At 60.4% G+C, this 110,807-nt stretch carries 108 protein-coding genes, 2 tRNA genes and 1 pseudogene (1 of these 111 cut by a window edge); 56 read left to right on the forward strand and 55 right to left on the reverse strand.

All coding sequences use genetic code 11. From position 1 onward, the window contains the following. Positions 1–225: 225 nt before the first annotated feature. The 4 genes and pseudogenes from NW846_RS02180 to nusB form a co-directional block, all read left to right on the forward strand. Positions 226–357: pseudogene (locus NW846_RS02180) on the forward strand (IS200/IS605 family transposase); the annotation flags it as partial. Positions 358–493: 136 nt separating this feature from the next. Further along, positions 494–1,351, forward strand: coding sequence for a Cof-type HAD-IIB family hydrolase (locus NW846_RS02185; protein WP_414347305.1), 858 nt, complete (start codon positions 494–496; stop codon positions 1,349–1,351). 11 nt (positions 1,352–1,362) lie between these two features. After that, positions 1,363–3,522: an ATP-dependent helicase gene (locus tag NW846_RS02190; RefSeq protein WP_041438062.1), complete on the forward strand. Its 2,160-nt coding sequence runs from the start codon at positions 1,363–1,365 to the stop codon at positions 3,520–3,522. Positions 3,523–3,641: 119 nt separating this feature from the next. Beyond that, the gene (nusB, locus tag NW846_RS02195; RefSeq protein WP_099812516.1) at positions 3,642–4,508 is read left to right on the forward strand and encodes a transcription antitermination factor NusB; all 867 of its coding nucleotides are present in this window, start codon (positions 3,642–3,644) and stop codon (positions 4,506–4,508) included. A gap of 389 nt (positions 4,509–4,897) precedes the next feature. Here nusB and NW846_RS02200 read toward each other — a convergent pair. Further along, a tRNA-Gly gene (locus tag NW846_RS02200) sits at positions 4,898–4,969 on the reverse strand. 108 nt (positions 4,970–5,077) lie between these two features. Between NW846_RS02200 and ssuE the strand changes: the two genes are divergently transcribed. Continuing rightward, positions 5,078–5,629: an NADPH-dependent FMN reductase gene (gene ssuE / locus NW846_RS02205; RefSeq protein WP_011429260.1), complete on the forward strand. Its 552-nt coding sequence runs from the start codon at positions 5,078–5,080 to the stop codon at positions 5,627–5,629. Positions 5,630–5,692: 63 nt separating this feature from the next. On the opposite strand, the gene NW846_RS02210 is transcribed toward ssuE, so the two are convergent. Then, on the reverse strand, positions 5,693–6,112 hold the full coding sequence (locus NW846_RS02210) for a hypothetical protein (RefSeq protein WP_011429261.1): 420 nt from the start codon (positions 6,110–6,112) through the stop codon (positions 5,693–5,695). A 168-nt stretch (positions 6,113–6,280) separates the two neighbouring features. Between NW846_RS02210 and NW846_RS02215 the strand changes: the two genes are divergently transcribed. Further along, on the forward strand, positions 6,281–7,930 hold the full coding sequence (locus NW846_RS02215) for a hypothetical protein (protein WP_011429262.1): 1,650 nt from the start codon (positions 6,281–6,283) through the stop codon (positions 7,928–7,930). Here the strand turns inward: NW846_RS02215 and NW846_RS02220 are convergent. From NW846_RS02220 to NW846_RS02235, 4 genes are all read right to left on the reverse strand, one after another. Then, complete coding sequence (locus NW846_RS02220; RefSeq protein ID WP_414347310.1) at positions 7,924–9,117, reverse strand: glycosyltransferase; 1,194 nt, start codon at positions 9,115–9,117, stop codon at positions 7,924–7,926. The two genes, NW846_RS02215 and NW846_RS02220, sit on opposite strands and share 7 nt — an antisense overlap. A gap of 2 nt (positions 9,118–9,119) precedes the next feature. After that, on the reverse strand, positions 9,120–9,533 hold the full coding sequence (locus tag NW846_RS02225) for a PH domain-containing protein (RefSeq protein WP_414347313.1): 414 nt from the start codon (positions 9,531–9,533) through the stop codon (positions 9,120–9,122). Positions 9,534–9,622: 89 nt separating this feature from the next. Then, a complete protein-coding gene (locus tag NW846_RS02230) occupies positions 9,623–10,129 on the reverse strand; it encodes a hypothetical protein (RefSeq protein WP_240527286.1) in 507 nt (168 codons plus the stop codon). A gap of 22 nt (positions 10,130–10,151) precedes the next feature. After that, positions 10,152–11,033, reverse strand: coding sequence for an ion transporter (locus tag NW846_RS02235; protein WP_011429266.1), 882 nt, complete (start codon positions 11,031–11,033; stop codon positions 10,152–10,154). A 140-nt stretch (positions 11,034–11,173) separates the two neighbouring features. Between NW846_RS02235 and NW846_RS02240 the strand changes: the two genes are divergently transcribed. Then, positions 11,174–11,767, forward strand: coding sequence for a Maf family protein (locus NW846_RS02240; protein ID WP_099834680.1), 594 nt, complete (start codon positions 11,174–11,176; stop codon positions 11,765–11,767). On the opposite strand, the gene gatB is transcribed toward NW846_RS02240, so the two are convergent. From gatB to NW846_RS02255, 3 genes are all read right to left on the reverse strand, one after another. Next, positions 11,764–13,236 carry an Asp-tRNA(Asn)/Glu-tRNA(Gln) amidotransferase subunit GatB gene (gene gatB / locus NW846_RS02245; RefSeq protein WP_414515239.1) on the reverse strand — a complete coding sequence of 491 codons (1,473 nt, stop codon included), beginning with the start codon at positions 13,234–13,236 and terminating at the stop codon, positions 11,764–11,766. The two genes, NW846_RS02240 and gatB, sit on opposite strands and share 4 nt — an antisense overlap. A gap of 65 nt (positions 13,237–13,301) precedes the next feature. Next, positions 13,302–13,586, reverse strand: a complete 285-nt coding sequence (locus NW846_RS02250; RefSeq protein ID WP_099812511.1) for an acylphosphatase — start codon at positions 13,584–13,586, stop codon at positions 13,302–13,304. Beyond that, positions 13,583–13,774 carry a hypothetical protein gene (locus tag NW846_RS02255; protein ID WP_041438067.1) on the reverse strand — a complete coding sequence of 64 codons (192 nt, stop codon included), beginning with the start codon at positions 13,772–13,774 and terminating at the stop codon, positions 13,583–13,585. The genes NW846_RS02250 and NW846_RS02255 overlap by 4 nt, the downstream gene beginning before the upstream one ends. A 168-nt stretch (positions 13,775–13,942) precedes the next feature. Between NW846_RS02255 and NW846_RS02260 the strand changes: the two genes are divergently transcribed. The 3 genes from NW846_RS02260 to NW846_RS02270 all read left to right on the forward strand — a co-directional run bounded on the left by NW846_RS02260 (position 13,943) and on the right by NW846_RS02270 (position 18,366). Then, positions 13,943–15,385, forward strand: coding sequence for a gamma-aminobutyraldehyde dehydrogenase (locus NW846_RS02260; RefSeq protein WP_099812510.1), 1,443 nt, complete (start codon positions 13,943–13,945; stop codon positions 15,383–15,385). A gap of 125 nt (positions 15,386–15,510) precedes the next feature. Next, positions 15,511–17,535: a magnesium chelatase ATPase subunit D gene (gene bchD / locus NW846_RS02265; protein WP_414515241.1), complete on the forward strand. Its 2,025-nt coding sequence runs from the start codon at positions 15,511–15,513 to the stop codon at positions 17,533–17,535. Positions 17,536–17,658: 123 nt separating this feature from the next. Continuing rightward, positions 17,659–18,366, forward strand: a complete 708-nt coding sequence (locus tag NW846_RS02270) for a DUF2993 domain-containing protein (RefSeq protein WP_414346402.1) — start codon at positions 17,659–17,661, stop codon at positions 18,364–18,366. Between the two features lie 362 nt (positions 18,367–18,728). Here the strand turns inward: NW846_RS02270 and NW846_RS02275 are convergent, their stop codons facing one another. Then, a complete protein-coding gene (locus NW846_RS02275; protein WP_414346403.1) occupies positions 18,729–19,145 on the reverse strand; it encodes a VOC family protein in 417 nt (138 codons plus the stop codon). Positions 19,146–19,310: 165 nt separating this feature from the next. Between NW846_RS02275 and NW846_RS02280 the strand changes: the two genes are divergently transcribed. The 4 genes from NW846_RS02280 (at position 19,311) to NW846_RS02295 (ending at position 22,274) form a co-directional block, all read left to right on the forward strand. Beyond that, the gene (locus tag NW846_RS02280; protein ID WP_011429276.1) at positions 19,311–20,339 is read left to right on the forward strand and encodes a rod shape-determining protein; all 1,029 of its coding nucleotides are present in this window, start codon (positions 19,311–19,313) and stop codon (positions 20,337–20,339) included. Between the two features lie 60 nt (positions 20,340–20,399). After that, positions 20,400–21,143 carry a rod shape-determining protein MreC gene (gene mreC / locus NW846_RS02285; protein WP_011429277.1) on the forward strand — a complete coding sequence of 248 codons (744 nt, stop codon included), beginning with the start codon at positions 20,400–20,402 and terminating at the stop codon, positions 21,141–21,143. Next, the gene (mreD, locus tag NW846_RS02290) at positions 21,130–21,759 is read left to right on the forward strand and encodes a rod shape-determining protein MreD (protein ID WP_099812506.1); all 630 of its coding nucleotides are present in this window, start codon (positions 21,130–21,132) and stop codon (positions 21,757–21,759) included. Before mreC ends, mreD begins: the two co-directional genes overlap by 14 nt. A gap of 287 nt (positions 21,760–22,046) precedes the next feature. Then, complete coding sequence (locus NW846_RS02295) at positions 22,047–22,274, forward strand: indolepyruvate ferredoxin oxidoreductase subunit alpha (protein WP_011429279.1); 228 nt, start codon at positions 22,047–22,049, stop codon at positions 22,272–22,274. A gap of 38 nt (positions 22,275–22,312) precedes the next feature. On the opposite strand, the gene NW846_RS02300 is transcribed toward NW846_RS02295, so the two are convergent. Next, on the reverse strand, positions 22,313–22,951 hold the full coding sequence (locus tag NW846_RS02300; protein WP_240527284.1) for a YIP1 family protein: 639 nt from the start codon (positions 22,949–22,951) through the stop codon (positions 22,313–22,315). 317 nt (positions 22,952–23,268) lie between these two features. Further along, on the reverse strand, positions 23,269–25,221 hold the full coding sequence (locus NW846_RS02305; protein ID WP_099812505.1) for a serine/threonine-protein kinase: 1,953 nt from the start codon (positions 25,219–25,221) through the stop codon (positions 23,269–23,271). A 130-nt stretch (positions 25,222–25,351) separates the two neighbouring features. On the opposite strand from NW846_RS02305, the gene NW846_RS02310 reads away from it, so the two are divergent. After that, positions 25,352–26,209, forward strand: a complete 858-nt coding sequence (locus tag NW846_RS02310) for an inositol monophosphatase family protein (protein ID WP_099812504.1) — start codon at positions 25,352–25,354, stop codon at positions 26,207–26,209. Here the strand turns inward: NW846_RS02310 and NW846_RS02315 are convergent. Continuing rightward, on the reverse strand, positions 26,164–27,147 hold the full coding sequence (locus tag NW846_RS02315; protein ID WP_011429283.1) for a glycosyltransferase family 2 protein: 984 nt from the start codon (positions 27,145–27,147) through the stop codon (positions 26,164–26,166). The genes NW846_RS02310 and NW846_RS02315 overlap by 46 nt on opposite strands. Before the next feature lie 61 nt (positions 27,148–27,208). Then, the gene (gene hemE / locus NW846_RS02320; RefSeq protein ID WP_099812502.1) at positions 27,209–28,297 is read right to left on the reverse strand and encodes a uroporphyrinogen decarboxylase; all 1,089 of its coding nucleotides are present in this window, start codon (positions 28,295–28,297) and stop codon (positions 27,209–27,211) included. Between the two features lie 224 nt (positions 28,298–28,521). On the opposite strand from hemE, the gene crtE reads away from it, so the two are divergent. The 4 genes from crtE to NW846_RS02340 all read left to right on the forward strand — a co-directional run bounded on the left by crtE (position 28,522) and on the right by NW846_RS02340 (position 31,485). Further along, entirely contained in the window at positions 28,522–29,415 is an 894-nt protein-coding gene (crtE, locus tag NW846_RS02325; protein WP_011429285.1) for a geranylgeranyl diphosphate synthase CrtE, read from the forward strand. Positions 29,416–29,495: 80 nt separating this feature from the next. Beyond that, the gene (locus tag NW846_RS02330) at positions 29,496–29,957 is read left to right on the forward strand and encodes a divergent PAP2 family protein (RefSeq protein ID WP_041438070.1); all 462 of its coding nucleotides are present in this window, start codon (positions 29,496–29,498) and stop codon (positions 29,955–29,957) included. Positions 29,958–29,999: 42 nt separating this feature from the next. Next, positions 30,000–30,617, forward strand: coding sequence for a hypothetical protein (locus NW846_RS02335; protein ID WP_414346410.1), 618 nt, complete (start codon positions 30,000–30,002; stop codon positions 30,615–30,617). Between the two features lie 31 nt (positions 30,618–30,648). After that, positions 30,649–31,485 carry a SirB1 family protein gene (locus NW846_RS02340; protein WP_099812501.1) on the forward strand — a complete coding sequence of 279 codons (837 nt, stop codon included), beginning with the start codon at positions 30,649–30,651 and terminating at the stop codon, positions 31,483–31,485. 51 nt (positions 31,486–31,536) lie between these two features. Here the strand turns inward: NW846_RS02340 and NW846_RS02345 are convergent, their stop codons facing one another. Further along, positions 31,537–31,779 carry a hypothetical protein gene (locus tag NW846_RS02345; protein ID WP_041438072.1) on the reverse strand — a complete coding sequence of 81 codons (243 nt, stop codon included), beginning with the start codon at positions 31,777–31,779 and terminating at the stop codon, positions 31,537–31,539. A gap of 436 nt (positions 31,780–32,215) precedes the next feature. Between NW846_RS02345 and NW846_RS02350 the strand changes: the two genes are divergently transcribed. After that, a complete protein-coding gene (locus NW846_RS02350) occupies positions 32,216–33,043 on the forward strand; it encodes a DUF1350 family protein (RefSeq protein WP_011429290.1) in 828 nt (275 codons plus the stop codon). Here NW846_RS02350 and NW846_RS02355 read toward each other — a convergent pair. Beyond that, positions 33,040–33,279 (reverse strand): hypothetical protein, encoded by a 240-nt coding sequence (locus tag NW846_RS02355; protein ID WP_011429291.1) that lies wholly within the window; start codon positions 33,277–33,279, stop codon positions 33,040–33,042. The genes NW846_RS02350 and NW846_RS02355 overlap by 4 nt on opposite strands. Before the next feature lie 403 nt (positions 33,280–33,682). Between NW846_RS02355 and NW846_RS02360 the strand changes: the two genes are divergently transcribed. Further along, positions 33,683–33,916 (forward strand): hypothetical protein, encoded by a 234-nt coding sequence (locus NW846_RS02360; protein ID WP_011429292.1) that lies wholly within the window; start codon positions 33,683–33,685, stop codon positions 33,914–33,916. Positions 33,917–34,112: 196 nt separating this feature from the next. Here the strand turns inward: NW846_RS02360 and NW846_RS02365 are convergent, their stop codons facing one another. The 3 genes from NW846_RS02365 to ribD form a co-directional block, all read right to left on the reverse strand. Then, on the reverse strand, positions 34,113–34,304 hold the full coding sequence (locus NW846_RS02365; RefSeq protein WP_414346414.1) for a hypothetical protein: 192 nt from the start codon (positions 34,302–34,304) through the stop codon (positions 34,113–34,115). Continuing rightward, positions 34,259–35,131 (reverse strand): hypothetical protein, encoded by an 873-nt coding sequence (locus tag NW846_RS02370; protein WP_414346417.1) that lies wholly within the window; start codon positions 35,129–35,131, stop codon positions 34,259–34,261. The genes NW846_RS02365 and NW846_RS02370 overlap by 46 nt, the downstream gene beginning before the upstream one ends. Positions 35,132–35,574: 443 nt before the next feature. Further along, positions 35,575–36,684, reverse strand: a complete 1,110-nt coding sequence (gene ribD / locus NW846_RS02375) for a bifunctional diaminohydroxyphosphoribosylaminopyrimidine deaminase/5-amino-6-(5-phosphoribosylamino)uracil reductase RibD (protein ID WP_099812499.1) — start codon at positions 36,682–36,684, stop codon at positions 35,575–35,577. A 185-nt stretch (positions 36,685–36,869) separates the two neighbouring features. On the opposite strand from ribD, the gene NW846_RS02380 reads away from it, so the two are divergent. Further along, positions 36,870–38,468, forward strand: coding sequence for a glucose-6-phosphate isomerase (locus tag NW846_RS02380; protein WP_414346420.1), 1,599 nt, complete (start codon positions 36,870–36,872; stop codon positions 38,466–38,468). A 119-nt stretch (positions 38,469–38,587) separates the two neighbouring features. Further along, a complete protein-coding gene (locus NW846_RS02385) occupies positions 38,588–39,739 on the forward strand; it encodes a glucose-6-phosphate dehydrogenase assembly protein OpcA (protein WP_414346422.1) in 1,152 nt (383 codons plus the stop codon). A gap of 177 nt (positions 39,740–39,916) precedes the next feature. Here the strand turns inward: NW846_RS02385 and psb35 are convergent, their stop codons facing one another. Beyond that, on the reverse strand, positions 39,917–40,225 hold the full coding sequence (gene psb35, locus NW846_RS02390) for a photosystem II assembly protein Psb35 (protein WP_099812496.1): 309 nt from the start codon (positions 40,223–40,225) through the stop codon (positions 39,917–39,919). A 110-nt stretch (positions 40,226–40,335) separates the two neighbouring features. After that, positions 40,336–40,554, reverse strand: a complete 219-nt coding sequence (locus NW846_RS02395; protein ID WP_011429298.1) for a hypothetical protein — start codon at positions 40,552–40,554, stop codon at positions 40,336–40,338. Positions 40,555–40,722: 168 nt separating this feature from the next. On the opposite strand from NW846_RS02395, the gene NW846_RS02400 reads away from it, so the two are divergent. Together NW846_RS02400 and NW846_RS02405 are read left to right on the forward strand one after the other, a co-directional pair. After that, a complete protein-coding gene (locus NW846_RS02400) occupies positions 40,723–42,012 on the forward strand; it encodes a SufS family cysteine desulfurase (RefSeq protein WP_414346424.1) in 1,290 nt (429 codons plus the stop codon). A gap of 9 nt (positions 42,013–42,021) precedes the next feature. Beyond that, positions 42,022–43,137: an aldo/keto reductase gene (locus NW846_RS02405; RefSeq protein ID WP_099812494.1), complete on the forward strand. Its 1,116-nt coding sequence runs from the start codon at positions 42,022–42,024 to the stop codon at positions 43,135–43,137. Between the two features lie 92 nt (positions 43,138–43,229). Here the strand turns inward: NW846_RS02405 and NW846_RS02410 are convergent, their stop codons facing one another. Then, positions 43,230–43,613, reverse strand: coding sequence for a hypothetical protein (locus NW846_RS02410; protein ID WP_011429301.1), 384 nt, complete (start codon positions 43,611–43,613; stop codon positions 43,230–43,232). Between the two features lie 123 nt (positions 43,614–43,736). Here NW846_RS02410 and NW846_RS02415 point away from each other — a divergent pair, with 123 nt between their 5' ends. Both NW846_RS02415 and NW846_RS02420 read left to right on the forward strand, forming a co-directional pair. Further along, the gene (locus tag NW846_RS02415) at positions 43,737–44,414 is read left to right on the forward strand and encodes a hypothetical protein (RefSeq protein WP_011429302.1); all 678 of its coding nucleotides are present in this window, start codon (positions 43,737–43,739) and stop codon (positions 44,412–44,414) included. 7 nt (positions 44,415–44,421) lie between these two features. After that, complete coding sequence (locus NW846_RS02420) at positions 44,422–45,165, forward strand: hypothetical protein (RefSeq protein WP_011429303.1); 744 nt, start codon at positions 44,422–44,424, stop codon at positions 45,163–45,165. On the opposite strand, the gene NW846_RS02425 is transcribed toward NW846_RS02420, so the two are convergent. Both NW846_RS02425 and NW846_RS02430 read right to left on the reverse strand, forming a co-directional pair. Then, complete coding sequence (locus tag NW846_RS02425) at positions 45,119–46,366, reverse strand: RNA-guided endonuclease InsQ/TnpB family protein (protein WP_414515243.1); 1,248 nt, start codon at positions 46,364–46,366, stop codon at positions 45,119–45,121. The two genes, NW846_RS02420 and NW846_RS02425, sit on opposite strands and share 47 nt — an antisense overlap. Continuing rightward, on the reverse strand, positions 46,254–46,847 hold the full coding sequence (locus NW846_RS02430) for an IS607 family transposase (RefSeq protein ID WP_414515214.1): 594 nt from the start codon (positions 46,845–46,847) through the stop codon (positions 46,254–46,256). Before NW846_RS02430 ends, NW846_RS02425 begins: the two co-directional genes overlap by 113 nt. 196 nt (positions 46,848–47,043) lie before the next feature. Between NW846_RS02430 and tpiA the strand changes: the two genes are divergently transcribed. Then, positions 47,044–47,811, forward strand: coding sequence for a triose-phosphate isomerase (gene tpiA / locus NW846_RS02435; protein ID WP_011429306.1), 768 nt, complete (start codon positions 47,044–47,046; stop codon positions 47,809–47,811). A gap of 5 nt (positions 47,812–47,816) precedes the next feature. Here the strand turns inward: tpiA and treY are convergent, their stop codons facing one another. Continuing rightward, entirely contained in the window at positions 47,817–50,618 is a 2,802-nt protein-coding gene (gene treY, locus NW846_RS02440) for a malto-oligosyltrehalose synthase (protein ID WP_099812492.1), read from the reverse strand. A gap of 150 nt (positions 50,619–50,768) precedes the next feature. Here treY and NW846_RS02445 point away from each other — a divergent pair, with 150 nt between their 5' ends. The 3 genes from NW846_RS02445 to NW846_RS02455 all read left to right on the forward strand — a co-directional run bounded on the left by NW846_RS02445 (position 50,769) and on the right by NW846_RS02455 (position 53,165). After that, positions 50,769–51,182: a hypothetical protein gene (locus NW846_RS02445; protein ID WP_099812491.1), complete on the forward strand. Its 414-nt coding sequence runs from the start codon at positions 50,769–50,771 to the stop codon at positions 51,180–51,182. A 198-nt stretch (positions 51,183–51,380) separates the two neighbouring features. Then, positions 51,381–52,244 carry a M48 family metallopeptidase gene (locus tag NW846_RS02450; protein ID WP_011429309.1) on the forward strand — a complete coding sequence of 288 codons (864 nt, stop codon included), beginning with the start codon at positions 51,381–51,383 and terminating at the stop codon, positions 52,242–52,244. 9 nt (positions 52,245–52,253) lie between these two features. After that, complete coding sequence (locus tag NW846_RS02455) at positions 52,254–53,165, forward strand: PfkB family carbohydrate kinase (protein ID WP_041438075.1); 912 nt, start codon at positions 52,254–52,256, stop codon at positions 53,163–53,165. A gap of 3 nt (positions 53,166–53,168) precedes the next feature. Here the strand turns inward: NW846_RS02455 and NW846_RS02460 are convergent, their stop codons facing one another. The 4 genes from NW846_RS02460 to pyrR form a co-directional block, all read right to left on the reverse strand. Further along, positions 53,169–54,893, reverse strand: a complete 1,725-nt coding sequence (locus NW846_RS02460) for an ABC transporter ATP-binding protein (RefSeq protein ID WP_011429311.1) — start codon at positions 54,891–54,893, stop codon at positions 53,169–53,171. Between the two features lie 104 nt (positions 54,894–54,997). Next, positions 54,998–55,552 carry a metal-binding protein gene (locus tag NW846_RS02465; protein WP_011429312.1) on the reverse strand — a complete coding sequence of 185 codons (555 nt, stop codon included), beginning with the start codon at positions 55,550–55,552 and terminating at the stop codon, positions 54,998–55,000. A 62-nt stretch (positions 55,553–55,614) separates the two neighbouring features. Next, the gene (locus NW846_RS02470; protein ID WP_011429313.1) at positions 55,615–56,574 is read right to left on the reverse strand and encodes a putative 2-dehydropantoate 2-reductase; all 960 of its coding nucleotides are present in this window, start codon (positions 56,572–56,574) and stop codon (positions 55,615–55,617) included. 57 nt (positions 56,575–56,631) lie between these two features. Beyond that, positions 56,632–57,186, reverse strand: coding sequence for a bifunctional pyr operon transcriptional regulator/uracil phosphoribosyltransferase PyrR (gene pyrR / locus NW846_RS02475; protein ID WP_011429314.1), 555 nt, complete (start codon positions 57,184–57,186; stop codon positions 56,632–56,634). A gap of 140 nt (positions 57,187–57,326) precedes the next feature. Between pyrR and NW846_RS02480 the strand changes: the two genes are divergently transcribed. Then, entirely contained in the window at positions 57,327–57,857 is a 531-nt protein-coding gene (locus NW846_RS02480) for a pentapeptide repeat-containing protein (protein ID WP_099812490.1), read from the forward strand. A gap of 85 nt (positions 57,858–57,942) precedes the next feature. Here NW846_RS02480 and NW846_RS02485 read toward each other — a convergent pair whose 3' ends face one another. Then, the gene (locus NW846_RS02485; RefSeq protein WP_276307359.1) at positions 57,943–58,695 is read right to left on the reverse strand and encodes a heme oxygenase (biliverdin-producing); all 753 of its coding nucleotides are present in this window, start codon (positions 58,693–58,695) and stop codon (positions 57,943–57,945) included. A 488-nt stretch (positions 58,696–59,183) separates the two neighbouring features. Here NW846_RS02485 and rpoB point away from each other — a divergent pair, with 488 nt between their 5' ends. The 4 genes from rpoB (at position 59,184) to NW846_RS02505 (ending at position 69,064) form a co-directional block, all read left to right on the forward strand. After that, on the forward strand, positions 59,184–62,585 hold the full coding sequence (gene rpoB, locus NW846_RS02490; RefSeq protein ID WP_414515216.1) for a DNA-directed RNA polymerase subunit beta: 3,402 nt from the start codon (positions 59,184–59,186) through the stop codon (positions 62,583–62,585). A gap of 99 nt (positions 62,586–62,684) precedes the next feature. After that, positions 62,685–64,568, forward strand: coding sequence for a DNA-directed RNA polymerase subunit gamma (locus NW846_RS02495; protein WP_011429318.1), 1,884 nt, complete (start codon positions 62,685–62,687; stop codon positions 64,566–64,568). 89 nt (positions 64,569–64,657) lie between these two features. Then, the gene (locus tag NW846_RS02500) at positions 64,658–68,566 is read left to right on the forward strand and encodes a DNA-directed RNA polymerase subunit beta' (RefSeq protein ID WP_414346256.1); all 3,909 of its coding nucleotides are present in this window, start codon (positions 64,658–64,660) and stop codon (positions 68,564–68,566) included. Between the two features lie 51 nt (positions 68,567–68,617). Next, positions 68,618–69,064: a uracil-DNA glycosylase family protein gene (locus tag NW846_RS02505; protein ID WP_414346259.1), complete on the forward strand. Its 447-nt coding sequence runs from the start codon at positions 68,618–68,620 to the stop codon at positions 69,062–69,064. 32 nt (positions 69,065–69,096) lie between these two features. Here the strand turns inward: NW846_RS02505 and tenA are convergent, their stop codons facing one another. The 3 genes from tenA to NW846_RS02520 all read right to left on the reverse strand — a co-directional run bounded on the left by tenA (position 69,097) and on the right by NW846_RS02520 (position 71,854). Continuing rightward, positions 69,097–69,756, reverse strand: coding sequence for a thiaminase II (gene tenA / locus NW846_RS02510; RefSeq protein ID WP_011429321.1), 660 nt, complete (start codon positions 69,754–69,756; stop codon positions 69,097–69,099). Between the two features lie 207 nt (positions 69,757–69,963). Further along, positions 69,964–70,989: a long-chain acyl-[acyl-carrier-protein] reductase gene (locus tag NW846_RS02515; RefSeq protein WP_011429322.1), complete on the reverse strand. Its 1,026-nt coding sequence runs from the start codon at positions 70,987–70,989 to the stop codon at positions 69,964–69,966. Between the two features lie 133 nt (positions 70,990–71,122). Then, entirely contained in the window at positions 71,123–71,854 is a 732-nt protein-coding gene (locus NW846_RS02520; protein ID WP_011429323.1) for an aldehyde oxygenase (deformylating), read from the reverse strand. A gap of 195 nt (positions 71,855–72,049) precedes the next feature. Here NW846_RS02520 and NW846_RS02525 point away from each other — a divergent pair, with 195 nt between their 5' ends. Then, positions 72,050–72,361, forward strand: coding sequence for a hypothetical protein (locus NW846_RS02525; RefSeq protein ID WP_011429325.1), 312 nt, complete (start codon positions 72,050–72,052; stop codon positions 72,359–72,361). A 7-nt stretch (positions 72,362–72,368) separates the two neighbouring features. Here NW846_RS02525 and NW846_RS02530 read toward each other — a convergent pair whose 3' ends face one another. After that, positions 72,369–72,863, reverse strand: coding sequence for a pentapeptide repeat-containing protein (locus NW846_RS02530; protein ID WP_099812487.1), 495 nt, complete (start codon positions 72,861–72,863; stop codon positions 72,369–72,371). A gap of 194 nt (positions 72,864–73,057) precedes the next feature. On the opposite strand from NW846_RS02530, the gene NW846_RS02535 reads away from it, so the two are divergent. Further along, complete coding sequence (locus NW846_RS02535) at positions 73,058–73,366, forward strand: gas vesicle protein GvpV (protein WP_414515219.1); 309 nt, start codon at positions 73,058–73,060, stop codon at positions 73,364–73,366. A gap of 374 nt (positions 73,367–73,740) precedes the next feature. Next, positions 73,741–75,174 carry a F0F1 ATP synthase subunit beta gene (atpD, locus tag NW846_RS02540; RefSeq protein ID WP_011429328.1) on the forward strand — a complete coding sequence of 478 codons (1,434 nt, stop codon included), beginning with the start codon at positions 73,741–73,743 and terminating at the stop codon, positions 75,172–75,174. A gap of 10 nt (positions 75,175–75,184) precedes the next feature. Here atpD and rppA read toward each other — a convergent pair whose 3' ends face one another. Both rppA and rsmI read right to left on the reverse strand, forming a co-directional pair. Further along, a complete protein-coding gene (gene rppA / locus NW846_RS02545) occupies positions 75,185–75,925 on the reverse strand; it encodes a two-component system response regulator RppA (RefSeq protein WP_011429329.1) in 741 nt (246 codons plus the stop codon). Positions 75,926–75,928: 3 nt separating this feature from the next. Then, positions 75,929–76,840: a 16S rRNA (cytidine(1402)-2'-O)-methyltransferase gene (rsmI, locus tag NW846_RS02550; protein ID WP_099812486.1), complete on the reverse strand. Its 912-nt coding sequence runs from the start codon at positions 76,838–76,840 to the stop codon at positions 75,929–75,931. Positions 76,841–76,928: 88 nt separating this feature from the next. On the opposite strand from rsmI, the gene NW846_RS02555 reads away from it, so the two are divergent. Both NW846_RS02555 and cbiB read left to right on the forward strand, forming a co-directional pair. Continuing rightward, on the forward strand, positions 76,929–77,381 hold the full coding sequence (locus NW846_RS02555) for an Rrf2 family transcriptional regulator (RefSeq protein WP_011429331.1): 453 nt from the start codon (positions 76,929–76,931) through the stop codon (positions 77,379–77,381). Positions 77,382–77,403: 22 nt separating this feature from the next. Further along, positions 77,404–78,393, forward strand: a complete 990-nt coding sequence (gene cbiB / locus NW846_RS02560) for an adenosylcobinamide-phosphate synthase CbiB (RefSeq protein WP_099812485.1) — start codon at positions 77,404–77,406, stop codon at positions 78,391–78,393. A gap of 282 nt (positions 78,394–78,675) precedes the next feature. On the opposite strand, the gene NW846_RS02565 is transcribed toward cbiB, so the two are convergent. The 3 genes from NW846_RS02565 to NW846_RS02575 form a co-directional block, all read right to left on the reverse strand. After that, positions 78,676–78,960 (reverse strand): hypothetical protein, encoded by a 285-nt coding sequence (locus NW846_RS02565; protein ID WP_011429333.1) that lies wholly within the window; start codon positions 78,958–78,960, stop codon positions 78,676–78,678. Next, the gene (locus tag NW846_RS02570; RefSeq protein ID WP_228375408.1) at positions 78,957–79,472 is read right to left on the reverse strand and encodes a thylakoid membrane photosystem I accumulation factor; all 516 of its coding nucleotides are present in this window, start codon (positions 79,470–79,472) and stop codon (positions 78,957–78,959) included. The genes NW846_RS02565 and NW846_RS02570 overlap by 4 nt, the downstream gene beginning before the upstream one ends. Before the next feature lie 126 nt (positions 79,473–79,598). Next, positions 79,599–80,822, reverse strand: coding sequence for a ribulose bisphosphate carboxylase small subunit (locus tag NW846_RS02575; RefSeq protein WP_414346267.1), 1,224 nt, complete (start codon positions 80,820–80,822; stop codon positions 79,599–79,601). A 336-nt stretch (positions 80,823–81,158) separates the two neighbouring features. Here NW846_RS02575 and NW846_RS02580 point away from each other — a divergent pair, with 336 nt between their 5' ends. Then, complete coding sequence (locus tag NW846_RS02580; RefSeq protein ID WP_228375494.1) at positions 81,159–82,613, forward strand: cation:proton antiporter; 1,455 nt, start codon at positions 81,159–81,161, stop codon at positions 82,611–82,613. Between the two features lies 1 nt (position 82,614). On the opposite strand, the gene NW846_RS02585 is transcribed toward NW846_RS02580, so the two are convergent. Then, the gene (locus NW846_RS02585; RefSeq protein ID WP_011429337.1) at positions 82,615–83,205 is read right to left on the reverse strand and encodes an FHA domain-containing protein; all 591 of its coding nucleotides are present in this window, start codon (positions 83,203–83,205) and stop codon (positions 82,615–82,617) included. 105 nt (positions 83,206–83,310) lie between these two features. Between NW846_RS02585 and NW846_RS02590 the strand changes: the two genes are divergently transcribed. The 4 genes from NW846_RS02590 to NW846_RS02605 all read left to right on the forward strand — a co-directional run bounded on the left by NW846_RS02590 (position 83,311) and on the right by NW846_RS02605 (position 85,623). Next, a complete protein-coding gene (locus NW846_RS02590; protein ID WP_011429338.1) occupies positions 83,311–83,529 on the forward strand; it encodes an NAD(P)H dehydrogenase subunit NdhS in 219 nt (72 codons plus the stop codon). A 30-nt stretch (positions 83,530–83,559) separates the two neighbouring features. Further along, a complete protein-coding gene (locus NW846_RS02595) occupies positions 83,560–84,294 on the forward strand; it encodes a low-complexity tail membrane protein (protein WP_011429339.1) in 735 nt (244 codons plus the stop codon). A 121-nt stretch (positions 84,295–84,415) separates the two neighbouring features. Beyond that, on the forward strand, positions 84,416–85,216 hold the full coding sequence (locus NW846_RS02600) for a hypothetical protein (RefSeq protein ID WP_011429340.1): 801 nt from the start codon (positions 84,416–84,418) through the stop codon (positions 85,214–85,216). A 152-nt stretch (positions 85,217–85,368) separates the two neighbouring features. Next, on the forward strand, positions 85,369–85,623 hold the full coding sequence (locus NW846_RS02605) for a DUF2949 domain-containing protein (protein ID WP_041438079.1): 255 nt from the start codon (positions 85,369–85,371) through the stop codon (positions 85,621–85,623). 340 nt (positions 85,624–85,963) lie between these two features. On the opposite strand, the gene NW846_RS02610 is transcribed toward NW846_RS02605, so the two are convergent. From NW846_RS02610 to NW846_RS02620, 3 genes are all read right to left on the reverse strand, one after another. Next, a complete protein-coding gene (locus tag NW846_RS02610; protein ID WP_414515221.1) occupies positions 85,964–89,164 on the reverse strand; it encodes an efflux RND transporter permease subunit in 3,201 nt (1,066 codons plus the stop codon). Between the two features lie 67 nt (positions 89,165–89,231). Then, entirely contained in the window at positions 89,232–90,539 is a 1,308-nt protein-coding gene (locus NW846_RS02615; protein ID WP_414346275.1) for an efflux RND transporter periplasmic adaptor subunit, read from the reverse strand. A 170-nt stretch (positions 90,540–90,709) separates the two neighbouring features. Next, positions 90,710–91,960 carry an RNA-guided endonuclease InsQ/TnpB family protein gene (locus NW846_RS02620; RefSeq protein WP_414515224.1) on the reverse strand — a complete coding sequence of 417 codons (1,251 nt, stop codon included), beginning with the start codon at positions 91,958–91,960 and terminating at the stop codon, positions 90,710–90,712. A 50-nt stretch (positions 91,961–92,010) separates the two neighbouring features. Between NW846_RS02620 and tnpA the strand changes: the two genes are divergently transcribed. Further along, a complete protein-coding gene (gene tnpA / locus NW846_RS02625) occupies positions 92,011–92,415 on the forward strand; it encodes an IS200/IS605-like element ISSoc6 family transposase (RefSeq protein ID WP_011429345.1) in 405 nt (134 codons plus the stop codon). 222 nt (positions 92,416–92,637) lie between these two features. Then, positions 92,638–93,417, forward strand: coding sequence for a hypothetical protein (locus tag NW846_RS02630; RefSeq protein WP_041438081.1), 780 nt, complete (start codon positions 92,638–92,640; stop codon positions 93,415–93,417). A gap of 48 nt (positions 93,418–93,465) precedes the next feature. Here NW846_RS02630 and NW846_RS02635 read toward each other — a convergent pair whose 3' ends face one another. The 9 genes from NW846_RS02635 to NW846_RS02675 all read right to left on the reverse strand — a co-directional run bounded on the left by NW846_RS02635 (position 93,466) and on the right by NW846_RS02675 (position 101,383). Next, positions 93,466–94,761, reverse strand: a complete 1,296-nt coding sequence (locus NW846_RS02635) for a class I SAM-dependent methyltransferase (protein ID WP_414346283.1) — start codon at positions 94,759–94,761, stop codon at positions 93,466–93,468. A gap of 30 nt (positions 94,762–94,791) precedes the next feature. Next, positions 94,792–96,039, reverse strand: coding sequence for an RNA-guided endonuclease InsQ/TnpB family protein (locus tag NW846_RS02640; RefSeq protein ID WP_414515245.1), 1,248 nt, complete (start codon positions 96,037–96,039; stop codon positions 94,792–94,794). Continuing rightward, a complete protein-coding gene (locus NW846_RS02645; protein ID WP_414515214.1) occupies positions 95,927–96,520 on the reverse strand; it encodes an IS607 family transposase in 594 nt (197 codons plus the stop codon). Before NW846_RS02645 ends, NW846_RS02640 begins: the two co-directional genes overlap by 113 nt. Positions 96,521–96,601: 81 nt before the next feature. Then, positions 96,602–97,684 (reverse strand): glycosyl transferase, encoded by a 1,083-nt coding sequence (locus NW846_RS02650; protein WP_414348137.1) that lies wholly within the window; start codon positions 97,682–97,684, stop codon positions 96,602–96,604. A gap of 4 nt (positions 97,685–97,688) precedes the next feature. Further along, on the reverse strand, positions 97,689–98,582 hold the full coding sequence (locus NW846_RS02655; protein ID WP_414348144.1) for a DMT family transporter: 894 nt from the start codon (positions 98,580–98,582) through the stop codon (positions 97,689–97,691). Then, entirely contained in the window at positions 98,582–98,920 is a 339-nt protein-coding gene (locus tag NW846_RS02660) for a hypothetical protein (RefSeq protein WP_011429350.1), read from the reverse strand. The genes NW846_RS02655 and NW846_RS02660 overlap by 1 nt, the downstream gene beginning before the upstream one ends. A gap of 64 nt (positions 98,921–98,984) precedes the next feature. Beyond that, positions 98,985–99,272: a hypothetical protein gene (locus NW846_RS02665; RefSeq protein ID WP_099834676.1), complete on the reverse strand. Its 288-nt coding sequence runs from the start codon at positions 99,270–99,272 to the stop codon at positions 98,985–98,987. A 95-nt stretch (positions 99,273–99,367) separates the two neighbouring features. Beyond that, positions 99,368–100,423: a leishmanolysin-related zinc metalloendopeptidase gene (locus NW846_RS02670; protein WP_414348141.1), complete on the reverse strand. Its 1,056-nt coding sequence runs from the start codon at positions 100,421–100,423 to the stop codon at positions 99,368–99,370. A 534-nt stretch (positions 100,424–100,957) separates the two neighbouring features. Beyond that, entirely contained in the window at positions 100,958–101,383 is a 426-nt protein-coding gene (locus tag NW846_RS02675) for a hypothetical protein (protein WP_228375410.1), read from the reverse strand. A 724-nt stretch (positions 101,384–102,107) separates the two neighbouring features. Between NW846_RS02675 and NW846_RS02680 the strand changes: the two genes are divergently transcribed. The 3 genes from NW846_RS02680 to NW846_RS02690 are packed head-to-tail and all read left to right on the forward strand — an operon-like array spanning position 102,108 to position 106,345. Next, positions 102,108–104,315, forward strand: coding sequence for a phosphoketolase (locus NW846_RS02680; protein WP_414515227.1), 2,208 nt, complete (start codon positions 102,108–102,110; stop codon positions 104,313–104,315). 46 nt (positions 104,316–104,361) lie between these two features. Then, positions 104,362–105,708 (forward strand): AAA family ATPase, encoded by a 1,347-nt coding sequence (locus tag NW846_RS02685; protein ID WP_414515229.1) that lies wholly within the window; start codon positions 104,362–104,364, stop codon positions 105,706–105,708. Continuing rightward, positions 105,701–106,345: a Rho termination factor gene (locus NW846_RS02690; RefSeq protein WP_414515231.1), complete on the forward strand. Its 645-nt coding sequence runs from the start codon at positions 105,701–105,703 to the stop codon at positions 106,343–106,345. The genes NW846_RS02685 and NW846_RS02690 overlap by 8 nt, the downstream gene beginning before the upstream one ends. Before the next feature lie 35 nt (positions 106,346–106,380). Here NW846_RS02690 and NW846_RS02695 read toward each other — a convergent pair whose 3' ends face one another. Beyond that, complete coding sequence (locus NW846_RS02695; RefSeq protein WP_414346874.1) at positions 106,381–106,926, reverse strand: GDYXXLXY domain-containing protein; 546 nt, start codon at positions 106,924–106,926, stop codon at positions 106,381–106,383. A gap of 59 nt (positions 106,927–106,985) precedes the next feature. On the opposite strand from NW846_RS02695, the gene NW846_RS02700 reads away from it, so the two are divergent. Beyond that, positions 106,986–107,057 (forward strand) — tRNA-Met (locus NW846_RS02700). 112 nt (positions 107,058–107,169) lie between these two features. Here NW846_RS02700 and NW846_RS02705 read toward each other — a convergent pair. Next, positions 107,170–107,562 carry a DUF29 domain-containing protein gene (locus NW846_RS02705; RefSeq protein WP_414346875.1) on the reverse strand — a complete coding sequence of 131 codons (393 nt, stop codon included), beginning with the start codon at positions 107,560–107,562 and terminating at the stop codon, positions 107,170–107,172. Between NW846_RS02705 and NW846_RS02710 the strand changes: the two genes are divergently transcribed. Further along, the gene (locus NW846_RS02710; RefSeq protein ID WP_011429360.1) at positions 107,512–107,652 is read left to right on the forward strand and encodes a hypothetical protein; all 141 of its coding nucleotides are present in this window, start codon (positions 107,512–107,514) and stop codon (positions 107,650–107,652) included. The genes NW846_RS02705 and NW846_RS02710 overlap by 51 nt on opposite strands. Positions 107,653–107,686: 34 nt before the next feature. Here the strand turns inward: NW846_RS02710 and NW846_RS02715 are convergent, their stop codons facing one another. After that, positions 107,687–108,202, reverse strand: coding sequence for a TIGR02652 family protein (locus NW846_RS02715; protein ID WP_011429361.1), 516 nt, complete (start codon positions 108,200–108,202; stop codon positions 107,687–107,689). A 321-nt stretch (positions 108,203–108,523) separates the two neighbouring features. Here NW846_RS02715 and rimP point away from each other — a divergent pair, with 321 nt between their 5' ends. The 3 genes from rimP to NW846_RS02730 form a co-directional block, all read left to right on the forward strand. Continuing rightward, positions 108,524–108,997, forward strand: coding sequence for a ribosome maturation factor RimP (rimP, locus tag NW846_RS02720; protein WP_414346876.1), 474 nt, complete (start codon positions 108,524–108,526; stop codon positions 108,995–108,997). Positions 108,998–109,156: 159 nt separating this feature from the next. Further along, positions 109,157–110,524, forward strand: a complete 1,368-nt coding sequence (gene nusA, locus NW846_RS02725) for a transcription termination factor NusA (RefSeq protein WP_414346877.1) — start codon at positions 109,157–109,159, stop codon at positions 110,522–110,524. A 55-nt stretch (positions 110,525–110,579) separates the two neighbouring features. Further along, a protein-coding gene (locus tag NW846_RS02730; RefSeq protein WP_011429365.1) for a flavin prenyltransferase UbiX crosses the window boundary here: on the forward strand, positions 110,580–110,807 show its start. 420 nt of this gene lie beyond the right edge of the window; the window shows 228 of its 648 coding nt (coding positions 1–228); the start codon lies at positions 110,580–110,582; its stop codon lies off the right edge, out of view.

Consider the following 110,807-nt stretch of genomic DNA (forward strand, 5'->3'; position numbering starts at 1 on the left):
CCAGAGGGTCTCCACCCGTCGGGTTTTTCACCATAACTAGGTAGCTCATCTCCATCTAGGAAGCTTGCCTGCGAGCTGTACCTCTACCTCAATAAACTCGATGCCATAATGCTGACATAATTCTCCTTGAACCGACCTGTTGGGATGAAAACAAAGTTTCGGTTATTGACCTTCCCTAAACCGCATTCTTGTTTTTGTTCTTTGTTCCAACCTAAGTAAGCGATAGTGCGAGAGGAAAGTCAACGGTACAATCACTACAACCATGGTGTGGGGCTAGCGGTTGTTTATCTCATTTTTTGGCCAAAGAGAAGGAAAAAGGTCTTGGTAGGAGAAGTCAGGAAGAGGTTGTTTGAGCTATGAAACTATATCAACGACCCCCATCATGGGTAAGCAACTAAAGTGGCTAGCGGGCTTTTCCGCCCTGCACTAAAGTGCGGGGCTACCCAGCTATCCTTTTGTGTTAGTGTCTGGGAGGTTGCCAGGAGGAGGGGCAATGCAAACCGGAGCAGAAGCTCAAGTCCAACAGCGAAAAAAGGAGGCAGGATCCTGGAGAGACATTCGGCTGTTGGTATTGGACATCGACGGCACGATTGCCGGGCCTTCCAACCAGGTTTCGGAGCCGGTGCGGCAGGCCATTCAAAAAGCCAAGGCGGCAGGCGTGCGGGTAGCCATTGCTACAGGTCGGATGCATCGCTCTGCTGAGCGGTTTCACTACGCCATTGGGGCCGATATGCCCCTCTGCAGCTATCAGGGGGCGCTCATTCGCGATCCCGACAGCCAAAAGACCTTGAAGCATTGGAGCCTGGACTGGTCGCTGGCGGAGGAGCTGCTGCAGGTGCTGCAGGATCAGCCGGTGGGGGTGCACCTCTACATCGACGATCAGCTCTATTTGCGGGAGCTCAGCCCCCTCAGCCGAGCCTATGCCGAGCGCTCCCAGGTGCCGTTCCAGATGCTCTCCCCCGCCCAACACGGGAAAAGCCCCACCAAGATCCTGGCTGTTTCGGAGGATACGGAGTTTCTGCAGCAACTCCAGGGATCCCTGCGGCAGCGGTATTCTCCTGAGCAGATCTACCTCACCCGCTCGGAGCCGATTTTTTTGGAGGCCACCCATGCGGCGGTGAACAAGGGCAATGCCGTTCGTTTTCTGGCGGAAGAGCTGCTGGGGGTGTCGGCGGATCAGGTGATGGCCATCGGCGATGGCGACAACGACATCGAGATGCTCCAGTATGCGGGGATCGGGGTAGCCATGGGGAACGCCTCGCCGGCTCTGCTGCCCCACGCTGATTGGGTTGCTCCCCCCGTCACCGAAGATGGGGTGGCGGTGGCCATTGAGACCTTTATCCTCGGCTAGTTGCGGATGCAATGGTGAGCTTGGCAGATTCTCCTTTTCCCCAAGTCACGTTGCGTCCAGAACAGCAACGGGCATTGGCGTATCGGTCGGGGCCTCTGGGGATCGCGGCAGTTCCGGGGAGCGGCAAGACGTTTATCCTGGAGCTGCTAATCGCCGATCTCATCCTGAATCGCGGCGTTCCACCGGAGCGCATTGGGGTGTTCACCTACATGCGTTCGGCGCGAAGCAATTTGATCAACCGCATCAACCAACGCCTGCAACAGGCGGGCTATCCGGATCGCTTTACCCAAGCCTTCACCTTGCACTCGCTGGCGCTGCGGGTGTTGCGGGAGGTTCCCGGCCCTTGGGAAGAGCTGTCCATCCTGGAGGAATATGAACAGGAGCGCCTGCTCAGCCGTCTCTGCCGCGCCTGGCTCGCCCACCACACCCACCTCTGGGAGCCCTTGATCCCTGCCGAGAAGCCCCACAAGGTGGTCCGAAACCGGCTGCGGTTTCGACGCAGCTTCCAGCAGATGGTGCGGGCGGTGATCAGCACGGCCAAGAATCTGCGTCTGGGGCCGGAGGCGATCCCCACAACTACTCAGGGCTATCTGGGCTGGGCGGCCCCCATCTATGCTGCCTACCAAGCGGAGCTGCGTCGCCTGGGCAAGCTGGACTACGACGACCTGGGCTGGCAGGCAGTGGAGCTAATCGAGCGCGACCCGGCCCTGCGGCAGCAGGTGCAAAATTGGTACGACTACCTATTCGAGGACGAGGCCCAGGACAGCTCCCCCCTCCAAGAAGAGCTGCTGCGGCTGCTCAGCCAGCGCACCGGCAACCTGGTACGGGTCGGGGATCCCAACCAAAGCATCATGGGCACCTTCACCACTGCCGAGCCGCGGCTGTTTCGCGCCTTTTGTCAGGCCAATCCCCAGGTGACGTTGAAAGAGTCCAGCCGCAGCGCCCCCCAGATCCTGGAGTTGGCCAACCGCCTGGTGGACTGGGTGAACCAGAAGCACCCCATCCCAGCCCTGCGCACCGCCCTGGCTCCCCAGCACATTTGCCCGGCCAGCGCTGGCGGCCTAAATCCCCCGGCCAGCGAAGGGGAGGTGGTGTTTCGCCGGGTAGTCGGATCCCCGGAGCAGGAGCTGCAGGAGGTGACGCGGTGGGCCCTGGCAGCCGCCCAGGCTTTTCCCGACCAGACGGTGGCCATTCTGGTCACCACCAACGAGCTGGGGGGCAAGGCCCTCGACTACCTGCGGGAACTGGGGGCAGAGCAGGTGATCGATCTGTTGCGGGGCAACCCCAGCCAGCGGCGGGTGTTGCTGCAACTCAAGGGAATCATCGACTGGTTGGCCCAGCCCATTTCCTCTGCCCGCTTGGCCGCTGCTGTGGATCACCTGGCCGACTGGGCCGGGATCCCGCGCCTGGAGCTGGGGCCGATGCTGGACTGGATCCGCGCCTCGCTGCCGGAGCGGCTGCTATTTCCCCAGTTTGGGGAAGCCCCCACTTTGCCGGATAGCCCCTCTTGGCAAAACTTGGGCAGGCTGCTGCGCATCCTTGCCGGTTGGCTGCGGGCCGGGCGCTCCCCTTGGCCGGAGGTGCTCAATGTGATTGTCCAAAGCCTCTACCGCAAGCCGGAAGAGCTGTTTGTGGGTTGCTACGTCATCGACCAGTTGGAGCAGGTGCTGGGATCCCTGCCCGAGGTCGATTGGCAGGAGATTGCCCAAGAATTGCGGGTGATTCTGGATCGCCGCCTCAACAACCTGCCCTCGGAGATCTTTGCCTTCAACCCGGAGCCGGGCAGCATCACCGTTACGACTCTGCACCGCGCCAAGGGCTTGGAATGGGATCAGGTGTTCATCCCCCAGGTGTCGGCCTACGAGTTTCCCACCTACTCTGAAGAGCGACCGGTGGGGCTGAGGTTTTTGGAGGATGTCGATATGAGAGCAGAAGCCCTGGCCCAGTTGCGGCAGCTCAGCCGCAGAAGTTGTTGGGAGCAGCAGGCCGACTCGGCCACCGAGCAAGCCTTTTTGGATCTGGCCGCAGAGCGGCTGCGGCTGCTGTACGTGGGCATCACCCGCAGCAAACGGCGGCTTACCCTCTCCGTCTCCAGCCAATCTCGCTTTGGCGAAGAGCAGAGTGCATCGTTGGTGTTTCGCGTGTTGAGCCGCCCTTGCGAGGCAAGTTGACAGCGAGGCGCCCGGGCCTCTGGTTCTTCATTGCCCCGCGGCAGGCTGCTAGCATGGCTAAGCCCGATAGCGCCGCCTTGCGCGATGGGGCAGTCGTTTAAAAACATGGGTATTCTGCAATGCAACCTCGGCGTGTTGCCCGCGAACTGGCCCTGCTGGGGGTCAACCAACTGCCGGCCACAGCGGCCAAACTGAGCGAAAAACAACTGGAGGACTTGCTGCTGGCAGCCATCCGCGCTCTGCAGGAAGAGACCCATGAAACTCTCTCCACAGCGGCGGCGGAGATCCAGCGCAGCGATCGCCTGTTGCACGAGAGCGATCCCCTGTTATTGGCCGCTTCTGATGCCAAGGAAGAGGGCGGAGCTCGCTCTCTTACTGTCCGCCTTCAGCAGGCCCAACGACATCTGCAACGCTTGGAAACGGCTCTGAAGGAGGCCAACGCCGGCGACACCGTGCAGGGAGAATTGCTGGAGCTGGCCCACCAAGCCCAAGTGGCCCTCAGCAACGCCGGCCAAGCCCTAGAACACCTGGAACAGCGGCTGTACAGCGTCCGCCGCATCCTGGATGAGGTCGTTCAGTTGTCCCAAAAGGCGGTCAACCGGCTGGGAGTTGCCCTCTCCATGCCGGAGCTGTTGCACATTGCCCAAGCTCAAGAGGTACGCGCCTACGCTCTCCAACTGTTGACCGCCCTGCGCACCCATAAGGAGGCTATCGACGCCCGTTTGCAAGGGGTTTTGGTAGGCTGGCAACTGAAGCGGGTGGGGCGGATCGAGCGCGATATCCTGCGCCTGGCGGTAGTGGAAATGGAGATCCTGCGCAGCAGCCCCGACAAGGTCGCCATCAACGAAGCTGTAGAATTGGCCAAAAAATACGGGGATCCGGAGGCCGCCGCTTTTGTCAACGGGGTGCTACGGCGGGTGGTGGACAGCCGCATGGAAGCCCCTTTCGGTCGGAATCCTTCGCCAGCCGGGGATCTCAGAAGCTAGGCTCCTCACTGCCTTAGGGTGAAGGCCCTGCGTGGGGCAGATTGTTTGACCCTCCTACCGCCCAGGGGATTTTTACGCAGTCCGCAAGCGGACTCACAGAGGCGTTGTCAAGACACCTCTAGACAGTTCCTGGAGGCAAGGCCCCAAGGTTCTGCTGACTTTTCTGATCGCGTCAGCGGGACGGAGTCGTTGCAGGTTGGCTGAGACGGCAGTCTCTTCCGGACGCTTGCCACCGGTCGGGTTTTTCACCGTCTTAGGGGCTCGCCTGGGAACGGCACGCCTCGGTGATAACTATGCCATTGATGAGCAGCTAAAGTTGCTCACGGGCCTTTCCGCCCCGCACTCAAGTACGGGGCCAGCCAGCTATCCCTCTGTGTTTTCGATGGGGAAGCGGGCGATGAGATTCGAACTCACGACATCCAGCTTGGGAAGCTAGCGTTCTACCACTGAACTACGCCCGCAGGGATCCAGGCTCGACAACCTGGAGACTTTCCTAACGCATAGTTTAGCATTTCTTGGACGGGATCCCTGGTACAACAGAAGCAGCGTTCTACTTCTTTTGTTGATCCATGCCGGCCATCCTCCTGCTCTCCGGTAGTCCTGGCCCTCTTTCTCGGGAAGCCGCTGGCCCGCCACCGCGGTCGGAAGCGATTTTGCACCACGCTGCCGGGATCCTGTCCGGTCTGGGATTGACGACGGAGTTTGTCTCGGTGCGGGATTTGCCGCCAGAGGATCTGGTGCGGGTTAACTTTGAGAGCCCTCACCTCCAGCAGATTCAGGAAAAGGTGGCCCAGGCTGCCGGGATCGTCATCTCTGCTCCTGTCTATAAAGCTTCTTATCCAGGCGTGTTGAAGGCGCTGCTGGATTTGCTAGACCAGGATGCTTTTACCGGCAAGGTGATTCTCCCCATTGCCACCGGGGGAACCCTGGCCCACCTGCTGGCCATCGACTTTGCCATGAAGCCGGTGCTGGCCGTGATGGGCGCAACCCATATCTTGAAAGGGATCTACATCCTCAGCTCGCAGATCCAGTTTGAGGCCGACGGCACCCTGCGGCTGGAGGCCGACATTGAAGAACGTCTGCAAGCAGGGATCCGGGCGCTTGCCCAGGCGGTGAAATAACGATTTTTCGTTCATGCGGAAGCGCCCAGCCAACAACTGAAAGGCAACTCTCCGGTGCAGCCTTCAGGGATCCCTCAACAGCACCGTCGCAGTCACAGCGGCACTTTGTCCCAACCGGTCGAAAACCCGTAAACTGAGCAGGTAAGAGCCGGGCACCAAGTTCAAAGGGGGGCGGATGCGGAAGCGAGTAGTGCAGGACACGTTGCCGGAGACACAGTTGACCTGGGCTGCTGACAGCGTCTGCACCTCGATCCCCGACCATGACACCTGAAACGCCAGCTCCGCTGGGAGCCGCCCCGGCACCGACACCGAGACCCCAACCTCCAAAAAGCCGCCCCGGCTAACGGCGGCAGGAATGTCGCTGCTGGTGATTAGCGGCGGCAGAGGGGGGCTGGCAGTGAGCGCGGCGGCACCACAACCGACCAGAGCCACGCCCAGCAGGGCCAGCGTCAACCCCCAAGGTTTGGATCCCAGCTTGATCACAGGGCTCCCGCTTCAGAACTCCATCCCCCAAGTATAGAGGATGGAGGCAACATCTCTAGCGTTAGTTTTGGGAGAACTCAAAAATTCACGCTATAGGTGGTGTCAAGCTGGATATTTGCCCGGAGCATCTGCTAGAGTAAAGCCCATAATCTGTCGAGCAGCCGGGCTATGGAAGTGGAAGAGGAGCTGAAAGCTTTGCGGGCGCGCGTGCGCAACTTGGAGCGATCCCTAGCAGAGTCAGAGGCACTGTCATTGCAGCAGATTGAATGTACCCATCGCCTGGAACAGCAACTGCTGGAAGCGCAGGCCCAACTGCAGGAGCGGGAGCAAGCTTTGCAGGCTTGTCAAGAGGAGAAGGCGCGGCTGGAACAACGTCCTACCCTGGAAGCTTTTCAGCTCCAACAGCAGCACATTGAAGAGTTACAAAATCTTCTCTGGGAAATGGAGCGCCGACCCACGCTGGAGCACTACCAGATCCTGCAGCAACAGTTGCAGACCAGCCAAGCAGAAATCGAAACCCTGAAGGCAGAACTGCAGCGGCGCGTCGATCCGGCCCGGTTCTATCAACTGCAGCAGGAGCTCTGGGAGCTGAAACAGCAGGCCAACCAGTTGGGGGAATACGCCGTCAAGTTGCCGCAGGTACAGCTTTTACAAGCCCAATCGCAGCTCCGCATTCAAGCGCTGGAGGAAGAGAAGGCGCAGTTGCAGGCGCAAATCCAGGAGCTGGCCGCTCGGCCCTCTGCGCAGGAAATGGAAGCCCTACGGGCGGAGCTGGAGGCGGCCCACCGCCAGGCCGAGGCTGAGGGGCAGCGTCTCAAAGCCGAGCTGGAAAGCGAAAAGGCACGCCTGCAAGCCGACCTGAATGCAGCGCAGCAACGTCTTCGCGAATTGGAAGAACGCCCTTCGCAGGAGCAATGGGCAAGCTTGCAAGCGGAGCTGAACCAGTTGCGCCAACAAGCCTCTTTTGCCAAGGCCGAGCGAACCACCTTGCTGGCGGAGCTGCAGCAGAGCCAGCAGCGCCAGGCAGAACAGGCCCAGCAAATTGCCAAACTGGAGGCGGAGCTGCAGGCTCTGCGCCAAGAGCGAAAAGCCCAAGTGGATCCCAGCGGCGAGGCGGAGTCTCTGCAGACGCAGCGGCTCCTTGCTCTAGAAGAGCAAGTGCAGGCTCTCACCCGGGAGCTCGACGCCTTGCGGGCCGAACGGGATCAGCTTCTCCAAGAGCTGGCTCAGCGGCCCACCCTTGTCCAGTGGCAGGAAGTGCAGCAGCAGCTTCGGGAGCTGGCCCAGCGACCAACTCGGGAAAGCCTGGAAGAAGCCCGGCGGGCACAGGAGCTGGCGGAGGCCCATCATCTGGTTAGCCAGAAACAGATCGAGAAGCTGCAGCAGCAGGTGGCGACTTTGAAAACCGAGTGTGTGCAGGCCCACGCCTATGCCCAAACTCAGGAAAAAGAGGTGGCCCTGTTGTTGCAACGCAATCAGGAGCTGGAGGAGCAGCTAGCCGCTCTGCGGCAGTCGTCTGCGGCTCCTCCCCAAGCAGGTGTCGAGCTCAGGTCTGGCCGCCCGGCTCAGGAACGGGTTCAGGCGGCAGCTGAAGGGCCTGCTCCCTCCCCAGCGGTGGCTGCCGCCCCACCCACCAGCCGACCCACAACTGGGAGAACGCCCGCTGGTGGGATCCCACCCCTTGCCCTTGAGGAGCGGCAGGATCGGGCGGAGAAGCTGCTGAGACGCTCCGCCTTGGCGGCTGCACGGGCTGGGGGAGAAGGGGGCAGCCGCAGCCGCATCGAGTTGCCGGCTTTTGTACAGCGGCGGCCCTACTGAGGCTGCCATTCTTGCGGATCCAAGCGCTCTCCCGCCTGGAAACGGGGCCAGGCCCAGCGCAGCAGGGATCCCAACTGGGCGTGGAACCGCTCCGGCGCAAATTGCAAGGCATGGGTCCGAATCCGCTGCGGATCCCATTCCTGGCGCTCCGCCTGGCGCAGCCCTTCGACGAGGGCTTCCACCCTGGCTTCGGGGATGAGGATCCCCGTCTGGCCGTGGATGACGGTCTCGCGGGTGCCTCCCCGGTTCAGGGCGACCACAGGACGACCACAGGCTTGCGCCTCCACCGCCACCAGGCCAAAATCCTCTTCCCAGGGAAACAGCAGCAGCCGGCAATTGGCCAGCAGCTCCTGCAGGCGGTCTTGGGGCTGGTGGGGCAAAAACTCCACTTGCGGCCCTGCCAGTTGCTTCAGTCGCGGCAGCTCCGGCCCTTCCCCCACCACTACCAGGCGGCGGCCCAGCTGCTTACAGGCAGCGATCGCCAAATCCACCCGCTTGTAGGGCACCAGCCGGCCCACCACCAGGTCGTAGTCGGCTTGGGGATGGGTTACCGGCTCAAACCCCTGCAGCGGCACCGGCGGATAGATAACCACAGCCTCGCGGCGGTAGAGCTTGGCCAGGCGCCGGCGGATGTGCTGCGAGTTGGCAATCAATAGGTCTGGCCGCTGGGCTGCCACAAAGTCCCACTGGCGCAGGCGGTGCAACAGCCAGCGGCTGAGGGCGGCAAGCGGGCGGATCCCCGTCAACCCCTCCCGCTCCAGATAGAGCTCCTGGTTTTCCCAGAGGTAACGGGGCGGGCTGTGGATGTAGCTAAGGTGCAGAGTGGAAGGCCCTGTCAGGATCCCTTTGGCAAAGGCATGGCTGCTGGAGATGACGCAGTCATAGGCGGAGAAGTCAAAGCTCTCGTAGGCCAAGGGCATCCAGGGCAGCAGGTACTTAAGGCGGTTGTGATAGTTGCGCCGCAGCACCCCCAGCCAGCGGGCCCAGCCCTGCAAAAACGAGGTGTAAACCGACCGCTGCTGCCAGCTCGGCGGCAAGGTGTGGGACGAGAAGAGGCTGACGTAGAGAGGTGCCTGTGGGGCAAAGGCAAGGAGCTCCTGCAAAACCTTTTCCGATCCCCCTGGCCAGATCAAATACTCGTGCACCAGCGCCAGGCGCTGCGCCCAGGAGGGATCCCAAGCAGGCATGGCTAGGCTTGGGTCGAGGGGGACCTTTTGCCGATGGGCCCGCTTACTTGCCTGGCTTTCTCGTCCAGCCGTTCGCTGATGTAGGCGTAGATCTCGCGGAAGCGGGGCACTGCCCGCATCTCTAGGCGGCTGCCGTCTTTGAGGGTGAGCACCATATCGCCCCAGGTGCCTAGGCCCCGTGGCACCGTCACCACCTTGGCAATCTCTTTGTAAGTGACATCAGAGCGCTCCTTGCCGCCCCAGCCGCCGATCACAGTGATGCGACGGTTGGTTATCCGGTAGTGAACCCAAAGCTTGCGCACCAGGGCGCCCACAAACAGAGGCAAGCCAACGAGGGTGAGGCCGAGGAAGGAGTTCAACACCAGATCGCCCGTGTGAGGGCCGCCCTCAAAAAAAACTTCTTCTTTGATCGCCATGCTCAGCCCACCTAATGTCGAATGTCAGCATCAACAATGCTAAAAACAATCTTAAGCTAAACGGTTTCTCACCCCAACTGTCTGCCGAGTTAGCGGTGGATGCGGGATCGAGTCAGTTTTTGGAGGGCTTGCCCCGAGCGGTAGGTAGCCAAGATCAGGTGAACAAACAACACCATCACCACCAGCGCCACCGCCACCGCCCCGACATTGCCCAGCCAGCCCCACCCTTCCAGACCTGTCAGAGCCACCAAAGCCCAAGAGGCAGGGTGCAGCATTCCCCCCAAAAGAAGAATCTGGGAGAACAGGTGCCCGGCTGTGAAGCGGGATCCCAACGCCACCAGCGCCAGGCCGCCGCCGATGTTGATCAGCCCCATATTGCCCAAAAAGGCGTAGCAGATGTGCCAGGCGTACTTTTGTTTGGGCACCTCTTGCCAGGAAAGGGGTTCCCTAGGGATCCCTGGCAAATCTTGCGGAGCGGGCAGCAGCGGCTGAACCTGACTGAGGATGAGGCCCAGGACGATGGCTGCCAGCAGCATCACCACTCCCGCCTTTACATTGAGCTTGCCAGGGATGGCCAATTCAGGATGTGCCAACATTGCAGGTTCTCTCGATCCCGTCCTAGCCTATCCTGTCTTTGCCCCCAACCGGCAGATTGGCCAGCGGACTGCTGGCTGGAGAGGCTTGGCTATCCGGATAGAGCGGCGTGCCGCAGCGCTTACAAAACTGGGCATCCTCATCGTGCTGGGAGAGGCCGCATCCCGGGCAGGCCCACTGCAGCGAGGTGCCGCTTTTCACCAGTTGCTTGATCAGCTCCCCTACTTGCCAAGGGATCAGGGCCACGCCCGTCAGGATCATCAGCACCGTCAACAGCCGGCCCAGCTCAGAGGTGGGGGTGAGATCCCCAAACCCTACCGTGGTCATGGTAACAACCGAAAAGTAGAAAGCATCCAAAAAGGTGGCAAAAGCGCCGGGATTGGCCGGATGTTCCACCTGGTAGATGAGGCCAGAGTAGACGAAGACAATCGCAAAGAGAGTAAAAAGGATGCGCAACAAGATGCGGGTGTCGGCGGAGATGACCTGACCAAAGAGGGTCTTGCCCTCCACCAGGCGCAGCAGCCGCAAGATACGAAACCAGCGCAAGAGGCGGATAAAGCGAATATCCGTCAGCCCGGCAAAAAAAGGCAAAATCGCCAGCAAGTCAATGAGCGAATAGAGGCTGAAGACGTAGCGCAGCTTCTGCAGGGCCGCTGCCCAGCGCAGTAGATATTCCACCACGAATAGGCCGAGGATGAGGCGATCCAGCCGCTCCAGCCCAAGGCGGAGTTGGGGGGGAATGGGGTAGGTCTCCACTACAAAAAAGGCAGACGAACAGAAAACCAGCACCGCCACCAGCCAATTGACCCAGCGGCTTTCGGGTGTGTCCTGATCCCCCCAGTAGCGCTGGAGGAGGCCAGCAGGGGCAAGCTCAGTTTGGGTGGCCTGGGAGGGTAGGGTGGTCACAGACGGGATCCCGTTGGGAAGAGATCGAGAGGGTTTCCCTTGAGCGCCTATCGGGCGTACCTTGACTAGGTTAATGGAAACTAGTAGTAGAGCAAACTTCAGTCCTGCAAACGTCTAGGCTTGAGTTGAGCATTGAATCGATGTTGCCTCCCATTGTCCTGGCTTCGCAATCTCCTGCCCGCCGCCAATTGTTAGAAGCTGCCCGGATCCCTTTTCGCGTTCAACCCAGCTACTTTGACGAAAGCCAAATCCAGAGCCCGGATCCGGTGGAGCTGGTGCAGAAGCTGGCTGCGGCCAAAGCCGAAGCGGTGGCGGCTCAGCAACGGGAGCCCGTCTTGGTGATCGGGGCTGACTCCGTGCTCTACCTAGGGGGGGAGATCCTGGGCAAGCCGGCCAATGCTCTAGAGGCGGAACGGCGCCTGCGGCAAATGCGGGGCGAAGTGGGAGAGCTCTACACGGGCCATGCCTTGATTGACACGAGGCAGAACCGCCGCCTCGTCCACTATGCGGTAACACGGGTGTTTTTTGCCAAGCCCAGCGACGAGGAGATCCGCGCCTACGTGGCCACCGGCGAGCCGCTCAATTGTGCTGGCTGCTTTGCCATTGACGGCCGCGGCAGCTTGTTTGTGGAGCGGATCGAGGGGTGCCCTGGCAACGTCATTGGGCTGAGTTTGCCGTTGCTGCGGCGCATGATCCAGGAATTGGGCTATTCCCTCACCGAAGCCTGGAATTAGCCGTCTAGATGCCGCTTGAGCAGCTCGTTGGCCAGCTTGGGATCCGCCCGTCCTTGGGTTTTTTTCATCAGTTGCCCGACAAAGTAGCCGAAGAGCTTGGTTTTGCCCTCCCGGTACTGCTGCAGTTGCTCGGGGTTCTCGGCCAGCACCTCGGCGATCATTGGCTCCAAGAGGCTGCTATCGGAGATCTGGGTCAGGCCCTTGGCCTCCACCAGGGCGCGGGCCGAGCCGCCTTTTTCCAGCAGCTCCGGCAGGATCTCCTTGGCAATTTTGCTGGAAATAGTGCCTTGCTCGATGAGGCCGATTAGCTCAGCCAGGGTTTCCGGCTTCAAGGCGATGTCCGGGTAGTCCAGCTTGTGGGTGTTGAGGTAGCTGGCGATGTCGCTCATCATCCAGTTGGCGGCTGCTTTCGGGTCGGCACCGGCGGCGATCACGGCTTCAAAGTATTCGGCGGTGTTGCGTTCATCGCTGAGGTAGCGGGCATCGTACACCGAGAGGCCGTACACCTGTTGGTAGCGCCGCCGCTTCACACTGGGCAATTCCGGCAGCTCCGCCTGCCAGCGGGCTTTTTGCGCTTCCGTCACACGAATGGGCGGCAGATCCGGCTCCGGAAAATAGCGGTAGTCGCTGGATCCCTCTTTCTTGCGCATGCTGATGGTGCGCTGGCTGTTTTCTTCCCAGAGGCGGGTCTCCTGTACGATGGGCTCGCCTGCTTCCACGGCCTTAACTTGGCGGTTGAACTCGTACTCGATGGCCCGCTGGATGGCGTTGAAGGAGTTCATGTTCTTGATTTCCACCTTCGTGCCAAAGGTCGGGGAGCCCAGCGGGCGCACCGAGATGTTGACGTCGCAGCGCAGGGATCCCTCCTGTAGGTTGCCATCGCACAGCCCGGCGTAGCGGAGGATGCGGCGCAGCTCCTGTACATACTCGGCTGCTTCTTCCCCAGTGCGGATATCCGGCTCGCTGACGATCTCGATGAGGGGAACTCCTGCCCGGTTGAAATCCACCAGGGAATAGCTGGATCCCGACAGCCGATCGCTGCCGGCATGCACCAATTTGCCCGCGTCTTCTTCTATGTGCAAACGGGTGATGCCGATGCGCTTGCTGCGGCCGTCGCTGAGCTGGATCTCGACCCAGCCGTGGGTGGCAATGGGCAGGTCGTACTGGGAGATTTGGTAGTTTTTGGGCAGGTCGGGGTAGAAGTACTGCTTGCGGTCGAACTTGCTGTAGGGGGCGATGGTGCAATTGAGGGCCAGGCCAGCCTTGACCGCGTATTCCAGCACCTTCTCGTTCAGCACGGGCAGGGTGCCGGGCAGGCCCATGCAGACAGGGTCAATTTGGGTGTTGGGGGGAGCGCCAAAGGCCGTCGCGCTGCTGGAGAAGATCTTGGAGCGGGTGCTGAGCTGGCAGTGCACCTCCAGCCCAATCACAGCTTCGTATTCCACTTTGGCAGGGGCAGCAACCGTCATGGCCAAACGAGAAAGAGTAGGTTTTCCCATTCTAGTGGGATATCGCTAGCTGCTGAGCTGCTGCCTCAAACGGTGGGGCGGATCTCGAAGGTGGAGAGGCCTTCGGGTGGCTCGAAGCGGTGTTCGACGGCCTCCACCCGCGAGCCGGGGCTGCCCTGCTGGCACCAGCGCAACATCGCCTCCACCGCCGCCGGGGATCCTTCAAAAACCGCCTCCACCCGGCCATCCCGCAGATTGCGCACCCAGCCGTGGACGCCGGCGTTGCGGGCCATGGCTTCGGTGTAGGCCCGAAACCCCACTCCCTGAACCCGCCCGCGCACCCAAACGTGAACACGAACCCTGTCGCTCATGCTGAGGGGGATCCCTCCGAGGTGTTGCCAAGTTCTGAAGCCGAGGGCGACTCGGCTGGCTGGGCCGTAGCTTTCTCCGCCTGCTGCTCTAGGCGCTGCCAGAGAAAGTTGACAAGGGCAACCAGTCCCACGATCCCCAGCGAGATCCCGCCGGCGTACCCAATGGCTTGCCACAGCACAGGAGACATAGGCCAACCTCGCTGGTGCAGAAAGCTCCCTTCTGACCTTACCAGACGGAAACCCCAGAGAGAGGGGATCCCTGGCGGCTTGGCCCTCTCCTCGACAACGCCCTCCAAGCTGGACAAGATTCGGCACAATGGGGAGAAGTGTTGCTAGCGAGCAGTTGAGAAGAGGCCATGGCCCACAAACTCTGGATCGACGGCCAATGGGTTGACAGCCAAGGGGGAAACCTGATGGTCATCGAGAACCCGGCTACGGGCGAGCAATTGGCGGAGGTGGTGGACGCCAGCCCTGCCGATGTGGATCGGGCGGTGCAGGCGGCCCACACGGCTTTCTACGATGGCCGTTGGTCGAAGCTCACCCCCGGCGAGCGATCCCTGGCCCTCTGGAAGTTGGCGGATCTCATCGAAGCTCGCGCTGCCGAGCTGGCCCGTCTGGAGTCGGAAAACACCGGCAAGCCCTACGAGCTGGTCAGCTTGGGAGGGGATCTGGCCTTTGCGGTGGATAACCTGCGTTTCTTTGCCGCTGCCGCCCGCGACATCCATGGTTTGAGCGCCGGAGAATACGCCAGAGGTTACACCTCGCTATTTCGCAAGGAGCCAGTGGGGGTGTGCGCGCAAATTACCCCTTGGAACTACCCGCTGCTGATGGCCGTCTGGAAGATCGGCCCCGCCCTGGCTGCCGGCTGCACAGTAGTGCTCAAGCCCGCTCCCACCACCCCTCTGACTACCCTGATGCTGGCGGAGCTGACTGCTGAGGCCGGGATCCCGCCGGGGGTGGTCAACATCGTTACCGGAGGCGATGCTACCGGCCAAGCCCTGGTGGAGCACCCGCAGGTACGCATGGTCAGCCTCACCGGCTCTACTGCCACTGGCAAGCAGGTGATGCGGACGGCGGCAGACACTCTCAAGCGGGTGCATCTGGAGCTGGGAGGCAAAGCCCCGTTTTTGGTTTTCGAGGATGCCGACGTGGAGACTGTGGCCGCCAAGGCTGCTTTTGCCGCCACCTTCAACAGCGGCCAGGACTGCACGGCAGCCACCCGCCTCTATGTGCACGAGAGCAAGCTGGCGCAGATGCAAGAGGCCATCGTCGAGGCGATGCGCAAAGTAAGGCTGGGATCCCCTTTTGAGGCGGGGGTGGAGATGGGGCCCTTGGTCTCGGCAGCCCAGCGGGAGCGGGTGAGGGGATTTGTGGAGCGGGCCAAAGCCGAGGGAGCCAAGGTGCTGACCGGCGGGCGGATCCCTCCTCAGTTTGACCGGGGCTACTACTACGAACCCACAGTGATTACCCATGTCGATCAAAAAGCGGAGATCGTGCAGAGTGAGGTTTTTGGGCCGGTCCTCACGCTCGGCTCGTTCCGCGAAGAAGCGGAAGCGCTACGCCTGGGCAATGACGTCCTATACGGGCTGGCGGCTTCTGTGTGGACTCAAGACCTCGGACGAGCCATGAAACTGGCCGCCGATCTGGAGTTCGGAACCGTCTGGATCAACGATCATCTCCCCATCGCCTCCGAGGCTCCCCACGGCGGCTTCAAGCAATCGGGATTTGGCAAAGATCTCTCGGCAGAGGCCGTGCGAGAGTATCAAATTGCCAAGCATGTGATGATTGCTACTTGTTGAGGGGTGGCTCTGGCAACCTCGTTCGAGGAAGAGGCTAGCGGTAGCCAGTTGGCAAGGCTCCGGGAAACTCCTACAAGCGATAGACTTGAGTGCATGTCTCCCTACCTCGAGCCCCTATCGTGCCGATGGCCACGTTCTACTCCTCAACCTCAGGATCGGCAGCTCTAGCCCCTCCCCGCACTTTCCCTCTTACCGCCGTGGTCGGCCAGCAAACCGCCAAGCTGGCTCTCCTGTTGGCGGCGGTGGATCCCAGCTTGGGAGGAGTGGTGCTGGTGGGGCCGCGCGGCACGGCCAAGTCGGTCTTGGCCCGAGGGATCCACGCCCTGCTGCCCCCCATCGAGGTGATTGCCGGCTCCTATTGCAACGACGACCCGGCGCGGCCCGAGACCTGGTCGGACTGGGCCAAGGCCCGCTACCCCCAGGGAACGACACCCCCCACCCAGGTGATAGCCCCTCCCTTTGTCCAAGTGCCTTTGGGGGTGACCGAGGATCGGCTCTTGGGATCCGTGGATGTGGAGGCCTCGGTGAGGCAGGGGGAAACGGTTTTTCAGCCGGGGCTCTTGGCTGCCGCCCACCGCGGCGTGCTCTACGTGGATGACATCCACCTCTTGGACGACGCCATCGTCAACCTGCTGCTGACGGTGGTGGGAGATGGGGTCAACCGCCTGGAGCGGGAAGGGCTGAGCCTGCAACACCCCTGCCGGCCTCTCTTGGTGGCCACCTACAACCCCGAAGAGGGATCCCTGCGCCCCCACCTGCTGGATCGCCTGGCGCTGGTGGTGCCGGTGGGGCAGGAGCTGAGCCTGGAAGAGCGCAGGGAAATTGTCCAGCGGGCAACGCAATTTGTCGACGCTCCCGAGTCCTTTCTGGCGGAACACCAAGCGGAACTGGAGGAAATCCGCACCCGCATTCTCCTGGCGCGGGAGTGGCTGCCCCAGGTCAAGCCGCAGCGGGAACAGCTCCTCTACCTGGTGCAGGAGGCCATCCGCGGCAACGTCCAAGGGCACCGGGGAGAACAATTTGCCCTGCGAGCCGCCTGTGCCCTGGCGGCGCTGGAGGGGCGGGATCGCCTCCTGGCCGAGGATCTGCAGCAGGCCGTGCAGCTGGTGCTGCTGCCCCGCGCCCGTTACGACCCCGACCAGCCCCCGCCTCCCCCCCCGCCACCATCCCAACAGTCGGATCCCCCGCCGCCGGATCCCGACAAGGATGGGGAAGATAGAGAGGAAACGGATCCCCAACCGGAAAACCTGAGTCTGCCGGAAGAGTTTTTCTTCGAGCCGGAGCGCATTGCCCTCGACCCGCGCCTGCTGGCCTTTGCCCAGTCCCTCAACCAGCAGGGAAAAACGGGATCCCGCAGCCTGGTGTTCAGCGCCGACCGGGGCCGCTACGTCAAGCCCATCCTGCCCCAGGGCGCCAATCCCCGCATCGCCGTCGACGCCACTCTGCGGGCGGCTGCCCCCTACCAGAAAAGCCGCCGCCAGCGGCAGCCGGGGCGGGCCGTCATTGTTGAGCCCGGCGACATCCGCGCCAAGAAGCTGGCCCGCAAGGCAGGGGCCTTGGTGATCTTCGTGGTAGACGCCTCCGGCTCCATGGCCCTCAACCGCATGCAGGCGGCCAAAGGCGCCGCCCTGCGCCTGCTCACTGAGGCCTACCAAAACCGCGACAAAGTTGCCCTGATTGCCTTTCGCGGCGAGGCTGCCGAGGTGCTGCTGCCCCCCACCCGCTCCATCGAGCTGGCCCGCCGCCGCCTGGAATCCCTGCCCTGCGGCGGGGGATCCCCACTGGCCCATGCCCTCACCCAAGCGGTCCGCCTGGGGGTGAACGCCCGCGCCAGCGGCGACGTGGGAGAGGTGCTCCTGGTAGCCCTCACCGATGGCCGGGCCAACATCCCCCTCAGCCGCTCCCTGGGACGCAGCGAAAGCGATCCCATCGACCTGAAGCAGGAGCTGCGGGAGATCGCCCTGCGCATCCGCGCCCTGGGATTGAAGCTGCTTCTCATCGACTCGCAGAGCCGCTTTGTAACCACCGGTTTCAGCGCCGAGCTGGTGGAACTGGCGGGCGGACGGTACTTTCATCTGCCCCGCGCCACCGACCAGGGGATCGCAGCCGTGGCCCGCTCGGCCATGCAAGAGGGACGCCCATACCCTTGAGAGAGCAGCTCTCCCTCGGTAGGAGCTGTAACTTTTCTTAATGGTTGGTTATGATCCCTGTAGGCGCTCTTAGCTTGCCCTATGGTCACAGGACTCCTGCCAGAACTCTCTTTGCCTCATCCCATGCTTACTGACTGGGTCAGCCGGGGAGTGAGCGCAGCCATTCGCGCTCTCTTCAAGCAGGCAGAGCGGCTGGAGGCGCGCGTGCGGGCAGAGCCCATTGCCAAGCTGTTGCAAGGACGCATCGACAGCTTTGAGCTGGTGGGCCAGAACCTGCAGATGTACAACGGCCTGCGGCTTTCGCTTTTAGAGCTGTTTTGCAACGCTGTAGCCATTGACTTTAGCCAAATCTGGCAGGGTCGGATTAAGCTGCGGCAGCCGGTGCAGGCCAGGATGCGGGTGGTGCTGAGCGAAGCGGATCTGGCGCGATCCTTTAACACGCCTTTTGTGCTGAACAAGCTGGCTCAGGTGGATCAGGGGGGCAAGCCGCTCTCATTTCATCAGGTCGAGGTTCACCTCACCCCAGAGCAGCGGTTGCGATTGCAGGCCGAGGTTCAGCCAGGGGGAGAAAAGCCCTTGCAGGTGGGCTTTTCCGCTCGCATCGAGGTGCTAGAACGTCGCCGCATTTGCCTTGCCGATCCGCTGTTTGAGGGCGACACGGAGGAGGGGCGGGCCCTGAGCCGAGCCTTGGTGGATCACCTGAATGCGCTCCTGGATTTGGATCGGCTAGCCCTGCAAGGGAGCAAGCTGCGACTAGATCGGGTGTGCCTACAGCCTCACCAGATGATCCTCTACGGCAGCGCTGCTCTGGTGCGGTTTCCCACCCGCTAGCCCCCCTGGGAAAATGCTTGACAACCTTTTGGAAGGCGGGTACGCTCAGGGGTGGTGAGGAGTGAAGAGAAGAAGCCTCTGGGGTCGAAACACGGACAGACGCCCAGAGGTTTTTTCATGACCTGCTCAGCCTCAACGGGGACACCGCCATCCCTACCTAGCCTCCGAGTTTTAACTATTCTCAACCACAGGGGATGGGGGACTTTTCCCAACACCCCGGCCTCTTGCCCCAATTGGGAAAAAGCCTGTCCCCCCAAACTGGCTACGACCCTTTGAATTCAGGCTGGGACATAGCACCTGCCACAACTTTTTTTGCTCGAAAAGGTTCCAAAGAGTCTCCCCTGAGCCTCAGGGGTCTTGGTTCAGTTGCAAGTCCCCTCCCAGGTCATCGCCTGCCAGAAGACCGCAGAAGGTTGGTGCAACACAATGCGATTGCCATCGGGATCCCGGAAGTCCACCTCCTGGCCGTGAAAGGCCTGCCGCAGCGGCGAAACGGAGATCTGGTGCTCCGCCAACACCGCCGCCAGGGATCCCAGGCATGCCGCCAGATCCTGCACCTGCAGGCAAAGACTTGCTGCTCCCGCCTGGGCGGCAAACTCTGGATGGAGACTGCGGTAGAGGCCCAGTCGCAGGCCAGGCAGGCGAAACTCCACATACACTGGCTCTCCCTCCCTGGAGAGCTGGACTTGGGGCGGGATCCCCAAGAGGGCCTGGTAAAAGTGCAACAAACGGGGCAAATTGGGGGTGGCCAAGCTCAGCAAAGCTGCAGCAATCTGCATCGCAACCGGAAAAAGGAAGCTACTCATTCTAATCCGAACTTCCGCTGATAGCCAGCCCTAACTGCGCCACTCGGAAAGGGATCCCCGCCTCTCCTAGGATTGGACTATAGTAGGTAGCGAGACTTGCTGCTCTTTCTTCACGAATAAAAACTGGAGCAACCTACCGTGGGGCTATTCAGCCGATTTTCCCGTGACATGGGCATCGATCTGGGCACGGCCAACACCCTAGTCTATGTGGCTGGCCGCGGCATTGTCCTACAGGAGCCCTCTGTCGTCGCCATCGACCAAAACACCAAACAACCGCTGGCCGTGGGGGAAGATGCCAAAAAAATGTTGGGCCGTACCCCGGGCAACATCGTGGCTGTGCGTCCTCTGCGGGATGGGGTGATCGCCGACTTCGACACGGCGGAGATGATGCTGAAGCACTTCATCCAGCGGGTGCATGGAGGTCGTTACTTGATCGCCCCGCGCATCGTCATCGGGATCCCAAGTGGGGTGACCGGCGTAGAGCGACGGGCAGTGATGGAAGCGGCCCTGCAAGCCGGCTCGCGGGAGGTGTATTTGGTGGATGAGCCGGTGGCAGCAGCCATCGGCGCGGGGCTGCCGGTGCAAGAGCCCACCGGGAACATGATCATCGACATCGGCGGCGGCACCACCGAGGTGGCCGTCCTCAGCTTGCAAGGGATCGTCCTCAGCGAGTCGGTGCGGGTGGCAGGAGACGAGCTGAGCGAGGCCATCATTCAGTACATGAAAAAAGTTCACAATCTCACCATCGGGGAGCGCACTGCCGAAGAGATTAAAATTCAAATCGGCTCTGCCTACCCAACTCAAGAGGAGATGACCATGGAAGTGCGGGGGCTGCATTTGCTTTCGGGTTTGCCCCGCACTGTGACGGTGAAGAGCACTGAGATCCGTGAGAGCATGGCCGAGCCCCTCTCGGTCATTGTGGAGGCCATCAAGCGCACCCTGGAGCGCACGCCGCCGGAATTGGCGGCAGACATCATCGACCGCGGCATTATGTTGGCGGGAGGGGGGGCGTTGCTCAAGGGGCTAGACGCCCTGATCAGCCATGAGACCGGGATCCTGGTTCACATTGCCCCGGATCCCCTCAGTTGTGTGGTGCTCGGTACAGGGCGGGTTTTGGAGGATTTCAAAACCTTGGGTCGAGTGTTGAGCGGCAGCTTCAAGGGTTAGAGGAGTTTCCTCTGAATCCCTGATTCGAGGTGTGAGTCGAGTGGGTTAGAGAGGTATTGCTTGAATCGGCTACACCAGTGGTGGATGCGTTATGGTTTGGGGTTGCTCCTGTCTGCTTCGGCGATAGGAGGGGCGTGGGCTTTGCGCCAGACCCAGGGATCCCTGCTGGTGGAGCTGTACAGTTGGCTCACCGCACCCATCCGTCCACCTGTGGATCCTGACGCCGTACTTAGCCAGGCCGCCACCCGCGAGCTACAGGCCCTGGTGGCCGAGCTGCGGCACCAAAACCGCGAGCTGAAGCGCCTGCTGCAATTTACCGAGCAAATGCCCCAAGCAGGGATCCCGGCGGCGGTGGTGGGCCGCAGCGCCGATCACTGGTGGCAACAGCTCACCCTCAGCCGCGGCAGCCAGCATGGGGTCAGGGTAGGAGATGTGGTTATGGCACCGGGGGGATTGGTCGGGCGGGTTGAGGCGGTAACCCCCAACACCAGCCGCGTGCTGCTTATTAGCGATCCCACCAGCCGTGTCGGGGTGATGCTCAGCCGCAGCCGGCACATGGGCATCTTGCGGGGCACCGGCACCCAGAACGCCATCTTGGATTTTTTCGATAAGGATCCCAAAGTGGAAGTGGGGGATGTGGTGGTAACTTCGGGCCTGAGCAGCTTCTACCCGGCGGGGGTTGTGGTGGGAACGGTTCGAGCCATCAACCTGGATGCCAGCCCTGCCCCACAAGCCACAGTCGAATTGTCGGCGCCCCTGGGCCTCTTGGAGTGGGCCTTGATTTACCGCTATGCTCAACCTTAAGTCTCGCCTCAATTGGCTGGTCACCGCCTTGTCAGGGCTGTTGGCGGTGGTGGCCCCTTGGTGGCGGGGGCCGGGCTTGGAGCTGGCGGGCCTAACCCCCGATTGGCCCCTGATCTGGGTGGTGTGCTGGAGCGTGCGGCGCAAGGCTTGGCAGGGGGCTGTTGCCGGGATCACATTGGGTTTTCTGCAGGATGCCCTGACCAACCCTTATCCTACCCATGCCCTGGGGTTGGCGGTGGTCGGGATCCTCACGGCCAAGTTGCAGAAGCAGCGCTACATGCAAGAGGACTTCATCTCCGTGGCTTTGATCGTCTTCGGCATGGTGGTGATTGCCGAGACGCTGATGGCGCTGCAATGGATGTGGCTGACGGCCTCTCAGGGATCCGCTGGCCTCGAGCCGGCGGAAATGGCAACTTGGTTGGATGGGTTGGCAAACTCCTCGCCCGCCGCCGGCGCCATTGGCGGCGATGGCCCCCGTTCTCTGGAGAGCATCTGGTGGAACCATCAGCGCAATGCCCTCACGTCGGCCATTTTAAGCAGCCTGTGGGCCCCCGCTCTCTATTGGCCCCTCAGCCGTTGGTGGCAATCTCAAGAGCGGGATTTGAGAGAGACCTAGCTGCAGGTTCTACCGCCAGTGATCTGCATTCCCCACAGCCGCTGCCGGGCGCGATGGGACATCGGTTGCACAGCTACTGCTCCCAACGGCGGCAAAACGGTTCCTTGCCCCATTTCCTCTCTCCCTAGGAGAGGAACGGGGGGTGAGGGCTTGGGGTCGCTCTCAGAGGGATCCGTTTTCGCCTAAAATGACAAAGCCCTCTGCCACCCACTGCCAACGGGCCAACAGACTCTGGGCCAAGCGGATGGGAAGGTGTTGAGGTTGACTCGATTGAGGGAGAGGGATCCATGCCTCATACCATCGTCACCGATATTTGTGAAGGCGTTGCCGACTGTGTGGAGGCCTGCCCCGTCGCCTGCATTCACCCTGGGGACGGCAAAAATGCCAAAGGCACCGACTACTTCTGGATCGACTTTGCCACCTGTATTGACTGTGGCATCTGTCTTCAGGTTTGCCCTGTGGAAGGGGCGATCCTGCCGGAGGAAAAACCGCACCTGCAGCGAGTGCCCAACTAGCCCGGCGGGCTGCTTCTTCCCAATTTTGCAATTGCCTTTCAGCCCAGAGAAGCCAAAGCCACAACGGCGCTGGTCAACCAGTTCAAGGACAGGAGCCCGCCCAGGAAGGCCAACGGGATCAGACCCGCCAGGCGCCACCACTCCAGATCCAGCGCCACCGCTGCCGCCCGCACCTGCCAAACCACAAACCACAACAGCGCCACGAACCCCAACAGGGATCCAGCCACTCCGCCCAAGGATTGGGCAGGTCCCAGCAGCAGCCAGGGCAGGCCAGCAAAGCCCGTCAGGCAGAGGAGCGACGCAAAAGAAGGGGCAGCCCGCCCAAAACAAAAGGCCAGCGCCTGCAGCAGGGCCGCCAGGCTTACCCATCCCAGGAAGCCTGCCAGCAGCGCCAGCACCATGCTCGGCAGGTTTACCCCGAAACGACGCACAGCCTCGAGAATGTTCAGCAGCGCCACCACCCCAAAAGCTTGCCAGAGAACAGGCTGTTGCCGCAGCGAGCGAAAGGTGGGCTCCGGCAGAAACCAAGCGCCGTAAATGTTATCCAACAAAGAGTCGAGCATGGCCGGCAAAAAGTCGGTCTGCCCTCCTATCCTAGCCCAACGACAAGAGGGCTCCTCCAAAGCCAAGCAAATGCCGATCCCGTCCTTGGCAAAGCCCTGATGAGCACTTGACAAGCACGGCCCGCAGATGCGGTATGATGGGCTAAGGATTCTGAGGCGTTGGTGACTGCCGTTACGTTTTTGCGATCGATACCCTTCGACAATTAGGACGGGTGTGGATGTGAGAGCAGTAAGCCAAACTCGATTTGGAAACTATCGATAGTCATCCCCGATGTCCTACACTGGCTTTTCCAGGTCGAAAACCACGGTAAAACGGCGCAATAGGATCCTCAAGAAGGCTCTCGCTGGAGGGCCTTCTTGCTCTTAATGGCTGCACGGGATCCCTCGTCAGGCAAGTTTTGAGGGGAGCTGAGGTGGTTGTGGGATGGGGGTTAGGCGGCCTGTTGTTTGGCCTGTTGGCAATTTTGAACGGCAGGGATGCGGCGCCAATTTAAGTTAGCAAGCACCAGGGCGCTGAGGGGACGGGTGTGAGCCAGCAGCCCGGCAAGGAGCAGCAGCCAACGGCTCAAGGCAGAGCCGGCCAACAGCCAATGGATGAGCAGAGCTGCCCCTCCTCCTTCTACCCCTGCCGCCAAGACCCAGGCCCAGGCAACTTTCCCATGCCGGGACAGGAGGATCCCTTGCAATCCACCGACGCCAAGCCCCACCAGCAAGCCACGCAGCGGGCTGGCCATCGCCTGCAAGGCGTTCTGCAGCCAGGGATCCCTGGGATCGAAAGCGAAGGTTGCCATCCCCGCCTCCAGGGTATCTGCTGCTACCCAACCCAAAGCGGTGGCCAGCAGCGTGGCCGCCACCCACCGCCAAGAGACCTGCCGCCGCAATACCGCCCACTGGAGTAGCCCCATCCCCAAGCCCAGGCCGGCCCCGGCCACCGCTCCTTGGAGCGAACCCAAAGCAGCCAGCAGGGGAGCTGCCGCCCCCAGCCCCAGATAGCCGATCCCAGCCGCCGCCCAATTGGCCAGGAGCCAGCCCAGGGCCAATCCTTTGCTCTGGCGGGGCTTGCCTGAGGTGGGGAGGGTGGGCTTCTGGTGGGGGCTAACCTGTTCCTGGCCGACCTGCTGTTCGACCTCGCGCAGCCCCTGTTCTGCCGAGGGGTTACCCGGCTCCAGCCGCAGCACTCCTTGATAGTCCATCTGGGCAAGGCCCCAATGGCCCTGCCGCTGGTGGGCCAGGCCGCGGTATAGGTAGTAGCGGGCTTCGTTGGGGGCACTCTGGATCAGCTTGTTAAGCAGGTGGACAGCCATTTTGTATTCGCCTGCCTCGATCAAACGCACCGCCCGCTGCAGCTCTTCTTCCTCAGCTTCCGAAACAGGGGCGGCTCGGCTCTGCTGGGTGGCTTGCTGGCCAAAGCCGGCAGGGATCCGCTGCAGAGGAGCCTTTTGAGGGGGAGGCGGGATCTTGTCCCCATAGACGGCTCGGAGCTGCTGGGCCAGCTCCTCCATGGTGGCCGGGCGAAGGGCAGGGTCTTTCTCCAAGCAACGCAGCACCACCTTTTCTAGGGCCTCAGGGATGGGGTGGGGCAGCGGATGGTCTTGAAAAGGGCGGGGCTTTTGAAAGTTGTGGACGTGGTACCAGCCCTGCAGGGTGTCGGTCTCTGGCTCGAAGGGCAACGCACCGGTTAACAGCTCGTACAAAACCACCCCCAGGGAATAGATGTCGGAGCGGCCATCCAGCTTCTCTCCCCGCATCTGCTCCGGCGAGGCATAGACCATCGTGCCCAAAAAATACCCGGTTTGCGTCAGGCCACGAGAGGTTTCCCCCATGAGTTTGGAAATGCCAAAGTCCAGGAGCTTGACCCGTTCTTTGCCATCGGGCCCTTTTTGCACAAAGATGTTGCTGGGCTTGATATCGCGGTGGATGACCCCTCGAATCGAGTGTTTGCCCAGATCCATGTGAAAGTTGTGGGCGTGGTGCAGGGCCGAGCAAATTTGCAAAGCCAAGTTCACCACCCGCTCTGGGTGCAGGGGACCTTCCCGTGCCAACACATAGTCCAAGCCCTGGCCCGTGTAAGGCTTGGCCTTCAGGTACTCCATCACCAGGTAGGGCTGGTTTTGGTACAGACCGTAGGAGCGCACCTGCACAATGTTGGGGTGCTCGCCCAACAGGGCGCTGACCCTGGCCTCGTCCAGGAAGCGCTGCTGCAGTTGCTGGTAATACTCCGGCTCCATGTCTGGCGGCGGCGGGCGCAACAACTTAACGGCCACCGGCTCGTCATTCAACTGGGTATCCACCGCCTCGAACACATTGCCGTAGCCACCCTCGCTGATGTGGTGGGTCAGTCGGTAGCGGTTGCCGATCAGTTGTCCAATTAGGCGCTGGTTCATGGAGGAGGAGGGCCAGCCGAGGGGAGGGTCTACCTAAAATGATTCTAGTCAGCTTGAGGGCGCAAGACCTGTGGGTGAGGGATCCGCCCTTTTTCGCCCCAGAAGTCAGGGATCCCGCTAGGATTGGGGCATGGGTGCTTCTCCTGAAACCGCTTCTCTCCCGCCCTTCTGGCTGGAGGTTACCGAGTTTGCCCTGCAGGCCACGGCAAAGGTCGGAGCGCAGCTCTTGGCAGACTTTGGCCAGGCCTCCTCTACGGAAAAAGCGGACGGCAGCTTGGTGACCGCTTCTGACCAATGGGCGGATCGCGCCTTTCAGGAGGCAATTGCCGCGGCCTACCCGGATCACGGCTGCCTGAGCGAGGAGTCCAACCACATTTTCCTGGAGAAAGAGTGGTGCTGGGTGGTGGATCCCCTGGATGGCACCACCAATTTTGCCCACGGGATCCCCATCTGGGGCAGCTCGCTGGCGCTGTTGCACTGGGGTGTGCCTGTGTTTGGCTGTGTGCATCTGCCCCCCATCCGCCAGACTTTCTACGGCTACTGGCCTCAGTTTCCCGACGACGCGCCGGCAGGAGCTTTTCTCATCCGCCACGACCGGGATCCCGTCCGTCCTCAGCCCATTCGCCCCAGCACCGCCCCACCCGGACCCAACCAACTGTTTAATTTTTGCTCCCGCAGCAGCCACTGGATTAGCCCGCAATTTCCCTGCAAAGCCCGCATGCTGGGCGGCGCTGCCTACAACCTGCTGGCGGTGGCCGGCGGCAGCCTTTTGGGGGCGGTAGAACGCTCGCCCAAGATCTGGGATGTGGCGGCGGTGTGGGCCATTGTCAAGGGGGCCGGCGCCGTTTGGGAACCCCTTGGCCCTGCCGACCCGGATCCCGGAACGCCCTTGCTCCCCGGCAAGGACTATGGTCGGCTGACCTATCCGACGCTGGTGAGCGCTCAGAACAGGTGGATCCCCGTGTTTCGGGCTTTCATCGCTCTGTAGCTCTCGTAAACCGCCTGGACGTTGTACCAGTTGAGGAAGAAAACCCGACACAGCTCCAAGGCCAACTGCGAGCGGCCCTGCCGGATCAACCAGCGCAGCAGCGGCTCTAAGCGCTTCTCGTTCAGCCACCCCCCCAGCGACAGAAGGCCCCACAGGCATTGATGCAGAGGCGTCAGTTGGATCATCAGGCGCACGGCCCAGGTGGGGTGCTTTTGGTAAAAGAGGATGCCCATGCGGCCCCGCTGCCGCTCCCGCTCGATGAGGGCTGGGATTTGCGCCAGCTCGAAGGGCGGATGCCAATGGTAGCCGGTGGCTTGGGGGCACTTGACCAGGCGCAGGCCCAGGCGCTTTAGCCGCACCCCCAGCTCCAGGTCTTCCCAGCCGTAGAGGTGAAACCGCTCGTCAAAGGGGCCGGCAGGGGTTTCACAAGCCCGCTCCAGCCAATGGCGGGCAATGGCCACGTTGCCGGTGGCAAAGAAGGCTGCCGAAAAATCGGTGGGCTTGAAGGGCTCGGAGCAGGGATCCCGAAAATTGCAGGTGTTGATTACCCGCCCGTAGGTGAAGACCTTGGCCTCGTGGGGCGAGTCGGGATTGCCGGTAACCCCGTGTCGCCGCAGCATCTGGGCATGAGCGGCCAAAAAGTGCTCCACCACCACCAGGTCGCTGTCGATAAAGACAATGATGGATCCCTGGGCGTGGCGAAACCCCAGGTTGCGGGCGGCAGCAGGGCCGCGGTGTTCTTGGCACAAAAGCCTGATCGGCGGCAAATCTGGCGGCTGGCTCTGCAGCCATTCCAGCGTGCCATCGGTGGAGCCGTCGTCCACCACCACCACCTCGTAGCCGTCGTAGGGGCCAGGCTGCTGCTGCGCCAAGGCCTGCAGACATTTCTGCAAGATGGGACGGCGGTTGTAGGTGGGGATGATGACGCTGATGTACACCGGGGATCCCTGGCTCGTAAGGCAAACCCTACCCCTAAAGTCAAGGGGTTTTTCCATACGGCTAGAGAGCTTTGAGCAGCTCTGCCGCCTGGCGCACCGTCTCGAAAAAGTGATGGACATTGGCCTCCGGAGTGGTGTGGTGCACGCCGTGGCCCAGGTTCATGATGTGGCCGCGAGATCCCGCCTTTTGAATCACCTCCAGGGTGCGCTGCCGGATGAATTCCGGGGATCCCAGCAACACCATCGGGTCGAGATTGCCCTGCACCGCCAGGGATCCCAGGCGGGCCCTGGCCTCGGCCATATCGCTCATCCAATCGAGGCTGAACACATCGATGCCAGCTTTGCCCACCCGCTCCAACAAAGCAGCGCTGCCGTTGATGTAGAGAATGAGCGGCACCTGCGGGCACCGAGCTTTCACCTGATCCACAATTTGCTTTTGGTAGGGCAAGGCCCAGGTTTCGTAGTCGCCGGGGCTGAGCTGGCCGGCCCAGGTGTCGAAGAGCTGCACCACCTGGGCGCCGCACTCGATCTGGTAGATCACGTAGCGGGCAATGCTATCCGCCAGCTTACTCAGCAACTGATGCAACACCTGCGGCTGAGTGAAGGCCAGGCTCTTGATATGGGCATAATCTTTGGAGCTGCGGCCCTCCACGGCGTAGCAGGCCAAGGTCCAAGGGGAGCCGACAAAGCCCAGCAGCGTCGCCTTCCCTTCCACCTCGCGGCGCAGAGTGCTGAGGATGGTCTTGATAAAGGGCAGGCTTTCTTCCGGCTCTAGCAGTCGGATTTGCTCAACTTGGGCCTGGGAGCGGATCGGCGGGTCGATGATCGGCCCCTGCTGCTCCACCAACTCAAAGGGGATCCCCATGCCCTCGAGGGGGGTGAGGATGTCGCTGAACATAATGACGCCGTCGGGGGCAAAGGCGCGAAACGGCTGCAGCGAGATCTCAATCGCCAGCTCCGGGATCTCGCAGCGCTGCTTGAAGGTGTATTTGCTCTGCAGCTCGCGGTAGGCCGCCATGTAGCGACCCGCCTGGCGCATCATCCAAACGGGGGGACGATCTACCACTTCCCCGCGGGCCGCCCGCAGCAGACGGTCGCCATCGCCGACGGAGGAAGGAGAAGCGCTGAGCTGAGCAGGTGAGTGGGACATGGGAAGACCAAGCCGGTTCAAGATCCTCAATGCATCCTGACATTGGGGGGACGGCTAGCGCAAGCTCGCGGCCCTTCCTCTTGACCCTTTCCTTAGGGGTTGCAACTTGCTTTCACCGGCTGAGGAAGGCGGATCCCGACCTAGAGTGGACATGAGATAATGTCAGCTTGCAGGCCTGTTGTAGAACCCCTTCCCGCCGTTGCTGAGTTGAGAGGAGCCCTCCCTTGGTTGCCCAAACCTTCAACCTGGACACCTACTTGAGCCAACGCCAGCAACAGGTGGAAGAGGCGCTTTCTGCGGCATTGGTTCCCGCCTATCCGGAGCGCATTTACGAGGCGATGCGCTACAGCCTGCTGGCGGGGGGGAAACGCCTGAGGCCGATCCTCTGTCTGGCGGCCTGTGAGTTGGCCGGCGGCTCTGTGGAGCAGGCCATGCCCACCGCCTGCGCCCTGGAGATGATCCACACCATGTCGCTGATCCACGACGATCTGCCGGCGATGGACAACGACGATTTTCGCCGCGGCAAGCCCACCAATCACAAGGTATTCGGCGAGGATATCGCCATTTTGGCAGGAGATGCCCTGCTGGCCTATGCCTTTGAGCATATCGCCAGCCAAACGCGGGGGGTGCCGCCGCAGTTGGTGCTGCAAGTCATTGCCCGCATTGGCCATGCTGTGGCGGCAACCGGCTTGGTAGGGGGCCAGGTGGTGGATCTGGAGTCCGAAGGCAAAGCCATTTCCCTAGAAACTTTGGAGTACATCCACAGCCACAAGACGGGTGCTCTGCTGGAGGCCTCGGTGGTTTCGGGAGGGATCCTGGCAGGGGCCGATGAGGAGCTGCTGGCGCGGCTGAGCCACTACGCTCGGGACATCGGCCTGGCTTTTCAGATCGTGGACGACATTTTGGATGTTACTGCCACCAGCGAGCAACTGGGCAAAACGGCAGGCAAGGATCAAGCTGCCGCCAAAGCCACCTACCCCAGCTTGTTGGGCCTAGAGGCTTCCCGGCAGAAAGCTGAGGAACTGATCCAATCGGCCAAGGAGGCGTTGCGCCCCTACGGATCCCAGGCCGAGCCCCTGTTGGCTCTGGCCGATTTCATCACCCGCCGCCAGCATTGAGACAAGAGGACAAGAAGGTAGATGGGATCCCTGTCCACCCTGTCGGAGACCCTGGTCGCGTTCTGGTGCCGGAGAGCCGTATGCTGCAGCAGTTGATGGCCAACCACGTTCTCTGGGTTGCTCTGCTGGCCAGTGTCTTGGCCCAGGCCATCAAGCTGATCCTGGCCTATGTGCGTTCGGGCAAGCTCAACCTGCGGGTTTTGGTGGAGACAGGGGGGATGCCCAGCTCTCACGCAGCGCTGGTAACGGCTTTGTCGGTGGGGGTGGGGCTGGAGGAAGGCTGGGACAGCCTGCTGTTTGCGGCAACGATGGTCTTTGCGCTGGTGGTGATGTACGATGCCGCCGGGATCCGTCAGGCTGCCGGCAAGCAGGCGCGGGTGCTGAACCGCCTCATGGAAGAATGGTTTGAGGAGAAGGGTGCAGATCGCTTCCAGGAGCCCTACTTGAGGGAGTTGCTGGGCCATACGCCCGTCCAGGTGATCGCCGGAGCAGCCTTGGGGGCAGCCTGTATCACGTTATCTTTTGTCCTGGGAATCAACTGAACGCAATTGGGGCATGCTAGAGCAGGAGCATCACGGGTGGTCATGGCCTCCAGTTCTCAACCTCGTCCGATCCAGCGCTGCCCGGCCTGTGGCAAGCTGATCCCGGCCTATCGCTACAAGTCCCCCTACTGCGACCACTGCGGTTGGCGGGCAACCCCGGCAGGGCAAACCCCTCAAACAGGCGGATCTGGGGGCCAGAGATCCGGAGCTCAGGGGAGTAGGATTCAACAACACATTCAGCGCCTCGGCCTGCCCCCTCTGTTGCAGCCGCTGTTGAAGTTCGACTTTTACCTCTATCTGGGCTGGGGGATCAGCCCTCTGTTTCCGCTAGTCGTGGATCGACCGCTGCTGGCCGAATCCAATTACCTGTTGCTGCTCCCGCTCCTGTTGAGCTGGGGGCTGCTCTACTTGGCAGTGCGGGATCGGCCGTTGCCCCAGGATTTGCGGCTGCCGCGGCTGCTGCTGGATGTGGCGTTTATCCTGCTGCCCTTCTTCCAAAAAATCAACGTTTCCAAGGCCCCCAACCGGCCCTACTGGAATGCTCTGCTCATCTGGGTCATCGGGCTCCTCCTGTTTGCCGCCGTGGGGCTGTGGAGCTTTAGCCTGCTTCTGACGGCATTGACGCTGCTGTTGACCAGCTTCTGCACGCTGCTGTTCTAGCCGAGATGGTTGACAAACACTCCAGCCTCCCATGAGCATTCCTGCTGCCCGCCAACGCTTCCTCCAAGAAATTCAAGCGGATCCCATCGATCTGGGCCGAGCGGCCCTCTGGATCGCCCAAGAAGCCTATCCCGACTTGGATGTAGAAGAGTATTTGGCCGCTTTGGATGAGATGGCCGCAGAAGTGCAAGAGCGTCTTCCTCCCGAGCGCTACCCCCTGCGCGTCATCCGGATTTTAAATCGCTATCTCTTTGAAGATCTGGGCTTTTGTGGCAACAGCGAAGACTATTATGACCCGCGCAACAGCTTTTTAAACGAGGTGATCGATCGGCGCACCGGGATCCCGATCACTCTTTCTCTGATCTATCTAGAGCTGGCGCGGCGGATCGATTTTCCCATGGCAGGGGTAGGCATGCCCGGCCACTTTCTGGTGCGGCCCCTGTTTGCAGACGCGGAGATTTTTGTGGATCCCTTTCATCAGGGAGAAATTTTGTTTCCCGAGGACTGCCAAGAGCGTTTGGCACAGATCTACGGGCCCAGGATCCCTTTACAAGATCATCACCTCCGCCCCACCCCTCCTCGCCTAATCTTGGTGCGGCTGCTCAACAATCTTAAGCAGATTTACTTGAGCCGCGCCCAGCTAGAGCTTGCCTTGGCAGCGGTGGAGCGCATCTTGTTATTGATCCCAGAGTCCTTGCCCCACCTGAGGGATCGGGGCTTGCTCTGTTACCAGTTGGGGCGTTGGCAGCAGGCCTGTCAGGATCTGAGGCACTACCTCAACCAGGCGACCCTCCACCCAGAGCTCAGCGGCCCCGACGAGCATTTAATCCAAGAGATCCTACAAAGGCTAGAAGCTTACTCTGACTAAAGTCAGGTGCAGCAATTGCTCGAAAAAATCCTCCAATCGAGAGCTGGCCACCTAAGCAATACGGATCTCACCTGAGATCTCGCCTTGCCATCTTTGGGTGTCGCTGGGGCTTTTGCAAGAGTCTGGAGCAGCTTTCACCTCCTGGCGAAGAATTGCCTCTACCAGCTCGTCTAAAGCTTCCAGGTCAGATAGGTTGTAGTCTTTTTCCCGAAGGATTTTGTTAATAGAAAACTCTTGCTGCAGCGTCAGGGTCGAGGATCGTAAGACCTCGTCGATAATCTCGCGAATGCTCATTACAACCTCACAATCTGATGGCAATCTCAGCGGAGAATTTGTTATCTGAGCTCATAAACCTAGAATGCAAGAAATACTTGACGTAGCCATCCTGAGGATCACGTATTTTGGCCAAGATCTAGGGCCGCCCATGCTAAGGGAAACTGCCAAGGGTACTTTCACGGGGCCTCGCCGAGGCTTGGGAGCTCCCCAGGGAGGCTTGTCCGGTTCGCCTTTCCCAATCTTTTGCGAAGGGGGTGCGAGTGATGGGTTCACCCGATAGCTGCTGCAGTTTTGGCGACTTTGGGGCCAGTCGCGCCACGAGTGAGTTGCTTGGTCTAGGATCCCGGGGGCGATCCACTAGTCTGTTGGTACTCCATTAGGATGAAGTGGGATCCTGTCGGCTAGCGGGTTTTGTGGGAAATCCCAGTCAAATCGCAGGTGAGGTTGTAGCACCATGACATTGACTTGGCAAACGGATGGACAGACTTGGTTTCTTCTGCCTCCCCAACCCCGTGCCGTGATCCACTTTCTGGGCGGAGCTTTTGTGGGATCCGCCCCACAATTTTTCTACAGCCGCCTGCTGGAAGAATTGGCCCGTATGGGCATGGCCGTTGTGGCTACCCCCTACACCACCGATATCGATCACGCGCAACTGGCTTTTAAAGCAGCGCAATCTTTGCATAGAAGCCTGCAGAGCAAAGGTTTGATGGGGTTGCCCCTCTTTGGCTTGGGCCACAGCCTTGGCGGTAAGCTGCAGATCCTCTCCTGCCTAGCCCTTCCTTCTTTGGGATCCCAGCGGCGCGGCAATATTTTCTTGGCCTACAGCAATGCGGGACTGGAACGGGCGCTGCCGGTGCTGCAGGCCTTGGCCCAGGCGTGGCCGCAACAGCAACTGAGCACTCTGTGGCGGATGTGGATGGGATCCTCGTCACCGCCAGTGAATCTGTGGTTGGAGTTTGAGCCTTCTCCGGCAGAAACCAATCGCCTTATCGAGGAGCAGTATCCGGTTAGAAACAACCTGCTTGTAGAGTTTCAGCAGGATGATATTGACGATATTCCGCTGCTCTATCAACAGCTTCGCCGCAAGTACGGAGGCTACACCGAATGGCAACGCCTGGAGGGGGATCACTTAACCCCGCTGGGTTTCAGCTATCCTTTCCGGGTCGGGGGGGAGTTCAGTCCCATCGATGCTTTCGCGCAGTTTTTTTATCAAAACTTACTGGCTCCTAACCAACGAATGATCCGGAGTATTCAAGCCTGGCTGGCAGCACAACTGGCTTAGTCGAGCCAGCTTAGGTCGGAGAGGAGCTCCTGTGAGTGGGGAGACTGAGCCTGCAGAGGAAACAGCATCTGTAGAATATCGCTCATCAGGAAGTAACAGGTTAAAACACCACCGGCAGCTACGGCCACCAGCGTTCCCGCCAACATGCGCGAGAACTCCTGCCGCTGAAACGCCTGTTCCATTAAGCGCAGCGCCCAGAACCCCAGTAGGATCACAATGGCAAGGATAATCAACATATCGTAATCTAAGCTGTAATCTATTGTAACGAACCTGTCGCTCAACTGCTATTGACAAAACCTGGTTAAAGCGTAAAGAGTTCTCTGTCTTCTGCAGCCAGCAACTTGTCGGCGGGGTAGCGGCGGGCGCGGCCCCCTGGGGCCTTGCCGGCCTTGTCTAAGCTACAGGCCCCAAAGGGATCCCGCTGGCAAAGATTGCTGGGCGTTCAAGCGGCCTACACCTGTCGCCCTTCGGGGGAAGCGCCGGCAACTGTTGCAAGATCTGGCAAAGGAGAAAGCTTCCGGGCAGCTCCTAGCTCCTCAGGCCAATTGTCTGCAGGATACCAAAATACATCGACCCGCCAGCGGCTGCTCGCAGGGGGATCCCTTACACTTGAGCTAACTGCTGCTTGAGAGGTGGGGTATGGTACGGCGGAGGCTGGCCGGCGCGGCTGGATCCCTGGCACTTCAGCGTTCTCTGCAGGCTCCTTTGCAGCAGCGCAGCCGGGCGATCAACCGTCGCCGCAAACTGATCTACCGCAGAACTCGCCTACTCTACCAGCGCAACTTGCCCCTTTACCTGCGCAATTTGCTGTTGCAGTACCGCACCAGCTTTATCTACAACCTCAAAGCTAGAGCTGTGATCAGAACTCGCTAGAGAATGTCGAGCTATCTTTTCGCTCTCAGCACAACGGTCTTCACAGCGCGAAAAACAGGCAGATGGCGATGGACATTGCCCTGCCGGAAAGTCTGGATTTATAGTTAAAATTAAAAATTGTTGTCTGTAAGTCTTCTAAGAGAGAGGCCGGTCTCCCTCCGAGAGAAAAGAGTTGGAAGCGGGAGCCAAGCTAAGGCTACCGAATTGTAAAGCGGCCAACTCCTATCTTCTCGCCGTTGACATGAACCTCGACGCGGTAGCGCCCGGTGTAGGGTTGGCTGAAGCTGAGAAAGCCTCGCACCGTGTCGGCTAGGGGATCCCAGGGAAAATCAAACTTGCGGATCAGTTGCTCGCTCCCGGCTTCTCCGCCCTCGTAGTACCAGAGCATCTCCACCTGGGCGTTGGCAGGGGGAGGCTGCCCACCGGCAAGATGGCCCAGATCAAGGTGTCAGTGGTCTTGAACTCGGTTGTGGCCTCGCCAGGGCTGCCGTCTCCCCGACCTCGGTGCAGGCTGATCACCCTTGTCCCCGCCTCGTTTGGGGCTTTCTGGCTATAGGCGCGGGCATTGGCTTGCGCTTCCTGAGCGAGGCGATCCAGCTCGGCCAGCAAATCTTCCTGCCGCTTCAGGGCCTCGGTTGCTTCCTGTAGCCAGTGGGCGATCGGCTGCTCTGGAGCTGGGGAAGAAGGCTTTCGGGCGGCCCCGGTAAGGTTTTGGATGGGAAAGCCCCGAGCCGTCCCCACCTCGCTGCCCAGCAAGTTCAGCCAGCGGCTCCGCATTTCGGGTGTCATCTCTGGCTTGGCGGCGTAGGCAATGCGCACAGGGCCGTCTGGGCCTTGGGTGATGCGGCCAATTTCATGCTCTTGGATCCCGGCAACCTGCCCACGACAGCCGGCGCTACGGAACTCGTAGAGGACATCCTCTTCGCTTTCCCGGTGAAACTCCCACGTTGTTTGGGGGCAGTACTCTAGGAGATTATTCCGCATATTGTTTGCCAGGAAGCGGGGCAATTTTGGTACCTGAACGTTCATGACCGAGAGCATTTCTCTCCAAGAGGCCAAGCTCGCCTCGGGCCGTATGAGAACAGTCAATGTAGCTGTCTCAGTAACTTGGCGATCGGCAAAAGCCCACTCCCCCACATCTCCTTCAATGAGGACATTTCCTGAAGGGCTGAGGTGAGCCGAGGCAAAGAGCAGGCCGGCAAAAAGGTTCAACATGATGATCCTCCCTACCAAGATTTGTACTGGGAAATGAGAGGGGAAAGTTCTCAATCAGCTCGCCGGGCAGGCAACGAAAGGAGACTGGACAAGAAGGACAGCCCTTTGTTGTCGCTTTCTCAAGGCTCACCCCAGAGGAGCTCAATGATCCGGGTGGCTTTTGGCAAAATGGCAGTTACAGCCTGCTTGGGCAAAACCCGTATCGTCACACGAGCTGAAACCTTACTCAGGTAAGGTTTTTTCTGTGGGCTATATTCCTTTGAACCGCAAGCTCTAGAGGGCACCAGTAGCCTATCACAGGCTAGCTCAGTTTCGATCCCTGTTTTTCAGAAACGCCACATTCTTTCTGAGCAGTATACTCGTTTACCTTAAGCAGATATGATTTTGTTCGTTCAAAAACCTAAAACTCTCTCGGATGACAATTGAGAGTCATCGAGAACAAATCATTCACCGGAGTCGTCGGCGCCAGAAGGGAGGATCTTCCCGGTTATCAACCAGTTATCCCCCACAGTCTGCAGTTGCGGCTCCAACAGTTGCCAGCTTTGGTTCACATCCGGGATCCCTTCTCCTGCTACGGGGGTTGGCGCGTCGGCCCCGCCCAAGATCTTGGGAGCGATGAAGGCGGCCACCTTCTGGATGGCCCCATCTTTAAGGGCTGCCCAGGCCAAGGTGCCGCCGCATTCCCAGAGGGCACTCAGACAGCCTCGCTCAAAGAGAACCTGCGCCGCTTGAGCCGGGGTTACTTGATCCAGGTGCAGCAGCTCCACCCCTTGCTTGGCCAGGGATCCCCAGAGGGGATGGGCTTCAGTGGCCTCGGTAATCACCAAAGTTGGCGCCTCCTCCGCTCGCCACAGGTGGGCCAGCGGGGGCAGATTCAGAGAGCGGCTGAGAACCACTCGCAGGGGCTGGGATCCGTGAAAATCCGGCAGGCGGCAGGTAAGGTGGGGGTTATCGTGCCAGACGGTGCCGGAGCCCACGATGACTGCATCGTGCCAGGCCCGCTGGCGGTGAACCCACTCTCGCGCCAGCGGATTGCTGATCCAGCGGCTGTGGCCGGTGGCGGCGGCGCTCTTGCCGTCTAGGGTCATGGCGTATTTGAGCAGGCCAAAACACCGTTTCTGCACAATGGCGAAGGCAAAGCCTTCGTTGAGCTCCTGACATTCCTGCTCCAGCACCCCCACCGTCACCTCAACCCCTGCCTCCTGCAGGCGGCGGATCCCTTTGCCGGCCACCAGGGGATTGGGATCCTGCATTCCCACCACCACCCGCCGGATCCCGGCAGCCAGGATAGCCTCGGTACAGGGAGGGGTGCGCCCGTAGTGGTTGCAGGGCTCGAGGTTGACGTAGAGGGTAGCGCCCTTGGCCAGGGATCCCGCCTGTTGCAAAGCCAACACCTCGGCATGGGGCTGGCCGGCTCCCGGATGAACGCCTTCCCCCACCACCTGATCCCCCCGGACAATAACGCAAGCTACCCGCGGGTTAGGGGAGGGGCGCTGCGGTGTGGAGCGGGCCAAGGACAGGCACCGTTCCATCCATTGCCGATCCGAGTTCATAAGGGGCCGGGATCAAGCTACAGTTGCTCTGGATTCTAGCCTTGCCATCTGGGGAACAAAAGCCGACCCGTTCCCTTCAAGTGCGCGACGGATCTGGGCGCTGTTGGCGACTTCACCCGCTGGCCCGTCCAGGAGCTGGAGGGCGTTTTTGGTAAGCTGGTTACGGCCTTGGCAGAAGGGATCCCATGGACAGCCTTCAACTTTGGCAGCGCTACTGCGATTGGCTCTACTACCATCCCGAGCTGGAAATTTTTGTGGATATCAGCCGCATCCGTTTTACTTCCGCTCAGGTGGAAGCGCTGCGGCCTGCCTTTGCCCGCGCCTTTGCCGAGATGCAGGCCCTAGAAGCCGGGGCCATTGCCAATCCCGACGAAGGCCGCCAGGTGGGCCACTACTGGCTGCGGGCGCCGGAGCTGGCTCCTAGCGCCGAAATTCGGCAGGCAATTCAAGACTGCCTCGAACAGGTGGAGAGCTTTGCCAAGAAGATCCACTGCGGCACGATCCCAGCCAGTGGGGGAGGGCGTTTCACCGAGCTGCTCTGGATTGGCATTGGCGGCTCGGCTCTGGGGCCACAATTTGTGGCGGAGGCCCTGGCTCCGCTGCAGCCGCCCTTGAACATTCACTTCATCGACAACACGGATCCGGACGGGTTTGACCGGGTGCTGGGACGGCTGGCCGGCAAACTGGGACAAACCCTGGTGGTTGTCACCTCCAAATCCGGCAACACGCCCGAGCCGCGCAACGCCTTGGTGGAAGTGGAGCTGGCTTACCGGAAGGCAGGGATCCCCTTTTCTGCCCATGCAGTGGCCATCACCGGCCCCGGCAGCCAATTGGAGCAGCAGGCGCGGCAGGAGGGGTGGCTAGCCGTTTTTCCCATCTTCGACTGGGTGGGGGGGCGCACCTCGGAAACTTCCGCGGTGGGCCTGCTGCCGGCAGCGTTGCAGGGGATCGACATCCGGGCTTTGCTGGCCGGAGCTGCCACCATGGACAAAGCCACCCGCGTACCCCATCTGGAGCGCAATCCTGCCGCCCTCTTGGCCATGGCCTGGTACATCGTCGGCGAGGGGCGAGGGCGCAAGGATATGGTGGTTTTACCCTACAAAGACCGCCTGGCGCTGTTTAGCCGCTACCTGCAGCAGTTGGTGATGGAATCTCTAGGCAAGTCCCACGACCTGCAGGGCAACCGCGTGGAGCAGGGCCTAACCGTCTACGGCAACAAGGGCACCACCGATCAGCACGCCTACGTGCAGCAGTTGCGGGACGGCCTCAACAACTTCTTCGTCACCTTCATCGAGGTGCTCCAGGATCGCGAGCCGGGGATCCCTTCCCCCTTCGTAGAGCCCGAGGTAACCAGCGGCGACTATCTGGATGGCCTGCTGCAGGGCACCCGCCAAGCCCTCTACGAAAACGGGCGCGACTCCATCACGGTGACGCTGCCGCGGGTGGACGCCCGCTCCGTGGGGGCCCTGATTGCCCTCTACGAACGGGCAGTGGGCCTCTACGCCTCTTTAATCCAGGTCAACGCCTACCACCAGCCGGGGGTGGAAGCAGGCAAGAAAGCGGCCAGCGCCGTCCTGCAGCTCCAGCGCCAGGTGCTGGAGGTGATGCGAGAGCAAAAGGGATCCCTGACCTTGCCCCAGTTGGCGGAAAAACTGGGCTGCCCAGAGCGCATCGAGACCCTGTACTGGATTGTGCGGCATCTGCAAGCCAATGGCCGCAGTCTAGTGCTTGTGGGGGATCCTGGCCGACCCTTGGAGCTAAGCATCCAGCCGCGCCCGGCCTGAGAGTATAGAAGAGGCAACCTGAAGAGAGGTTTGACCAATCTGTACCTTACCTTAAACCCCTCCTGTGCAGCCGGCCTGTCTGCCTAGAATCGAGCAAGAGGCTACTCCAGGAGGAGACTATGGACCAACCTGCCGCCGTCCTGCCTTTACAAACCCCAAAAGATGTCTCCATCGAGGACATTGAGCAGGAGCTGAACAAGATCTGGTCCTCCAAGGGAGAGAGCGTTGCCGCCCGGGCTGCCACCTTTACCCTGGTGGTGTATGAGTCGCTAGACGATGCCCTGCTGCTGCCTTCCCCCACCGTCGAAGCCATTGCCACCCAGAACCCCTGCCGCGTCATCGACCTAAGGGCCAAACGGGAGGGAGCCACAGACGACGCCATCGAGGCCCAGGTGGCGGCCTATTGCCCGGTGACCCGCGAGCAGCGCAGCTCGCTGGTGTGTTGTGAGTACATCACCCTGAAAGCGCCGGAATCGGCTTTTGTGCGCGCTTGCAGCACTGTCGCCTCGCTGTTGATCCCCAACCTGCCCACGTTCCTGTGGTGGCAAGGGAACTTAGACTTGAATAGCTTGTTGTTTCAAAAGCTGGTAGCCCTGAGCAACCGCGTCATCGTCGACTCGCGGGGCTTTGTCAACCCAGAAGAAGACCTGCAGGAAATTCATCTCCTCATCAGCGAGGGGCACCACTGCGGGGATCTCAACTGGCGACGGCTGCTGCCCTGGCAGGAACTCACCGCCCAAGCCTTCGACCCCCCAGATCGGCGAGAGTCTCTGTCCTGGATAGATCAAGTAACCATTGACTACAGAGCTGGCAACCCCTGCCAGGCCCTCCTTTTCTTGGGCTGGCTGGCCAGCCGGCTGGGGTGGACGCCCACCGAGCGGGCCCAGACTTGGGAACACGACTACGAGATCGACCGCATCCGCTTCCAAACCCAAGCGGGAGGCGAGGTGAGGGCAGAATTGGCTGCCGTGCCCCTGGTCTCGGAGATGAGCCAGGCGGGAGATCTCATCGGCTTGCGCCTCACCTCCAGCAACCAGGAAGCCGACGCCTGCACCGTGCTCTGTTCAGAAACCACAGGGTGCATGCGCATGGAAGCCATGGGAGGTGCCCAGAGGTGCATGGTTCGCCAGGTGGCTCCCCTGGAGCAGGAGTCCTTGGAAACGCTGCTAGCTGCCGAGTTGCAGCGGCCTGGCCCTGACTATCTTTACGAAGAGACCTTAGGGGTGGTGGCCCAGATCCTCAAATTAAAGAAAAGCGGAGCGCTGGGGTAGAATCTCGATTTCGTTGTTGGCAATCTTGGGGAGACGGATACTGTCTCGCGTTCAAATGCAGGGAAGCGAAGACCCCAACCCAGCGCTTGACAGACGAGAACCTAGGCTTCTCGGGATATCCCGACAAATCGGCCCAAGAAAGCTAGCCAGATCCGCCTATCCACTGTCGAAGCCAGCTCAGCGCAGCCCCAGGACGGAGGCCAGCACGCTGTGACCTACCAGGGCTTCCACCGCAATGCTAATGGCAAACCCCAGCATGGCCAATCGCCCGTTCCAGCGCTCGGCCTTTTCCGTCCACCCAATTTCCCACTCGGGCGGAGCCTCGCCCTCTTGCCCATACTGAGGCACGTATCGCGGACGAGCAGCACCCTCCCAGCCCGCAGGACGCTTGGAGTTGAAGAAAGCCATCGAACCGAGGGCAACAGCAGCCACCAGCCCGCTCACCATAACGGCAATGTAAGGAAAGAAAGGGTTGTCGAGGATCATCGGCCTGTTGGGTTCAGTGAAACAGTCAATAGCCTGGGTAGCGAGCCGATCGGGCAGCCCCCAGACAGAACGCCCGACCTGATGCTTGCGTAAAACTCAGATGTTCTCAACTATCGCAGTCCCAGCCATTGAGCGAGAGTGGTGGCAAAAACACTGTGACCCACCAGCGCCTCTGTGGCAACGCTGATCACCAAACCCACCATAGCCAGGCGGCCATTCCAACGCTCCGCCTGCTCCGTCCAGCCCGGGATCCAGTCGTTGGTGGTGTCGTAGTATTGGGCCACAGAAGCGGAGTCCAGGCGAGAAGGGATCCTAGGAGAGGATTGCATAGGTAATGCCTCATAACTGTACGTAAACAAACTTAACATAAAATTACAGTTCTTGACAACTTTTCCGACTGGCGAGGGGAGGTAGGGATCCCTGGCGAGAGGGAAGGAGTTTGCCGAGGGGTGCCCAGAGCGATGCCATACTGAGGGAGGTAGGCTTCTGCGCAGACTATGGCGGTATCCTCTCTTTCTTCCCCCAAGCTGGACCAGGCTTTTGACGCTGCTGCCGACTTAGCTGCCCAGGTGCGGTCGGATTTTCCAATTTTGCAGCGCCAAGTCAACGGCCAGCCGCTCATCTATTTTGACAATGCGGCCACTTCCCAGAAGCCGCTGGCGGTTTTGCAGGCAATGGATTTCTACTATCGGCACAGCAACGCCAACGTGCACCGGGGAGTGCATACCTTGGGCAACGAAGCCACGGAGGCCTACGAGGGGGCGCGGGAGAAGATTGCCCGCTTTATCAACGCGCCTTCCCCGCAAGAGATCATCTACACCCGCAACGCCAGCGAGGCCATTAACCTGGTGGCCTACAGTTGGGGCATGAGCACCCTAGAGCGGGGGGATGAGATTATTCTGTCGGTGATGGAGCACCACAGCAACTTGATCCCCTGGCAATTCGTGGCTCAAAAGACGGGGGCCTGCCTCAAGTTTATCCAGATCACGCCCGAGGGCGAGCTGGATTTGGAGCACTACCGCTCTCTGCTGGGCAATCGCACCCGCCTAGTGGCGGTAGCTCACGTCTCCAACATGCTGGGATCCATCAACCCGGTTCGGGAGGTGATTGAGTTAGCCCATCGCTGTGGGGCCAAGGTGTTGCTGGATGCCTGTCAGAGCGTGCCCCACATGCCGGTGGATGTGCAGGCCCTAGACTGCGATTGGCTGGCCTTTTCTGGGCACAAGATGGGCGGCCCCACGGGGATCGGGGTGCTCTACGGCAAGCGGGAGCTGCTGCGGGCCATGCCGCCCTTTTTGGGCGGGGGCGAGATGATTGCCGAGGTGTACTGGGATCACGCCACCTACGCCGATATCCCCCACAAGTTTGAGGCGGGCACGCCGGCCATTGCCCAAGCGGTGGGTCTGGGGGCAGCCGTCGATTACCTAAGCCAGATCGGTCTGGAGCGCGTGCATGCCCATGAGCAAAAGTTAACCGCTCGCCTCCTAGAAGGGCTTCAGCGCATTCCAGGCATTACAATCTATGGCCCCAAGGACCCGACGCGGCGGGCGGGGCTGGTCAGCTTTTCGGCGGAGGGCATCCACCCCCACGACCTGTCCACCCTGCTGGATGAGCAGGGGATCGCCATCCGGGCCGGCCACCACTGCACCCAGCCGCTGCATCGCCACTTGCAGGTGCAATCGACGGCGCGGGCCAGCGTTTACCTCTACAACACCTTGGCCGAGGTGGATCGCTTCCTGGAGGTGCTGGCGGAGGCGGTGGCGTTTTTCAGGGAGGCCTTGGGGTAGCCGAGGAAGATGCTCTACCGCCGCTTTGGGCGCACACAGCAGCTTATGTCGGCTTTCTCCCTGGGCAGCATGCGCCTAGTCCATGTGCCGCCGGAGCAGGCCCAGGCCACGGTGGCAGCGGCGCTAGAAGCAGGGATCAACCACATCGAAACGGCGCAGGCCTATGGCCAGGCCGAGGTGCTCTTGGGGGAGATCCTGCAGAAGCTGGCGGTGCCGCGGCAGCGCTTGATCCTGACCACCAAGCTCACGCCTGGCGAGAGGCTGCGGGAACGGCTGGAGGGATCCCTGCAGCGGCTACAGGTGGAGTATTTGGATCAGTTTGCCTTCCACGGCATCAACCTGCCCGAACACCTGGAGTGGGTGCTGCAGGAGGGCTTGCCGCTGCTGCGGCAGGCGCAGCAGGAGGGCTTGGTGCGCTACATCGGCTTTTCCACTCATGGATCCCTGGAGCTAATCCTGCAGGCCATCCAGAGGGGCCAGTTTGACTTTGTGAATTTGCACTACCACTTTTTCCAGCAGCGCAATGCCGCGGCCCTGGAGGCGGCAGCCCAGCAGGATATGGGGGTGTTCATCATCTCCCCTGCCGACAAAGGGGGGATGCTCTATCGCCCGCCCCAGCGTCTCCGGGAGAGCTGTGCGCCCTTTAGCCCCCTGGAGTTTGCCTATCGATTTTTGCTGGCGGATCCCCGCATCCACACCCTCAGCCTGGGCATTACCCATCCCGACGAGCTGCAGACGGCCCTGGCGGCCCTGCAGGATCCGGAGCGCTGGTGGACGGAGGGCCTGCAGGTACAGGAGCGGCTGCATCAAGCGGAGCAGGAACGCCTGGGCTCCAGCCGCTGTGCCCAGTGCTACGCCTGCCTGCCCTGTCCCGAAGGGATCCACATCCCAGAGGTGCTGCGGCTGCGCAACTTGGCTCTTGCCCACGAGATGACCGAGTTTGCCCAATATCGCTACAACATGTTCGGCCAGGCAGGGCACTGGTTCCCAGGGGTGCCTGCCGACCGCTGCAGCGAGTGCGGCGACTGCCTGCCCCGTTGTCCGCAGCACCTGCCGATCCCGGAGTTGTTGGCCGAAACCCACCGCCTTTTGCACCGCTCTCCCATCCGGCGGCTGTGGGAGTAAGGGCCCCTTCTCCCAGGGGGTGAGGGGGGTGAAAATCCTGGCCAGGAGAGCCAGCTAGGGGGAAGCCTCTTGCTGCTCCGGAGTTCAAGGCTCTAGCGCCGCTTGCTGCGCAGGGTTTTGGCACGGTTGTGTACCTGTCTAACAAACAGAGGCAGGAGCTGTTCCTGAATGTAGGCAAAGGCTGCCGGGAGGCCTTCTCTTTCGTAGATAAGGCCGATTTCTGCCTCCACCTGGGTGGGATCCCGCAGAGCCGACAAAAATTGGTTGGAGGTGAGCCAGGTGAAGAGTTCCGCGCGGCTAAGATCGCAGCCGGGAGGGGAAGGCACCTGCCAGTCGGGTGGCGGGCCGAGCAGCCACTGGCGGGCAAAGAGGCTCAGCACCGCATCTCCTAGCCACGCCTTGTCCCGTCGGGATCCCTCGTCCAACTGGGCCACCTGCTGTCTGACGGTCGAAGCAAACTGGGATCCGGGCACCATGGGCAGCACTTAGAAGGAGCAGCAAGGGTAGCAGAGCTTCCCTGCCTCATTCTACTAAGATGGGGTCTGGCCCACCCTCAGCGGGTAAAGGGGCGGAGTTGGCTGTTTTGAGGATCTCAGTGCATGTTGTTGGAGCTTACCCCAGAAGAGTGCGAGGCGGTGATCCCGCTGGTGCCGACGCGGCTCCAGTACGCAGCTTACTGGAGCGATGCCCTCAAGAGCGTAGGCCGGATCATTACAGCTATTTTGGTGGGCGTAGCGCTGCTGGTGCTGTCTCGCGCTTTTGGCGAGGGATCCTTCTTGGGGGCAGTCTCCTTTCTGGCGGGGTTTCTCTCGTTGCTCTACCCTTTCCTCTGGGGGCCCCTCTACACCATCTCCCGCCGGCAGCTAGCCTTTCGCGAGATCCCTTACGGAGGGCTCTTTTTTGGCCAGGTGTTGAGCACCCGCCGCTACGAGGTGGTGGTGGAAGAGCGGGAAAAGGTGGATGAAGAGGGGCAACTCTATATTGAAGAAGTGCGCGAGCGCCAGTTTGAGATGGAAATTGGCGATGAAACAGGAGTTCTCTACCGAGTGCGGGCCAGGGACGATCCCCGCTACCGGCGAATTGTTAAAAAGCAATCGGTGCTGGCGCTGGTGAAGGCCTATTCCCGCGATCTGCGGCGCCGACCGACCTTGAGCGAAGTCTACGTGGTCAAGCTAGGGGAGTGGGTGGGAGATGTTTCCTATCTGGATCGGGAGGCGTTTTTGGAGTTGGCCGACGAGCTGCTGGCGCTCGAGCTAGGACCGGAGGCGAAGGCATAGAAACCTTATGTCAGAGGCTGGAATCACCCGCGCAGCTTGGATCGTGGCGGCCTTGGTGGTGTCGGCAGCCCTGGGGCCGCGGTTGGCTCTGCCTTTGGCTGGGATGGTGGGCTTGGTGATTGTCGAGCAGGTGGCCTTTGGGGGGCGGCTCTCGGGGTTGCTGGGCGCGCTGCTGGATTGGGCTTCTCCAGCCTATCGGCGGCGGGTCATCTGCCACGAGGCAGGACACATTGTGGTGGCCCACCTGCTAGGGATCCCCTTGCGCGGCTACGTGCTGGGCCCCTGGCAGGCTTTCCGACACGGGATCCCCGGCTACGGGGGAGTGCAGCTGGATCAAGCCCCCATGCGCACCTGGGAAGCCCAGGGGGGCATCCCCTGGGCAGATCTAGAGCGCTACAGCCTGTTTTGGATGGCAGGGGCTGCCGCGGAGTCTCTCCAATATGGCCAAGTGGTGGGAGATGAGGAGGATAGACAACAGTTGGCCAAGCTGCTGGCAGGGATCTCAGCAGCCCAGCCCTTGACCTCTGCGGCTCAAATGAGGGCCTACATCAACCGCTTTCTGCGCCAGAGCCGGGCCTTGTTGCAAGCCCACCCCGAAGCCTATGCCGTTGCCGTCCGGCACCTAGAGCAGGGATCCCCCCTCCAAGACTGCCTAGCTGCCCTTGCGGCCAGCTTGGAGGAGCGGTGTCAACAACCTGATACATTTACGCTGAACACTGCTGAGCATTACTGCTCAGCGGTGAAGCGATAGCATTCTGTCCGTTTCCGTTGTCACTACGCGACGCTGACGCGACCGCGCTACTCGGACGGAGTCCAAACAGAAAGGCGGTATCCCGCAAAGCCCTGAGCATAACACCCAGAGCGCCTTGCCAATCTCGTGGTAGCCTATGGTTGCACTTTGGGCATCTAAACACCTTTGCGCCACCCAACTTGGTGTGGATGTGCCCGCACTTGGTACAGGTTTTGCTGGTGTACGCTTCCGATACTTCCACGACAACCACGTTTTTCTTCTTGGCTTGAAACTTCAGGAGCTGCTTGAACCGGTAGTGCGCCCAGGTGAGCATCGCCCTTGCTGTCTTGCTACCAAACTTCCTCCCTGCCTTGGCAACCATCTTGGCTGACTCGAAAGTGGGGAGGAATATCAATCGGTAGTTATCCGTTAGGAACGCCGCTACCTTGCGATGGCACTCGTCCACCAAGTTCCTGATTCTCTCCCGCAGACGAAACGCCGCTTGCCGCATTCGCCTACGCTTGGGTCTCGGTGCTTTACTCAGCCTAGATTGCAGATCGTCTAGGTGGTAGCACAGCCGAACGATCCTGCCAAAGTCTCCCTTGGCGATATCTACAAAGCCCGCCCCATCAAACCCTGTAAGGAAGCTTCTTACTCCAGGATCAAGTGCGATCACCCCCTTTGCTAACGAACACTGCTCGTTCACGGGCTCAGGAAAGATGGCATACCATCTGTCTTTCACCCGCATTAGCTCAGTTCCACGTGCCCATTCTCTGGGCATCTCCTCGGATGCGCGGAACGCCAAACCTCGGGTGAGTTTCGGATACCACTTCCCATTGCGAAAGTTGCCGGCGTTGAATTGCAGCGTATGCGACCTGTCCCGCACACTGCGAAACCTCGCGTCTTTGCTTCGGCGGAACGCCAACCACGCCTCGACGACCGCGTTCTGCTTGATGTGGCAGGGGGCGTCCTTCACCCACCCGGGCAGGTCGGAGTGCAGGATGATGTGCCGCAGCTTTCTGGCCGTTTTTGGGGCACCATGCTGACGCTGATAGGCAATCGCTTGGTTGTAGCAGTACCGGCACGCCGCTTGCCACCGCTTCCAGACTTTAGCCAGCGCTGGCTCCGGATAAATCCGTATCTTTCTCGATTGCAGCCCGATATTTTCTGAGTCCGTAGAGCCGACTGCTGAAGCAGTGCAGGATGGTGAGGATATCCTCAACCAGTTCCTGCTGGGGAGAAAGGTGATCGTCATCGAGAACCAAGATTTCGCACCCGTATTGACGGCAGTACCACTCAACGAACTCAAATCCAAACCGGCAGAGTCGATCCCGGTGAGCGACCACAATTGTTCCGACGTCTCCCGCACGAACTCGTTCCAATAAGGCAAGGAACTTTGGTCTTTTGAAGTTGAGACCGCCGCCAACCTCTCCGACCACTTCGGCTCCAGGATAGAGGTTAACCAGTCTTGCAATCTGTCTCTCCAAGTCTGACTTTTGCCCTCGACTGCTGACTCGGGCGTACAAAACGACTCGTTTGGCTTTCTTTGGCGTTCTGATGTAGCTGTCGAGGTCATACCTTCTTGCCCTACCAGATGGAGTACGTATTGCTTTGATCCAGCCTTTCTGTTCCCATCGCCTCAAGGTGTGGAGACACACCCCAAAATAATCCGCCGCTTCTCTCGGTTTTACATACCTAGCCATACCAAGCAGCCATACTGAACATATTGTACATTATTTTCAGTATAGTCCAGCATATCATTGACTAGAGTCATGCTCCCTCGCCCTCTTCTGAAACCTCTTGCTGATACACTGTGACATACGAAAAAAGCTCGGGATCCCCCAGGCTCGGGATCCCAGCGGTTGACTACATCGTTGTGTCGCTTAGGGAGGATCCATCTTGCGCCCCATCCTCATTGCCGGCAACTGGAAAATGCACAAGACTCAGGCTGAGGCTCGCCAGTTTCTGCGCGAGTTTCGTCCAGCCCTGCAAGCCTCGTCTGCAGGGGTGAGGCCGCAGCGGCAGATCATTCTCTGCGTGCCCTTCACAGACCTGGCCGTGGTGGTAGAAGAAACGCGGGGATCCGGCATGGCTGTGGGAGCCCAGAACCTGCACTGGGAGGATCAAGGGGCGTTTACGGGAGAGATCTCCGGCCCCATGCTGGCAGAGCTGGGGGTGCGCTACGTTATCGTCGGCCACAGCGAACGGCGGCAGTACTTTGGCGAAACCGATGAAACCGTCAACCGGCGCTTGGCCGCGGCCCAGCGGCACGGGCTCACCCCCATCCTCTGTGTGGGGGAAAGCTTGCAACAGCGGGAGCAAGGCCTGACCGAGTCTTGGATTGTGGGACAGTTGGATCGCGCCTTGCCGGGGATCGATCTGCGCAACCTCGTGATTGCCTACGAGCCAATCTGGGCCATTGGCACGGGGAAAACCTGTGCAGCCGCCGAGGCCAACCGCGTCATCGGCCTTATCCGCCAGCATCTGGGCGCCGACCACCTGCCCATCCTCTACGGTGGCTCGGTCAAAGCCAGCAACATCGACGAGCTGATGGCCCAGCCGCAGATTGACGGTGTACTGGTGGGAGGGGCCAGCCTCGATCCCCAAGAGTTTGCCCGCATTGTCAACTTCCAGGCCCTGACTCCTGCCGCAGCAGCGGCTCCCTAGGTTCCTCAGCGAGATTGCCCCCACAGTAGAGCCACGGGAAAAGACTTGAGGACGGCGCCCACCGACAAGGTGTCGCCGGCAGGGATCCCTTCTTGGGTGAGGCCATTGACCCACTCCAGCCGCTTCCAGCGCGGCAGCTGAATTTCTGTGTCTTTCCAAACAGCGTCCCCCAAGGGATCCTGCGTCTGGTAAATTAGGGAGGTTAGGAAGCGGGGCGCCACCACCAGGACGACTTGTTTGTCGTGCTGACGGGCAAAAGCAATGACATGGTTGGCATAGGAGCCGCTCACCTGCAGGGGAATATAACTGCCTTCCAGAAATAGCTGCGGCTGTTCCTGACGGGCCTTTAGCACCTGATGGATGAGAAACAGCTTAATGCGGCCGTCGTGGCGGTGAAGCAGAAGATCTTGGATAAGTTGCAGGGGATCCTGCTTGATTCGCCGTTGAATTTCTTCGAGGTAAGCCAGGCGGCGGGAAAAGTCCACAGGCCGACGATTGTCGGGATCGACCATGCTGAGATCCCACAGCTCCGTGCCCTGGTAGATATCCGGGATCCCAGGGCTGGTGAGCTTCAGCAGGGTTTGAGAGAGAGAGTTAAAGATGCCAAAGTGGGCAATTTTGCGCTGAAAGGGCAGGAAAGACTCCAAGAAGGGGCTTGAGGGCCGCAGGATCTGATCGATGAAAGCAAGGGTAGCTTCTTCGTATTCGGTATCGGGGCGAAGCCAAGCAGTATGAACCTTAGCTTCCCGAACTGCTTTAATGGCGTAGTCTTTAACTCGCTGGATAAAGGTAGGAACTTCCTCTGGTTGAAAAGGATAGGAGCCGATCAAAGTCTGATAAAGAAAATACTCGTCGTTGCGATCGGGCAGCTCCGAACGCTTCGCTTGCTTGCTGCGAACTTTGTAGCCAAGATTCAACTCATGCCAGAGTTTAATGTGCTTCTCCCATTCAGCGGGGAGTTCCGAGAGCACATTCAGGCGGGCCCGCACATCCTCGCCGCGTTTGGTGTCATGGGTGGAGGAAGCATTCATTGAGAAGGGCCACTGGGCTGCTCGTTCTTGGTTAAAGCGATGGAACTCTTGGACAGAAATGCCAAAACGATATAGATCCCCACCTACTTCGTTCAGGGATAGCAGCCTGTTGTAAACGTAGAAGGCCGTATCCTCTACCCCTTTGGCCATGAGAGGGCCAGCCAACTGTTGCAGCCGCATGGCAAAGTAGATTTGCTCGTTTTTCTCTTCCTCTGAGACGTTTTCGGGGAACTCAAGGCAGAGAAAGCGCTGCAGGAAATTCAGCTCGTTAACCAAAATGGGCAGGTTCTCCTTAGCTTTCTCTACAGCTTGGCGGACGGCCTGTTGACCTTCTGAGCTGAGGATCCCTTCGTGGATGTAGACTCGGTAAACTGGGAAACACACCAAAACCTCTGCCAAGGCTCGGCGCAAGCTGTAGAGGGTGAAGTCATTGGCATAGCGGTGATGGCTGGTAATCTGCTTGAGCAAAAAAGCAAGGTTGTCCATGTCCCCTGCCAGGTTGCGCTCGATAATCAGCCGTTTTTTATCTTCGATAACCTGTTCTGGTGACTGTTGCAGGTTGGTGAAATCTTGATAAAGAGCACTGAAGGCTTCTGCATTCTCCGATTGGCAAAAGATGCCATTAAGCTTAGCTAAAAAGTCGTAACCCGTTGTGCCTTGAACTGGCCATTGCTGAGGTAGCTTCTCATTAGCTTCTAGTATTTTTTCTACCACAATGTAGAGATCTGGACAGCGTTCTCGCAGACGGTGGAGATACTCCTCTGGGTTAAATAGGCCATCGATGTGGTCGATGCGTAAACCTGTGAAGCGCCCCTGTTCTGCGAGCTTGAGAATGAGCTGATGCGTTTTGCGAAATACTTCGCGATCTTCCATCCGCAGCGAGATCAGATCGTTGATGGTAAAAAAACGACGATAATTAATCTCCTCAGCACCCACCTTCCAAAAGGAGAGGCGAAAGTTTTGCCGTGCCAAAAGGCTGTCCAACAAGTCAAAGCTGGAGGGATCCCCGGGCTTGCCGTTGAAGATGGCGATGTTCTCGTCAAAGAAGCTTTGAATATGCGGGCTAGAGGTGTAGAGCTCCCAGAGGGAGTGCTTGGCAAAGCTAATTTGATCCGTGCGCTCTAGGAGATCCTCTTTGCTAGGAATAAACTTGAGGCTGAAGAGGATCCCGAGTAGTTTGACATAGTCGGGGTGGCTGCGCCCTAGTTTCCGCCGCAACTTGCCCAGGTTATAGGTAAAAACATCGGCATAGGTGTCAATATTGAGAGGAAATCTTAAGTTGTAGTAGTTAATGCTCAGGCCGTCGGCATCATAGCGTAGCTGAATCTGGCCTGACTCCAGGCACTTGTTGTAGAAGTCGCCCAGGAAGGGAGCAAGGATTCTGCCCTTGATCCCCAGATAGGAGTGATCCCAATTCACGTCAAAGTAGTCGATAAAGTCTGAGTTAGGCCCGCTTTCCAAAACATCCATCAGCATTTGGTTTTGGCCGTCGTAGGCCATGTGGTTGGGCACGATGTCTTGGATCCAGCCGATTCCCTGCTGGTTGAGGGTTTCCCACAAGAGTTCAAACTTTTCACTCCCCCCTAACTCCACGTTGATCTGCCTGGGATCCACGACGTCGTAGCCATGGGTGCTGCCCTTGCGGGCCTGAAAGATGGGGGAAGCATATAGATCGCTGATGCCCAGCAACTTCAGGTAGGGGACAATTTGCCGCGCTGCCTCGAAGTCAAATCCAGCGTGAAACTGAATGCGATAGGTGGAAGTCGGGATCCGCATGACGACCTCAAAACGACGACAAGGTGGCTCAGCCCATGACCAGAAGGGATGTTTCCAGGGTAGCGGCTAAGATCGGGAGGTCCCGCATAAAGATCGGCAAAACCCTAGATAGGTGTTCAGGGGCACAAGAGCGCCAAAGGGCAAGCAACGATGCTAAACCAGGCGGCGGCGAGATGGGCAACGATTTTTCTCTTGAGCGGCACTTCTGGGAGCGACCTGAGCTTTGCCCAAGGGGAGTTGCGGGTGGGGGACGAACCGGTTTTCACCCTGCCCACTCCCGCTGCCTCTGCCCATCTGCGTCTGGTGCAGCAACGTCTGGAGGAGATTTTGCTGCAGGCCAGCAGCTCCCAGCCCCAGGTCGGTTTGGAGATCCCTGCTCCTCCCACTCCGGATCCCTTGGTGGCTCCTCTGCCAGCCCATACTCTTCTCAATGGGCAACTGCCGTCGACAGTGACGCCGGTGGATGCAGAGGCCTACGCCACTTCTCAACCGGCGGATTTGGCGCGACGGCTACAGAAGACCCTAGACTCGGCGGAGAGCCAGCAGCGGCTCTATCGCCGATAATGGGCGGCTGGTTACCGGTGGACCGTGCATCGGGAATCATGTCGTTTATTGGCAGATCCCTTTTGGGGAGGATCCCCTGGGGTTTTCCTATCAGCCGGTGCTGCCGGATCCCCCGCCGGAGCGGCTATTTTTGTTAAACCGCCTGCCTCAGTTTGTGCTCTACGAGTTGCGACCCTAAGCGTTTTTCTACGGCCTCCTATGTCCTCTACACCATCCACGCCAACCCTTCCCCGCCAGCCCCGCATCCTGTTGGGCCTGCGGGCTGACCATTTTCGCCATCCTGTGGATCTGCAGGCAACCCGCTCTCTGCAGCAGGTGCCGGGGCTGGGCCTGCTGATTCAGAATTTGCTCGGCTCGACGGCAGGGGAGATCTTTTATCTGGATAACATCGCCTCGAGCATTCAAATCAACGAGCACCAGTTGCCGGAAATTCACCAGCTTCTGGTGCAGGCCTGTCGCATTCTAGATCTGGAAGTGCCCCAGCTCTACGTGCGCCAAAATCCCGTGCCCAACGCTTACACTTTTGCCATGCAGGGGAAAAAGCCCTTTATCGTCCTGCACAGCTCCCTGCTGGACTTGCTGGAGCCGCCGGAAATTCAAGCCGTGATCGCCCACGAGCTGGGCCACCTCAAGTGCAACCACGGCGTCTACTTGACGATGGCCAACCTTCTCATGCTCTCGACCAGTTTGCTCCCCTTCGGTGGGCTCTTCTATCAAGCGCTGCAAGATCAACTGCTGCACTGGCTGCGCTGTGCCGAGTTTACCTGCGACCGGGCGGCGCTGCTGGTTACCCAGGACGCAAGAACGGTGATCTCGGTGCTAATGAAGCTGTGCGGCGGCTCGCCCCAGTTGGCCGCCAAGCTCAATGTGGATGCTTTTCTGGAGCAGGCCCGCACCTACGAGGAGCTGGACGACGATCTCTGGCAGCTTGAGCTGAAGCAGATGCAGACCATTGGGCGCACCCACCCGCTGCCGGTGCTGCGAGCTCGGGAAATTGAGCGCTGGTTCCGCAGCAACACTTACCGGCAAATTTTGGAGCAGCACGGCTCGACTGCTGCCTGAGAGGCCAGGATGGCTTCCCTCGGAGTGACCTCTGGCCTCCCCCTGATTGTGGGGGAGACCCTTTTCGATTGTTTCCCAGACAAGGTGGTGCTGGGCGGTGCGGCTTTGAATGTGGCTTGGAACCTCAAAGGGCTAGGATCCGATCCCGTCTTGCTCAGCCGCGTCGGCCAAGATGAGGCGGCAGAACAGTTGTTGGCGGCGCTGCGGCGGCAGGGGCTGCGTCTGGAAGGGCTGCAGCGGGATCCGCTTCACCCCACCGGCCAAGTCCGGGTCACGCTGGATGGGGAGGGGATTCCGACCTTCGCCATCTTGCCCGACCAAGCCTACGACTACATCCAGTTGGACAGGGCAGCTCTGCAAGCCCTCCGCCCCAGCCTGATCTACCGGGGCAGCTTGGCGGCGCGTCGAGAAGCAGCCCATCGCCATTTTCAGGAGACCCTTCCCACTTTGGGCTGTCCGGTGTTTTTGGACCTCAATCTGCGGGATCCCTGGTGGCGCCCAGGCCCCGTCCGGGAAATGCTGCGCACCTGCGCTTGGCTGAAGCTGAACCAAGAGGAGCTGGAGCAGGTGGTGCAGTTAGAAAGCATCCCCGCCGGCAAGGTGGAGGAACAGGGGCAGGCCTTGCGGGCGCGGTTGAACCTGAGGGGCTTGTTCCTAACGCTGGGGGCGGCAGGTGCATTCCTGTTCACCGGTAGGGGGGTGTATCGGGGGGAGCCGGTGCCGGTGCCGCGGCTGGTGGATACGGTGGGGGCAGGGGATGGGTTTAGCGCGGTGGCCATCCTGGGCCTGCTGCAAGGATGGCCGGAGGCGGTGTTGCTGCAACGGGCGGTGGAGTTTGCGGCGGCCATCTGTGGAGTTGCGGGGGGCGCCCCCCCAGATCCGGCGTTCTATCGCCCCTTCCGGCAAGCGTGGGGGCTGTAGAAGCTACTGGAACTGGCGCCAGTGGAACTGGGCGTAGCGCCCCCCCTTGCTCAGCAACTCGCGATGATTGCCCTCCTCCAACAGTTGCCCCTGCTCGAGGACGAAAATGCGATGGGCGCTGCGCACCGTAGAAAGGCGGTGGGCGATCACAAAAACCGTGCAGCGCTGCATCAACCGCTGCAGAGCTTCCTGCACCAAGGCCTCAGACTCGTTATCCAAAGCAGAGGTGGCCTCGTCCAGGATCAAGATCTTGGGGTTGAGCAACACGGCGCGGGCAATGGCCAACCGCTGCCGCTGGCCGCCGGAGAGGGTAACTCCGCGTTCTCCAACACGGGTGGCGTAGCCATCGGGCAGGCTCTCGATGAAACTGTCGATGTTGGCCACGCGGGCCGCCTGCCGCACTGCTTCCAGGTCAAAGTCCTCTTGGCCGTAGGCGATGTTGCTGGCGATGGTGCCGGAAAACAGGGTAATCTCCTGGGGCACGATGCCGATCTGGCGGCGCAAGCTCTTGAGGGTGACGGTGCGGATGTCGATGCCGTCGATGCGGATGCAGCCTTCCTGGGGATCGTAGAAGCGCGGGATCAGGTTGACCAGGGTGGATTTGCCGGCGCCGGAGGATCCCACCAGGGCGACAATCTCGCCGGGGGCCACTTGGAAGCTGATCTGTTTGAGCACCGGCTGATCTGGTTTGTAGGCAAAGGAAACCTGCTCGAACTCCACCCAGCCTTCAATGGGCGGCATGGGGCGGGCGCCGGGCAGCTCCCGCACGCGGGAGCGGGTATCCAAGAGCTCGAAGATCCGCTCCACCGAGGCTTCCCCCTGTTTCAGCTCGCTGTAGTTGTTGGTGATGTGGACAATGGGGTCGATCAGCATGGCGACCCCGGCAATAAAGCCAAGAAACTGGCTGCCGGTCAGGTTGCCCTTGCTAATCTGCCAGCCCCCCACCCAAAACACCCCCAACACGCTCATGGCGTACAGAAAGCCCACCACCGGGTCTTGGATAGCTTTAACCTGTTCGGTTTGGAAGCGGGCCAGGCGGTTGTTCTCGGCCATGGCGCTGAAGCGGCGGATCTCGTAGTCCTCGGCAGCAAAGGCGCGGGTGAGGCTGATGCCGGCAAAGGCTTCCGTCAGAAGGGAGGACAGGTCGGCCATGCTCTCCTGGTTAAGGCGGGAGCGCAGCAGCAGCCGCTCCCCAAACCAACTGATCAAGGCGCCCATCAGGGGGGCAATCACCAGGGTGGTCAAGGTGAGGATGCCGTTGAGGTAGAACAGGTAGGCCACTACCGCCAAGATGGTGAGCACGCTGGGGATGAAGCGGTGGAAAAAGCGCTGCACCACTTCGCCCACCCGATCCAGATCGCCGGTGAGGCGGTAGACCAGGTCGCCGGTGCGGCTGCCGGAAAAGTAGTCCACATCCAACCCCTGCAAATGGGCGTAGAGCCGTTGCCGCAATTCCAATACCATTTGCAAAGAGGCCTTGGCCATAAGGGTGTCCTGGCCGTACTGGAAGGCGCCGCGCACCAGAAAAAACACCACCCCGATCAAGGCCAAGATCCGCAGTTGCCCCAGATCCCCCGCGCCGATGGAGCGGGCCACCCACTCGATCAAGTAGGCGAGGGCAGGCATAGTGAGGACAAAGCCAAGGGTACAGGCCAGCCCCAGCAGCAACATCCACAGGTGGGGCCGAATGAAGGGAAAAAGGCGGCGATAGCTACGACCCGGATGCACAGATCTCAGAAGAAAGGGCTTCTGCCCCACTCAGCTTACCGGATCGGGCCACAAGCTGCTGCCGGGATCCCTGGCCAGCGGGGTTGTCTCTTAGACGGCTCTGGCTAGCCTAACTTTTGCCCATACCTGGCAAGGGGGGATCCCCTTCTTCGACGGCGTCTGCGCCAACGTCGCCAGCGGGAGACCAGGCAATCGCTGAGGCTGTGGTTCAGCGAACCCAGCTCCAGCCCCATGCCCACCCAAAGCAGCGTCTCTGCGTGCGCATGCAACCCTTGCCAGAGGTGGTTGCGCCAGGCCCAGGGCCGCCACTGCCACCAGCCCAGGCGGGATCCCAGCCAAGCCCCCGGCAGGCCCACCCCCGCCACCCACAGGCCCAGGTAGAGCACGCGCAGGGCAGTGCCGACGATCGGCCCGTGGGACCAGAAGGAGCGGTGTTGCAGGCAGCGGCGGTAGGGGAGCCAAATCCAGCGCAGGAACAGCCAGCGGCGATACTGGCGAGAGTCAGTGTCCAGATCCCCGGAAAACATCAGGCCGCTGAAGAGATAGGCGGATCCCACGGCCAGAGCTACGGCAGCGCTGTTGCCCAACAGGCCGGCTGCCAAAGTGACGCCGGGAGCTGTCCAGAGGGTGATGCGATCGTGGGTGGATCCCAGAGGCATGAAGCCAGCGCAGCGCTCCGCTGCGGCTGAGTCTAGCCGCAGGAGAAGGAAAAAGCTTGCCCTCAGGCCGGGATCCCTCGATTGAGGCGATCCAACACCTGCAACTGCCGGTAGAGCATCTCCACCCGCGGCATCTGAATCCCGCCTTGCTGGGCATAGCGGAGCGGGTTGGCAAAAATAGCCTCCAGTTCCAGGGGACGCTTGCGCTCGTAGTCGATCTTCATGCTGGTTCGGTAGGGGGCCATCTTCTCGGTGCTGGCCAGCATCTCGGAGATCAGGGTCTGCGGGAGGTGGCGGCCACAGGCGGCAGCCCCCTGGATCACCTCGTGCATCAGCGTTTCCGCCAAAGCGCGGGCCTCAGGGTCGCGGATCATTTGCTGGGTATCGGCGTTGAAGATCACCGAGAGGCCGTTGAAGGGAATGTTCCAGACCAACTTCTGCCAGCGGGCCAACATCAGATCCGGAGAAAGAGAGGTCGGGATCCCGGCCCGCTGAAAATCTGCTTGAACTTGTTGAAGGCGAGGCGTGATCCCCTGGGGCGCATAGCCGGGGCCGTATTCCGCCAGCAGCACCGAGCCATAATCCAGATGACAGATGTGGCCGGGGCCGACTTTGTTGGAGCTGATAAAGCACAGCCCGCCGATCACCCGCTCAGGGCCAACCCAGTTGGCAATCTCCGGCTCCGCCCCCAGGCCGTTTTGCAGCAGGATCACCACGCCGTTGTCCGCCAGCACAGGCGGCAGCAACCGTGGCAGGAGGTGATTTTGGGTAGCTTTCAGGGCCACGATCACCCCTTCGCAGACGGGCATCTCCTCCACGGCGGCGTAGGCATTTACCTGGGGTAAGTGAAAGTCGCCCCAGCAGGACTCTACCCACAGCCCTTTCTGGCGCACGTGGTCGTAGTCGCTGTGCAAGAGAAAATGCACTGTGAAGCCAGCCTGTTGCAGTTTTGCCCCGTAAAACCCTCCCAGGGCGCCTGTGCCCAAGACAGCGTAGCGACGGGTTTCCGGCAAGACAGCCATAGCGGCAAAAGTCGGCAGATTATCCCCACCATACCGCACCCCAGGGGCGTCTCAGGCTCACTCTCTGCTGTTTTCCTCAAGTTTGGCGTCGATCAACAACACCCGCTCCTCGCCGTCGGTTTCCCGCAGGTGCACTTTGACGATCTGCTCAGGGGCCGTGGTTAGCTTGTGACCGCAGTAGTCTGGTTGAATGGGAAACTGGCGGTGGCCGCGGTCGATCAACACGGCCAGGCGCACTTGCTCCGGTCGCCCAAAGTGGTTGAGAGCCTCCAGAGCCGCACGGACGGTGCGACCCCGGAAGAGCACATCGTCCACCAACACCACTTCTTGGCCGGTCAGATCCCGCGGCAGCTCGCTGCGATTGGGAGTGCGCAGGCCGCCGGAGCCCAGGTCGTCTCGGAAGAAGGTGATGTCCAGCTCTCCTACCTGCGGTGGGCTCCCGAAGCCGGTGGCGATGCGATCCCGCAGGCGGTAGGCCAAGGGGACGCCGCGAGTGCGAATGCCGATCAACACCAGCCTGTCCAGGTGGGGGTGATCCCTGGCAATTGCTGTAGCCAGAGCGTCGATCAGCTCCGCTATCTGCTGCGCATTGAAGACCTCGACTGTGGACATGGATCCCTGTCCCCCCCTCGCCAGTTGGGACTCAGCTTATAAAAGCCCAAATTAGCCCAATCTGCCGGCGGGATCCCCATCCGGTAGGATAAAAGTAAGAGCAATCCCAAAGCCGTGGAGGTTTCCTGGAGGGATCTGCGATGTCTGTTGCTTGGCCGGCTTCTGGTTTGGTGAGACTGTCCTGGCTGACCCCTTTCCTGCGGGGTGCGGTGTTTTGCGGGCTGATCCTGTGCCTGGGTGTCGCCCTCTTGGGATCCCCGTCCTGGGCAGAAGACTACAGCAAGCGGGATCTGCAGGGGGCGAACTTTGCCGGACAAGACCTGAGCGGCTGGAAATTTCTCAAGGCCAACCTGCGACAAAGCGATCTCAGCCATGTCAAAGCGGCAGGGGCGAATCTGTTTGGAGCCAACCTCAGCAGAGCCAACCTGCGGGGGGCCGATCTGCGCGGCGCCACCTTGGACATGGCCAATTTGCAAGGTGCCGACCTGCGGGAAGCCCAACTGCAGGACAGCATGATGTGGCTGGCGCGGGTGGAAGGGATCGAGATCGAGGGGGCGGATTTCACCAACGCCCTGATCCGCAAAGATGCCCTTGCCATCCTCTGCGAACGGGCCAGCGGCGTTAACCCCGTCACCGGGCGGGCCACCCGCGACACCCTCGGATGCGACTAATCCCTCACCCTCGGACCCTCTCCCCTGAGGGAGAGGGGGGATGGGGAGGCCAGGAACGCCCTGTTTCGCCGCAAAGAGGTGTGGCTCAGGAGGTGGGGGCAGCCGCCTCAGAGCGGGCGGACGGGCGCCGAAACTGGCTGAGAAGCGAGTTCCAGGCCAAGCGGGCCATGGATAGCAGCCAATTGCCCTCCAATTCCTTGAACAAGTCCATGTTGAGCTTGAAGGCGTAGTTGGCTTCCGCCACAATGCGCTCGATGGTGGCCTGATCCAGCTCCAGCGCGTCCAACTGGGCGCGGTAGCGCTGCTTAAACTTGCCCTCGTGGGGGATCTGCTCGAAATCGTAAAAGGCCGTTCCTTCCCCCGGCGGCAGGCCCATGGCCCGGCGGGCGATGTTTTTCAGGATCTGGCCGCCCGAGAGGTCGCCGATGTAGCGGGTGTAGGCGTGGGCAATCAGCAGAACCGGGTCTTTTTCCACCACTTCTCGAATGCGGTTGACATAGACCTGGCAAGCGGGAGAGGGCTTGACCACGGCACGCCAATTGGGGCCGACAAAATAATTCAAGTCCTTCTCCAGGCTGGCCCTGCGCCACAATTCGGGATAGTAAAGCCGGCCCACCAGCGGGTGCTCTCGCAATTGGGCAAAGCCCTCTTCCAGAGCGCTGTAGACAAAGTAAAAGTTGCCCACATAGCGGCTGTAGGCTTTTTTATCCACCACTCCCTTGAGGAAGCACTTGATGAAGGCCATATTCTCGGCCATGGTGTGGGACTGCTTGGTGCCCTCCCGCAACTGAACCGAGAGGCTGGCATGCTGGTGTTTTTGTTGCAGACTTTGACTCACAAAATCCTCCTCGCCAAAAACGGCTGCTTGTGTGAGCTGTTTTCAAAAACATCAATAAAGGTCGCCCTGGCCCCAGAGGCTGTGTAACCCCACTTCAACCCCTTCTCATCTGAATGGATGTGGATCCTGCCGGGGAACGACGCAGACCAGACCTCCACCAGGCTGAGCGCGCCCTCCAACGACTTGACCTAGCCTCCAGGCCCACCCCACTTTTCCAAGCCCTTTGACGACCGGCAAGCGGAGTCGGAGCAGCGGCTGACTTCCCAACGGTCAATGATTAGAATAATCTGCTTAAGTGTGAATGGATGTGAACAATCCTTAAGGCAGGTTGGGGATCGCCCCTGGCTTGGCAGCTTGGTTGGGATCCCAGGGGCCGTTGCCAAAACTTCCCGGATAACCCGGCGGCCCTTGTAACGTTCGTTGACGATCGTTGGCAGGGTTTCTATAATTAGAGGCCTGACTGCAGCGCAACCCCTGCCGAGCAACGCATGACACAATTAGCAGTGCCATCCCCTGCCGCTCCTACCTTGCCTGACCTGGTAGAGATTCAGCGGGAGAGTTTTTTGTGGTTTTTGCGAGAAGGGTTTGAAGAGGAGCTCCTCAGCTTTTCCCCTATCGTCGATTACACAGGCAAGCTGGAGCTGCACTTTCTGCCGGAGTACCGCCCTGGGGATCCCTCCAAAGGGTACAAGATCAACAAGCCGCGCTACGACCCTGAGGAAGCTAAGCGACGGGATGCTACCTACCAAGCGCAAATCCGGGTGCCCACTCGCCTGATTAACAAAGAGACGGGCGAGATCAAGGACATGGACGTCTTCATCGGCGAGCTGCCTTTGATGACGGATCGGGGTACCTTCATCATCAACGGCGCCGAGCGGGTGATCGTCAACCAAATCGTGCGCAGCCCCGGCGTCTACTACAAGTCGGAGCTGGACAAAAACGGTCGGCGCACCTACAGCGCCAGCCTCATCCCCAACCGGGGCGCCTGGCTGAAGTTTGAGACCGACAAAAACGGCCTGGTGTGGGTGCGCATCGACAAAACCCGCAAGCTCTCGGCGGCGGTGCTGCTGAAGGCCTTGGGCCTGAGCGACTCGGAGATCTACGACAGCCTGCGCCACCCCGAATTTTTCCAAAAAACCATGGAAAAAGAGGGGCACTACAGCGAAGAAGAGGCCCTGATGGAGCTGTACCGCAAGCTGCGGCCTGGCGAGCCTCCCACCGTCTCCGGCGGCCAGCAGTTGTTGGAATCCCGCTTCTTCGATCCCAAGCGCTACGACCTGGGCCGAGTAGGGCGCTACAAGCTCAACAAAAAGCTCAATCTCAACGTGGCGGAAAATGTGCGGGTGCTCACCGTCACGGACATCTTGGCCGTCATCGACTACCTGATTAACTTGGAGTACGACATCGGCCATGTGGACGACATCGATCACCTGGGCAACCGCCGCGTGCGCTCGGTGGGCGAGCTCTTGCAAAACCAAGTACGGGTGGGCCTCAACCGCCTGGAGCGGATCATCCGCGAGCGCATGACGGTCTCCGAGTCAGAGAACCTCACCCCGGCCTCGCTGGTTAACCCCAAGCCCTTGGTGGCGGCCATCAAGGAGTTCTTCGGCTCCAGCCAGCTCTCCCAGTTCATGGATCAGACCAACCCGCTGGCGGAGCTGACCCACAAGCGGCGGCTGTCGGCCTTGGGCCCCGGTGGCCTGAGCCGGGAGCGGGCCGGCTTTGCCGTGCGGGATATCCACCCCAGCCACTACGGGCGCATCTGCCCCATCGAAACTCCGGAAGGCCCCAACGCCGGGCTGATCGGATCCCTGGCCACCCACGCCCGCGTCAACCAGTACGGCTTCATCGAAAGCCCTTACTACCGGGTCGAAAACGGCGTGGTGCGCAAGGATCTGGGGATGGTCTACCTCACCGCCGACGAGGAGGACGAGTATCGCGTGGCGCCGGGGGATGTGCCGGTGGATGCCGAAGGCCGCATCACCGCCGACTTGGTGCCGGTGCGCTACCGCCAGGAATTTACCACCGCCCACCCCAGCGAGGTGCACTACGTGCAGGTGTCGCCGGTGCAAGTGATCTCGGTGGCCACCTCCTTGATCCCCTTTTTGGAGCACGACGACGCCAACCGCGCCCTGATGGGGGCGAACATGCAGCGGCAGGCGGTGCCCCTGCTCAAGCCGGATCGGCCTTATGTGGGCACGGGTTTGGAAGCCCAGGCGGCGCGGGACTCTGGCATGGTGGTGGTGTCGCGCACCAGTGGCGTGGTGACCTATGTTTCCGCCGACGAAATCGTGGTGCGGCCAGACGACGGCGGGGATCTGATTGTTTACCGCTTGCAGAAGTACCAGCGCTCCAACCAAGATACCTGTCTCAACCAGCGCCCTCTTGTCTACGCGGGGGATCGGGTGGTGCCCGGGCAGGTGCTGGCGGACGGCCCGGCGACCGAGGGAGGCGAGCTGGCCTTGGGCCAAAACGTCTTGGTGGCCTACATGCCCTGGGAGGGCTACAACTACGAAGATGCCATCTTGATCAGCGAGCGGCTGGTCTACGATGATGTCTTCACCTCGGTACACATCGAGAAGTACGAGATCGAAGCCCGGCAGACCAAGCTAGGGCCGGAAGAGATCACCCGCGAGATTCCCAACGTGGGGGAAGATGCCCTGCGCAACCTGGACGAAAACGGCATTGTGCGCATTGGGGCTTGGGTGGAAGCCGGCGATATTTTGGTGGGCAAGGTCACTCCCAAAGGGGAGTCGGATCAACCGCCAGAGGAGCGGCTGTTGCGGGCCATTTTCGGCGAGAAAGCTCGCGACGTGCGCGACAACTCGCTGCGGGTGCCCAACGGCGAGCGCGGGCGGGTGGTGGATGTACGCATCTTTACCCGCGAGCAGGGGGACGAGCTGCCTCCGGGCGCCAACATGGTGGTGCGGGTTTACATCGCCCTCAAGCGCAAAATTCAAGTGGGGGACAAGATCGCGGGCCGTCACGGCAACAAGGGCATCATCTCCCGCATCTTGCCGATCGAGGACATGCCCTACCTGGCGGATGGCACGCCGGTGGATGTGGTGCTCAACCCCTTGGGGGTTCCCTCCCGCATGAATGTGGGCCAGGTGTATGAGTGTCTCCTGGGCTGGGCGGCAGAACACTTGGGGGTGCGCTTTAAGCTGATGCCCTTCGACGAGATGCACGGCCTGGAAGCCTCGCGGTTGACGGTGGAGGCCAAGTTGCGGGAGGCTCGTGAAAAAACCGGCAAAGACTGGATCTTCAACCCAGAAGGCAAGTACTGCGGCAAGATCCAGGTGTTCGATGGTCGCACTGGCGAGCCTTTCGACCAGCCGGTTACGGTGGGCCGTGCCTACATGCTGAAGCTGGTGCATTTGGTGGACGACAAGATCCACGCCCGCTCTACCGGTCCCTACTCGCTGGTAACCCAGCAGCCCCTGGGGGGTAAGGCGCAGCAGGGTGGCCAGCGCTTTGGCGAGATGGAGGTGTGGGCTTTGGAGGCGTTTGGAGCGGCCTACATCTTGCAGGAGCTGCTCACCGTCAAGTCGGACGATATGGTGGGGCGCAACGAGGCCCTCAACGCCATCGTCAAGGGCAAGCCCATCCCTCGACCCGGCACGCCGGAATCTTTCAAGGTGTTGGTGCGGGAGCTGCAGTCCCTCTGCCTGGACGTGTCTGTCCATAAGGTGGAGGTGGACAGCGACGGCCAGACCCGCGATGTGGAGGTGGATCTGATGGCCGATGTCTCCAGCCGCCACACCCCCTCGCGGCCCACTTATGAATCCGTTACATCCGAGGATCTTTCTCCAGCGGCAGGAGGAACCTTTACCTTAGCCAGGCGCAGCCGCGAGGAAGACGAAGACAGGGAGGAAGAGGACGATTTTTGATTGATGCCAGGGATCCCATTCGGCTCAGGAGAGGAGGGGTGGGGTTCCTCTCCCCTTCCTTTGTAGTTGCTAGGGCAGCAAGTCAGGAGAACAACGGCAATGGCCAAAACGGAGCAACGCTTTGACTATGTCAAGATTGGGCTGGCTTCTCCGGAGCGGATTATAGAGTGGGGCCAGCGCACCCTGCCCAACGGCCAAGTGGTGGGAGAAGTCACCAAGCCGGAGACCATCAACTACCGAACCCTCAAGCCGGAGATGGATGGTCTCTTCTGTGAGCGCATCTTCGGGCCGGTTAAGGACTGGGAGTGTCACTGCGGCAAGTACAAGCGAGTGCGGCATCGCGGCATTGTCTGCGAGCGCTGTGGGGTGGAGGTGACCGAGTCGCGGGTGCGCCGCCATCGTATGGGCTACATCAAACTGGCCGCCCCGGTCACCCACGTTTGGTACCTGAAAGGGATCCCCAGCCACATCGCCACGCTGTTGGACATGCCGCTGCGGGATGTGGAGCAGGTGGTGTACTTCAACGCCTACGTGGTGGTGGATCCGGGCAACGCTCCCAACCTCTCCTACAAGCAGTTGCTGACCGAGGATCAATACCTGGAGATCGAGGATCAGATGTACGAGGAGGGATCCGAGCTGCAACTGCCGGAGAACTGGGCCATGATCGGGGCGGAGGCCATCGAACGCCTGCTCAAGGATATCGACCTGGAAAAAGAGGCGGAGCAGTTGCGGGAGGAGATCGCCAGCGCCCGCGGCCAGAAGCGGGCGCGCCTAATCAAGCGGCTGCGCGTGATCGACAACTTCATCGCCACGGGAGCCCGGCCAGAGTGGATGGTGCTGCGGGTGCTGCCGGTGATCCCGCCCGATCTGCGCCCGATGGTGCAGTTGGATGGGGGGCGCTTTGCCACCAGCGACCTCAACGATCTCTACCGTCGGGTGATCAACCGCAACAACCGCCTGGCGCGGCTGCAGGAGATCATGGCGCCGGAGATCATCGTGCGCAACGAGAAGCGTATGCTGCAGGAGGCGGTGGACGCCCTGATCGACAACGGTCGGCGGGGGCGCATGGTGGTGGGGGCCAACAACCGTCCCCTCAAGTCCCTCTCCGATATCATTGAGGGCAAGCAGGGGCGTTTCCGGCAAAACCTGCTCGGCAAGCGGGTGGACTACTCTGGGCGTTCGGTGATCGTGGTGGGGCCCAACCTGCGCATGCACCAGTGTGGCTTGCCCAAAGAGATGGCCATCGAGCTGTTCCAGCCCTTTGTGATCCACAAGTTGATCAAGCGGGGCATCGTCAACAACATCAAAGCCGCCAAAAAGCTGATCCAGAGCAATGACCCGCAGGTTTGGGACGTGCTGGAGGACGTAATCGACGGCCACCCAGTTTTGCTCAACCGTGCCCCAACGTTGCACCGCCTCGGGATCCAGGCTTTTGAGCCGATCCTGGTGGAGGGGAGGGCGATTCAGCTCCACCCCTTGGTCTGCCCGGCTTTCAACGCCGACTTCGACGGCGACCAGATGGCGGTGCATGTGCCTCTCTCCTTGGAAGCCCAGGCGGAGGCACGCTTGCTGATGTTGGCCACCAACAACATCCTCTCCCCGGCCACAGGCGCTCCGATTATTACTCCCAGCCAAGACATGGTGTTGGGGTGCTACTATCTGACGGCGGACAATCCCCACGCCCCCGACCTTGGCGATCGTTATTTTGCCAGCCTGGAGGACGCCCTCATCGCCTACGACCGCGGCGTCATCGGCCTGCACAGCAAAATCTGGGTGCGCTACAGCGGCCCGATGGAGTTGGGCAAAGAGGAAAAAGAGTCGGAGCCTCAGATTATCGAGGAGCCGGGCGGCACCCGCCTCAAGATCACCAACTACCGCCGCATCCGCGAGGATCGGGACGGCAACGTGATCAGCCAATACATTCGCACCACGGCGGGCCGGATCATCTTCAACAAAACGGTGCAAGATATTTTGTCTGCTTGAGGCTGCCCCTGTGGACGTTGCCCTTGTCGATGGGTAGCTGGGATCCCTGCCCCCTTGTCCAGAACTGTCAGAGTTATCACCGAGGCATTATGAGCGAAAAAGGACGCTTTTCCGCCGGTCTAGTCCGGCAGGCCGCCGATGGCGCCAAGGCCAAGACCCCGCCGCCCCCTGTACCCTTTCGCAACTATCAAATCGGCAAAAAAGAGCTGCGCAATCTGATTGCCTGGTCGTTTGCTCGCTACGGCACCGCCCGCACCGCTCAGATGGCGGATGCTCTGAAGGCCCTGGGCTTCAAATACGCCACCCAGGCTGCCGTTTCCATCAGCATCGAGGATCTGCGCATTCCACCCAGCAAGCGGCAGTTGTTGGCCCAGGCAGAAGCGGAGATCGAGGCGGCCACGGAGCGCTACACCCGCGGCGAGATCACCGAGGTGGAGCGCTATCAAAAGGTGATCGATACCTGGAACCAGACCAACGACCAGATTAAGGAGGAGATGCTCAGCAACTTCCGCCAGAACGATCCCCTCAACTCCGTGTACATGATGGCCAACTCGGGGGCGAGGGGGAACGTCTCGCAGGTGCGGCAGTTGGTGGGCATGCGCGGCCTGATGGCCAACCCGCAGGGGGAGATCATCGACTTGCCGATTAAAACCAATTTCCGCGAGGGCCTGACGGTTACCGAATACATCATCTCTTCCTACGGGGCGCGCAAGGGCTTGGTGGACACGGCTTTGCGCACTGCCGACTCTGGCTACCTGACCCGCCGTTTGGTGGACGTGTCTCAGGATGTGATCGTGCGGGAATCCGACTGCGGCACCGACCAAGGGATCCTGCTGGAACCCCTGCTGGATGCGGACAAGGTGGTGGTGTCGCTGGAGGAGCGCCTGGTGGGCCGGGTGCTGGCGCGGGATGTGGTGCACCCGCAAACCCAGGAGATCCTTGCCCGCCGCAACCAAGAGGTGGATCACGACTTGGCCAAGGCCATTGTGGAGGCCGGCATCCGGCAGGTGATGGTGCGTTCTCCCCTCACCTGCGAGGCCAACCGATCGGTGTGCCGGATGTGCTATGGCTGGAGCCTGGCCCACTCCCGGCTGGTGGATCTGGGGGAGGCGGTCGGGATCATCGCCGCTCAATCGATTGGGGAGCCGGGCACCCAGTTAACCATGCGCACCTTCCACACGGGAGGTGTGTTTACCGGGGAGGTGGCCCGCCAAATTCGCGCCCCCTTTGCTGGCGTGGTGCGGTTCCCGAAAAATCTGCGCACCCGCCCCTTCCGCACCCGCCACGGCGACGATGCCCTGCAGCTAGAAGCGAACAACCAAATTGTCCTGGAAGGGCCAGACGGACAACGGGAAGTCTTCGACATGACGCAGGGATCCACTCTGCTGGTGCGGGACGGGGCCCAGGTGCAGCGGGATCAGTTGATTGCGGAAGTGACTGTAGCCAAGGCCGTGCGCAAGAGCACCGAGAAAGCCCAGAAGGAGGTGGTGGCCGACTTGGCGGGGGAAATCCGCTTTGCCGATCTGCCCATCGAGGAGAAAACCGACCGCCAGGGCAACACCACCTGCACCGCGCAGCGGCAAGGGTTGATCTGGGTGATGTCCGGCCAGGTATACAACCTGCCGCCGGGGGCCGAGCCGGTGGTGAAAAACGGGGATCGGGTGCAGGCGGGGGATGTGATCGCTGAGACCTCGCTGGTAACCGAGCACGGCGGCATCGTGCGGCTGCCGGAGCGCAGCGACACCAAAAGTGGGCGCGAAGTGGAGATCATCAACGCCGCGGTGGTGTTGCACGAGGCGCGGGTGCGGGTGGAATCCCACCAGGGCCGGGAGCAATTTTTGCTGGATACGGCCAGCGGCCAGACCTTTGTCCTCAAGGCCACGCCGGGCACCAAAGTGGGCAACGACGAGGTAGTGGCGGAGCTGATCGAGAACAATTTCCGCACCCAGACGGGCGGCCTGGTGAAGTTTGCCGGTGTCGAGGTGGCCCGGCGGGGCAAGGCGAAGCAGGGCTATGAGGTCATCCGGGGCGGCACCTTGCTGTGGATCCCGGAGGAGACCCACGAGGTGAACAAGGACATCTCCCTGTTGAACGTGGAGGATGGCCAGTACGTAGAAGCCGGCACCGAGGTGGTGAAGGACATCTTCTGCCAAAATGCTGGCGTCGTCGAGGTTATCCAGAAAAACGACATCCTGCGGGAGATCGTCATCAAGCCCGGATCCCTGCATCTGGTGGACGACCCCGCCGACCTGGAAATACCCACCGGCACGCTAATCCAGCCGGGCCAGAAGCTGCTCAGCAGCATCGTCCCTGACCGATTGGTCTATCTGGAGCAGGTGGAGACGCCTGAAGGGCCAGGCCTGCTGCTGCGCCCGGTGTACGAGTACGAGATCCCCGACCGGCCGGTGGTGCCCAGCCAAGAGTCTACCAGCGAGTCTGGCCGCTCCATTCGCCTGCGGGCGGTGCAGCGCGTTCCCTTCAAGGATGGGGAGCGGGTGAAGTCGGTGGGGCCGGTAGAACTGCTGCGCACACAACTGGTGCTGGAGATCGATACCGACGCCCCGCAACTGAAGGCCGATATTGAACTGATCCAAGATGAGAAGGATCCCAGTATCCGTCGCCTGCAACTGGTGATCTTGGAAACCCTGCTGCTGCGCCGAGACGTGGAGGCGGATCTAACCCAGGGGAGTACCCACACGCGGCTGTTGGTGAGCGAAGGAGACAGTATCGGCAGGGGGGGTGTTATCGCCCGCACCGAGATTCAGGCCAAAAAAGCCGGGATCGTGCAGGGGATCCGCCAGGGCGCGGAGGTGGTGCGACGGGTTCTGGTGGTTACCGACGACGACCTGCTGACGGTGCCTCTGACGGGCCAAGCCAGCGTCGAGGTGGGAGCGCTGGTGCGGGCCGGCGACGAGCTGGCGCCGGGGATCCCTGCCCCCGAGTCGGGGCAAGTGATGCAGATCGCCGATGGCCAAGTGGTGTTGCGGTTGGCGCGGCCTTATTTGGTGTCGGCGGGTGCCATTCTGCAGGTGCGGGATGGGGATCTGGTGCAGCGGGGGGATTCTTTGGCCCTCCTGGTGTTTGAGCGGGCCAAGACGGGGGACATCATCCAGGGTCTGCCGCGGATCGAGGAGCTGTTGGAGGCCCGCAAGCCCAAGGAAATGTGTGTTCTGGCCAAGCGGCCCGGCACGGTGCAACTGAGCTGGCGAGGAGAAGAGCCGGATCTGCGGGTCATCGAAGCCGATGGTACGGTTACCGAGTATTCGGTGATGCCGGGGCAAAACCTGATCGTGGTCGATGGCCAGCCGGTACAGGTGGGGGATCCGCTGACCGACGGCCCGGCCAACCCCCACGATCTCTTGGAGATCTACTTTGAGTACCATCGCCAAACCTTGGGCGACGACCAAGCGGCACGGCTAGCCTTGCGGGAGGTGCAGCGCTTCCTGGTCAACGAGGTGCAGAACGTCTATCGCTCGCAAGGGGTGGAGATTGCCGACAAGCACATCGAGATTGTGGTGCGCCAGATGACCTCCAAGGTGCGGGTGGACGACAGCGGCGACACCGTCCTGTTGCCCGGCGAGCTGGTGGAGCTGCGGGAAATCCAGCAGACCAACGCTACCATGGCCATCACCGGCGGGGCGCCGGCTAAGTACACGCCCGTTCTGCTGGGGATCACCAAGGCCAGCTTGAACACCGACAGCTTCATCTCGGCGGCCAGCTTCCAGGAGACCACGCGGGTGCTGACGGAGGCGGCCATCGAAGGCAAGTCCGACTGGCTGCGGGGCCTGAAGGAGAACGTGATCATCGGGCGCTTGATCCCGGCGGGCACGGGCTTCAGCACCTACGAGGAGATGGCGCCAGAACCGGAGCCGGAGGAAGAGGAGGAGCCTGTTGTGCTGCCAGAGCTGCCGCCTCGCCTGATCTTGGATGACGACCAGCTCATCGACGACTCCACCCCCGTTGACGAGCCGACGGAGGATGAGGGAGAAGAAGAGTGAGGCATTGGCGGATCACCAGCCCTGGGCGGCGCTACAGGCTGAGATCGTCGCTTGCCGCCGCTGTCCCCGCCTGGTGGCTTGCGAGAGGCGGTTGCCCAGCAAAAGGTGGCCCGTTTTTGTGACCAGCTCTACTGGGGCCGACCGGTGCCGGGGTTTGGGGATGTGCAGGCGCGGCTGTGGGTGATCGGCTTGGCGCCGGCAGCCCATGGGGGCAACCGCACCGGGCGGGTGTTTACGGGGGATCCCAGCGGGGATTGGCTATTTCGCGCTCTGCGCCGGGCCAGGTTTGCCAATCAACCCATCTCTCTGCACCGGGAAGATGGCCTGCAATTGCGGGATTGCTACATCTCAGCCGTGATGCGCTGCGCGCCGCCGCAGAACCGCCCCACCGCCGCAGAAGCCAAGACCTGCCTGGGCTATCTGAGACAAGAGCTGGAGCTGTTGACCCAGGTGCGGGTCATCTTGGCGTTGGACCATAACCACATGCCATGGCCATGACGACCTTGCTGAGCCGCCAGGCCCGGCGGGGATCAGGCGGGCTGCCAGGTTTCCAGGCGGTAGGCGCTGTCCCAGAACAGCCATTCCAGGCGAGAGGCGGTGACAAAAGCAGCCGTCATCTTCTCCCGCGTCGCCGCTGTGGTCTGCGTAGCCAAGGAGTCGGTGATGTCCAGGGCCTGTTGCACCACCTGGGCAAATTCTTCCCCGGCATAGGTGTCGATCCATTGTTGATAAGGATTGTTGGGCTTGGCGGTGCGGTAAATGGCGGATCCCACCTCACGGTAAATCCAGAAGCAGGGCAGCACAGCGGCCATGGCCACCTCGTAGGGATCCAAGGCAGCCGCAGCCAATAGAAAACGGGTGTAGGCGAAGCAGGCAGGAGCGTAGGTTGTCTCCGGCTGGATGTCGTAGAGGCGAAAGTAACTCTCGTGCAGGCTGCGCTCGGCCACAATGGCCCCCAGGGCAAAGTTCAAGAAACTCACCACCCGCTCAGCCCCCTCGGAACGGGCCCCGATCAAGGCAAGGGCGCGGGCAAAATCGGTGAGATAAAGAGCATCCTGCTGCAGATAGAACTGAAAGCGCTGCCGCGAGAGGCTGCCTGCGGCCAGCTCTTGGTTAAAGGGGTGATCCAAGATCTGTTGGTAGATGGGCTCGATCGTCTGCCAGAGGTGGGCGGTAAAAGATTGAGACATGGTGGCTCTCTCGCGGCGTTTCTGGGGTTCTTTTCAACTGATTGAGATCTCTGGGTGTGGGGGAAACTCTTTGGGTGCCCTGTGGCCGGAAAGTTGGACGTGAGTATCTCGATTCCAGATCCCTACCCCCGCTAGGGCGGGGATCTCCTTGTCTCAGATTGCCCCTCCTCTCAGTTACCGCTTTTCAGGGGGTCAGCCCAGCTAAACCTAGGCTTCGGGCATAAGGGGACGGAAGCCGTGCTTGCGGGACAGTTGCCCGATTAAATCCAGCTTTTCTAGGGTGATCAAGTTGCGGCCCCAACTAAAATTGGTGTACAGGCCCTCGAACTCCAGGAGCATCGCCTCGGCAAAGCAGGCGAAGAGCTGGCGGGCCGGGTTGGCCACATTCAAAAATTGCATAATATTCCACTCGATATCGAGAGAGTGTTCCACCATGCCGCCGTCGATCACGTACAGCCCCTTGCGCTGCAACTTGGAGGCGATGTTTTTCGGGTAGCCACCGTCGATGATCACGCAGGGATCCGGAAGCACCTGAGGATCGAGGGTCACTCCTTGGCTCATGCTGGCCACCCAGACGATGAAATCGGCGCGGGGCAAGGCCTCTTCCAAGGAACAGACCTCCCCTTTTTTAAGTTTGGCCTGCAGCTCTTCCAGGCGTCGCCGCTCGCGGGCTATCAACAGCAATTTGGCCGGGGAAGTGTGGGCTACCAACCACTGGCAGATGGCACTACCGATATCGCCGGTGGCCCCCACCACGGCAACTGTGGCAGCTGCCAAATCCATGGCGTAGCGCTGGGCCGCCGCCTGCAATTGCTGACAGATGATATAGGCCGTGTGGGTGTTGCCGGTGGTAAAACGCCGAATTTCCAGGTCGATGTTGCGCACCCGCCTGAGGGTGTCGAGGCGAAAATTCTCGAAAATAATGCTGCTAAATCCTCCCAGGGTGGTGATGTTCAAGCCGCGCCGCTGCGCCAAGGCCATCGCATTCAAAATCTTGCGACAGGCCGCCTTCACCCGTCCCCCCGCCAGCATTTCCGGCAGGAAACAGGATTCGACGTACTGGCCATAGATTTTTTGGCCCGTGATGCTGGTCACCACGATCTCGTCCACCACCTGAGGCGGAGCCATGCACCAAAATTCCAGGTCGCTCTCCGCATATTCGGAATACCCCAGCTTATCTGCCACCCGTTTTGCGTGGGCCAGGCTGGTCAGGTGCCCGATCAGGCCGAACATAGATGCTCACTCACTTCGATACTTAACTTTATGAGCTCCATCCGGATCCCATCAAAACATGTCCGCACCCAGAGAGGGTAGGGAGCGTTCCAGCCAGGCCGGAAAACCAATCGGCAGGCAGAGTTGAGTTGCGTCAGGCGGCCCGCAGACCCTGGGCCGAGAGGCGCATTACCTCGCGGGTGTTGAAGCCGATGCTGGCCAGGGCCTCGCCGTAGGCGATCATGAAGTCTTCTACAATGGCCTCGCGATCCATGTAAATGGCTTCCACATCCGCCTCTACCTGCTGCAGCATCTGCCGAACTAGAGGCAGATTTTGGGCGTTGGCTGCTTCGATCTGGGCTTTAACCTCGGCAAAGTGCTCGCCCAGCCAGCGCTCCCCAAAATTGAGGTGCAGATACTCGTCCTTAACTACCCCCTCGGTGATCTTGCGGGCAAAGTCATCGGCAACCGGGATGTAGATGTTGTAGGCGGCAATGGCAAAGCACTCGATGATCAAAGACTGAATGACAAAACAGGAGACCAGATCCCCTGCTGCTGCGGCGCTTTGGAAATTGTCCCGCAAGGGCGCGAAAAAGGCGCGGGCAAACTCCACATCGGGTTCCACCTGCAGGTTTTTGCCGCAGGCCTGGAAGCCTTTCATGTGGCGCAATTCCATCTTGGCCAGCTTGCGCAGCTCCTCTGCAGCTTCCGGCAGCATTTCGGCCAGCTTGAGGTAGTTGTCGTGGGCTTCTTGTTCGCCTTCGATAACAATACCGTTGATGCGGGAGTAGGCCTGCCGATACCTTGGGCTGCTGTAGTCTAGGGCAGTGCCGCCCCCATCAGTGGGGGACGGGGGGGTGTTGGGCAGGACGTTCGCTGGGGCCATACTCGTGCATCTCCTTTTGTAGTTGTAGATTGTTGTGAACCGCTTCGCCGGCCCTTCAACAATCCTGGCGCTTGCCACTAAATTGTTCCTCTACTCAGAATAGCCTCAGGTGGTGCGGAATTCATCGGATCCCTTTTGCCCAGGGAGGCAAGCCTGTTAGGGTGAGTGCTCAGGTGCCGTTGAGGAGCCGGGGGTATGTCTGCTCTTGGGGAGGGCCTGAATCAGCTGCGCCAGTTGCTGGTGGATCTGGAGGAACAATCCCTCGATCAGCCGATTGGCAGCGCCGAGGAGGTGTTGCAGGCAATCGAGATGGCGACGGCTTTTGAGCTGTTCGAGGCGGAAAGCAGCCGTTTGCTGCTGCAGATTGTGGCCAATCTCTGGGATCGGGTACGCCAGCACGATCTGTCGGCGCAGGAGATCGAGGCGGTGGCAGAGAAGCTGCGGGCGGTGGGCTATACCGATGCCGAGATCCAGGAGATCTTGGATCTGGAGCCTCAGGACAACTAGCCGCAGGCTAGGCGGAAACCATGCCCAACTCGGCGGGAGCGACATCTGCTTCTAGGTGAGTGGCCGTGTCGTAACAGGCTCCCCGCAGGTTGGCAAGCTTGAGTTTACAGCCGCTGAGGTTGGCCCCTTTCAGGTTGGCGCCGCTGAGGTTGGCCCCCGCCAGGTCTGCCTGGCTGAGATCGGCACCACTCAGGTCGGCTGCGGTCAGGTTGGCGCCGCGCAGGTTGGCCCCTTGCAATCGAGATCCCTGCAATTTGGCCTTTTCTAGATTGGCCAGGCGCAGGTTGGATCCCTGCAGATCGGCTTGGCTGAGGTCGGCGCCGCTCAAGTAGGCCCGCTCCAGGTTGGCAGCGGCCAGTTTGGCCTGCTGGAGGGTTGCTCCGCCCAGGTCGATCCCGGCCAAGTCGGCACCGGCCAGGTCAGCTTCGGCCAATTGGCTGTTGCTGAAGTCCCGCTCGCCGCTGCCATAGCGCTGCAACAGTTCCGCTGCGGTTTCGACCATTGCTTTTCCCCATCCTAGACAAGTCGGATCCTACCGAGGAACAGGGTTGCCGCCAAGGGCGCACATCCTCCAGGCGGCGCCTATCAGCCATGCCTCCAGATCCGAACATCTGCCAAGGCCATCAGCCCTCTTGCCTGCGAGAGCGCGCTAGGATGGGCGCAACGCCCTTTTCTCTGGATCCCATTTGTTCTGTTATGAGCTTGCCCCGCGTGCCCCGCTCCCGGCCCCGCCCAAAGTTACGCTCGATCCCTCGCCGCAAAACCGAATCGGCTCTCTATGCCGAGATGCAGCAGCTCACTGTGGAAAAGCAGCGGCTCAACCAGGAATTGGAGTTCATTCAGGAACGGCAAGGGCAAATTCAAGCAAGGCTCCGGGAAATCGAACAAGCGCTACAGCGTTCTCAGCAGGAGGCAGAGAGCTTTCGGGATCCCGCCGCTGCTCGAGAACCGGGCACTGGCCGCTTCTCCTCCTCCCGTTTCCCGCCGATGACCTTTGAGTACTGAGCCAGTTCCCTGCCGAGTGGGGAAGCCAAAGCCATTGCCAAAGGAGCAAAAAACTGGGTTTAGAGCCCCGTTCTGTCCTTTGGGACGGCCTTGTGGTACCTTTTGTATGGCGGCATGGGTAGTCAACCGCTTCAAAAACCCAGTAGTCTAACCCCTAAGACATTAGCTAGGGTTTTGTATTGGCCTTGAAGCGGTACCCTTGGGCAGAAGAGAACCGAGCCGCGAGACCGAAGTCCAGGGGTAGACCTGTTGGCTTTTGCTACCGGGATCCAGCCGCCCAGTCCGAGATCTTCTCATGGCCCATTCTGAAACTCCCATCCGGCATCGCTGAGTCCATAACTGCAACTGAGTACACAAGGAGCTGAGCCTCGACCATGGTTACTGCCACCGCTACTGCGACCAACGTTGGCTACATCACTCAGGTCATTGGACCTGTGATCGACGCCGAGTTTCCCAGCGGCAAGCTGCCTGAAATCTACAACGCTCTCAAGGTGGAGGCGACGACCGAAAGCGGATTGAAGGTCAAAGTCACCTTTGAGGTGCAGCAGCTTTTGGGGGATAACCGCGTGCGGGCCGTGGCCATGTCTTCTACCGATGGCTTGGTGCGGGGCATGCCAGTGGTGGATACAGGTGCCCCGATTACCGTGCCGGTGGGCGAGGCTACCCTGGGTCGCATTTTCAACGTGCTGGGGGAGCCAGTGGATCAAGGAGAGCCGGTGCAAGCCAAGGAGTTTGCCCCCATCCACCGCAGCGCGCCGCCCTTTGTGGAGCTGACCGTCAAACCGGAGCCCTTTGAAACCGGCATTAAGGTGATCGACCTGCTGGCCCCCTTCAAGAGAGGTGGCAAGGTGGGCCTGTTTGGCGGCGCCGGCGTCGGCAAGACGGTGCTCATCCAGGAGCTGATCCACAACATTGCCGAGGAGCACTCCGGCCTATCGGTGTTTGCCGGCGTGGGAGAGCGCACCCGCGAGGGGAACGACCTCTACAACGAGATGAAAGAATCGGGGGTGCTGGACAAAGTAGCGCTGGTGTACGGCCAGATGAACGAGCCGCCGGGCGCTCGTATGCGGGTGGGCCTGACCGCCTTGACGATGGCGGAGTACTTCCGCGACGTCAACAAGCAGGATGTGCTGCTGTTTATCGATAACATCTTTCGCTTTGTGCAAGCTGGCTCGGAAGTGTCGGCGCTGTTGGGCCGCATGCCCTCGGCGGTAGGCTACCAGCCCACCTTGGCCACGGAAATGGGCAACCTGCAGGAGCGGATCACCTCCACCAAGCAGGGATCCATCACGTCGGTGCAAGCGGTGTACGTGCCCGCCGACGACCTGACGGACCCGGCGCCGGCGACGACGTTTGCCCACCTGGATTCGACGGTGGTGCTGTCGCGCAGCCTGGCGGCCAAGGGCATCTACCCGGCGGTGGATCCCCTGGATTCTTCGTCCACCATCTTGCAGGCAGACATTGTGGGCGAGGAGCACTACAACACCGCTCAGGCGGTGAAGCAAACGCTGCAGCGCTACAAAGAGTTGCAGGATATTATCGCCATTCTGGGGTTGGACGAGCTGTCGGAAGAGGACAAGCTGGTGGTGGCCCGCGCCCGCCGCATCGAGCGCTTCCTGTCGCAGCCGTTCTTTGTGGCCGAGGTCTTCACTGGCTCGCCTGGCAAGTACGTGAAGTTGGAGGACACCATCAAAGGCTTCCAGCGCATTCTCTCCGGAGAACTGGATCATCTGCCGGAGCAGGCTTTCTATCTGGTGGGCACCATCGAGGAGGCCATCGAGAAGGCGGAGAAGCTCAAGTCCAAGTAATCCCTCACCCTCAGCCCCTCTCCCAGGGGGAGAGGGGGGTTGGCGGCTGCTGAGGATCCTCGGCCACAGGCCCGAAGCGGTAGCCTTTGCCATAGACGGCGTGGATCAACTCGGGGGAGCCGGGCAGACGGAGGCGGCGCCGCAGCAGGCGCACCTGAGCAGCCAGGACGTTGCTGCTGGGGGGATCCTCGCCGGCCCACACCCGCTCGTAGATCTGCTCGTGGGTGAGCAACTGGCCGGGGTGGGCCATGAAGTACTCCAGCAGGCGGAACTCTTTTTGGGAGAGGTGGATCATCCGTCCTTGGCGGTAGGCCACTTGGTTCTCCCGATCCAGCTCTAGGTCTCCAATTTGCAGGCGAGGGATCCCTTCGCCGGGGCCGGCAGCCCGCCGCAAGAGGGCTCGCACCCGCGCCAGCAGCTCCCGCAGCTCGAAGGGCTTGACCAGGTAGTCGTCGGCGCCGGCGTCCAGCCCTTCCACCCGGTCGTCGAGAGTATCTTTGGCGGTCAGGAAGAGGATGGGGGTGGCGCGATCTACCTGTCGCACCTGTTGGCAGAGGGAGAGGCCGGACAGGCCCGGCAACATCCAGTCCAGTACCAGCAAGTCGTAGGGTGGGGCTGGGGGCTTCTGCAGCAGCTCCCAGGCGCTGTTTCCCTCGTAGGCCACGTCCACGCTGTGGCCCTCTCGCCGCAGGTGCTGGGCCAGGGAATCGGCCAGCTCCACTTCGTCGTCCACCAACAAGATGCGCGCCATGCTCTAGGATTCTGTCTCGTCGTCGCTTGCCGGAGGGGCCAGGGAGGGAGGGGGCTCCAGTTGTAAGCAGAGATCGTAAAGGCGGCGCCGCGTCCACAGGGGGGATCCCTGGAAGCGCCGGGCCAGTTGGCGGCTGGCAGCGGAGCGGGGAAGGCCCTCGGCCAGCAGGCGGGCCAGCTCCTGGCGAACTTCCGCTTCCGAGGGGGAGGTTTCTTCGCCCTTTTCGGAGGCAGGCCGCCCCTCTAGAACAAGGGTGAACTCCCCCCGCGGCGGCTGGGCGGCGCAGTGCTCCAGAGCGGCGGCCAGGGATCCCCGCCAGAAGGACTCGTGCAGCTTGGTCAGCTCGCGGGCCAGCACGATCTGCCGCCGGGGGCCGCAGTGAGCCAGGAGATCTTGCAGGGTTTGCTGCAGGCGATGGGGGGCTTCGTAGAGAACGACGGTGCGCTCTTCTTGGGCCAGTTGTTGCAGACGGGCTTGTCGTTGGCTGGCTTTGAGCGGCAAAAACCCCTCGAAGACAAACCGCCCTGTGGCCAGCCCAGAAGCAGCCAAAGCGGCCACTGCCGCTACCGGGCCAGGCACCGGGATCACCGGGATCCCAGCTTGGATACAGGCGCGCACCAGTTCCTCTCCTGGATCGGAGATGGCGGGTGTGCCGGCATCGCTGATTAGGGCCACCGACTGCCCTGCCGCCAGATACTTGAGGATTTGCGGGATGCGCTGGGCGGCGTTGTGCTCGTGGTAGCTGATGAGGCGGGCGGAGATCTGAAAGTGTTTAAGAAGCTGGCCGGAGTGGCGGGTGTCTTCTGCCGCCACCCAGTCCACTTCCCGTAGGACTCGCAGCGCCCGCAGGGTAATGTCTTCGCGGTTGCCGATAGGGGTGGCCACCAAGTAGAGGCTGGCGGTGGGGCGCTCCATCTCGACAAGGCCAGAGCTAAGCGGGTACTGCTTTCCAGGTTAAGGGATCCCTGTGGCAGGATCGGGGAAGATTGGCGGGAGAAAGCAGGTGCGCCTGACCACGCGAGCTACCTATAGCATCCGGGCTTTGCTGGATCTGGCGATGCTTGGCCAGGTGGCCTCGGTGCGGGCCATTGCCGAGCGACAGCAGATCCCGGCCCCCTATCTGGAAAAGCTGTTGATCGAGCTGCGCCAGGCTGGCTTGGTCTGTTCGCAGCGCGGGGCGCAGGGGGGCTACCGGCTGGCACGGGCACCGCGGCGGATCCCAATTAGCGCCATTTTGGCGGCGGTGGGAGAATCTCTGGATCCTCTCCCGGCTGAGAGGGCAGGGGCTCAGCAGGAAGGCTCTGCGGATGGGCTGGACTGGGTAACGGAGGCCCTCTGGCGGCGGATCGCCCAGCGGGTGGAGCAGGTGTTGGAGGAAACAACTCTGGAAGATCTCTACTTCGACGCCCGCAGTTGGCAGGCAGCCCAAAGTCAGGGGGGAGGGTTTGTGGTCTGATCGCGCCTGCGGGAGGGAGACCTTGCTGTTTTTTCCGAGTCAGCCAGCCGCTCCCCTGGTGCTGGCGGCGGCTTTGGGTCTGGATTACTGGTTGGCAGATCCCTGGGGGTGGCCCCATCCGGTGCGGGTGATGGGGGCGGTCATCGCCTGGGGCCAGAGTTGCATTCTCAGGCGCTGCCCAACGCCGGCGGCCCAGCGCTGGGGCGGGGCAGCTCTCACCCTGGCGCTGCTGGCGGGATCCTACGCGGCAGGCTGGGGGCTGATCGCCGTTGCCCAGGCTCTCCATCCCTGGGCAGGGATCCTGATGCAGATCATCCTGATGGCCAGTTGCCTAGGGGGGCGCAGCCTGCGCTTTGCCGCCTTGGAGGTGTTGGATCCCTTGGAAAAGGGGGATCTGCCGCAGGCTCGCCAGCGCCTAAGCCGCTACGTGGGCCGGGATACGGAGCACCTGACGGAGGCGGAGATCTTGCGAGCGGTGGTCGAGACGGTAGCCGAGAATACCCCCGACGGGGCGACGGCCCCTTTGTTCTATGCCTTTTTGGGAGGGGCGCCCTTGGCTTTGGCCTACAAGGCCAGCAGCACGCTTGATTCGATGGTGGGCTACCGCCATGCCCCCTTCACCTACCTGGGCACGGTGCCGGCCCGCTGTGAGGATGGGCTGACCTGGCTGCCCTGTCGCCTGACGGTGCTGACCCTGGCCCTGCTCAGCGGGGATCCCTGGGGATTTTGGCAGCGCTGTCGCCGCGACGGGCGGGCGGATCCCAGCCCCAATTCGGGGTGGAGCGAGGCGGCCTTTGCCTGGCGGCTGCAGATCCAGTTGGGAGGCACCAATTTCTATCGCGGCATCCCCAAAGAGAAGCCCAAGGTGGGGATCCCGGCTCGTCCCTTGAGCCCCCAGGTGGTGCGGGAGAGTCTGGGGCTGCTGAGGCAGGTTCTGGGGGTGTGGGGAAGTTGGATGGTGGGAGTAACTCTAGTTCTCAACTCTCCTCTCCCTCTAGGAGAGGGGTTGTAAACTACTCCAGACTAAAGTCAGGAGCTTTTAGTAGCCCTGCAGTCGGCAAACCGACCGCGGACCTCTGGGCTGGTTTACAGCAGCCCCAATCGACCGTTCCCAGTGCCTTAAAAGCCGTTTCTGGTGCCCGCAACACCAGGATAATTCAGAAGCAGCTAAAGCTGCCTAAGCCGAACAGAGGCAGAAAAGGCGAGGTCTTGCAGTCAAAACTGAACGGTCTGGAGCGTCGCATGCGCATGGGAAGGAGCTCCGGGATCCAAGGGCTTTTAATCTTAACGGGTGCTAGCTCAGCGCCCAGCGCTGCAGGGCAATGCCGAGGAGCAGGCCCAGGCCGCCAAAACGCAGCACCTGCCAAAAGGTGGCAGGAACGGGGTTAAACACTTCCAACAGGTAGGCTTGCAGACGTTGTTCCAATTGGCTGACTTCCGCCTGGATTTCAGCCCAGTGTTCGGGGGAGAGCTGGGATAGGCGCTCCAGCTCGCGCAGGTCGGCCAGCCGCGCTTGCAAGATCTCGAGCTTGGCTTGCAGAGCCTCAAGGGAATCGGGGGAATCGGGAGGAGCGGTCACGGCTGCGCCTCGGCTGGGGGGGCGGGGGAACGGGATCCGGCAAACCCGGTTTGGATCTCGTTGAAGGGTTTGGCTTGGATCACCCCTGGGGGGACGGGATCCAACTGGAAGAGGGCGCGAATGGCGTTTTCCACTTCGGTGATGGGGCGGTTGCCAATGGATTGGTAGACGAGGTTGCCCTGGGAGTCAAAAAGCAGGGTCTGGGGGACTTGGCCGCTGTAGTATTGGCCACGCTCATCCCCAGGCAGGAGGGAATCGACAGAATAAGGAATGAAATAGACTCCCCAGCCATAGCGAACTTGCAGGTTGGCCAGGGTGGCTGCGTATTTTTTGCAGTCGCTGCTGTCGTCGATGTAGTACACCAGCAGGGCCGGGATCCCTTGTTCTTTGGCCTGTTTCAGGGAGACACGAGGGGGGATCATGCCGCCGTTGGAGCCATAGAGGGCAAAGATGTTGCCGTCGTAGCGGTCGTCGTTGAGGAGAGCATGGGCAGGCGGAGACAACCAGCCCATTAACACGACGCACAAAGCTACCAGGAGAAGACGCAGCCACAGCATGATTCAAAACAGCATGATCCAGGGAGGATTGTCGGGCAGAGGGGAGGCTCTCTCATTGTGCCATTTTGCCCCGGTTCAGTCTCAGGGGCGGTGGATGATGGCCTCGACCCGCCGTTGTTTTTTCACCGGATCTACGCCCACCAGCCGGATGTAGTCCTTGGGAAAACGGCTGAGGCACTGCTCGACAGCCTGACAGGCAGCGGCCCATTCTCTCAGGTGGGCAACTCCACACTCCTGCCAGGAATGAACGCGGTAGCGGCGCGGATCCGCATGCTCCACCAGGATCTCATAGCCTTGGGCCAGGATCTGGCGAAGCTGGGCCTGCACGTCTGGGTTGAGGGAAACTGGGGCAGGATCGGCCGAGTTGGCAGCCACAGGAGGAGGGGATGGCGGGGAAGCGGGGGGCGACTCTTGAGGAGCGGAGCGCCGGAGGCCAAGGTATTCCTCGGAGAGGCGACGGGCTTCTACTTGGTGTTGCTCGGCTTTGAGCTGGTGGCCGGCCTGGATCAACTGCTCCAGAGAAAATCGCGGTGGCGGAAACTGGGGGGCGCCCTCTTTGCTTTTGAGCAGGCGAAAGGCAATCCCTTCCAGGCCGACTTCTTGGATAAATTGCCATACCTGCTCGTCGTAGAGCTGGGCGCGCAGGGCGCCGAAAAAGTCGATGGCCTGCTCGGGAAAGGCGTCCACCAGGCGCTCAATCTCCTCAAGAGACAGCCCGTCGGCTTGAAAAATGCCGTGAACGATGTGGATGCGGTCGGTGCGGCTGGGCTCCCAGTAGAACTTGCGCATGCGCCCATCGCGGATGAGGGGGGCATAGAGGGTGGAAAAGTCGTTGCCGGTGGCGATGATGGGCACCCGCGGCAGGGGCTTGGGATCGTAGCTGCCGGGAAGCTGCACGTTGGTGGGGTTGTCGGCGATGTTCATCAGGGTGGCGCTCACCAGTTGGGTGTTGACGGTGTACTGGGTCATGCTGTTCAGGCGACCGGCGCCGGCATCCAGGTCGTTGATCATCAGCACGGCCATCTGGCCAAATTTGCGGATGTGCTCGGCAGCTTCACGGTAGCGCAGGCGAATCATACGGGCGGGATCCCCGGCGTCGGGACTTTCCAGCTCGCCCCCCGAGATGTGGACGGCATAGACCTTCATGCGCTCAAAGATGAGGTTGCATTGGAAGGTCTTGCCCTCCCCCTTGCGCCCGTGGATGCCCAAGATGAGCGGAACGGGCACGTCGGGCAGAGGAAGATGATTTTTGGTCAGGTGCAGGGCGACAACTTTAAGAAAGGTGGGGGGGATGTAGTAGCTCATCGGTGGGCCTTAGCTTGGTTGCGAGAGTTTCTATTTCCTCCATTGTCGTTCTGGGAAGTTGGCCCCTGCCCCTCCTCGGCCCAATTCTCGGCGGGCAGCAGGGACAATACTCCAGATAAGTGCTAATTATCTGGACTATCGGTAAGGGGAAAGAGTGCCCACATGGGCGTTGCCATGGGATTACGCGGGAGGTTAGTTTTTGTAACAGTCTTCCGGCAGGGCGACCCCAGAGATGGCAACACAAGCTTTTCTGGCGCTCTGGTCAGGCCGGCTTAGACGAAAAGCTGTCCATCTAAGGGTGAGATCTTGCTGTTGAATTGCCTAAGCTCTGTGTTGCTGGCTGTCGAAGCCGCCGCTCCCGTCGAGGCGCCAGGGGGAGACAACCTCTCTCCCTTGATCTTGGTGGCGGTGCTGCTGGCCTTGGTGGTCATCTACTTGGCCAGCCGCGTTGGCGGAGAAATGGCCGTTCGCCTGAGTTTTCCCCCCGTGCTGGGAGAGTTGCTGGGAGGGGTGTTGGTGGGCGGTTCTGGCCTGGGGTTACTGGTTTTTCCCGAAGGGCCGCTTTCTGCCGAGGCGTTGCCTACCTTGGCCCAGTCCTCAGCTCTGATGCAGATTCTGCAGGCCACCGCGGGTCTTGACAAGGGATCCCTGGTGCAGGTGTTCTCCTCCCAAAGCCAGATCATCGACATCCTCTCGGAGATGGGGGTGGTTATCCTTCTCTTTGAAATTGGTCTTGAGTCGGATCTGGGGGAACTGTTGCGGGTTGGCCCGCAGGCGGCGGCCGTGGCCGTTATTGGGGTTGCTGTGCCCTTTGCGGCGGGAACACTGGGCCTGCTCTACCTCTTTCACGTGCCTGTCATCCCTGCCATCTTCGCCGGGGCGGCTCTGACGGCAACCAGCATTGGCATCACCGCCCGCGTCTTGGCCGAGCTGCAAAAACTCACCTCCCTCGAAGGGCAGGTGATCATCGGCGCCGCCGTCCTGGACGACGTGTTGGGCATCATCATCTTGGCGGTGGTGGCTAGCTTGGCCAAAACCGGAGAGGTTGACGTCGCCGATGTTGGCCTCATCGTCGTCAGCGCTGTCGTCTTTCTCGTCGGCTCTATCGTCTTGGGGCGACTCCTCAGCCCCTACTTTGTGGCTCTCCTCAACAACCTGAAAGCCCGCGGCAACCCCCTTTTGCCCGCTCTGGTCTTGGCTTTCTTGTTGGCCTACGTAGGGCAGGTGATCCACCTGGAGGCGATTTTGGGCGCTTTTGCCGCCGGCCTAATTCTAGGGGAAACCGACAAGCGCCAGGAGCTAGAAGAACAGATCAAGCCCGTTTCCGACCTGCTGGTGCCCATCTTCTTCGTCTGCGTCGGGGCCAAAACCAACCTCGCCGTGCTCAACCCCACCCTCCCCGCCAACCGCGAGGGGCTGATCATTGCCGTCTTCTTGGTTAGCGTTGCGATTGTGGGCAAGCTGGCCGCCGGCCTGGGGGCGTTCGGCAAGCCGGGCATCAACCGCTATGCCATCGGCGTGGGCATGATCCCGCGCGGCGAGGTGGGCCTGGTGTTTGCCGGCGTGGGAGCGGCCAGCGGGGTTCTCTCCGAGGCTCTCGACGTCAGCATCATCGTCATGGTGATCGCCACCACCTTTATTGCCCCCCTCTGGCTGCGGGGAGTATTGATCGGGGAAGTAGACTCTCCTCCTTCTCTCCTGGATCTGCAGGCAGAAGCATCAGAGCAAGACCGCGTCGAAACCCCATCAGCTCGCTCAGACTCAGAGCAGGTGGGCATTCCTGAGAGTTGAATCACCTCGACTTTCTCCCCAAACGTCCCCAGAGCGTCTGGAACAGCAGCCACAGCGGGTTGCGACGGCGGGATCCCACGTCTTCAACCTTCTCCGCCCTCTCCTGTTGGGGCAAAATCACCCGCATCGAGGGCGGGTCAAACCGCTGCATCGTTGTGGAGCGCCGATCCACCACCTCCGCCTTTAGGCTGCGAAAGCTAACAGACTGGAGATACCGCTGAAACTCTTCGTTCGACAACTGGCGAATGCAATACTGCATCCGCACCTGATCCCCCAACTGGATCTGATCCCCATCCTTGAGATCCCAGCTCAGACATTTCTGCCCGTTTACTGAGATGCCATTGGTGCTGCGCTTGCCTTCGATATTGCCGTCCAACAGCCGGTAGGTGTAGCCACCGCCCTTTTGCGGCAGCCGCAAGAGCAGCGCGTGCTGCCGAGAAACCGCCGCCGAATGGACGACAATGGCGTTGCTGGGATCCCTGCCGATGGAATAGGTGGCGGCACTGAGGGCCACAGCCCGCCGTCCCTGCTCGTCATCGATCACCAGCACATGCCAAGTCTGGGAGGGGGAAGACGCTGGGTCAGCAGGCATCGTTTGGGGTTGGCTTTGCCAGAGAAAGGTTCGGCAGAAGAAGGGCCTTCCTTCATAATGATAGGATAGGGCTTAGCCACCCGCGAGGAATCGTAAACAGCCGCCATGACTGCAACTCCCTCCCTTCTTCAGGAACTTCCCCCCATCTACCCTGGCGTGGCCGTGCGGGTCATCAATCCCAACGATACCTACTACCTCTTTGAAGGACAAGTACAGCGGGTTACCGACGACCATGCCGCTGTCCTCTTCGAGGGGGGCAACTGGGATAAATTGGTTACCTTCCGCCTTTCGGAATTGGAAGTGGTGGACAAGTCCCGCCGCTAGCTCCGCTCCGCTTTCCTCTAGAACTTCCCCATGCGCAGCCATTGGCAGGAACCTTTCCTTTGGATCCATGCCGCCGGGATCCTCCTCTTCCCCTTGTGGATTGGGCTAACCGTCATTGGGTTGGCCACCGGGGATCCTCTCCTGTCGGTGGGAGTAGAGCAGGCCGCAGTGGCCGTGGCGGGCATTGGGCCAGTCTTTGCCATGCAGTGGCGCAAGCCCTTCGATGTCTTCAGCCTGTGGGTGGCCGCCGTTCCTCCCGAGGAACTCACCCCCGACCAACGCCGCATCTTGGCTGCCTTCCTCAGCCCCGAACACAAGATCTTGACGCTATTGGCGGCACTCCTGCTGCTGGAAGTCTTTGAGCGCCTCTACGACTTCGCCCCCCTCTTTGCCCCCCTCACCCCTGGCAACGGCACCCGTCTGGCCGGCCTGGCCATAGCCGCCTTCGGGTTTTGGGGGGCCAACCTGTTCTTGCAGATCCCCCTTGCTGCAATACGGGTACTTCTCCTCAGCGAGCCGGAGCTGGCCCAACTGGATCCCATCCCTGCTGAGGAGATCGAGAGCCGCTTCTCCGTTGTTGGCGATCGCCACACCCCGCTGTTGCAACGGCTGCTGCGCCGGATTGCCGCAGTCCCATCGCAGGCACAAAAAGATGGAAATCAGAGACTCGACTGTAAAGTAGAAGTAGCCGAAGCTGCCGGCTCAGATGCCGAATCCGAAGGACGGGAGGCTGCCACACCGGAAACGACCCCTGACTTCACTTAGACAGGTTGCTGGGACGGATTTCTACCCCAAAGAAACTGCAGCTCGATGCTAGAGTGGACGGGATCCAGACTGTTGTCTGACCATCGGCGTTCTCCTGATCTTCGAGGCTACCGCACCGGCAATGGCGAGCAACTTTTCCTTCCGCTTTAAACAGTTCACCCAACGCCTCAGAGAAACCACCCAGCTTCCCCAGTTTTTCACCGAGCAAGCCACCAGCGAAACCCAAAACCTCGCGCGGGAGTTGGCATTGGTTGGGGAATACGCCACCCAGCTCAGCCAGGTGGTGATGGAGGTGGACTTCCTCAACCAGCTCTACACCCGTCTTTTGAACGAGCGGGAAGTGCTGCAGCAGGAAAAAGACAACTTAGAAGCGCGGGTCTTCGAGTTGCAGCAGGAGCGCAACGAGACTGAACCCCAAGTGATGTACCTACGTGAACAACTGAGCCAGGCCGCCTTTCAACTGGAGCAAACGCAAAACCGCGAGCGCAGCCTCAGCGAGCGGGAACGGCAACTGTCGGAGATCGTGGCCCAACTGGAGCGCCGGCGGGCTGTGCTCAACCAGGCCATCGAAAACCTCACCAACCAAGAGGCCGATTACACCGTTCGCAACAAAGAGCTAGAGGCCGTCATCAAAGATAACGAGCGCAAAGCCAAGCAATACCTAGAAGCCGCCAACCACTACCGGGCGTACTTGGAAGAGCTGAACGCCCAGATACAGGAAGCTCAGGCCAAGCTGAGGAGCCTCGGTGTTGAGCCCAAACCCGCCGACCTGCCGCGGCTTGAGGATATGGAAAAGCCAACTCCCATCCCCACGCCGCCGCCCTCTACTCCCATCGGCTACCCACCACCCCAACAGCCTCCTCCACCCCAGTCGGGCGGCTACTGGTCGGACAGCCCCTTCGATGACGATCCCTGGAGCTAGGGGCTATCCCAACAGCGCTTGTAAGTCAGCTCTGCGGCAAAGCTCAGTGCCCTCTGCCCTGAGCCGCCTTGGGAGAGCTGAGGGAGACGCGTACCCTAAAGAAGAGATCCACAGTAGGGGATCCAGCGTCCAGTTACACCCAAGCCAGACCTATGGAACTGACTGTGCCGGATTTGCAAGCCCTCAGCCAATGGGATCGGCAGTTCTGCCGCTTTGCCGAGCAGCAACAGCTCCTCAAGCCCAAACAACTGGCCTTGGCCCTGAAGATCCAGCGGCAGCAGCACGGCCCCCTGGCCTTGATCCTCTGGCAGTTGGGGTTTGTGGGCCTGCAGCACTTGGCGCAGTTTTGGGAGAGAGTATCTGGCGACGCTGACCCGGAGCTGCTCCAAGACAAGGCCTTCGGCTGACAAAAAGGGTGACTGCTGCCGTCTGTTTTCCTGGCCGAGGAGCGAGACTGCAGTATGGCCTTTTCGGACTCCACCGTCACTCATCCTAAAAGTCCTGTAGCGGTGAGCTGCGGCTCCCTTCCTGCAGCGCCGCCCGCCCCCCAGCCACCATCGGGTGAATCTTCTGGTTAGCTGACCTGTTGTACTTGGCCGACTGCCGCTTGCGTAAGCAGAAGAGGGAAAGACAGCACTCTGCACCGCTCCTGCAAGAGGGTGGCTGGGCGCTCTTTCAGCGTGGTTGGCCTACCAACCCTGTCGCTGGAAAAAGCTGGAATCCACAGCCATAGGTTTTGCCCTGCAATCAAGTCGATTCTTCCGGCAACAGACCCTTGGGATCCTCCGGCGGCGGCAGATGGGCCAGATCCCCACGGGATTCGCTCCCCAAAACTCGCGCCTGGATTCTCTTGATCACGACATAGAGCACCGGCACCACCAGCAGGCTGAGCAGGGTCGAGACGAACATACCGCCGATAACAGCCGTGCCCAGAGACTGGCGGCTGGCAGCCCCGGCGCCACTGGCCACGGCCAGCGGGAAAATCCCCAGGATCGTGCTCAGGGCCGTCATGAGGATGGCGCGGAAACGGGTCTCCGCCGCCTGGATCGCGGCCTTGACCAGCGGGATCCCCTGGGCAACCAGTTGGTTGGCAAACTCCACGATCAAGATCGAGTTCTTGCTGGCCAGACCGATCAACATCACCAGCCCCACCTGGCAAAAGATGTCGTTGGCCAGGCCCCGCAGCAGTTGGGCCGAGAGCGCCCCCAGAACCGCCAGCGGCACCGCCAGCAGAATGATCAAGGGATCCAGATAGCTCTCAAATTGGGCCGCCAGCACCAGGAAGACGAACACTGACCCCAAAGCGAAGATCAGCGGCGCCTGTCCCCCCGACTCGATCTCTTCCAAGGACAGGCCCGACCACTCGAAGCCAAACCCCTGCGGCAGCAAGCGGGCAGCCAGACTTTCCATAGCCCGAATGGCTTGCCCTGAGCTGAAGCCCGGCAGCGGGCTGCCCTGGATCTCCGCCGAGCGGAAGAGGTTGAAGTGGTTGATGATTGCAGGGCCGGTGGTCTCCTCCACCTGAACCAGGGTGCTCAAGGGCAAAAGCTGCCCCTGCCCACTGCGCACGTAGAACTGGCCGATACGTTCGGGGCTGCCCCGGAAAGCCTGATCCGCCTGCACATAGACCCGGTAGTTGCGGTTGAACAGGTCGAAATCGTTGACATAGGTGCCCCCCAACAGGGTCTGCAGCGTGCCGAAGACCTCGGCCAGCGGGATCCCCAGCACCTGGGCCATGTCCCGATCCACCTTGACCTGCAACCGGGGGGAGTTGGCGTTGAAGGTGGGCGGGTTAATCCGCACGCCCAGGGGGGGTTGGCCCGGCGGGGGCGGCGCGTTGCCCACGAAGAAAAGCGTGTTGGCCGTCTGCTGCAGCAGGTTGAAATCGTTCACCCCCCGATCCTGAAGCTGGAAAGTAAACCCGCCCGCAACCCCCAAATTGGGAATGGCCGGCGGCAGGATCGGGATCACCAATGCGCGGCTGATCCCGCCCAAAAAAGGCCCAAATAGCCGGTTGACAATCGCCTGCGCCGATTGTTCCGGTCGCCGCCGCTCGTCCCAGGGCTTGAGGGTGGCGAAGATTAACCCGTTCCCCGGCGAGGGCCCGGTAAAGCTGAACCCCCCCACGATCACCCGATTTTCGATCTCAGGGATCCCCTCCAAAATAGCGGCGGCCTGCCGGATCACCCTGTCGGTATAGTTGAGGGAAACCCCCGGCGGCCCCTGGACAATGGTGATGAAAAAGCCCTGATCCTCATCCGGCACAAACCCCGTCGGCACAATTTGGAACAGCCAGTAGGTGAGGCCCAGACAGGCGACAAACCCCGCCACCACCAGCAGCCGCAGCTTCACCACCAGCTCCAGGAACCGACGATAGGCGGCGCGGATCCCTTCCACGGCCCGGTCAAACCAGCGCAACAGCCAAAACATCTGCTCCGAACGGGGGCGGATCAGCAGCGCCGACAACGCCGGAGCCAGGGTAATGGCATTGAAGGTAGACAGCGAAACCGATACGGCAATGGTGACGGCAAACTGCCGGTAGATGCGGCCACTGGTGCCGGGAAAGAACGCGATTGGCACAAACAGGCCCAACAGCACCAGCGTCGTGGCGATCACCGCCCCCAGGACCTCGTTCATCCCCGCCGAGGCCCCCTGCAGAGGCCGCATGCCGCGGTCGCGGATGTAGCGGGAGATGTTCTCCACCACCACGATGGTGTCGTCCACCACCAGGCCGGTGGCCAAGGTGAGGCCGAACATGGTCAGGGTGTTGATGGAAAAGCCGAACAGGCGCACAAACGCAAACGTCCCCAGCAGCGCCACCGGGATCGTGACAGTGGGGATGAGAGTGATGCGCCAATCCTGCAAAAAGATAAACAGCACCAGCACCACCAGGACAATAGCCTGCAGCAGGGTGAAGATCACCTCCTGCACCGACTCCGTAATAAACAGCGTGGCGTCGAAGGCGATCTCGTAGATCAAGCCGGGCGGGAAGCTACGGGAGAGCTCCGCCAACGTCTGCCGCACCTGCCGCGACACCTCCAAGGCGTTGGCATCCGGCTGCTTGGTGATGGCGATCCCCACCGCCTCCTGGCCGCCGATGCGGAAGAACGTATCGTAACTTTGGGCCCCCAGCTCCACCCGACCCACGTCGGCAATGCGCACCAAGCTGCCGTCGGGGCTGGCTTTGAGCACAATTTGGGCAAACTCCTCCGGCTGCGACAGCCGCCCCGTGGCCTGGACGCTGATCTGAACCTCCTGATCCGGGGGGCTGGGCTGGCTGCCGATCTGTCCGGCAGGCACCTGGATGTTTTGCTGGCGCACGGCGTTCACCACATCCAGCGCCGTCAGCCCATAGCCGGCCAGCCGCGTCGGATCCAGCCAGATGCGCATGGCATAGGTGCGCTCCCCGAAGACGATGACATCGCTGACGCCGCGAATGCGCCGCAGGGCATCGCGCACGAACAGCTCGGCGTAGTTGCTCACAAACAGCTCGTCGTATTCCCCTGCCTCTGAGCGCAGCGCCACCACCTGCACAAAAGCGCTATCGCCGGCCTTTTCTACACTAAGGCCGTTTTGGATCACCTCTGCCGGCAGCCGCGCCTGCACCCGTGCCACCCGGTTTTGCACATCCACAGCCGCCGTGTCCAGATCCCGATCCGGGCTGAAAGTGACGGTGATCTGGCTGGTGCCGTTGCTGCTGCTCACCGAAGAGATGTAGCGGATGCCCTCGACGCCGTTGATCTCCTGCTCCAGCACATTGGTTACCGCCGTCTCCACCGTCTCGGCATCGGCTCCAGGGTAAACGGCGGTCACCCTCACCGCCGGCGGCGCCACCTGCGGGTAGTAGTCCACCGGCAATAGGGGAATGCTCACCGCTCCCACCAGCACAATGATGATGGAGCAGACGCTGGCAAAAACAGGACGGCGAATGAAAAAGTCGACAAACATAGGCCAGGGATCCGCGTAAGGAGTAGAAGGGGATGACCAAGTTGGGAAACCGCTCAAGAGGAGAAATCTAGGGCGGGGATCCAGGCGGTCTCCCCTCCCCTTGCATCCTCTGCTGCAAAAGCACCTCATCGACAATCGGGGCGCCATCGCGGATTTTTTGCAGGCCGCTCAGCACAATCGGCTCGTTGGCCTTCAGCCCCTCCAGCACCTCGTAGCTGTTGCCGTAGAGGGATCCCAGCCGCACCGGCCTTTGCACCGCCACCGCCCCGGGGGGCTTGCCCTCCTCAGGTGGCTCTGTCGTCTGCGCCGTGTAGACAAAGGTTTGGGCGCCCAGACGGGCTACCGCCGTTGCCGGCACCAGCAAAGCTGGCCGCTCCTCCCAGAGGATGCGGGTTCGCACAAACTGGGCTGGTCGCACCAGCGGGCCGTAGGCCTTGCGCAACTGGCCGGCGGGGTTCTCCAGCAGGGCCTTGGCCAGCACCGATTGCGTGCTGGCATCGGCTTCAGGCGCGATGAAAGAGATTTGGCTGGTGCCGATCACCTCGCCGCGGCTGTCCAAGATCTGCACCGGTGTGCCGATGCGCAGGCGGGGGGCCTGCTGCAGCGGGATATTCAGGTTCAGCTCCAGCGCCTGGGTTTGGGTCAGGGTGGTCAAAACCGTCTGGGGCGTCACATAGTCCCCCTGCCGCACCAACACTTCCCCGACAATACCGGCAAAGGGAGCCGTGACCTGGAAAAACTGCAATTGCACCTGCTGCCGCTCCGCCTCGGCCCGGGCCCGCTCCACCTCCCGCTCTGCCCGCACAATGGCCGCCTCTTGGGCCCGGATCTGCTCCTGTTGCGCCGCCAAGGCCGCCTCCGCCTGGCGCAGATCGCGGCTGGACTGATCCACTTGCGCCTGGCTGATGGCCCCCTCGGCCAAGAGGCGCAGGTTGCGCTGGTGTTGATCCCGGGCGAACTCCGCCGCTGCCTCCAGCCGCAGGCGATCCGCCCGCAATTGGCTGAGCACGGCTCGGCTGCTCTCCAGGTTGGCCTGAGCCGCCGCGATCCCGGCCGCTTGGCCGGCCACCGCCGCCTGTTGTTGCCGGCTGTCGATGGCAAACAGAGGCGCCCCGGCAGAAACCTGGGATCCCAGCCGCACGAACACCTGGGTCACCTGGCCGCTCACCTGGGGCCGAATACTGGCCACCTGCTGGGATCCGAGGCTGGCGATGAACTCCGACGTCTCCTGAATGAGCCGTTCTTCCACGGCGCCGATGGCCACCGGTGTCGGCTGGCCTTCTCCACTCTCCATGCCGCGAGGGGGCCCGCCGGGCCGACAGGCAGCCAGGAGCAAAGAAAAACCCAACAGCGGCAGAACTGTTCGCAATCGCATCCTCAACCTGCTCCCCCAACGAGCACCCAAACAGAGGGATCCCCCATCTGCATTGGCTCAACCAACCAAGGTAATGAGCCTGTGCCTTCCTGTGCCTGTGCAAAAGCGCTGGCCATCCTTCCCAATCCAGAACTAAGTTGACACTCCCGCCGCCTGAAGGCGGGGGATTCTTACGCAGTCCACAAAAGAACCCATAACGGCGTTGTCAAAGCGCCTCTAGACATTTCCTTAAGGCAAAGCCCCAAGGTTCTGCTTACTTTCTTAAGCAGGTTGGCGGCAGCATTAGCATCAGCGTTGACCAACCACCCCTTTGCCGTTTGGTATAGGCCCCGCTTGACACGCTTCCCAGAGGGTCTCCACCCGTCGGGTTTTTCACCATAATTAGGTAGCTCATCTCCATCTAGGAAGCTCGCCTGCGAACTGTACGCCTCCTCCGCCTCGATAAACTCAATGCCATAGTGCTGACATAATTCCGCAATACGCTCCTTTAACCAACCTGTTGGAATTAAAACAAAGTTTTGGTTATTGACCTTCCCTAAACCGCATTCTTGCTTTTGTTCTTTGTTCCAACCAAAGATGATTCTCCCAATCGAGTGGTGCAAACAGAAGTCAATGACCTTGCGCGCAGCTTTGTGAATTGCATCTCGCATCCTCCGGCTTCTTTTTTCCGTAATTCGCTCAAGTTTCTGCGACCAAAACCCCTGCGGCTTGTCAGTCTTAAGCCTAGCCACCTCCTTGTTGTACCACTGGTTAAAGGATTTGACTTTGCGTCCGTCAATGATGAAGCTATGCCCTAAGTTGCTAACGCACGTAAGCCAGTTGTTTACTCCGTGGTCAATTGCTAGTACCTTTTTTGGATCCAGCGATTGCGGTTGAGCGGGCTTAGCATAGATCCACTCCAAGTAGAACACCCCATGCCTGGGCAGAATTCTTAGCTCCTTAATATTTTTCCAATCTAAGTTGGTAGGAAATCGTATCCAGAAAGCGTCTATCCCAAACCAAGCTTTGACCTGGTTGCCGAGCGGCACTCTGACTCTTCCTTCTTGGAACTTAAGCCACTTCTTCGGGTATGCTACCGTGAACATTCCCTTCTTACGGTAGCGCGGTAGGTTTGGTCTTAAGCTAATCTCTTCTTGCAAGAAAAGTTTCAGCTTTGTCTTAAAACTACTTAGTGCCTCAGCTACAGACTTACACGTCTGTTGTGCGGCGGAAACATACATTGCGATAAAGTGCTTGTTTTTGGTTCTCACCATTTCAGCGCAAAGCTCACCATAGCTTGCCAATCGCTTTGTTTTGAAATAGACTTGTCGCGCATAGTACAAAGCGCAGTTGTACACCTTATTAGACTGTTGACACAAGTACTCTAATACGGGGAGTAGCTCCCTGTCCCTGACGAGAACCTGCTGACAGCCGTACCCCATACTTGTTGGTAAGTGGCATGATAACTGCAGTCTAACATAAGTAAGCAACAATGCGAGAGGGAAGCCAACGGTACAATCACTACAACCATGCTGTGGGGCTAGCGGTTGTTCGCCTCGTTTTTTGCCCAAAGAGAAGGAAAAAGGTCTTGGTAGGAGAAGTCAGGAACAGGTTGTTTGAGCTATGGCAGGAGCTGTCTAGCGAGAAGGGTTGGCATGTGAGAGCGATTGAAATAGCTCCAGACCATGTCCACCTGTTTCTTGAGATTAAGCCTACCGACCCAATTCATCTTGTGGTAAAAGCATTCAAAGGTAGAGCTTCCAAATATTTAAGGCAGAAGTTTCCTAACCTGCGAAAACTACCTAGCCTTTGGAGCAGAAGTTATTTTTTCTGTACTGCGGGGAATGCTAGCGCTGAGGTAATTCAAAACTATATCAATGACCCACATCATTGGTAAGCGACTAAAGTCGCTCTCGGGCTTTTCCGCCCCGCGCTAAAGTGCGAGGCTACCAAGCTATCCCTCTGTGTAGGCTTAGCCAAAAGCCCAGCTTCGGGATCCAGAGCCCCAACTGGCCGGACAACGGCCATCTTCGGCTAGACTGTTCCAAAGTTGTCGCGCAAGCAGCGGGTCTTTTGTTGCCTGGCGCGAAGGCGAGTTGCCGGGGTTAAAAAAGCTGACATGAGAACTGTGGCCGTAACCTGGTTTCGCCCACCGCAGCTTCAGCTTCGTCCTCAGCACTGGCTGTGGAGCTGCCTCGGGGCAGCAGCCATCACAGCCCTCACGGCGGCTGCCGCTTGGGCGCGGCCGGTGTTGGAAGTGCGCATGACCATGGGCTTGCCCATCAGCCCCAACTACTGGTACCTGGTGGCCCTCAGCCGGGCCGGCAGCCCCGGCCCCACCGCCAATCTGGTGGATCCCAATGTCCGCGTCGGGCCCAATGAGTATGCTTTTGTCCAGAACTGGGACTACCTGATCCGGGTTACCCCCCTCAACGAAGAGTCGGTCTTGCAGTCCACCATCCAGCGGTTTGGCGAGCCGGAGCGGGAGTTTGCCGTCGGCTTCAACCAGGTGCGGGTGGAGCGCCTCAGCCGCGACCGCGACACCCTCCGCTTGCAGATCGACATCTCCGAGCTAGAGGGCCTCGACGGGCGGGATCAGGATATCCAGGTGGCTCTCCTCACCGCCCGCGCCCCCTTCCGCGTCGCCCCCGAGGAAACCAACTTGGCCATTGACGCCACCCGCGGCGAGCTGCCCCACTACTACCGCCTCAGCCTCTCCAACCAGCGGCAGGTGGTCGTGGACGATCCCCAGCGCCAGGAGACGATGCGCCGCAGCCGAGAATTGATCCAACAAAGTGGCTCCGGGGCTGCCCTCAGCCGCGAGCTCATCGAGGGGGGAGCCTTGGAAATTTTGGCCGCCAACATCCTCACCTTTGAGCTGCGCCTGGTGGATCGCTAGGGATCCGCTCCCCTGCGCGCCCAAGGCGGGGCCCAGATTGCCGCCATTTCAAGCCCCTTCTGCGCCAAGAGAAGCTGGGCTGGGATCCAACATCACAAACAGAAACGACTCCAGCCCCGCCAGGTAGGTGAGCACCTGCTCCTGGGCCGCTTCCGGTTCTATCTGATGGGCTTGGGCCGCCTGCTCGATCAAGCTGGCCACCGCCACTGGCCCCTGCAAGAGGGATCCCAGCCAGGCCATCTGGGGAGCCGGAATGGCGAGGCGGCCGCGGCTGGCCCCCGGCCAGTTCATAGTAAACTCCAGCTTCTTTTCGTAGGCCTGGGCGAAGTTGCGGCGAAATTCGGCATTGTCCATCAGGATGGGGTTGAGCTGCACCCTGCCCTCCAGCCAGTCGGCGTCGCTCCAGGGCAAGACCAGAGAAGAGCCGGGGTGCTCGGCCCAAAAGTCGATCAGGCGGTGGTCGGGGTAGATCAGCTCGTAGAAGTGGTTTTGCTCGGCGGGAGAGAGCTTGTCCAGCTCCACCTGCAGCCAGGCCGGCATCGCCCTGTCTTTGAACAGCAGCGCCGGATCCCAGTCGGCGTAGTCCACCAGGCAAACCAAGCCCAGCTCCGCCTCCTGGAGCATACGCATCAAGTCTGGGATTAAAAACCCCTTGTCGCCGGGCAAGAGGTAGTTGGCGCGGATGTTGGTGTCGTCGCTGTAGATCTGGGGATCCCAGTGCAGGGAGACCCGCAGCTCGTCAGAGGCCAGGCTGGCCATGAACTCCCGCACCCGCTGGCAGGCTTCGGGCGTGGGCAGATCAAACAACCCCAGCAGCCGGAACGCCTCCTGCATGCGCAAGATCACCTGCCGCTGGTAGGCGTGGTGCAGGTTGGCCCGCAGGATGCCGTCCGGCTTGAGCACCCGCTTGAGCGCCTTCAAGCCCGCCACCGGATCCTCGAGCAAATAGAGCACGTCGTTGAGGCTGATGAAGTCAAACTGCTGCCCCAGTTGTTCAATTTCCAGCAGGTCGAGGGCGTACAGCTCCACCTCCCCGAACCCGTGGTAGCGCAGGCGCCGCTCGGCTGCTCGCACTGACTCTGGCGCCAGATCACAGGCCACCAGCCGCGCCCCTGGATTGGCCTCCGCCAAGAGCAAGGTCTCCCAGCCAGAGCCACAGCCGACATTGAGGATGGCGATCCCCTCGCTGGGCAGGATGGCGCGGGTACGGGCGTATTGGGCCGTCGTCCAGCTTGAGCGGTATAGGCTGCCGATGGCGTTGCGCCCTGAGGCCTCAACGGGCACGTTGGGATAGGGCAGTTCCTCGTAGACTTGCCGCAAAGACTCGGTCGTGCTGCCGGCCATGGGATCCGCTCCAAGAAGCTGCTGATACATTTACGCTGAACACTGCTGAGCATTACTGCTCAGCGGTGAAGCGATAGCATTCTGTCCGTTTCCGTTGTCACTACGCGACGCTGACGCGACCGCGCTACTCGGACGGAGTCCAAACAGAAAGGCGGTATCCCGCAAAGCCCTGAGCATAACACCCAGAGCGCCTTGCCAATCTCGTGGTAGCCTATGGTTGCACTTTGGGCATCTAAACACCTTTGCGCCACCCAACTTGGTGTGGATGTGCCCGCACTTGGTACAGGTTTTGCTGGTGTACGCTTCCGATACTTCCACGACAACCACGTTTTTCTTCTTGGCTTGAAACTTCAGGAACTGCTTGAACCGATAGTGCGCCCAGGTGAGCATCGCCCTTGCTGTCTTGCTACCAAACTTCCTCCCTGCCTTGGCAACCATCTTGGCTGACTCGAAAGTGGGGAGGAATATCAATCGGTAGTTATCCGTTAGGAACGCCGCTACCTTGCGATGGCACTCGTCCACCAAGTTCCTGATTCTCTCCCGCAGACGAAACGCCGCTTGCCGCATTCGCCTACGCTTGAGTCTCGGTGCTTTACTCAGCCTAGATTGCAGATCGTCTAGGTGGTAGCACAGCCGAACGATCCTGCCAAAGTCTCCCTTGGCGATATCTACAAAGCCCGCCCCATCAAACCCTGTAAGGAAGCTTCTTACTCCAGGATCAAGTGCGATCACCCCCTTTGCTAACGAACACTGCTCGTTCACGGGCTCAGGAAAGATGGCATACCATCTGTCTTTCACCCGCATTAGCTCAGTTCCACGTGCCCATTCTCTGGGCATCTCCTCGGATGCGCGGAACGCCAAACCTCGGGTGAGTTTCGGATACCACTTCCCATTGCGAAAGTTGCCGGCGTTGAATTGCAGCGTATGCGACCTGTCCCGCACACTGCGAAACCTCGCGTCTTTGCTTCGGCGGAACGCCAACCACGCCTCGACGACCGCGTTCTGCTTGATGTGGCAGGGGGCGTCCTTCACCCACCCGGGCAGGTCGGAGTGCAGGATGATGTGCCGCAGCTTTCTGGCCGTTTTTGGGGCACCATGCTGACGCTGATAGGCAATCGCTTGGTTGTAGCAGTACCGGCACGCCGCTTGCCACCGCTTCCAGACTTTAGCCAGCGCTGGCTCCGGATAAATCCGTATCTTTCTCGATTGCAGCCCGATATTTTCTGAGTCCGTAGAGCCGACTGCTGAAGCAGTGCAGGATGGTGAGGATATCCTCAACCAGTTCCTGCTGGGGAGAAAGGTGATCGTCATCGAGAACCAAGATTTCGCACCCGTATTGACGGCAGTACCACTCAACGAACTCAAATCCAAACCGGCAGAGTCGATCCCGGTGAGCGACCACAATTGTTCCGACGTCTCCCGCACGAACTCGTTCCAATAAGGCAAGGAACTTTGGTCTTTTGAAGTTGAGACCGCCGCCAACCTCTCCGACCACTTCGGCTCCAGGATAGAGGTTAACCAGTCTTGCAATCTGTCTCTCCAAGTCTGACTTTTGCCCTCGACTGCTGACTCGGGCGTACAAAACGACTCGTTTGGCTTTCTTTGGCGTTCTGATGTAGCTGTCGAGGTCATACCTTCTTGCCCTACCAGATGGAGTACGTATTGCTTTGATCCAGCCTTTCTGTTCCCATCGCCTCAAGGTGTGGAGACACACCCCAAAATAATCCGCCGCTTCTCTCGGTTTTACATACCTAGCCATACCAAGCAGCCATACTGAACATATTGTACATTATTTTCAGTATAGTCCAGCATATCATTGACTAGAGTCATGCTCCCTATGCTACTGCCCCAGGAAGGCCGCAATAGCGCCGGCAATGGCCTCATTGCCCCCCCGATCCAACTTCTCCGACGCCTGGGGTGGGTAGGGGGGATCCCGCAGGAAGTCCCAGGATCCCGCAAAGAACTCTTCCGGCGAGAGGATGCGATGCCAGCCGTAGCGCCGCAATCCCTCCACCAACAGGGGCGACTCGGCAAACCCCGACCGGTTGACACAGGCCATGGGCGTGCCACAGCGCAGCGCCTCTGCCAAGGTGCCATAGCCCGGCTTGGACACCACCCAACGGCAGAGGGGCATGACATCCACCGGCCGCCACACCTGGCCGTCTAGAATCTGCAAGTTGGGCAGAGCAGGAGCCTTTGGGTCGAAGGTGAGAAACTGCCAGTCGGGAAAATCCGCCAGCCGCTCGTAAGGCAAGCCCTGCAACCCCAGCCCGCCAAAGGTTAACAAAACCGTGGGCCGCTCCCGCTCCAGCCCCAGGCGCCGGGCCACCTCCTCTCCTGAGTAGCGCGGATCCGACCCCGTCAGCCCCACTGCCTCTTGGTGAGGGAAGGCGGCCATAGGCTCGGCAAAGGGCAGGCGAAACAGCCGCTGGCAGCGCCCGTACAGCTCGCGGATCCAGGCCACCAAGGGCTGAAACTGGGGGCCGTAGTCTTGGTAGATAAAATCCCAGCCGAAGTTGCTGGCCATCCAGCAGGGGATCCCGGCGGCCTCGGCAATGGCAGTGGCGATGGGGGGCACATCCGCCAGGATCAACGGCACCCCCTGGCTGCGAATGAACTCGGCCTCCTCCCGGATGAGGTCGGCAGCCCCCGCTTGAAACGCCTTGAGAGCAGCCAGCGTGGCCGGCAGATCCGCCTGCAAGCCATCCGGCTGCACCACCCCCACATCCAAACCCCGCGGCCGGTGCACAAACTCCCCTTCCCCGTAGCGCTGCAGCAGCCAGGCGGGGGCCGGCGTCACCCAAATGGGCAGGATCTGCGCATCCTGCCGCCGCAAAGTGTTCACCACCGCCGCCAGCCGGGTGACGTGCCCAAACCCGTGGGCCGTTGCCGCTACATAGAGAGGAATGGGATTCACCGCCATAGCCTTAAGAAAGAACAGGCTGAGGTTTTTCCCGCCGGGATCCCCAGAGGTTGCCGGCCAAGATAAGTCCCAGGCCCAGCACCGATCCCGGCGCGATCGGCTCCCGCAACAGCACCCCAATCAGCCCCAGCGACAAGAATGGCGTTACATAGACCCAATTGGCCAGGGATCCGCGCTCGTGGGCCAGCTCCAGGGCCCGCAGCCAAAACACAAAAGTCAACCCCATCTCCGCCAAGCCGATGTAGGCTGCCCAGGCCAGCCCCGCCATTGTCCACCTCAGCTCCTGAAACGGCAAGAGCAGCAGGCAGTAGAAGCTGCCGAAGACAAACCCCATGAACAGCTTCAGCACCGCGTCCCGTTCATCCCGCACATTGAGCAGCCAGTAGAGGGCCCAAATGGCAGCGCTGCCCACCGCCAGCCCCACCCCCCAGGGATCCTCCACCTGCCAGGTGTCCCAGGATCCCCCCGTGGCCACCAGCACCGCCCCCACTAGGCTCATGCCCAAAGCCAGCAGCAGCCGCCCGCGCAGGCGCTCCCCCAACAGCGGCGCCGCCAAGAGAGCCAGCAGCAGCGGCCAGGTGTAATTCAAAGCCAGCGCCGCCTGGGCCGAGAGGCGATCATAGGCCTGGAACAGCACCCCGTAGTAGCCAAGCGGGTTAAGTAGCCCCTGCAGCGCCGACAAGGCAATCTGGGATCGCTTCTGCTGGCGGACAAGATGCGCCCGCCCTGTAGCCACCAGAACCATCCCCAAGATCAGGCAGGAGCTGCACGCGGAAAAAATTAGCAAAAGCGTTGGCGCAAGGTGTTGCAGGCCAAACTTAAAGGCGCTGGCCGCCGTGGCCCAGCCCAAGATAGCTGCCGCCAGGTAGGCATAAGCCCGCCAGGGATCCCTGCCCATCAAAAGCGGTCCAGATCCCTGTCGTCCGCCTTTGGCCTAGCTCCGGTGGAAAGGCCCAGCCGCGGCGCCACCACCCAAACGTAGAGCAGATAGCCCAGCCCCGCCACCACCGTCCACTTGAGAACGGTGCCGAAAACCCGGAAGATCAGCCCCACCAGCAGGATACAGCCCAAAATGGCCAAAACCGTCAGCAGCGGACGCCCCCACGTCTCAGCCCAAGCGCGAATGGCATTTCTCCCCTGAGACGAGCTCAGCTCCCCAGAGGCCCCAGTTGCCTGCTCCAGTTCAAGCTCAAGCTGTCTTAGCCGTTCTTGTTCTGAGAAAGAAAGATCCGACATAGGGAGCAGTCTCCAGAATCCAGCGCCATCTCCATCTTACGGGCTGCTCCCCAAACCCGGCAGGCTAGGCCCGCGCCGACGGGATCTCTTGGGCCATGGCGCGGAACAGATCCAGAGCCGGCCCAGGGCGACGGTTAGGACGCGGAGCCGGGATCTCGTTGGGCACAAACGGCTTCTCAACCACCACCTTGGGCTTGGCAGGCGTAGCCGTTGCCGCAGGGCTAGAGGACTGGGTTGGAGCGGATTGGGCAGGCGCCGGACGAAAAGGGCCGGTAACAAAATCCACGAGGCCGCCGAAGAGAATGCCAAAGAAGGAAAAAAGACCGCCGAACAGCTTTTTGAGGATGCCCATATAAGAGTTTGCCGATGTCGTAAAGTTCTGCAACTGGCCATTCATTATTGTTAAGAACGGGCAGCTTGGCTATAGGTAGATATGCTTTTTTCGACTCAGGGATCCCATACCTGCCTGCCGGTGGCATCAAACCGCCGCAGCGGCAGGGCCAACTCCAGCTCCTGCAGCTCCAGCGGCTCCGAGAAGCGCCGGCTGCGCCCCAGCTCAAAGCCATCCGCTGCCGCCGGATTCACCGCGTAGCCGATATCCGCCATGGCTCCCACCGTGAGGATGCTCAAGGGGTTGGGCACCCCCCGGTCGAGGCGGCTGGTCATCAGCTCGCGGGCCAAGACGCTCTCCCGCCAATGGGCATCGCGGGATCCCTCCCCAAACTGATTCTCTAAAGGAACAGAAGGGGCGTTCCCCCCCAATGTGATAAAAGCGTCAACTGCCCGCGGGCCGATAAAGCGGGGGTCATAGCCCGGCGGCGTCAGCTGATCCCGCCTCACCAACCCTACCGTCAGCCCCTTGGGATCCCAGACGCTGGGCAAAAAGCCAAGCGCATGGCCCAACTCGTGCAGGGCAGTAATGGGCAGATCCCCCCGCTCTTCCAAAGCCGAGAGGTTTTGGCTGTTGAAGAGCACAATTGAATAGAACGGCAAGCCATTCGAGGCCCGCACAAAGCAAGGAGCCGCCCCCCCCAAAACCCGCTCGTTGCCTAGGTCTCTCGCCCTCACCTCTACCAACAGATCGTCAATGGGGAAATTGAGCGGCGTGCTGGGAAATCCCCGATTGCATGCGTCGGCCTGAATAGAGGTGGGGGGCAAATCTGGCTGGTCCCCGACAATGATCTGCTGCCATCTCAAGGCCGCGCTGCGGACAATGGCTTGCTGACTGGGAGTGAGGCTGTTGTCGGGAAAGCGAAGGTCGATCGTGAACTGGGGAACAGAGGTAGGCGTCAGCGAAGGCAGAACAGTCGGGGTAGGGGTGAGGACGACAGCTGGAGTAGAGGTGGGAACGATGGTTGGAATGGGAGTAGGAATGACACTTACCGAAGAGGAACCACCACTTCCCCCGCAAGCCTTGAGCGCCAGCAGCAAGAGCATCGCCACCAGGGATCCGATCGGGCGCAAGCTCCACGTTCTGCCGCCAAGCTTCCGAAAATCCTTCACACTGCCTCCCAACCCAAAAGCCCCACAGCCCAGACAGATCATACCGGTTGCCTCCATTTGCCGAGCAGGATTGGCCCTGGGCTCTGCCACCCATACCCATTCTCAATGGGCGATGTCTAGGAGGCTGGGGAAACCTCTGTGGATCCTCATGAACAAAAACTGGGGCCTGAATGACACAGCAAGGATAGCTTGGTAGCCCCGTATTTTAGTGCGGCGAGGAAAAGCCCGTAAGCAAGTTGCTCGCCAATGGTGTGATTGTTGATGAGGCGTGCCCTTCCTAGGCAAGCACCCAAAACGGTGAAAAACCCGAGTAGGGGCAAGCGCCCAGGAGATGTCTCAGCTAACTTGCTAAGTAGGCAGAACTTTGGGGCTTTGCCCCAAGGAACTGTCTAGAAGCGTCTTGACAGCCCCCTTGCGAGTCCGTTCCTGGACTGCGTAAGAATCCCCTGCCTTTAGGCAGTGGGAGTGTGAATAATAACAGTCACCTCAAGAGTGAGCGAAGATGGGCCTGGCGGCACGTTTTTTTGAGCCCTTTCAATCCAGCAGGTCGGAAGAACCGTCTTCCTCTTCTAGGCTCCAACCCGCCCCCAAAGCGTCCGCTGCTGCCGCCCGCAACGCCTGAGTGTCCGCCCACAACTGCGCAGGATCCGATAGCGGATCCGACAAAGGCACCAAACGCAAGATGCGGCTCTCCTGAACCAGATCGATCACCACACTGGGCCGTTCCCCCTCCAGGCCTGCCACCTCCGAGGGGGAGGGATCCCGCAAGCAGGCGTAGTCAAAGCTGTTTAGGTTGAGATAAAGGCTGCGATTGGCCACCAAGGTAGCCGCCGTTGCATCCTGAAACACCTCCATCACATAGCCCTCCCCCTGCTTTCGTACCCGACCATCGACAATATCGAAGTAGCGAACCCGCCCCAGATCCGCCAGAAGACGGTAAATATCCCGCTTATTAACCAAAATTCCGCTATCTACGATACAGGGGGCACAAGGACGAGTGTCTGTCATGGAGCAGTCGGTCTTGGGGAGCAAGCGGATCGACAACAGGCAAGAAGCAATTAGAAGTAATGCTCAACAACAGCTAGCAACCATCGCAAATCCTCTAGAAAATAGCAACCCCCCACAAGTCTAAGACTTGGGCAAACAAAACCAGAGAACCTCAGGCAATCAAGACGAGAAAAAGTCAACAGCCCTACAAACTTAAGCCATTGCAGTACAGCCCTTTGCTTTGCTCCAAAAAGCCTCTAGCCTGCTTCTCGGAAAGGCTCAGTTCTGGCCTCCCTCGAATGTACCACAGCTTTCCAAAAAGGGGCACCGATCCCTCCCAGGTAAAGGACAAGGGAAACTGGTCAATAGCCAGCAGATTTTCATCTGTATATTGTGGGAAAATAGGTGATTAAAGGGTTTGAGACACTAGATATTGTAGGTAAGGGTGAGGACGGGCCATAGCGACCGAACCTCTGCCCTAGGATGGATCTTGGCTACCCTTTTGATTTACTTGTCCAGATCGTCTGTCATCGATGACGAAAGCTTGCCAACAGCCTGTTGGGCCGCACCACCCACCGCTTGACCAACTTGGGGGCCGAGAGGGGTAGCCTCAGTTAGACGAGTTCTGCTTAGAACATCCAAGAGGCTCTATTAGGTTTAAAGTGAGGACTAACCCGACAAAGAGTGAGGCTCGACCATGACGCTGGCTCAGGAGGCAACCGCCCAAATCCCCGCCTTTTGCGAAGGGATCCGCTACTTTGGCGATCCCTGGCCGGAATTCGACCGCCTGGGCCAAGAGCCTGCAGTGGATGCTGCCACCGGCAAGCTGCGGGATCCGGGCAGTCGCATGGCCGCCTACCAAACCCTGCTCTATGCCGATGCGCTGCGCTACCTCACCCTGCAGATGACCGCCAGCAAAGCCTCGGGCCACCCGGGCGGCTTTGCCAGCCAAGCGGAAGCCTACGCCGCTTTGGTGTACTTGGGCCAAAAGAACATCCCTACCGAAGTGGGCCACCACGCGCCCGGATTCTATGCCGCCATGTTCTTGGATGGATCCCTATCAGAAATGGGCATCCACACCGTCGCCGACTTGCAGGCCCGCTTTCGGGAACGAGAAGGGCTGCTGGGGCACCTGTCGGGCTACATCCCCGGCCTGCTGGCGCCAGCAGGGCCGCTGGGGCAGGGGCAGCACTTTGCTATGGCCGCCGCTCTGCTTTACCCAGACCGTCTCTTCCCCGTCACCATCGGCGATGGGGGCCTGGGGGAGCCCTACGTGATGAGCTCCATGATCCACTTTCACACCGCCTTCCCGCAGCGCACCAACTTCCTGCCGGTGCTGGTCTGGAACGGCTACAGCCAAGAGCACCACAGCATGATCTCTACCTTCACCAACGCTCAGATGGCCGAGTACTGGCGGGGCAACGGCTTTGAGGAAGTGGTGCTAGTCGACGCCAAAGACTTCGACGATGCCCAGCAGCCCGGTCCCTATGTGGATAGCACCCAATTTTCTCTGGAAGCCCGTCTGGCCTTTGCCCAGAGGGTACTGACCGAGATGGAGCGGGCCATCCAGTCAGCGCTGAGCGGACATCTGACGGTTTTCATCCTCAAACAACTCAAAGGAGCAGGCGTGCACGCCAAGGGATCCAAATCCCACAACCTCTACGCCCACCACACCTTGGATCACCCCGACATCGTGGCCGCTCTGGAGGCACGGGCCCTGCACCCAGCCGCTTGGGCTCTGGTGCGCCAAAATTGTGAACGGGCTGCTGGCGGGCCGGCAGCCAAGGTGGTGGTAACCGAATTCGTCCGCCCTCTGCCGCCCTTGGGATCCCTCAACTTAACCGAGTTCTCCCTCGGCGATAAGCAGGTTTCCACCACTGCCATCGGCGCCCTGGTGCTACAGGTGGGGCAGAAAGACCCCGACTTTCTGGTGGCCAACGCTGACGGCAATGAGGCCTCTGGCCTTGCCAATGTCAACCAGGGCCTGAAAGTGATCCACCCCACGGCGGATCCCCTCTACAACCAACAGCCCCAAGGGCAGGTCTACGAACCCCTTAGCGAAGATGCTTGTGCCGGCCTGACGGCAGGCCTGGCGCTCTTTGGCGGGCGCTCCCTGTGGTGTTCTTACGAATCCTTTGCCGTCAACGGCCTGCCCATCTGGCAGACGGTGACCCAGGCGATGGCCGAGCTGCGCCGCCCCACCCCTTCCGCCATTGCTCTCTACACCGCCGGAGCCCTGGAACAAGGCCGCAACGGCTGGACCCACCAACGCCCGGAAATTGAAGCCTACCTGGCGGCCATGATGCGCAACGGCAACATCTTCCCCCTCTTTCCCCCCGACGCCAACTGCGCCCAAGCCGCCTACGAGTGGGCCTTGTCTACCTACAACAAAGGGATCCCGATCTTTGCCAGCAAAACCCCCCTGCCCATCCGCACCACCCTGGAACAGGCTCGCCAAGCAGTAGAGCAGGGCTGCACCGTGCTGCAGGAAGTGCCCGGATCCCGCACAGTGGTCTTTGCCGTGGTGGGGGATATGATCCTCCTGCCGGTGTTTGCCGCGGCTGAGCAGCTCCAAGCCCAGGGGATCGGCAGCAAAATTGTTTCCGTGGTCAACCCCCGCCGTCTCTATCGCCCCGGCGATATAGCCTGGTCTACCTGTGCCCAACCCGATGGGGAGTTCATGTCTGACCAGGAGTTTGCCGCCTGGTTTGCCGGCGAAGCCCTTATCGGCGTGACCGGCGGCTCCAGCCTGATGTTGGAGCCCCTGTTGCTGCGCTACACTGGCCCGCGCGACATCTTTGCCTGGAAACGTGGCGAAACCACCGCCACCCCTACGGAACTCATGGACTACAACAGCCTGACAGCCCAGGCGCTGGCAGAGAGGGCAAAGCAACTGCTAGGCTGAGGGCGAGCTTTTAGCTTGGTTAGCATTGTCCACCTTATTTTTTCCTATGACTGAGGCTAGCTATCTCCGAGAGAAGCTTGAGAGGATATCTCCCACCGAGAGTGTAGAGCGAGTTGTTGTCCAACACTTTGCTGTTCCCCTCCTGCATGCGCTTGGCTTTCACGACTTGGAAATTAGATATGAATTCGAGACAGGTTGTGGCCAGGTCGACCTCGCCGCAAGAAAGAACGAAGATCCTGAAGATACTTTCTTTAACTCCCAAAGGAACCCCTACTTGCTTTTGGAGGCAAAATCCAGAGTAGTCAACCTCAAAGAAGGATCTTGCTATAGGGATGCAGTTTGTCAGATAGAAAGTTACTTGCTTGCCAAGAACTGCAAATCTGCAAAATGGGGAATTATCACCAATGCAAATAACATCCAGCTTTGGAGGAGGCACGGAAAAGTTGTTCACCCTGCTACAGCAAACCTTGATATTAGCTCAAATAACATTGAGGGCATAGTTCGCAACTTGCGAGACAAGATAGAAAACTACGAGCGGGCTTTGACTATCTGCGTGTATAACAATAAAGGGGGCGTAGGCAAAACAACGACGGTCATTAACCTTGCGGCAACACTAGCAGCCAAGAGAAAAAAGGTCTTAGTTGTTGACTTTGATTCCCAAGGAGATCTGACAAGAAACTTGGGAGTTACTCCTGGAAAAATTACACTGACGCAGTGCTTAAAGGATCCCAAAATAGATGTTCATTCCGTTGTCCAAACATACAGACTCAAGACAGTTAGACAAGGCAAACAGAGTATAGTTTCCATCTTTGACATCATCCCAAGAGACCCTGAACTGGAAACGTTAACTGATAGCCAGGCGGTAGCATATATTCAGAAGGGAACTCGGCGCCTTCGCGATCTCATTGCTCCTCTTCGCAATGAGTATGACTACATCCTAATTGACTGCCCAACTCAATGGCTTTACTTTAGCCAGAGTGGTGTTTTTGCTGCCGACGTTATTTTGATACCTACCCGCCCCGACGATCTGTCTTCCCTGAATAATGCTGCTAGAGTAATCACCAGATTTGTTCCAGAAACTGCTAGGTCACGACAGGATGGTGGCCCCAGGACTTTGCCTATCTTTTTCAATGGCGTCCCCTCAGGAAACGAAAACACTATTAAACGAGCAAATGATGAGATAGAAAAAATTGTCAGCCAAGAGAGAAGCATGAACCTACTTCCATATTTCTGGCCGCATTTTAAGAGAGGTAATGAAAACAAAAGCATTTTTGGGATACCTGACTATGTAGTGATATCCTCTGCAAGCTTTGATCGAAAGCCTGCCGTCTTTCACAAGAAAGTTTTAGAATACTACCAGAGTCTTGCCCGTGAGTACTTTATCGATGAGTGAGTTTTCAGATCTAGGTAGGTTGGTTAACTTACCCCTTGAGAGCATTACGCCCGCCGACGGGTTTTCTGCTCCCTCCTTCCTTGTTGCCGCAGCCGCAGATCAGCTAAGGGCGACAGGAGGACACAACTGGGTTCCTCTGCTGGTGGTCGAGGCTGGCGACTATCAGTACAAGGCCATTGGTAACCATTTTGTCTATGCAGTTGCTCGAGAGGCAGGGCTGGAGAGGCTCTGGTGCATTGTTGTCGATCCCGACCCAGAGCAGGTTAAGCAGGCCCAAATCCTCACCAGAGAAATTGTCCCAAAGGTGAATCTGACAGAGGCCCCGAGAGAAACTATCTTGGCCGCGTTGAGATACCTGGCCGAGCAGCCCGGCACCCCCCTTAAGGGAGTTGATATAACCATTGCAGCCGCGCGAATTGCGGAGGCAGATAGGAGCTGGTGGCAGGACTTAACCCCCATAACCAAGCTGGGGTGCAAAATTACACGAGGCAAAAAGTTGGAGGCCCTGAAAGAAGTATTTTTTCTAGCTCCTACAGCGCCACCTCCTAGCCAGAAGAAGTCGTCTAAAAAATCCACAGCATCTGCCAGGGCCAAGAAAACAAGCGCAACTCGCTCTCGGAAAAAGAAAGAGGGCTAGAAGGGCGGCAGAGCAAGACCAGCTTTACTCTTCTCTTAGTACCGCTGTTCTCCTACCCAAAGGCCCACCAGCGCTGCTTGGCCCCAGGGATCCACCTTCACCTCTGCTCGCAGGGTTTCTGGATTGCGGCGGATCTCTAGTTCCAGAACATCTCCCAGCGCCTCTGGAATGAAAAACTCTTCGATCCCAAACCTAAGCTGCCACCCATCGAACCAACCTTGCAGGGCGACCTCCGCAGGCTGCAGATCCTTGGGTCGGTCGCGGCTGATGCCGATGGCCTGCCAGGGTTGAGCGGGATCCCCATTGGGAGGGGCCAAGCGCAGGTAGAGGATCCCTGGCTTAGCGAGCTCAGGGGACCAGCCGGGCAGTTTCTCTAGGGTGGAAAGCTGGGCAACGGTGTAGCTCAAAGCTACGTAGCGGCCCCGCAAGGGGTCATAGGGATCCAGAGGAGCAATCTGCAAGTAGATCGGGGAGCCAGTGGCAAGGGTAAGCGCCTTCCGAGCTGGCACCAGCCCAACCAGGCCCACCTGCAGCACCAGGGCCAGCCAAAACAGGGATCCCTTAAGAAAAGGAGGCGACATTGCCAGCCGACGAGAGCAACTTCCTGCACAAAGATGCTATCCTAGTTAAGCATCTTCCCGGCTCAGTAGCTCAGCGGTAGAGCAGGGGACTCATAAGCCCTGGGTCGCGTGTTCAAATCACGCCTGAGCCATCCTTCCTAAGGCTCTGGTTACAGCTTGTGGAGGACAGTTAAGCTGGAGCTCCGGCTTTTGCTCTCAGGTTGCAAGAGGCGGCACTTCCAAGGGCGAGCAAAGCCCCTTGAGCTATTCCGATCCCGGATAAAAGCCGAGATCCATTACCTGCTCAAGCGTGTAGGGACACTCGGCGGGCAGATCCTCTTCCGAGAGCGGCGTTTCTTTCACCACCAACAGGATCCCGTCTTGGTAAGCCTCTGGCAGAGCTGCCAAAAGCTCAGGCTTTAGGCTAGGACTCTCTTTGAGCAATTGCTGGATTTGGCGACGTTGTTCGCTAATAGTTGCCCGCCAACTTTTGCCGCGAAGCTGGAGCTGGAACTGCCCCTTGAGGAGGTGTCCCGGCAGGATCCCCAAGCAATTGACCAATTCGCGGCGCTCTTGCCTGCCCAAAGCCTCGATTTCCTCTGCCAGATGGCCCGCTCGCTCCGAGAGGCAGGGTTTCGCTTTGAGCAGTTGGAACAATTCTACATGCCTAGCCAACCAAAGTGGGTCGGCTACACCTACTGGGGTATAGCCTCCCCTGAGCCGGAGGGGGGATCCCAGGCGGGTTAGCCGCTTCTAAAGCCCGACCTTGCCTTTCTCAGGGCTAGTCACAGAACTGCAGCCGGGATTGCGGCTGTCGCATGGCCGGATCCAGCTCGCAGATCAGCTCGAAGTTGATCACCCGCCAGCGCTGCGGCGAGCCACCGGCTCCTTCAGGAAGCTGGGAGCTGAAGCTAACCGGCAGGCCGTAGAGGCGGGGTGGGCCGGGGCGCCGCTGGGATCCCTGCTCCAGGTAGGGGGTGAGCAAAGAGCGGTAGCGCTCGGCCACGATCACCTGCGTGGCCCGCATCCCCTGCATGCGCAGGCGATCCAGCTCTTCGTGAATCTCGAAGCGGATCCCATCGGCATGGGTGTGCTGGCGGTACCAGCGGCCTTCCCAGAGGCGCCAACGCCGCCCTGATTGCAGGTGAACCAGCTCCTCTTGCTCGGGATCTGCCTCAAAGGCGCCGTGGCGATGGCAGAGGTAGGTATCGGTCAGGGTAAGGGCCGCAATCGTCTGCCGACAGTGGGGGCATTGAATGCTGGGGCCAAAGATGGGATAGGAGAAAGCAACGGTCATAGGAAACCCCACAGAATGCGGCTGGGTGTCTGGGCAAATCCGCGGCTGTCCACATTAATTATAGGTGTGGCCTTTTGCAGATCTGGCTCACGCGGATCCCTCTGGCCAAATCCGACAAAGTATTCTAAGATCATAGCCAGGGAAAAGCCTGCCCAAAGCCCCCCGCGACGGCAGGTAGATTCCCAAGGATCTCCGCAATGATAACGGGGAGTGGGTAGCGCCCACTTCTTTGCTTTTTTAGGGGGAAGATGCCCCCGCTGCCGGCTCCAGCTTCGCTGGGCTGGGATCTGGCCGTTACACCGAGTTGGCGATGAGTTGGCTATGGTTCACCCTCTGATCCCGCAGTTGGAGAGTCTGGCCCGTCCCTTGGCCGCTCGACTGGGGTACGAGTTGGTACAGATGGTTTTTCACACCAACCAGTATCCGCCGGTGCTGCGGGTGGATATCCGTCCGCTGGATCCGGAGCAGGAAACCAGCCACGCCGATTGCGAAGCTATGAGCCAGGCCTTGGAAGTGGAGCTGGATCGAGTGGATCTGATCCCCGGCCATTATGTGCTGGAGGTCTCCAGCCCCGGCATCAGCAACTTCCTCATCAGCGACCGCGACTTTGTGGTTTTCAAAGGGTTTGCGGTGGAGGTGACGGTGGATCCCCCCTACAAGGGCAAAGCTGTCTGGTCAGGGCATCTGCTGGGTCGGGATGAGGAGAAAGTTGCCCTATCCCTCAAGGGACGGCGCGTGCAGTTGCCCCGCGCCTCGGTGCAGCGGGTTGTCCTCTCAGAGGCGGAAACCGAGTAGAGGAATGGGGATAGAGAGGACGTTCGAGCGCGAAGTGTGTTGCCCTGTCTTCGCGTCGGAGCTGCCTGCTGTGCGGCGATGCATTTCCCGTCAGGATTGCGGAGCAACAGTGATAGCAGTTTCATCCCAGCTTAAGTTGCATTAGGAGGACAACAGCTTATGTCGATGGTGCCTCTGCCCGGTTTGGCAGAAATGGTGGAGATGATCTCGCGGGAGCGCAACTTGCCCCGCCATGCAGTCACCAACGCCTTGCGGGAGGCGCTGCTCAAGGGCTACGAACGCTACCGCAAAACCATTCAGCGAGATGTCGTCTTTGAAGAAGACCACTTCCGCAACTTCGATGTGGAGCTGGATGTGGAGGCAGGTGGCTTTCGCATTTTGGCCACCAAAACCATTGTCGAGGAGGTACGGGATCCAGATCACGAGATCTCCCTGTACGACGTGCAGCAGGACTACCCGGAAGCCGAAGTTGGCTGGGAAGTAACCAATGACGTCACTCCCCAACAGGCGGAGTTTGGCCGCATGGCGGCCATCCAAACCAAGCAGGTGCTGGCCCAGAAGTTGCGTGACCAGCAGCGCCGCCTGATTCAAGAAGAGTTCCGCGACCTGGAAAATACCGTGTTGCAGGCACGGGTGCTGCGCACGGAGCGGCAGACGGTGATCATGGCGGTATCCAGCGGTTTTGGGCAGCCGGAGGTGGAAGCCGAACTGCCCAAGAAGGAGCAGTTGGCCAGCGATCGCTACACCCCCAACGCGGTGATGAAGGTCTACCTCAAAAAGGTATACGAGGGATCCCGGCGGGGGCCGCAGCTTTTGGTTTCTCGGGCCGACGCCGCCTTGGTGGTGAACCTGTTCGCCAACGAGGTGCCGGAGATCGAAGAGGACATTGTGCGCATCGTGGCGGTGGCGCGGGAGGCCAACCCGCCTTCCCGCAACGTGGGGCCGCGCACCAAGATTGCCGTCGATACCGTGGAGCGGGACGTGGATCCGGTGGGGGCCTGTATTGGGGCAAGGGGATCCCGGATTCAGGCGGTGGTGGCAGAGCTGCGCAACGAGAAGATCGACGTCATCCGCTGGTCGCCGGATCCGGCCACCTACATCGCCAACGCCCTCAGCCCGGCCAAGGTGGTGGAGGTGCGGTTGGTGGATCCGGAGATCCAACAGGCCCATGTGCTGGTGACCAGCGACCAGCTCAGCCTGGCCATCGGCAAAGAGGGGCAAAATGTGCGCCTGGCCGCTCGCCTCACTGGCTGGAAAATTGACATCAAGGAAGTGGAGAGCTACCGGGCAGCGCTGGAGGAGGCGCAAGCGCAGGGGCTGCCGTATCCCTTCATCACGCCGGCGGCTTTGGAGCGCTTCCGGCGGCGGGAAGAGCGAGCCGCTTTGGGGCTGGACGAGGAGTACCCAGAGAAGCTTCGCCTAGAGGAGGAGCTGGAAGAGGACGATAGGCTGGAGGAAGACTGGGTCGAGGAAGACGAGGACTTCGACTACGACGCCGAGTTCGACATCGCCCAGCCCAAGGCCTAGAGCCGAGGGGCCTCGGCAGTCGGTAAACTGAGGTAAAGACCCTTTCCGCCTGCCCTTGAACTCCTCCCAGCCGATCATCCTTGGTATATCGGGCGCCTCCGGGATGCTCTACGCCGTGCGCGCCCTACACGTTCTGCTCAGCCTGGATTACCGCGTCGAGGTGGTGGCCTCCAAAGCGGCCTATCAGGTGTGGCAAGGGGAGCAAGGGGTGCCGTTGCCGGCAGATCCCCAGCGGCAGGCCCAGTTTTGGCGGCAGCAGGCCGAAAGCGAGGGCGGATCCTTG

Source organism: Synechococcus sp. W60.3 (assembly GCF_047502615.1).
GTDB lineage: Bacteria > Cyanobacteriota > Cyanobacteriia > Thermostichales > Thermostichaceae > Thermostichus.

Excerpts from the sequence above, each read along its gene's own strand:
- NW846_RS02525 (WP_011429325.1), top strand. The coding sequence starts at position 72,050 with ATGTCTGCTCTTGGGGAGGGCCTGAATCAGCTGCGCCAGTTGCTGGTG.
- NW846_RS02225 (WP_414347313.1), bottom strand. The coding sequence starts at position 9,533 with ATGGCGATCAAAGAAGAAGTTTTTTTTGAGGGCGGCCCTCACACGGGC.
- NW846_RS02240 (WP_099834680.1), top strand. The coding sequence starts at position 11,174 with ATGTTGCCTCCCATTGTCCTGGCTTCGCAATCTCCTGCCCGCCGCCAA.
- NW846_RS02650 (WP_414348137.1), bottom strand. The coding sequence starts at position 97,684 with ATGGCGGTGAATCCCATTCCTCTCTATGTAGCGGCAACGGCCCACGGG.
- NW846_RS02255 (WP_041438067.1), bottom strand. The coding sequence starts at position 13,774 with ATGTCTCCTGTGCTGTGGCAAGCCATTGGGTACGCCGGCGGGATCTCG.
- NW846_RS02500 (WP_414346256.1), top strand. The coding sequence starts at position 64,658 with ATGAGCGAAAAAGGACGCTTTTCCGCCGGTCTAGTCCGGCAGGCCGCC.
- NW846_RS02630 (WP_041438081.1), top strand. The coding sequence starts at position 92,638 with ATGAGAACTGTGGCCGTAACCTGGTTTCGCCCACCGCAGCTTCAGCTT.
- NW846_RS02635 (WP_414346283.1), bottom strand. The coding sequence starts at position 94,761 with ATGGCCGGCAGCACGACCGAGTCTTTGCGGCAAGTCTACGAGGAACTG.
- NW846_RS02250 (WP_099812511.1), bottom strand. The coding sequence starts at position 13,586 with ATGAGCGACAGGGTTCGTGTTCACGTTTGGGTGCGCGGGCGGGTTCAG.
- NW846_RS02430 (WP_414515214.1), bottom strand. The coding sequence starts at position 46,847 with ATGGCTAGGTATGTAAAACCGAGAGAAGCGGCGGATTATTTTGGGGTG.
- NW846_RS02190 (WP_041438062.1), top strand. The coding sequence starts at position 1,363 with ATGGTGAGCTTGGCAGATTCTCCTTTTCCCCAAGTCACGTTGCGTCCA.
- NW846_RS02570 (WP_228375408.1), bottom strand. The coding sequence starts at position 79,472 with ATGGGCTGGTTGTCTCCGCCTGCCCATGCTCTCCTCAACGACGACCGC.
- atpD (WP_011429328.1), top strand. The coding sequence starts at position 73,741 with ATGGTTACTGCCACCGCTACTGCGACCAACGTTGGCTACATCACTCAG.
- NW846_RS02410 (WP_011429301.1), bottom strand. The coding sequence starts at position 43,613 with ATGGTGCCCGGATCCCAGTTTGCTTCGACCGTCAGACAGCAGGTGGCC.
- NW846_RS02230 (WP_240527286.1), bottom strand. The coding sequence starts at position 10,129 with ATGTTGGCACATCCTGAATTGGCCATCCCTGGCAAGCTCAATGTAAAG.
- NW846_RS02600 (WP_011429340.1), top strand. The coding sequence starts at position 84,416 with ATGGCGAGCAACTTTTCCTTCCGCTTTAAACAGTTCACCCAACGCCTC.
- NW846_RS02695 (WP_414346874.1), bottom strand. The coding sequence starts at position 106,926 with ATGTCGCCTCCTTTTCTTAAGGGATCCCTGTTTTGGCTGGCCCTGGTG.
- NW846_RS02360 (WP_011429292.1), top strand. The coding sequence starts at position 33,683 with ATGGTACGGCGGAGGCTGGCCGGCGCGGCTGGATCCCTGGCACTTCAG.
- NW846_RS02605 (WP_041438079.1), top strand. The coding sequence starts at position 85,369 with ATGGAACTGACTGTGCCGGATTTGCAAGCCCTCAGCCAATGGGATCGG.
- NW846_RS02310 (WP_099812504.1), top strand. The coding sequence starts at position 25,352 with ATGGGTGCTTCTCCTGAAACCGCTTCTCTCCCGCCCTTCTGGCTGGAG.
- treY (WP_099812492.1), bottom strand. The coding sequence starts at position 50,618 with ATGCGGATCCCGACTTCCACCTATCGCATTCAGTTTCACGCTGGATTT.
- ribD (WP_099812499.1), bottom strand. The coding sequence starts at position 36,684 with ATGAACTCGGATCGGCAATGGATGGAACGGTGCCTGTCCTTGGCCCGC.
- NW846_RS02335 (WP_414346410.1), top strand. The coding sequence starts at position 30,000 with ATGGCCTCCAGTTCTCAACCTCGTCCGATCCAGCGCTGCCCGGCCTGT.
- NW846_RS02495 (WP_011429318.1), top strand. The coding sequence starts at position 62,685 with ATGGCCAAAACGGAGCAACGCTTTGACTATGTCAAGATTGGGCTGGCT.
- nusB (WP_099812516.1), top strand. The coding sequence starts at position 3,642 with ATGCAACCTCGGCGTGTTGCCCGCGAACTGGCCCTGCTGGGGGTCAAC.
- NW846_RS02260 (WP_099812510.1), top strand. The coding sequence starts at position 13,943 with ATGGCCCACAAACTCTGGATCGACGGCCAATGGGTTGACAGCCAAGGG.
- NW846_RS02685 (WP_414515229.1), top strand. The coding sequence starts at position 104,362 with ATGACTGAGGCTAGCTATCTCCGAGAGAAGCTTGAGAGGATATCTCCC.
- NW846_RS02400 (WP_414346424.1), top strand. The coding sequence starts at position 40,723 with ATGGCGGTATCCTCTCTTTCTTCCCCCAAGCTGGACCAGGCTTTTGAC.
- NW846_RS02610 (WP_414515221.1), bottom strand. The coding sequence starts at position 89,164 with ATGTTTGTCGACTTTTTCATTCGCCGTCCTGTTTTTGCCAGCGTCTGC.
- NW846_RS02370 (WP_414346417.1), bottom strand. The coding sequence starts at position 35,131 with ATGTTGAACCTTTTTGCCGGCCTGCTCTTTGCCTCGGCTCACCTCAGC.
- NW846_RS02480 (WP_099812490.1), top strand. The coding sequence starts at position 57,327 with ATGTCTGTTGCTTGGCCGGCTTCTGGTTTGGTGAGACTGTCCTGGCTG.
- NW846_RS02655 (WP_414348144.1), bottom strand. The coding sequence starts at position 98,582 with ATGGGCAGGGATCCCTGGCGGGCTTATGCCTACCTGGCGGCAGCTATC.
- tnpA (WP_011429345.1), top strand. The coding sequence starts at position 92,011 with ATGCGAGAGGGAAGCCAACGGTACAATCACTACAACCATGCTGTGGGG.
- NW846_RS02620 (WP_414515224.1), bottom strand. The coding sequence starts at position 91,960 with ATGGGGTACGGCTGTCAGCAGGTTCTCGTCAGGGACAGGGAGCTACTC.
- NW846_RS02515 (WP_011429322.1), bottom strand. The coding sequence starts at position 70,989 with ATGTTCGGCCTGATCGGGCACCTGACCAGCCTGGCCCACGCAAAACGG.
- rsmI (WP_099812486.1), bottom strand. The coding sequence starts at position 76,840 with ATGGAGCGCCCCACCGCCAGCCTCTACTTGGTGGCCACCCCTATCGGC.
- NW846_RS02305 (WP_099812505.1), bottom strand. The coding sequence starts at position 25,221 with ATGAACCAGCGCCTAATTGGACAACTGATCGGCAACCGCTACCGACTG.
- NW846_RS02575 (WP_414346267.1), bottom strand. The coding sequence starts at position 80,822 with ATGAGCTACTACATCCCCCCCACCTTTCTTAAAGTTGTCGCCCTGCAC.
- NW846_RS02450 (WP_011429309.1), top strand. The coding sequence starts at position 51,381 with ATGTCCTCTACACCATCCACGCCAACCCTTCCCCGCCAGCCCCGCATC.
- NW846_RS02385 (WP_414346422.1), top strand. The coding sequence starts at position 38,588 with ATGGACCAACCTGCCGCCGTCCTGCCTTTACAAACCCCAAAAGATGTC.
- NW846_RS02690 (WP_414515231.1), top strand. The coding sequence starts at position 105,701 with ATGAGTGAGTTTTCAGATCTAGGTAGGTTGGTTAACTTACCCCTTGAG.
- NW846_RS02665 (WP_099834676.1), bottom strand. The coding sequence starts at position 99,272 with ATGGGCATCCTCAAAAAGCTGTTCGGCGGTCTTTTTTCCTTCTTTGGC.
- NW846_RS02715 (WP_011429361.1), bottom strand. The coding sequence starts at position 108,202 with ATGACCGTTGCTTTCTCCTATCCCATCTTTGGCCCCAGCATTCAATGC.
- NW846_RS02355 (WP_011429291.1), bottom strand. The coding sequence starts at position 33,279 with ATGTTGATTATCCTTGCCATTGTGATCCTACTGGGGTTCTGGGCGCTG.
- bchD (WP_414515241.1), top strand. The coding sequence starts at position 15,511 with ATGGCCACGTTCTACTCCTCAACCTCAGGATCGGCAGCTCTAGCCCCT.
- gatB (WP_414515239.1), bottom strand. The coding sequence starts at position 13,236 with ATGACGGTTGCTGCCCCTGCCAAAGTGGAATACGAAGCTGTGATTGGG.
- NW846_RS02455 (WP_041438075.1), top strand. The coding sequence starts at position 52,254 with ATGGCTTCCCTCGGAGTGACCTCTGGCCTCCCCCTGATTGTGGGGGAG.
- psb35 (WP_099812496.1), bottom strand. The coding sequence starts at position 40,225 with ATGATCCTCGACAACCCTTTCTTTCCTTACATTGCCGTTATGGTGAGC.
- NW846_RS02350 (WP_011429290.1), top strand. The coding sequence starts at position 32,216 with ATGACATTGACTTGGCAAACGGATGGACAGACTTGGTTTCTTCTGCCT.
- NW846_RS02395 (WP_011429298.1), bottom strand. The coding sequence starts at position 40,554 with ATGCAATCCTCTCCTAGGATCCCTTCTCGCCTGGACTCCGCTTCTGTG.
- NW846_RS02710 (WP_011429360.1), top strand. The coding sequence starts at position 107,512 with ATGGCCCGCTCGCTCCGAGAGGCAGGGTTTCGCTTTGAGCAGTTGGAA.
- tenA (WP_011429321.1), bottom strand. The coding sequence starts at position 69,756 with ATGTCTCAATCTTTTACCGCCCACCTCTGGCAGACGATCGAGCCCATC.
- NW846_RS02535 (WP_414515219.1), top strand. The coding sequence starts at position 73,058 with ATGAGCTTGCCCCGCGTGCCCCGCTCCCGGCCCCGCCCAAAGTTACGC.
- NW846_RS02270 (WP_414346402.1), top strand. The coding sequence starts at position 17,659 with ATGCTTACTGACTGGGTCAGCCGGGGAGTGAGCGCAGCCATTCGCGCT.
- mreD (WP_099812506.1), top strand. The coding sequence starts at position 21,130 with ATGCTCAACCTTAAGTCTCGCCTCAATTGGCTGGTCACCGCCTTGTCA.
- NW846_RS02220 (WP_414347310.1), bottom strand. The coding sequence starts at position 9,117 with ATGCCTGCTTGGGATCCCTCCTGGGCGCAGCGCCTGGCGCTGGTGCAC.
- NW846_RS02340 (WP_099812501.1), top strand. The coding sequence starts at position 30,649 with ATGAGCATTCCTGCTGCCCGCCAACGCTTCCTCCAAGAAATTCAAGCG.
- NW846_RS02330 (WP_041438070.1), top strand. The coding sequence starts at position 29,496 with ATGCTGCAGCAGTTGATGGCCAACCACGTTCTCTGGGTTGCTCTGCTG.
- hemE (WP_099812502.1), bottom strand. The coding sequence starts at position 28,297 with ATGTCCCACTCACCTGCTCAGCTCAGCGCTTCTCCTTCCTCCGTCGGC.
- NW846_RS02465 (WP_011429312.1), bottom strand. The coding sequence starts at position 55,552 with ATGCCTCTGGGATCCACCCACGATCGCATCACCCTCTGGACAGCTCCC.
- NW846_RS02365 (WP_414346414.1), bottom strand. The coding sequence starts at position 34,304 with ATGCTCTGGTACTACGAGGGCGGAGAAGCCGGGAGCGAGCAACTGATC.
- rimP (WP_414346876.1), top strand. The coding sequence starts at position 108,524 with ATGGTTCACCCTCTGATCCCGCAGTTGGAGAGTCTGGCCCGTCCCTTG.
- NW846_RS02660 (WP_011429350.1), bottom strand. The coding sequence starts at position 98,920 with ATGTCGGATCTTTCTTTCTCAGAACAAGAACGGCTAAGACAGCTTGAG.
- NW846_RS02420 (WP_011429303.1), top strand. The coding sequence starts at position 44,422 with ATGTCAGAGGCTGGAATCACCCGCGCAGCTTGGATCGTGGCGGCCTTG.
- NW846_RS02680 (WP_414515227.1), top strand. The coding sequence starts at position 102,108 with ATGACGCTGGCTCAGGAGGCAACCGCCCAAATCCCCGCCTTTTGCGAA.
- NW846_RS02345 (WP_041438072.1), bottom strand. The coding sequence starts at position 31,779 with ATGAGCATTCGCGAGATTATCGACGAGGTCTTACGATCCTCGACCCTG.
- NW846_RS02615 (WP_414346275.1), bottom strand. The coding sequence starts at position 90,539 with ATGCGATTGCGAACAGTTCTGCCGCTGTTGGGTTTTTCTTTGCTCCTG.
- NW846_RS02520 (WP_011429323.1), bottom strand. The coding sequence starts at position 71,854 with ATGGCCCCAGCGAACGTCCTGCCCAACACCCCCCCGTCCCCCACTGAT.
- rppA (WP_011429329.1), bottom strand. The coding sequence starts at position 75,925 with ATGGCGCGCATCTTGTTGGTGGACGACGAAGTGGAGCTGGCCGATTCC.
- NW846_RS02470 (WP_011429313.1), bottom strand. The coding sequence starts at position 56,574 with ATGGCTGTCTTGCCGGAAACCCGTCGCTACGCTGTCTTGGGCACAGGC.
- NW846_RS02415 (WP_011429302.1), top strand. The coding sequence starts at position 43,737 with ATGTTGTTGGAGCTTACCCCAGAAGAGTGCGAGGCGGTGATCCCGCTG.
- NW846_RS02185 (WP_414347305.1), top strand. The coding sequence starts at position 494 with ATGCAAACCGGAGCAGAAGCTCAAGTCCAACAGCGAAAAAAGGAGGCA.
- nusA (WP_414346877.1), top strand. The coding sequence starts at position 109,157 with ATGTCGATGGTGCCTCTGCCCGGTTTGGCAGAAATGGTGGAGATGATC.
- ssuE (WP_011429260.1), top strand. The coding sequence starts at position 5,078 with ATGCCGGCCATCCTCCTGCTCTCCGGTAGTCCTGGCCCTCTTTCTCGG.
- NW846_RS02295 (WP_011429279.1), top strand. The coding sequence starts at position 22,047 with ATGCCTCATACCATCGTCACCGATATTTGTGAAGGCGTTGCCGACTGT.
- NW846_RS02445 (WP_099812491.1), top strand. The coding sequence starts at position 50,769 with ATGCTAAACCAGGCGGCGGCGAGATGGGCAACGATTTTTCTCTTGAGC.
- NW846_RS02405 (WP_099812494.1), top strand. The coding sequence starts at position 42,022 with ATGCTCTACCGCCGCTTTGGGCGCACACAGCAGCTTATGTCGGCTTTC.
- NW846_RS02585 (WP_011429337.1), bottom strand. The coding sequence starts at position 83,205 with ATGCCTGCTGACCCAGCGTCTTCCCCCTCCCAGACTTGGCATGTGCTG.
- NW846_RS02215 (WP_011429262.1), top strand. The coding sequence starts at position 6,281 with ATGGAAGTGGAAGAGGAGCTGAAAGCTTTGCGGGCGCGCGTGCGCAAC.
- NW846_RS02595 (WP_011429339.1), top strand. The coding sequence starts at position 83,560 with ATGCGCAGCCATTGGCAGGAACCTTTCCTTTGGATCCATGCCGCCGGG.
- NW846_RS02530 (WP_099812487.1), bottom strand. The coding sequence starts at position 72,863 with ATGGTCGAAACCGCAGCGGAACTGTTGCAGCGCTATGGCAGCGGCGAG.
- pyrR (WP_011429314.1), bottom strand. The coding sequence starts at position 57,186 with ATGTCCACAGTCGAGGTCTTCAATGCGCAGCAGATAGCGGAGCTGATC.
- NW846_RS02590 (WP_011429338.1), top strand. The coding sequence starts at position 83,311 with ATGACTGCAACTCCCTCCCTTCTTCAGGAACTTCCCCCCATCTACCCT.
- NW846_RS02645 (WP_414515214.1), bottom strand. The coding sequence starts at position 96,520 with ATGGCTAGGTATGTAAAACCGAGAGAAGCGGCGGATTATTTTGGGGTG.
- rpoB (WP_414515216.1), top strand. The coding sequence starts at position 59,184 with ATGACACAATTAGCAGTGCCATCCCCTGCCGCTCCTACCTTGCCTGAC.
- NW846_RS02275 (WP_414346403.1), bottom strand. The coding sequence starts at position 19,145 with ATGCAGATTGCTGCAGCTTTGCTGAGCTTGGCCACCCCCAATTTGCCC.
- NW846_RS02380 (WP_414346420.1), top strand. The coding sequence starts at position 36,870 with ATGGACAGCCTTCAACTTTGGCAGCGCTACTGCGATTGGCTCTACTAC.